The sequence below is a fragment of the Nocardioides dilutus genome (genome assembly GCF_054779555.1).
In genome coordinates this window covers 55280-167792 of the sequence record NZ_BAAGYA010000001.1, presented here as the reverse complement: position 1 = coordinate 167792, position 112513 = coordinate 55280, and the positions used below count along the sequence as shown (strand labels likewise).

General features: G+C 71.3%; 108 protein-coding genes, 3 tRNA genes and 1 riboswitch (2 of these 112 cut by a window edge). Of the genes, 74 read left to right on the top strand and 37 right to left on the bottom strand.

Annotation, left to right across the window (positions count from 1 at the left end):
• Positions 1 to 74, top strand: partial view of a hypothetical protein gene (locus ACYVC6_RS00840; RefSeq protein WP_460709977.1) — the 3' end only. 346 nt of this gene lie to the left of the window's left edge; only the last 74 of its 420 coding nucleotides appear in the window; its start codon lies beyond the left edge, outside the window; its stop codon occupies positions 72 to 74.
• Here the strand turns inward: ACYVC6_RS00840 and ACYVC6_RS00835 are convergent.
• A complete protein-coding gene (locus ACYVC6_RS00835) occupies positions 45 to 824 on the bottom strand; it encodes a hypothetical protein (RefSeq protein ID WP_460709975.1) in 780 nt (259 codons plus the stop codon). The genes ACYVC6_RS00840 and ACYVC6_RS00835 overlap by 30 nt on opposite strands.
• 76 nt (positions 825 to 900) lie before the next feature.
• On the opposite strand from ACYVC6_RS00835, the gene ACYVC6_RS00830 reads away from it, so the two are divergent.
• The 4 genes from ACYVC6_RS00830 to ACYVC6_RS00815 are packed head-to-tail and all read left to right on the top strand — an operon-like array spanning position 901 to position 5159.
• Complete coding sequence (locus ACYVC6_RS00830) at positions 901 to 2109, top strand: oxidoreductase (RefSeq protein WP_460709973.1); 1209 nt, start codon at positions 901 to 903, stop codon at positions 2107 to 2109.
• Between the two features lie 21 nt (positions 2110 to 2130).
• Positions 2131 to 3246 carry an NAD(P)H-dependent amine dehydrogenase family protein gene (locus ACYVC6_RS00825; RefSeq protein ID WP_460709971.1) on the top strand — a complete coding sequence of 372 codons (1116 nt, stop codon included), beginning with the start codon at positions 2131 to 2133 and terminating at the stop codon, positions 3244 to 3246.
• On the top strand, positions 3243 to 4058 hold the full coding sequence (locus tag ACYVC6_RS00820) for an SDR family oxidoreductase (protein WP_460709969.1): 816 nt from the start codon (positions 3243 to 3245) through the stop codon (positions 4056 to 4058). Before ACYVC6_RS00825 ends, ACYVC6_RS00820 begins: the two co-directional genes overlap by 4 nt.
• A 21-nt stretch (positions 4059 to 4079) precedes the next feature.
• Positions 4080 to 5159: an MBL fold metallo-hydrolase gene (locus ACYVC6_RS00815; protein ID WP_460709967.1), complete on the top strand. Its 1080-nt coding sequence runs from the start codon at positions 4080 to 4082 to the stop codon at positions 5157 to 5159.
• Here the strand turns inward: ACYVC6_RS00815 and ACYVC6_RS00810 are convergent.
• From ACYVC6_RS00810 to ACYVC6_RS00800, 3 genes are read right to left on the bottom strand one after another with little or no spacing between them, the layout of a single operon-like run.
• Positions 5145 to 5771: an NIPSNAP family protein gene (locus tag ACYVC6_RS00810; protein WP_460709965.1), complete on the bottom strand. Its 627-nt coding sequence runs from the start codon at positions 5769 to 5771 to the stop codon at positions 5145 to 5147. The two genes, ACYVC6_RS00815 and ACYVC6_RS00810, sit on opposite strands and share 15 nt — an antisense overlap.
• The gene (locus tag ACYVC6_RS00805) at positions 5728 to 6177 is read right to left on the bottom strand and encodes a GNAT family N-acetyltransferase (protein WP_460709963.1); all 450 of its coding nucleotides are present in this window, start codon (positions 6175 to 6177) and stop codon (positions 5728 to 5730) included. Before ACYVC6_RS00805 ends, ACYVC6_RS00810 begins: the two co-directional genes overlap by 44 nt.
• Positions 6174 to 7079, bottom strand: a complete 906-nt coding sequence (locus ACYVC6_RS00800; protein WP_460709961.1) for an alpha/beta hydrolase — start codon at positions 7077 to 7079, stop codon at positions 6174 to 6176. Before ACYVC6_RS00800 ends, ACYVC6_RS00805 begins: the two co-directional genes overlap by 4 nt.
• Positions 7080 to 7189: 110 nt before the next feature.
• Here ACYVC6_RS00800 and ACYVC6_RS00795 point away from each other — a divergent pair, with 110 nt between their 5' ends.
• From ACYVC6_RS00795 to ACYVC6_RS00760, 8 genes are all read left to right on the top strand, one after another.
• Entirely contained in the window at positions 7190 to 7774 is a 585-nt protein-coding gene (locus tag ACYVC6_RS00795) for a carboxymuconolactone decarboxylase family protein (RefSeq protein WP_460709959.1), read from the top strand.
• Positions 7771 to 8646 (top strand): RNA polymerase sigma-70 factor, encoded by an 876-nt coding sequence (locus tag ACYVC6_RS00790; RefSeq protein WP_460709957.1) that lies wholly within the window; start codon positions 7771 to 7773, stop codon positions 8644 to 8646. The genes ACYVC6_RS00795 and ACYVC6_RS00790 overlap by 4 nt, the downstream gene beginning before the upstream one ends.
• Positions 8647 to 8652: 6 nt before the next feature.
• Positions 8653 to 8771, top strand: a riboswitch (TPP riboswitch).
• A complete protein-coding gene (locus tag ACYVC6_RS00785) occupies positions 8761 to 9825 on the top strand; it encodes a thiamine ABC transporter substrate-binding protein (protein WP_460709955.1) in 1065 nt (354 codons plus the stop codon). (Overlaps the previous riboswitch by 11 nt.)
• Positions 9826 to 9829: 4 nt before the next feature.
• Positions 9830 to 11467 carry an ABC transporter permease gene (locus ACYVC6_RS00780; RefSeq protein ID WP_460709953.1) on the top strand — a complete coding sequence of 546 codons (1638 nt, stop codon included), beginning with the start codon at positions 9830 to 9832 and terminating at the stop codon, positions 11465 to 11467.
• Positions 11467 to 12468, top strand: coding sequence for an ABC transporter ATP-binding protein (locus tag ACYVC6_RS00775; protein WP_460709951.1), 1002 nt, complete (start codon positions 11467 to 11469; stop codon positions 12466 to 12468). Before ACYVC6_RS00780 ends, ACYVC6_RS00775 begins: the two co-directional genes overlap by 1 nt.
• A gap of 10 nt (positions 12469 to 12478) precedes the next feature.
• Positions 12479 to 13525 (top strand): phosphatase PAP2 family protein, encoded by a 1047-nt coding sequence (locus tag ACYVC6_RS00770; RefSeq protein ID WP_460709949.1) that lies wholly within the window; start codon positions 12479 to 12481, stop codon positions 13523 to 13525.
• A gap of 113 nt (positions 13526 to 13638) precedes the next feature.
• A complete protein-coding gene (locus tag ACYVC6_RS00765; protein WP_460709947.1) occupies positions 13639 to 14991 on the top strand; it encodes a C40 family peptidase in 1353 nt (450 codons plus the stop codon).
• Positions 14992 to 15017: 26 nt separating this feature from the next.
• Positions 15018 to 17006 (top strand): acyl-CoA dehydrogenase family protein, encoded by a 1989-nt coding sequence (locus tag ACYVC6_RS00760; RefSeq protein WP_460709945.1) that lies wholly within the window; start codon positions 15018 to 15020, stop codon positions 17004 to 17006.
• 6 nt (positions 17007 to 17012) lie between these two features.
• Here the strand turns inward: ACYVC6_RS00760 and ACYVC6_RS00755 are convergent, their stop codons facing one another.
• Positions 17013 to 17555: an inorganic diphosphatase gene (locus ACYVC6_RS00755; RefSeq protein WP_460709943.1), complete on the bottom strand. Its 543-nt coding sequence runs from the start codon at positions 17553 to 17555 to the stop codon at positions 17013 to 17015.
• Between the two features lie 54 nt (positions 17556 to 17609).
• On the opposite strand from ACYVC6_RS00755, the gene dacB reads away from it, so the two are divergent.
• From dacB to ACYVC6_RS00725, 6 genes are read left to right on the top strand one after another with little or no spacing between them, the layout of a single operon-like run.
• The gene (gene dacB / locus ACYVC6_RS00750; RefSeq protein WP_460709941.1) at positions 17610 to 19079 is read left to right on the top strand and encodes a D-alanyl-D-alanine carboxypeptidase/D-alanyl-D-alanine endopeptidase; all 1470 of its coding nucleotides are present in this window, start codon (positions 17610 to 17612) and stop codon (positions 19077 to 19079) included.
• The gene (locus tag ACYVC6_RS00745) at positions 19076 to 19711 is read left to right on the top strand and encodes a DUF2510 domain-containing protein (RefSeq protein ID WP_460709939.1); all 636 of its coding nucleotides are present in this window, start codon (positions 19076 to 19078) and stop codon (positions 19709 to 19711) included. Before dacB ends, ACYVC6_RS00745 begins: the two co-directional genes overlap by 4 nt.
• A 10-nt stretch (positions 19712 to 19721) precedes the next feature.
• Positions 19722 to 20618 carry a phosphoribosylaminoimidazolesuccinocarboxamide synthase gene (locus tag ACYVC6_RS00740; protein WP_460709937.1) on the top strand — a complete coding sequence of 299 codons (897 nt, stop codon included), beginning with the start codon at positions 19722 to 19724 and terminating at the stop codon, positions 20616 to 20618.
• Positions 20618 to 21037, top strand: coding sequence for an SRPBCC family protein (locus ACYVC6_RS00735; protein ID WP_460709935.1), 420 nt, complete (start codon positions 20618 to 20620; stop codon positions 21035 to 21037). The genes ACYVC6_RS00740 and ACYVC6_RS00735 overlap by 1 nt, the downstream gene beginning before the upstream one ends.
• A gap of 9 nt (positions 21038 to 21046) precedes the next feature.
• Positions 21047 to 22615 (top strand): long-chain-fatty-acid--CoA ligase, encoded by a 1569-nt coding sequence (locus ACYVC6_RS00730; RefSeq protein WP_460709933.1) that lies wholly within the window; start codon positions 21047 to 21049, stop codon positions 22613 to 22615.
• A 13-nt stretch (positions 22616 to 22628) separates the two neighbouring features.
• Positions 22629 to 22835 carry a hypothetical protein gene (locus tag ACYVC6_RS00725; RefSeq protein ID WP_460709931.1) on the top strand — a complete coding sequence of 69 codons (207 nt, stop codon included), beginning with the start codon at positions 22629 to 22631 and terminating at the stop codon, positions 22833 to 22835.
• Here the strand turns inward: ACYVC6_RS00725 and ACYVC6_RS00720 are convergent.
• Both ACYVC6_RS00720 and ACYVC6_RS00715 read right to left on the bottom strand, forming a co-directional pair.
• Positions 22832 to 23488, bottom strand: coding sequence for a response regulator (locus ACYVC6_RS00720; RefSeq protein WP_460709929.1), 657 nt, complete (start codon positions 23486 to 23488; stop codon positions 22832 to 22834). The two genes, ACYVC6_RS00725 and ACYVC6_RS00720, sit on opposite strands and share 4 nt — an antisense overlap.
• Complete coding sequence (locus ACYVC6_RS00715) at positions 23488 to 25473, bottom strand: sensor histidine kinase (RefSeq protein ID WP_460709927.1); 1986 nt, start codon at positions 25471 to 25473, stop codon at positions 23488 to 23490. The genes ACYVC6_RS00720 and ACYVC6_RS00715 overlap by 1 nt, the downstream gene beginning before the upstream one ends.
• A 128-nt stretch (positions 25474 to 25601) precedes the next feature.
• Between ACYVC6_RS00715 and ACYVC6_RS00710 the strand changes: the two genes are divergently transcribed.
• Positions 25602 to 26297 (top strand): hypothetical protein, encoded by a 696-nt coding sequence (locus tag ACYVC6_RS00710; protein ID WP_460709925.1) that lies wholly within the window; start codon positions 25602 to 25604, stop codon positions 26295 to 26297.
• A 55-nt stretch (positions 26298 to 26352) separates the two neighbouring features.
• Here ACYVC6_RS00710 and ACYVC6_RS00705 read toward each other — a convergent pair whose 3' ends face one another.
• Together ACYVC6_RS00705 and ACYVC6_RS00700 are read right to left on the bottom strand one after the other, a co-directional pair.
• Complete coding sequence (locus ACYVC6_RS00705; protein WP_460709923.1) at positions 26353 to 27009, bottom strand: response regulator; 657 nt, start codon at positions 27007 to 27009, stop codon at positions 26353 to 26355.
• Entirely contained in the window at positions 27006 to 28100 is a 1095-nt protein-coding gene (locus ACYVC6_RS00700) for a sensor histidine kinase (protein ID WP_460713276.1), read from the bottom strand. Before ACYVC6_RS00700 ends, ACYVC6_RS00705 begins: the two co-directional genes overlap by 4 nt.
• Positions 28101 to 28265: 165 nt before the next feature.
• Between ACYVC6_RS00700 and ACYVC6_RS00695 the strand changes: the two genes are divergently transcribed.
• A complete protein-coding gene (locus tag ACYVC6_RS00695) occupies positions 28266 to 28868 on the top strand; it encodes a hypothetical protein (RefSeq protein ID WP_460709921.1) in 603 nt (200 codons plus the stop codon).
• Here ACYVC6_RS00695 and ACYVC6_RS00690 read toward each other — a convergent pair.
• The 4 genes from ACYVC6_RS00690 to ppdK are packed head-to-tail and all read right to left on the bottom strand — an operon-like array spanning position 28865 to position 33852.
• Positions 28865 to 30157, bottom strand: coding sequence for a hypothetical protein (locus tag ACYVC6_RS00690; protein ID WP_460709919.1), 1293 nt, complete (start codon positions 30155 to 30157; stop codon positions 28865 to 28867). The two genes, ACYVC6_RS00695 and ACYVC6_RS00690, sit on opposite strands and share 4 nt — an antisense overlap.
• On the bottom strand, positions 30157 to 30693 hold the full coding sequence (locus tag ACYVC6_RS00685) for a YflT domain-containing protein (protein WP_460709917.1): 537 nt from the start codon (positions 30691 to 30693) through the stop codon (positions 30157 to 30159). Before ACYVC6_RS00685 ends, ACYVC6_RS00690 begins: the two co-directional genes overlap by 1 nt.
• A 55-nt stretch (positions 30694 to 30748) precedes the next feature.
• Positions 30749 to 31168, bottom strand: a complete 420-nt coding sequence (locus ACYVC6_RS00680; RefSeq protein ID WP_460709915.1) for a pyridoxamine 5'-phosphate oxidase family protein — start codon at positions 31166 to 31168, stop codon at positions 30749 to 30751.
• A 5-nt stretch (positions 31169 to 31173) separates the two neighbouring features.
• Positions 31174 to 33852, bottom strand: a complete 2679-nt coding sequence (gene ppdK / locus ACYVC6_RS00675) for a pyruvate, phosphate dikinase (protein WP_460709912.1) — start codon at positions 33850 to 33852, stop codon at positions 31174 to 31176.
• Between the two features lie 108 nt (positions 33853 to 33960).
• Here ppdK and purS point away from each other — a divergent pair, with 108 nt between their 5' ends.
• A complete protein-coding gene (gene purS, locus ACYVC6_RS00670) occupies positions 33961 to 34221 on the top strand; it encodes a phosphoribosylformylglycinamidine synthase subunit PurS (protein ID WP_460709910.1) in 261 nt (86 codons plus the stop codon).
• On the top strand, positions 34218 to 34886 hold the full coding sequence (gene purQ, locus ACYVC6_RS00665) for a phosphoribosylformylglycinamidine synthase subunit PurQ (RefSeq protein WP_460709908.1): 669 nt from the start codon (positions 34218 to 34220) through the stop codon (positions 34884 to 34886). The genes purS and purQ overlap by 4 nt, the downstream gene beginning before the upstream one ends.
• Before the next feature lie 6 nt (positions 34887 to 34892).
• On the opposite strand, the gene ACYVC6_RS00660 is transcribed toward purQ, so the two are convergent.
• A complete protein-coding gene (locus tag ACYVC6_RS00660; RefSeq protein WP_460709906.1) occupies positions 34893 to 36242 on the bottom strand; it encodes a glycoside hydrolase domain-containing protein in 1350 nt (449 codons plus the stop codon).
• 167 nt (positions 36243 to 36409) lie between these two features.
• Here ACYVC6_RS00660 and purL point away from each other — a divergent pair, with 167 nt between their 5' ends.
• The 3 genes from purL to arfB all read left to right on the top strand — a co-directional run bounded on the left by purL (position 36410) and on the right by arfB (position 40387).
• Positions 36410 to 38692 (top strand): phosphoribosylformylglycinamidine synthase subunit PurL, encoded by a 2283-nt coding sequence (purL, locus tag ACYVC6_RS00655; protein WP_460709904.1) that lies wholly within the window; start codon positions 36410 to 36412, stop codon positions 38690 to 38692.
• 198 nt (positions 38693 to 38890) lie between these two features.
• Positions 38891 to 39880 (top strand): thrombospondin type 3 repeat-containing protein, encoded by a 990-nt coding sequence (locus ACYVC6_RS00650; RefSeq protein WP_460709902.1) that lies wholly within the window; start codon positions 38891 to 38893, stop codon positions 39878 to 39880.
• Between the two features lie 81 nt (positions 39881 to 39961).
• Positions 39962 to 40387 carry an alternative ribosome rescue aminoacyl-tRNA hydrolase ArfB gene (gene arfB, locus ACYVC6_RS00645; RefSeq protein ID WP_460709900.1) on the top strand — a complete coding sequence of 142 codons (426 nt, stop codon included), beginning with the start codon at positions 39962 to 39964 and terminating at the stop codon, positions 40385 to 40387.
• A gap of 3 nt (positions 40388 to 40390) precedes the next feature.
• Here the strand turns inward: arfB and ACYVC6_RS00640 are convergent, their stop codons facing one another.
• Positions 40391 to 41740 carry an HNH endonuclease signature motif containing protein gene (locus ACYVC6_RS00640; RefSeq protein ID WP_460709898.1) on the bottom strand — a complete coding sequence of 450 codons (1350 nt, stop codon included), beginning with the start codon at positions 41738 to 41740 and terminating at the stop codon, positions 40391 to 40393.
• Between the two features lie 85 nt (positions 41741 to 41825).
• Between ACYVC6_RS00640 and ACYVC6_RS00635 the strand changes: the two genes are divergently transcribed.
• The 4 genes from ACYVC6_RS00635 to ACYVC6_RS00620 are packed head-to-tail and all read left to right on the top strand — an operon-like array spanning position 41826 to position 44580.
• Positions 41826 to 42425 carry a hypothetical protein gene (locus ACYVC6_RS00635; protein WP_460709896.1) on the top strand — a complete coding sequence of 200 codons (600 nt, stop codon included), beginning with the start codon at positions 41826 to 41828 and terminating at the stop codon, positions 42423 to 42425.
• 38 nt (positions 42426 to 42463) lie between these two features.
• A complete protein-coding gene (locus ACYVC6_RS00630; RefSeq protein WP_460709894.1) occupies positions 42464 to 43216 on the top strand; it encodes a hypothetical protein in 753 nt (250 codons plus the stop codon).
• Positions 43217 to 43240: 24 nt separating this feature from the next.
• Positions 43241 to 43846 (top strand): hypothetical protein, encoded by a 606-nt coding sequence (locus tag ACYVC6_RS00625; protein WP_460709892.1) that lies wholly within the window; start codon positions 43241 to 43243, stop codon positions 43844 to 43846.
• Positions 43843 to 44580 (top strand): alpha/beta hydrolase family protein, encoded by a 738-nt coding sequence (locus ACYVC6_RS00620; RefSeq protein ID WP_460709890.1) that lies wholly within the window; start codon positions 43843 to 43845, stop codon positions 44578 to 44580. The genes ACYVC6_RS00625 and ACYVC6_RS00620 overlap by 4 nt, the downstream gene beginning before the upstream one ends.
• Here ACYVC6_RS00620 and ACYVC6_RS00615 read toward each other — a convergent pair.
• Positions 44533 to 45321 (bottom strand): hypothetical protein, encoded by a 789-nt coding sequence (locus tag ACYVC6_RS00615; protein WP_460709888.1) that lies wholly within the window; start codon positions 45319 to 45321, stop codon positions 44533 to 44535. The two genes, ACYVC6_RS00620 and ACYVC6_RS00615, sit on opposite strands and share 48 nt — an antisense overlap.
• A gap of 89 nt (positions 45322 to 45410) precedes the next feature.
• Between ACYVC6_RS00615 and ACYVC6_RS00610 the strand changes: the two genes are divergently transcribed.
• Positions 45411 to 46322 (top strand): alpha/beta fold hydrolase, encoded by a 912-nt coding sequence (locus tag ACYVC6_RS00610; protein WP_460709886.1) that lies wholly within the window; start codon positions 45411 to 45413, stop codon positions 46320 to 46322.
• 46 nt (positions 46323 to 46368) lie between these two features.
• The gene (locus tag ACYVC6_RS00605; protein WP_460709884.1) at positions 46369 to 47232 is read left to right on the top strand and encodes a hypothetical protein; all 864 of its coding nucleotides are present in this window, start codon (positions 46369 to 46371) and stop codon (positions 47230 to 47232) included.
• 4 nt (positions 47233 to 47236) lie between these two features.
• On the opposite strand, the gene ACYVC6_RS00600 is transcribed toward ACYVC6_RS00605, so the two are convergent.
• Together ACYVC6_RS00600 and ACYVC6_RS00595 are read right to left on the bottom strand one after the other, a co-directional pair.
• Positions 47237 to 48052 (bottom strand): ABC transporter permease, encoded by an 816-nt coding sequence (locus tag ACYVC6_RS00600; RefSeq protein WP_460709882.1) that lies wholly within the window; start codon positions 48050 to 48052, stop codon positions 47237 to 47239.
• On the bottom strand, positions 48049 to 49071 hold the full coding sequence (locus tag ACYVC6_RS00595; protein WP_460709880.1) for an ATP-binding cassette domain-containing protein: 1023 nt from the start codon (positions 49069 to 49071) through the stop codon (positions 48049 to 48051). The genes ACYVC6_RS00600 and ACYVC6_RS00595 overlap by 4 nt, the downstream gene beginning before the upstream one ends.
• Before the next feature lie 62 nt (positions 49072 to 49133).
• Between ACYVC6_RS00595 and ACYVC6_RS00590 the strand changes: the two genes are divergently transcribed.
• Positions 49134 to 50093, top strand: coding sequence for a helix-turn-helix transcriptional regulator (locus ACYVC6_RS00590; RefSeq protein WP_460709878.1), 960 nt, complete (start codon positions 49134 to 49136; stop codon positions 50091 to 50093).
• Here ACYVC6_RS00590 and ACYVC6_RS00585 read toward each other — a convergent pair.
• Positions 50076 to 51362 carry a cation:proton antiporter gene (locus ACYVC6_RS00585; RefSeq protein ID WP_460709876.1) on the bottom strand — a complete coding sequence of 429 codons (1287 nt, stop codon included), beginning with the start codon at positions 51360 to 51362 and terminating at the stop codon, positions 50076 to 50078. The genes ACYVC6_RS00590 and ACYVC6_RS00585 overlap by 18 nt on opposite strands.
• A 34-nt stretch (positions 51363 to 51396) precedes the next feature.
• On the opposite strand from ACYVC6_RS00585, the gene ACYVC6_RS00580 reads away from it, so the two are divergent.
• The 6 genes from ACYVC6_RS00580 to ACYVC6_RS00555 all read left to right on the top strand — a co-directional run bounded on the left by ACYVC6_RS00580 (position 51397) and on the right by ACYVC6_RS00555 (position 60773).
• On the top strand, positions 51397 to 51756 hold the full coding sequence (locus tag ACYVC6_RS00580; protein ID WP_460709874.1) for a sterol carrier family protein: 360 nt from the start codon (positions 51397 to 51399) through the stop codon (positions 51754 to 51756).
• Positions 51757 to 51820: 64 nt separating this feature from the next.
• Entirely contained in the window at positions 51821 to 58690 is a 6870-nt protein-coding gene (locus ACYVC6_RS00575; protein WP_460709872.1) for an Ig-like domain-containing protein, read from the top strand.
• A gap of 27 nt (positions 58691 to 58717) precedes the next feature.
• Complete coding sequence (locus ACYVC6_RS00570; protein WP_460709870.1) at positions 58718 to 59224, top strand: phage tail protein; 507 nt, start codon at positions 58718 to 58720, stop codon at positions 59222 to 59224.
• 10 nt (positions 59225 to 59234) lie between these two features.
• Positions 59235 to 59744: a phage tail protein gene (locus tag ACYVC6_RS00565; RefSeq protein ID WP_460709868.1), complete on the top strand. Its 510-nt coding sequence runs from the start codon at positions 59235 to 59237 to the stop codon at positions 59742 to 59744.
• Between the two features lie 8 nt (positions 59745 to 59752).
• On the top strand, positions 59753 to 60271 hold the full coding sequence (locus ACYVC6_RS00560; RefSeq protein WP_460709866.1) for a phage tail protein: 519 nt from the start codon (positions 59753 to 59755) through the stop codon (positions 60269 to 60271).
• 1 nt (position 60272) lies between these two features.
• Complete coding sequence (locus ACYVC6_RS00555; protein ID WP_460709864.1) at positions 60273 to 60773, top strand: GNAT family N-acetyltransferase; 501 nt, start codon at positions 60273 to 60275, stop codon at positions 60771 to 60773.
• A 29-nt stretch (positions 60774 to 60802) separates the two neighbouring features.
• On the opposite strand, the gene ACYVC6_RS00550 is transcribed toward ACYVC6_RS00555, so the two are convergent.
• The gene (locus ACYVC6_RS00550; RefSeq protein ID WP_460709862.1) at positions 60803 to 61117 is read right to left on the bottom strand and encodes a DUF6916 family protein; all 315 of its coding nucleotides are present in this window, start codon (positions 61115 to 61117) and stop codon (positions 60803 to 60805) included.
• Between the two features lie 35 nt (positions 61118 to 61152).
• Here ACYVC6_RS00550 and ACYVC6_RS00545 point away from each other — a divergent pair, with 35 nt between their 5' ends.
• The 12 genes from ACYVC6_RS00545 to ACYVC6_RS00490 all read left to right on the top strand — a co-directional run bounded on the left by ACYVC6_RS00545 (position 61153) and on the right by ACYVC6_RS00490 (position 75308).
• A complete protein-coding gene (locus tag ACYVC6_RS00545) occupies positions 61153 to 61536 on the top strand; it encodes a DUF6916 family protein (protein ID WP_460709860.1) in 384 nt (127 codons plus the stop codon).
• 28 nt (positions 61537 to 61564) lie between these two features.
• Positions 61565 to 62923: a M20/M25/M40 family metallo-hydrolase gene (locus ACYVC6_RS00540; RefSeq protein ID WP_460709858.1), complete on the top strand. Its 1359-nt coding sequence runs from the start codon at positions 61565 to 61567 to the stop codon at positions 62921 to 62923.
• Complete coding sequence (locus ACYVC6_RS00535) at positions 62920 to 64284, top strand: glutamate ligase domain-containing protein (protein ID WP_460709856.1); 1365 nt, start codon at positions 62920 to 62922, stop codon at positions 64282 to 64284. Before ACYVC6_RS00540 ends, ACYVC6_RS00535 begins: the two co-directional genes overlap by 4 nt.
• Positions 64285 to 64409: 125 nt before the next feature.
• A complete protein-coding gene (locus ACYVC6_RS00530; protein ID WP_460709854.1) occupies positions 64410 to 65489 on the top strand; it encodes a hypothetical protein in 1080 nt (359 codons plus the stop codon).
• 98 nt (positions 65490 to 65587) lie between these two features.
• Complete coding sequence (locus ACYVC6_RS00525; RefSeq protein ID WP_460709852.1) at positions 65588 to 67924, top strand: molybdopterin cofactor-binding domain-containing protein; 2337 nt, start codon at positions 65588 to 65590, stop codon at positions 67922 to 67924.
• 12 nt (positions 67925 to 67936) lie between these two features.
• Entirely contained in the window at positions 67937 to 68416 is a 480-nt protein-coding gene (locus tag ACYVC6_RS00520) for a (2Fe-2S)-binding protein (RefSeq protein WP_460709850.1), read from the top strand.
• A gap of 107 nt (positions 68417 to 68523) precedes the next feature.
• Positions 68524 to 69324, top strand: coding sequence for an ABC transporter ATP-binding protein (locus ACYVC6_RS00515; RefSeq protein WP_460709848.1), 801 nt, complete (start codon positions 68524 to 68526; stop codon positions 69322 to 69324).
• The gene (locus ACYVC6_RS00510; protein WP_460709846.1) at positions 69321 to 70112 is read left to right on the top strand and encodes an ABC transporter ATP-binding protein; all 792 of its coding nucleotides are present in this window, start codon (positions 69321 to 69323) and stop codon (positions 70110 to 70112) included. Before ACYVC6_RS00515 ends, ACYVC6_RS00510 begins: the two co-directional genes overlap by 4 nt.
• Positions 70109 to 71947 carry an AMP-dependent synthetase/ligase gene (locus tag ACYVC6_RS00505; protein WP_460709844.1) on the top strand — a complete coding sequence of 613 codons (1839 nt, stop codon included), beginning with the start codon at positions 70109 to 70111 and terminating at the stop codon, positions 71945 to 71947. Before ACYVC6_RS00510 ends, ACYVC6_RS00505 begins: the two co-directional genes overlap by 4 nt.
• 7 nt (positions 71948 to 71954) lie before the next feature.
• A complete protein-coding gene (locus ACYVC6_RS00500) occupies positions 71955 to 72866 on the top strand; it encodes a branched-chain amino acid ABC transporter permease (RefSeq protein ID WP_460709842.1) in 912 nt (303 codons plus the stop codon).
• On the top strand, positions 72863 to 73990 hold the full coding sequence (locus tag ACYVC6_RS00495) for a branched-chain amino acid ABC transporter permease (RefSeq protein WP_460709840.1): 1128 nt from the start codon (positions 72863 to 72865) through the stop codon (positions 73988 to 73990). The genes ACYVC6_RS00500 and ACYVC6_RS00495 overlap by 4 nt, the downstream gene beginning before the upstream one ends.
• A gap of 34 nt (positions 73991 to 74024) precedes the next feature.
• A complete protein-coding gene (locus tag ACYVC6_RS00490; RefSeq protein WP_460709838.1) occupies positions 74025 to 75308 on the top strand; it encodes an ABC transporter substrate-binding protein in 1284 nt (427 codons plus the stop codon).
• A 4-nt stretch (positions 75309 to 75312) separates the two neighbouring features.
• Here the strand turns inward: ACYVC6_RS00490 and ACYVC6_RS00485 are convergent, their stop codons facing one another.
• Positions 75313 to 77094: an ATP-binding protein gene (locus ACYVC6_RS00485; protein ID WP_460709836.1), complete on the bottom strand. Its 1782-nt coding sequence runs from the start codon at positions 77092 to 77094 to the stop codon at positions 75313 to 75315.
• Positions 77095 to 77167: 73 nt separating this feature from the next.
• On the opposite strand from ACYVC6_RS00485, the gene purF reads away from it, so the two are divergent.
• The 3 genes from purF (at position 77168) to ACYVC6_RS00470 (ending at position 80074) form a co-directional block, all read left to right on the top strand.
• On the top strand, positions 77168 to 78667 hold the full coding sequence (purF, locus tag ACYVC6_RS00480; protein ID WP_460709834.1) for an amidophosphoribosyltransferase: 1500 nt from the start codon (positions 77168 to 77170) through the stop codon (positions 78665 to 78667).
• On the top strand, positions 78664 to 79752 hold the full coding sequence (purM, locus tag ACYVC6_RS00475; protein ID WP_460709832.1) for a phosphoribosylformylglycinamidine cyclo-ligase: 1089 nt from the start codon (positions 78664 to 78666) through the stop codon (positions 79750 to 79752). The genes purF and purM overlap by 4 nt, the downstream gene beginning before the upstream one ends.
• 130 nt (positions 79753 to 79882) lie before the next feature.
• Complete coding sequence (locus ACYVC6_RS00470; RefSeq protein WP_460709830.1) at positions 79883 to 80074, top strand: DUF3073 domain-containing protein; 192 nt, start codon at positions 79883 to 79885, stop codon at positions 80072 to 80074.
• A gap of 190 nt (positions 80075 to 80264) precedes the next feature.
• Here ACYVC6_RS00470 and ACYVC6_RS00465 read toward each other — a convergent pair whose 3' ends face one another.
• The 3 genes from ACYVC6_RS00465 to ACYVC6_RS00455 form a co-directional block, all read right to left on the bottom strand.
• Positions 80265 to 81401 (bottom strand): Glu/Leu/Phe/Val family dehydrogenase, encoded by a 1137-nt coding sequence (locus tag ACYVC6_RS00465; RefSeq protein ID WP_460709828.1) that lies wholly within the window; start codon positions 81399 to 81401, stop codon positions 80265 to 80267.
• Between the two features lie 104 nt (positions 81402 to 81505).
• Positions 81506 to 82495, bottom strand: a complete 990-nt coding sequence (locus ACYVC6_RS00460) for a serine/threonine-protein kinase (RefSeq protein WP_460709826.1) — start codon at positions 82493 to 82495, stop codon at positions 81506 to 81508.
• Positions 82496 to 82561: 66 nt separating this feature from the next.
• Positions 82562 to 83176: a hypothetical protein gene (locus ACYVC6_RS00455; RefSeq protein ID WP_460709824.1), complete on the bottom strand. Its 615-nt coding sequence runs from the start codon at positions 83174 to 83176 to the stop codon at positions 82562 to 82564.
• Between the two features lie 101 nt (positions 83177 to 83277).
• On the opposite strand from ACYVC6_RS00455, the gene ACYVC6_RS00450 reads away from it, so the two are divergent.
• Complete coding sequence (locus ACYVC6_RS00450) at positions 83278 to 83826, top strand: RNA polymerase sigma factor (protein ID WP_460709822.1); 549 nt, start codon at positions 83278 to 83280, stop codon at positions 83824 to 83826.
• Here ACYVC6_RS00450 and ACYVC6_RS00445 read toward each other — a convergent pair.
• A complete protein-coding gene (locus tag ACYVC6_RS00445) occupies positions 83823 to 86261 on the bottom strand; it encodes an SCO7613 C-terminal domain-containing membrane protein (protein WP_460709820.1) in 2439 nt (812 codons plus the stop codon). The two genes, ACYVC6_RS00450 and ACYVC6_RS00445, sit on opposite strands and share 4 nt — an antisense overlap.
• Before the next feature lie 98 nt (positions 86262 to 86359).
• Between ACYVC6_RS00445 and ACYVC6_RS00440 the strand changes: the two genes are divergently transcribed.
• From ACYVC6_RS00440 to ACYVC6_RS00430, 3 genes are all read left to right on the top strand, one after another.
• Positions 86360 to 86962, top strand: coding sequence for a 3'-5' exonuclease (locus tag ACYVC6_RS00440; protein WP_460709818.1), 603 nt, complete (start codon positions 86360 to 86362; stop codon positions 86960 to 86962).
• Between the two features lie 70 nt (positions 86963 to 87032).
• Positions 87033 to 88385: an LYR motif-containing protein gene (locus ACYVC6_RS00435; protein WP_460709816.1), complete on the top strand. Its 1353-nt coding sequence runs from the start codon at positions 87033 to 87035 to the stop codon at positions 88383 to 88385.
• Positions 88386 to 88482: 97 nt separating this feature from the next.
• Positions 88483 to 89526 carry a hypothetical protein gene (locus tag ACYVC6_RS00430; RefSeq protein ID WP_460709815.1) on the top strand — a complete coding sequence of 348 codons (1044 nt, stop codon included), beginning with the start codon at positions 88483 to 88485 and terminating at the stop codon, positions 89524 to 89526.
• A gap of 24 nt (positions 89527 to 89550) precedes the next feature.
• Here ACYVC6_RS00430 and ACYVC6_RS00425 read toward each other — a convergent pair whose 3' ends face one another.
• Positions 89551 to 89754: a hypothetical protein gene (locus ACYVC6_RS00425; protein ID WP_460709813.1), complete on the bottom strand. Its 204-nt coding sequence runs from the start codon at positions 89752 to 89754 to the stop codon at positions 89551 to 89553.
• On the opposite strand from ACYVC6_RS00425, the gene ACYVC6_RS00420 reads away from it, so the two are divergent.
• The 4 genes from ACYVC6_RS00420 (at position 89753) to ACYVC6_RS00405 (ending at position 93172) form a co-directional block, all read left to right on the top strand.
• A complete protein-coding gene (locus tag ACYVC6_RS00420; protein WP_460709811.1) occupies positions 89753 to 90208 on the top strand; it encodes a hypothetical protein in 456 nt (151 codons plus the stop codon). The two genes, ACYVC6_RS00425 and ACYVC6_RS00420, sit on opposite strands and share 2 nt — an antisense overlap.
• A gap of 89 nt (positions 90209 to 90297) precedes the next feature.
• A complete protein-coding gene (locus ACYVC6_RS00415; protein WP_460709809.1) occupies positions 90298 to 90537 on the top strand; it encodes a DUF6458 family protein in 240 nt (79 codons plus the stop codon).
• 128 nt (positions 90538 to 90665) lie between these two features.
• Complete coding sequence (locus ACYVC6_RS00410) at positions 90666 to 91385, top strand: LppX_LprAFG lipoprotein (RefSeq protein WP_460709807.1); 720 nt, start codon at positions 90666 to 90668, stop codon at positions 91383 to 91385.
• Entirely contained in the window at positions 91382 to 93172 is a 1791-nt protein-coding gene (locus tag ACYVC6_RS00405; RefSeq protein WP_460709805.1) for an MFS transporter, read from the top strand. Before ACYVC6_RS00410 ends, ACYVC6_RS00405 begins: the two co-directional genes overlap by 4 nt.
• Positions 93173 to 93219: 47 nt before the next feature.
• Here the strand turns inward: ACYVC6_RS00405 and ACYVC6_RS00400 are convergent, their stop codons facing one another.
• From ACYVC6_RS00400 to ACYVC6_RS00390, 3 genes are all read right to left on the bottom strand, one after another.
• On the bottom strand, positions 93220 to 94458 hold the full coding sequence (locus ACYVC6_RS00400) for a hypothetical protein (RefSeq protein ID WP_460709803.1): 1239 nt from the start codon (positions 94456 to 94458) through the stop codon (positions 93220 to 93222).
• A gap of 1654 nt (positions 94459 to 96112) precedes the next feature.
• Positions 96113 to 96253, bottom strand: coding sequence for a hypothetical protein (locus tag ACYVC6_RS00395; RefSeq protein ID WP_460709801.1), 141 nt, complete (start codon positions 96251 to 96253; stop codon positions 96113 to 96115).
• 85 nt (positions 96254 to 96338) lie between these two features.
• Positions 96339 to 96412: transfer RNA gene (locus ACYVC6_RS00390), tRNA-Phe, on the bottom strand.
• Positions 96413 to 96528: 116 nt separating this feature from the next.
• Between ACYVC6_RS00390 and ACYVC6_RS00385 the strand changes: the two genes are divergently transcribed.
• From ACYVC6_RS00385 to ACYVC6_RS00375, 3 genes are all read left to right on the top strand, one after another.
• Positions 96529 to 96601: transfer RNA gene (locus ACYVC6_RS00385), tRNA-Glu, on the top strand.
• Between the two features lie 83 nt (positions 96602 to 96684).
• Positions 96685 to 96761, top strand: a tRNA-Asp gene (locus ACYVC6_RS00380).
• 34 nt (positions 96762 to 96795) lie between these two features.
• Positions 96796 to 97152, top strand: coding sequence for a metallopeptidase family protein (locus tag ACYVC6_RS00375; RefSeq protein WP_460709799.1), 357 nt, complete (start codon positions 96796 to 96798; stop codon positions 97150 to 97152).
• A 7-nt stretch (positions 97153 to 97159) separates the two neighbouring features.
• Here the strand turns inward: ACYVC6_RS00375 and ACYVC6_RS00370 are convergent, their stop codons facing one another.
• Positions 97160 to 98047, bottom strand: coding sequence for an ATP-binding protein (locus ACYVC6_RS00370; RefSeq protein ID WP_460709797.1), 888 nt, complete (start codon positions 98045 to 98047; stop codon positions 97160 to 97162).
• Positions 98048 to 98380: 333 nt separating this feature from the next.
• Between ACYVC6_RS00370 and ACYVC6_RS00365 the strand changes: the two genes are divergently transcribed.
• Complete coding sequence (locus tag ACYVC6_RS00365) at positions 98381 to 99862, top strand: NAD(P)/FAD-dependent oxidoreductase (protein WP_460709795.1); 1482 nt, start codon at positions 98381 to 98383, stop codon at positions 99860 to 99862.
• A gap of 15 nt (positions 99863 to 99877) precedes the next feature.
• Here ACYVC6_RS00365 and ACYVC6_RS00360 read toward each other — a convergent pair whose 3' ends face one another.
• Positions 99878 to 100549 carry a PaaI family thioesterase gene (locus tag ACYVC6_RS00360; RefSeq protein ID WP_460709793.1) on the bottom strand — a complete coding sequence of 224 codons (672 nt, stop codon included), beginning with the start codon at positions 100547 to 100549 and terminating at the stop codon, positions 99878 to 99880.
• Between the two features lie 79 nt (positions 100550 to 100628).
• Here ACYVC6_RS00360 and ACYVC6_RS00355 point away from each other — a divergent pair, with 79 nt between their 5' ends.
• Complete coding sequence (locus ACYVC6_RS00355) at positions 100629 to 101168, top strand: GNAT family N-acetyltransferase (RefSeq protein WP_460709791.1); 540 nt, start codon at positions 100629 to 100631, stop codon at positions 101166 to 101168.
• Here ACYVC6_RS00355 and ACYVC6_RS00350 read toward each other — a convergent pair.
• On the bottom strand, positions 101165 to 102895 hold the full coding sequence (locus ACYVC6_RS00350; RefSeq protein WP_460709789.1) for a hypothetical protein: 1731 nt from the start codon (positions 102893 to 102895) through the stop codon (positions 101165 to 101167). The genes ACYVC6_RS00355 and ACYVC6_RS00350 overlap by 4 nt on opposite strands.
• 45 nt (positions 102896 to 102940) lie before the next feature.
• Positions 102941 to 103159 carry a hypothetical protein gene (locus ACYVC6_RS00345; protein WP_460709787.1) on the bottom strand — a complete coding sequence of 73 codons (219 nt, stop codon included), beginning with the start codon at positions 103157 to 103159 and terminating at the stop codon, positions 102941 to 102943.
• A 65-nt stretch (positions 103160 to 103224) separates the two neighbouring features.
• On the opposite strand from ACYVC6_RS00345, the gene ACYVC6_RS00340 reads away from it, so the two are divergent.
• Positions 103225 to 103485 carry a DUF4229 domain-containing protein gene (locus tag ACYVC6_RS00340; RefSeq protein ID WP_460709785.1) on the top strand — a complete coding sequence of 87 codons (261 nt, stop codon included), beginning with the start codon at positions 103225 to 103227 and terminating at the stop codon, positions 103483 to 103485.
• A 116-nt stretch (positions 103486 to 103601) separates the two neighbouring features.
• Here the strand turns inward: ACYVC6_RS00340 and ACYVC6_RS00335 are convergent, their stop codons facing one another.
• Positions 103602 to 103739, bottom strand: a complete 138-nt coding sequence (locus tag ACYVC6_RS00335; RefSeq protein WP_460709783.1) for a hypothetical protein — start codon at positions 103737 to 103739, stop codon at positions 103602 to 103604.
• Positions 103740 to 103755: 16 nt separating this feature from the next.
• Positions 103756 to 104631: a 1,4-dihydroxy-2-naphthoate polyprenyltransferase gene (locus tag ACYVC6_RS00330; protein ID WP_460709781.1), complete on the bottom strand. Its 876-nt coding sequence runs from the start codon at positions 104629 to 104631 to the stop codon at positions 103756 to 103758.
• Positions 104632 to 104674: 43 nt separating this feature from the next.
• On the opposite strand from ACYVC6_RS00330, the gene ACYVC6_RS00325 reads away from it, so the two are divergent.
• From ACYVC6_RS00325 to nhaA, 4 genes are read left to right on the top strand one after another with little or no spacing between them, the layout of a single operon-like run.
• Complete coding sequence (locus tag ACYVC6_RS00325) at positions 104675 to 105679, top strand: AMP-binding protein (protein WP_460709779.1); 1005 nt, start codon at positions 104675 to 104677, stop codon at positions 105677 to 105679.
• The gene (locus ACYVC6_RS00320; protein ID WP_460709777.1) at positions 105676 to 106617 is read left to right on the top strand and encodes an o-succinylbenzoate synthase; all 942 of its coding nucleotides are present in this window, start codon (positions 105676 to 105678) and stop codon (positions 106615 to 106617) included. Before ACYVC6_RS00325 ends, ACYVC6_RS00320 begins: the two co-directional genes overlap by 4 nt.
• Entirely contained in the window at positions 106614 to 108170 is a 1557-nt protein-coding gene (gene menD / locus ACYVC6_RS00315) for a 2-succinyl-5-enolpyruvyl-6-hydroxy-3-cyclohexene-1-carboxylic-acid synthase (RefSeq protein WP_460709775.1), read from the top strand. The genes ACYVC6_RS00320 and menD overlap by 4 nt, the downstream gene beginning before the upstream one ends.
• Positions 108171 to 108188: 18 nt before the next feature.
• Positions 108189 to 110060: a Na+/H+ antiporter NhaA gene (nhaA, locus tag ACYVC6_RS00310; RefSeq protein WP_460709773.1), complete on the top strand. Its 1872-nt coding sequence runs from the start codon at positions 108189 to 108191 to the stop codon at positions 110058 to 110060.
• On the opposite strand, the gene ACYVC6_RS00305 is transcribed toward nhaA, so the two are convergent.
• Complete coding sequence (locus ACYVC6_RS00305; protein WP_460709771.1) at positions 109999 to 110955, bottom strand: LysR family transcriptional regulator; 957 nt, start codon at positions 110953 to 110955, stop codon at positions 109999 to 110001. The two genes, nhaA and ACYVC6_RS00305, sit on opposite strands and share 62 nt — an antisense overlap.
• Before the next feature lie 73 nt (positions 110956 to 111028).
• Between ACYVC6_RS00305 and ACYVC6_RS00300 the strand changes: the two genes are divergently transcribed.
• A complete protein-coding gene (locus ACYVC6_RS00300; protein WP_460709769.1) occupies positions 111029 to 111838 on the top strand; it encodes an NAD(P)-dependent oxidoreductase in 810 nt (269 codons plus the stop codon).
• The gene (locus ACYVC6_RS00295) at positions 111835 to 112191 is read left to right on the top strand and encodes a nuclear transport factor 2 family protein (RefSeq protein ID WP_460709767.1); all 357 of its coding nucleotides are present in this window, start codon (positions 111835 to 111837) and stop codon (positions 112189 to 112191) included. Before ACYVC6_RS00300 ends, ACYVC6_RS00295 begins: the two co-directional genes overlap by 4 nt.
• 21 nt (positions 112192 to 112212) lie before the next feature.
• Here the strand turns inward: ACYVC6_RS00295 and ACYVC6_RS00290 are convergent, their stop codons facing one another.
• Positions 112213 to 112513 carry the 3' end of a cytochrome P450 gene (locus ACYVC6_RS00290; RefSeq protein WP_460709764.1) on the bottom strand. It continues 887 nt past the right edge of the window, so only the last 301 of its 1188 coding nucleotides appear in the window; its start codon lies off the right edge, out of view; it ends in the stop codon at positions 112213 to 112215.

Genomic DNA, 112513 nt, shown 5'->3' with positions numbered 1-112513 from the left:
TGCTGCCGGTGGCCGGCCTGCTGTGGCTCCGGGCCCAGCGTCCGTCACGGCCCGCTGCCGTCGAGGAACGCTGAGCCGCGTACGTGGCACCCGGCCGCGAGGGTGTTGGTGACCGCGGAGACCTCGAGGTCGAGGAGCTGTCCGTTGAGCACGACCAGCCGCAGGTAGCGGGCGTTGTCGCCCTGGGCGTCCGGGGCGAACACGTAGTCGGTGTCGGTTCCCGGAAGAAGGATGTCGCTGGCGAAGGTGTTCGAGGCCGGGGCCACCGACTGTGACCGCACCGTGTAGGCGAGGGTGCCGGGGCTGTCGTTGCTCACGTTGATCTCCAGGCCCCGGTCCCCGCCGGCGACGCTGCACCTGGCGGTGACCGACAGGACGCCGGGGATGGCGACCAGGGCAGTGGGGACGCCGCCACCAGCCAGGGTCACCGACGCGTCATCGCGGGTGCCCGCCACGACGTCGGCCAGTGCGGCGTCGAGCTGCGCGGTGAGCTGCGCATCCAGGGCGTCGATCGCCGCAGCCAGGTCGGCGTCCCGCACGAGGCCGTCGAACACGTCGGCGGCGAGCGTCGGGTTCGGGAAGGTGCCGGTCAGGTCACCGCCGAGCTGGGCGCCGGTGAGGCCGAGGGCGAGCTGCCCGGGCTTGAAGTCCGCTGCCTTGAGCGTGGCGTTCTTGACCTTCTTGGAGTTCACCGCACTGGGCTTGAGCTGCTTGTTGCCGACGCTGTGCTTGGGGAGCTGGGTCGCGGCGACGGCCCCACCGCTGACCACCAGCAGCAGGGCGAGGGTGGAGACGACGTTGGCGTAGGTGGGTCGTAGGCGCATGGTCGTTTGTGGCAGACCAGGTCGGTGGTCGTCAACGCACTTCCCGTCAGACTAGAACCTGTTCTAGTCTGACGCCGTGGCAGCCGACGCACCCCCCGACGTCTTCGCACCAGCGACGCTGGGCCCGGTCACGCTCCGCAACCGCACCGTCAAGGCGGCGACGTTCGAGGGCCGGACGCCGCACGGGCAGGTCACCGACGACCTCATCGACTACCACCTCGCGGTGACCCGTGGCGGGGTCGGACTGACCACCGTCGCCTACCTCGCGGTGGCTCCCGAGGGCCGCACCCACCGGGAGCAGATCGTGGTGGGCCAGGACACCGGACCGGGCCTGGCGCGGCTGGCCGACGCGATCCACGAGACCGGGGCCGGGATCGCGGGGCAGGTCGGCCACGCGGGCCCGGTCGCCAACGGCCGGTCCAACGGCGTACACGCCCTCAGCGCGAGCCGGATGCCGAGCCCGCTGTCGATGCAGATGGTCAGGTCGGCCACCGAGGAGGACCTGACCCGGATCACCCGGGCGTACGTCGAGACGGCGCGGGTGCTGGTGGGCGCGGGGTTCGACGTCCTCGAGCTGCACATGGCACACAGCTATCTGATCTCCGCGTTCCTCGCTCCGGGGCTCAACCGCCGCAAGGACCAGTGGGGCGGACCGCTGGAGAACCGGGCGCGGTTGGCCCGACAGGTCGCCCGGGCGGTCCGCGAGGAGGTCGGTGACCGCGCCGCGGTCACGGCCAAGGTCAGCGTGAGCGACGGCTTCAAGGGCGGTGTCCGGACCGAGGACAGCATCGAGCTCGCCCAGCTGCTGGAGGCCGACGGCCACCTGGACGCGCTGCAGCTCTCGGGTGGCAGCTCGCTGATGAACCCGATGTACCTCTTCCGCGGCGACGTCCCCACCAAGGAGTTCGCGGCGACCATGCCGCCGCTGGTGCGTTTCGGGATGAAGACCCCCATGGGCAAGGGGTTCCTCAAGCACTACGACTTCGAGGAGGCCTACTTCTTCGAGAAGGCCTCCCGGTTCCGGGCCGCCCTGTCGATGCCGCTGATGCTGCTCGGCGGGGTCAACCAGCTGGCCACGATGGAGCGCGCGATGGCGAGCGGCTTCGACTTCGTGGCGATGGGTCGCGCGCTGCTCCGCGAGCCCGACCTGGTCAACCAGCTCCAGAGCGGCCGCCAGCAGGCGGGCAGGTGCATCCACTGCAACCAGTGCATGCCGACGATCTATTCGGGCACGCGGTGCCCGGAGGTCCCGGTCGCCGCGGGGAAGGCTCTTCCGGAAAACTAGAACGTGTTCTAATCTCAGGGCATGTCTCAAGTGATCCCGGACAAGCCCCTCCGCGTCGTCGTCTGGTCCACCGGCACCATCGGCCGGCACGCGATCGCCGGAATCGACGCCCATCCCGACCTCGAGCTGGTGGGCGTCTGGGTGTCCAGCCCGGAGAAGGAGGGGAAGGACGCTGGGATCCTGGCCGACCTCGGCCGCGAGCTGGGGATCAAGGCCACCAACGACCGGGACGCCCTCATCGCCCTGGCGCCGGATGCCATCGTGCACACCGCGATGGCCGACGACCGGGTCTTCGAGTGCATCGAGGACCTGATCTCGTTCGTCGAGGCCGGCATCAACGTCACGAGCAGCGGCCCGGTGCTGCTGCAGTGGCCCGAGCAGATCCTGCCGCCGGAGTTCATCGCCCGCATCGAGGACGCGTGCGCCAAGGGCAACGCGTCGATGCACATCAACGGCATCGACCCGGGCTTCGCCAACGACGTCCTGCCGCTGGTGATGACCTCGCTGTCCCAGCGCATCGACGAGGTCCGGGTCATGGAGATCTGCGACTACTCGACCTACTACCAGCCGGTCGTCATGGGCGACATGTTCGGCTTCGGCCGGTCGATGGAGGAGAAGCCGTTCCTCTGGGAGCCCGGCATCCTCACCATGGCGTGGGGCAGCGTGGTCCGTCAGATCGCTGCTGCCCTCGACATCACCCTCGACGAGCCGCTGACCGAGGACGTCGAACGCCGCGCCGCCACCCGGGACACCGACTCGGTGTCCGGCGACGTCAAGGAAGGGACGATGGGCTCGGTCCGCTTCCAGCTGATCGGCAAGGTCGACGGCACACCCCGCGTGGTGCTCGAGCACATCACCCGGACCGACGCCGAGTCCGACCCGGACTGGGAGAAGCCACCAGCGGGCCATGACGGGTGCTACCGGATCAAGATCACCGGTGAGCCGATGATGAACGTCGACTTCACCCACCACGGTGAGCACGGCGACCACAACGTCTCCGGCATGATCACCACCGCCCAGCGGATCATCAACGCGCTGCCGGCGGTCGTCGCCGCGGAGCCCGGCCTGGTGCGGGCGATCGACCTGCCGCTCGTCACCGGACGAGGCCTGGTCGCCGGGTCGAGGAGCCGGGCATGACGATCCTCGACAGCTTCACCCTCACTGACCACGTCGCGATCGTCACGGGGGCCGGGCGCGGCCTCGGTGCGGCCACCGCGGTCGCGCTGGCCGAGGCCGGGTCCGACGTCCTCATCTCGGCGCGCACGGCCGAGCAGCTCGCCGAGGTCGCCGCCCGAATCGACGCCACCGGCCGCCGCGCCGTCGTGGTGCCCGCCGACCTCAGCGACCTCGACGCGGTCGCCGGGCTGGCGCAGACGGCGTACGACGAGCTCGGCCGGGTCGACACGGTCGTCAACAACGTCGGCGGCACGTTCCCGCGCGGCTTCATGGACACCAGCCCGCGGTTCCTCACCGAGGCGTTCAGCTTCAACGTCGCCACCGCGCACGCCCTGACCCGGGCCGCCGTGCCGTTCATGCTCAAGAGCGCTGAGCAGCACGGCGGCCAGCAGTCGGTCGTGACGATCAGCTCGATGATGGGCCGCACCGCGGACCGCGGCTACGTCGCCTACGGCACCGCCAAGGCCGCGCTGGCGCACTGGACCCGGCTGGCCGCCCATGACCTGGCGCCGCGGATCCGGGTCAACGGCATCTACGTCGGCTCGATCATGACCAGCGCCCTGGAGTTCGTCGCCGGCCAGCCCGAGATGATGAACCAGATGGAGACCAAGACGCCGCTCGGCAGGGTCGGCGACCCGGAGGACATCGCGGCGGCGGTGCTCTACCTCAGCTCGGCGGCCGGGAAGTACGTCACCGGCAAGCTGCTCGAGGTCGACGGCGGTATCCAGCAGCCCAACCTCGACCTCGGCATGCCGGACGTCACGGCCGGTTAGCCCCCTCATAGGGTCGGCCCCGTGACCTCGTCAACGACGCCGACGGCGTACGCCGTCTCCCCCGACTCAGGGGAGCACTGGACCGCCGAGGGAGCCTGGGAGGTCGCCCCCGGGATCCACCGGATCCCACTGCCGCTGCCGATGGACGGGCTCAAGGCGATCAACGTCTATGTCATCACCACGGACGACGGGCTCGTGCTGATCGACGGGGGCTGGTCGATCGAGGTCGCACGCGATCTGCTCGACCGGTGCCTGAAGGACCTCGGCGCGGGCTTCGGCGACATCCAACGGTTCCTGGTGACCCACATCCATCGCGACCACTACACCCTCGCGCGGGTTCTGGGCAAGGAGCTCGGCGTCGACGTGGCGCTCGGTCGCGGAGAGGAGCGCGCGCTCGACGCCCTCAACAACCTGGAGGCGCTCACCGAGAACCCGTTCGCGGCGCTGCTGCGAACCGCCGGCGCCCACGACCTCGCCGAGCTCTGGAACAAGGGCCACCGCGACGACGACGGCCTGCCGGACCCCGCCTGGTGGCACTATCCCGACAGCTGGCTCGACGGCGACCACGAGATCCCGCTCGGGTCGCGGGTCCTCGACGCCGTCGAGACTCCGGGCCACACCCCGGGGCACTTCGTGTTCGCAGACCAGGCGGCCGGACTCCTCTTCTCCGGCGACCACGTGCTGCCGACGATCACCCCCTCGATCGGGTTCACGTTCCCCGCCGAGGAGCAGCCGCTGGGGGACTTCATGGCGTCGCTGACCAAGGTCCGTGGGCTGCCCGACCTGCGCATCCTCCCCGCACACGGACCGGTCGCGCCCTCCTCGCACCAGCGGGTCGACGAGCTGCTCGCCTTCCACGACCGACGGCTGGCCCTCTGTCTCGACGCCCTCGCCGGAGGCACCCGCTGCTCCGTGGACGTGGCCCGCACCCTCGGCTGGACCCGCCATGAGACGCCGTACGAGCAGCTCGACGAGTTCAGCCGCGGCATGGCCGCGATGGAGACCAAGGCCCACCTCGACCTGCTCGTCGCCCGCGGGAACGCCACGCGCGTGACGGACGAGGACGGTGTGGTGTGGTTCGTGGCGTCAGGGCAGCAGTGAGCGTCCGGTGCAGACGCCTTCGATCACCTGCAACGCGTCCGGCCGCACGTGAGGCTTCCGGTCGTCGAGCCTGACCACGACGTCGACGTCCTCGTGGACCGGCAGGGCCGGGTAGGTGTTGTCGGCCTTGAGCGTGCGCAGCATTGCGAGCGCACTGGCGTGGTCCTCGGTCTCCGCGGACCCGGGCAGCACCGAGATCCAGACCCGGTCCGGCTCTCGCTGACCGGGGTGCCGGTCGCCCAGCTCGGGTAGCCGGACCGGCTGGAGCAGGTGCACGTCGTCGGAGTCGATCATGGTCGCCACCGCGGCCCGGGCGTGCTTCCTCCACACCGGGCCGGAGTAGAACGCGGTGAGCGCCTCGCGCCGGGTGTCCATGTCGGCGAAGCCGCGCAGCCACACGAAGTGGTCGGGCCGGTCCGGATCACGGAACTGCCCGATCACCCTCATGCCGCAGGCTTCCTGAGTCTCGACGAGCTCGCGGTCGAAGAGCTCGATCAGCTCGTCGCGGCGCTCGGGGTGCAGCGTGTATTGGCGCAGCTCGACGACACCCAGGTCCGTGTTTGGGACGCTACTGGGCGCCGCCGACAACCCGGGTGAGCCGCATCGGGACATGGGGGATGCCGTCCTCGAGGAACTCCGGGCCGGTCACCTCGAACCCGAGGGTGGTGTACCAGCCGGCCAGCGGTGACTGGGCGTCGAGGACGACGTCCCGGTCGGGGCAGACCTCGAGGGCGGTGGCCATGAGCGGCTCCGCGAGACCGCGGCCCCGCACCGGAGGGTCGAGCACGACGCGACCGATGCGCCACAGCTCGCCGTCGTCCAGGACCCGGGCATAGCCCACCAGCCGGTCGTCGTCGTCCGTCATCAGCACGTGACGAGTCCCCGCCTCGGTGTCCCGGCCGTCGAGGTCGGGGTACGGACACTCCTGCTCGACGACGAAGACCTGCTGGCGCAACCGGCAGACCGCGTAGACGCGCCAGGCGCCGAGGTGGTTGAACGGGACGGCTTCGATCCTCACCGCAGGAACTCCAGGGTCGTGCGCCACGCCTGCCTGGCCTCGGGGATGAACGGGAGGAGCGGGTAGACGTGCAGCAGGCCCGGCTGCTCGACGTAGGTCAGGTCCCAGTCCGCCTCGACGGCCCGGCGGGCGAGCAGCCGGCAGCCGGGCATCAGCGTGTCGCGCGTGCCGGAGAACATCAGCGTCCGTGGCAGTCCGGCCAGGTCGGCCAGGGCCGGGGACACCTCGGGGCGACCGAGGTCGGCGTCCGAGCCGGCCCACCAGGACGCGTAGGCATACATCTTGCCGATGAACAGCCAGGGGTCCTCCAGGGTGGCGACCTCGGTCTCGGGGGTGCTCGTGGTCAGGTCGACCCAGGGGGAGTGCAGCACCAGGTGGCTGGGCTGCGGCCCCCCACGGTCACGGACGGTCAGCGCGGCCGCGAGGGCGACGCCGCCACCCGCGGAGTCGCCGACGACGACCACCCGGTCGGAGGTCTCGGCGGCCCGCTGGATCACCCGGACGATGTCTTCGTGCGAGTCACGCCAGGTGTGCTCGGGGGCGAGCGGATAGTCAGGCATGAGGACGCTCGCGTCGAGCGCCGTGGCCAGCCGTGCGGCGTACTTCACGTGGTAGGGGTCGATCGGCGCGACGAAACCGCCGCCGTGCACGTAGACGACGACCCGCCCGGGGGAGGCTCCCCGGGCGTGGAAGGTGTAGGAGGGGAATCCGCCCGGCAGCTGCTCCTCGACAACGCGGTAGCGCTTGTCGAAACGGCGTACGGCGCTGGTCGGGAAGCCACGGTCCAGGCTCGCGTGCCAGCGCTCGAGGCGGGCCCGCTCGGCGTCCACGTCGTCGAGGTCGCGTGACTTGCGCACCCGGGGCACGGCGTAGGCGAGCAGCTCGTGACGTCGGCTCGGCATGGGCAGAGATTGTCACAGGGGGTGTCACAGGGGGGTGTCACAGATCGGTGGGCGCCGGTGTCTTGAGGGCACACACATCTTCAGGACACCGACGACACCAGGAGGCACCCATGCCCAGCACCAGCACGTTCCGCATCCCCAAGGCCCCGGTGACCGGCGCCTACGGCTGGTTCATGACCCAGTACGCCAAGCGCCGGCTCGGTGGGGAGTTCCCCGACAACGGCTACGTCTACTTCCACCACAAGCAGGTCCTCAAGGACGTGCTCGGGTTCGAGAACAAGGTGGCCAGGTGGGGTGCGCTCGACCCCAACCTCAAGTCCTACGCCCAGCTCGCCAGCGCCGGCGTGATCGGCTGCTCGTGGTGCCTCGACTTCGGCTACTTCATGGCCCACAACGACGGGCTCGACCTGGCGAAGGTGCGCGAGGTGCCGCGCTGGCGCGAGTCCGACGCGTTCACGCCGGTGGAGCGTGACGTCCTCGAGTACGCCGAGGCGATGTCGGTCACGCCGCTCACCGTCACCGACGAGCTCGTCGCCCGGCTGATCGACCAGCTCGGCACCCCGGCCGTCGTGGAGCTCACCCAGATGATCGCGCTCGAGAACATGCGCTCGCGCTTCAACTCCGCGGCCGGGCTCCAGAGCCAGGGCTACTCCGACGTCTGCGAGCTCCCGCTCGCCGTACCCTCGGCCACGTGACTGACGGGACCGACGCGTTCGTCGCGCACCGCAACCTGCTGTTCACGGTCGCCTACGAGATGCTCGGCTCGGCCGCCGATGCCGAGGACGTGCTGCAGGAGACCTGGCTGCGGTGGGCAGACGTCGACCACCAGGAGGTGCGCGAGCCGCGGGCCTACCTGGTGCGGATCACCACGCGGCTCTCGCTGAACCGGATCCGGACCCTGGCCCGGCGGCGGGAGGCGTACGTCGGTCCGTGGCTGCCCGAGCCGCTGCTCACCTCGCCCGACGTCGCCGAGGACGTCGAGCTCGCCGACAGCGTCTCGACCGCCATGCTGCTGGTGCTCGAGACGCTCACGCCGACCGAGCGTGCGGTGTTCGTGCTGCGCGAGGTCTTCGACCTGGCCTACGACGAGATCGCCGCGGCCGTCGACAAGAGCCCCGCCGCGGTGCGCCAGATCGCGCACCGGGCCCGGTCGCACGTGGAGGCGCGGCGGCCGCGCGAGGTGGTCAGCGACCGGGACCGGACCGCGGTGGTCGAACGGTTCATGGCCGCCGTCGCGACCGGCGACCTCCAGGGCCTGATGGACGTGCTCTCCCCGGACGTCGTTCTCATCACCGACGGCGGCGGCAAGAAGCAGGCCGCGCTCCGCCCGATCCACGGCGTCGAGAAGGTGCTGCGGTTCCTCTCCGCGGTGATGCCCGACGACGGCAGCGCCAGCGCCGCCCCGACCGTCGTCAACGGCGCGCCCGGGCTGCGCCTGCTCCTCGGCGACGAGCTCGACACCATCGCCACCATGCGCGTCGACGGTGGTCGCGTGACCGCCCTCTACCTGGTGCGCAACCCGGACAAGCTCGGACGGGTGGAGGAGGCGGTCGAGCTGGCGAGATAGGCTGGCGCCACAAGACAGGGGAGCGTCCACGCCGAGAGGCCATGGCGCTGAGAGTGCGGAGAAGCCGCAGACCCTCCGAACCTGATCCGGTTAGCACCGGCGAAGGGAGTCACCGTGCGACGCCTACTCGCGCTGCCCGTCCTGCTCGTGGTCATGCTGGTCCTCACCGCCTGCTCTCTCGGCTGGGACGACGAGCCCGAGGTCGAGGAGGGCGGTGGCCCGGCTTCGACGGAGGTCGTGCTCGTCACCCACGAGTCGTTCGTGATGTCCGACGAGCTGATCGCCCAGTTCGAGGACGAGACGGGCTACGACCTGGAGATCAAAGCCTCGGGTGATGCCGGGGCGCTCACCAACAAGCTGGTGCTCACCAAGGACAGCCCGACCGGCGACGCGGTCTTCGGGATCGACAACACCTTCGGCAGCCGGGCCATCGACGAGGGCGTGCTGGACCCCTACGCCGCCGAGCTGCCCGACGGAGCCGACGACTACGCCCTGGACGGCGATGACGACCAGCGGCTGACCCCGGTCGACGTCGCCAACGTCTGCGTCAACGTGGACGACACCTGGTTCGCCGCCGAGGGCCTCGAGCCGCCGGTCACCCTGGAGGACCTGACGGAGCCTGCCTACGAGGACCTGTTCGTGACCCCCGGTGCGACGACCAGCTCGCCCGGGCTGGCGTTCCTGCTCGCGACGATCGCGGAGTACGGCGACGACTGGCCGGACTACTGGACCCGGTTGCTCGACAACGGCGCCAAGCTCACCGAGGGCTGGACCGACGCCTACCAGGTCGACTTCACCCAGGGCGGCGGCGGAGGCGACCGGCCGATCGTGCTGTCCTACGACTCGAGCCCGGCGTTCACCGTCGACGGCGAGGGCGGCACGACCACGAGCGCGCTCCTCGACACCTGCTTCCGGCAGGTGGAGTACGCCGGCGTGCTGGCCGGAGCCGACAACCCCGAGGGCGCCCAGGCGCTGGTGGACTTCATGGTCGGGCCGGACTTCCAGGCCGCGCTGCCCGAGGCGATGTACGTGTTCCCGGTCGACCAGTCGGTGGCGCTCCCGCCGGACTGGGCGGAGTTCGCCGTGCAGCCCGAGTCGCCCTACGTCGTCGACCCGGCGGAGATCGCCGCCAACCGGGACGCCTGGCTGACCGAGTGGAGCGACGTCATCTCAGGATGACCACGTGACACGGCGGCTCCTCGCCCTCGCCGGGCTGGCCCTCGGGCCGGTCCTGGTGCTGACCGTGTTCTTCGTGCTGCCGGTCAGCGGGATGCTGGCGCAGGGCGTGTGGCCGGACGGCCGGTTCGACCCGGGAGCCCTGCTCGACGTGCTGGCCCGGCCGCGCACCCGCCGGGTCGTCTGGTTCACGGTCTGGTCGGCCGGCCTGGCGACGCTCGCCTCGGTGGTGCTCGGACTGCCGGCGGCGTACGCCCTGCACCGGCTCGACTTCCGCGGGCGGGGGGTGATCCGGGCGGCGCTGCTGGTGCCGTTCGTGCTCCCCACCGTCGTCGTCGGCGTCGCGTTCCGCGAGCTGCTCGGGGAGGCCGGCCCGCTGGGGTTCCTCGGCCTCGACGGGTCGCCCGTGGCGATCATCGCCGGCCTCACCTTCTTCAACGTGGCCGTGGTCATCCGGGCGGTCGGCGCGAGCTGGGAGTCGCTCGACGTCCGCCCGGGCGAGGCGGCGGCGGTCCTGGGTGCCTCGCCGCGTCAGGTGTTCCTCACGGTGACCCTGCCGGCGCTCCGTCCCGCCCTGGTCTCCGCCGCCAGCGTGGTCTTCCTGTTCTGTGCGACGTCGTTCGGCGTGGTGCTCATGCTCGGCGGCCTGCGCTACGCCTCGGTCGAGACCGAGATCTACCGGCTCACCACTCAGCTGCTCGACCTCCAGGCCGCGGCCGCGCTCTCGATCGTGCAGCTGGTCGCGGTGACCGCGCTGCTCGCGCTCGCCGCCCGGCTGCGGGCGACGCCCGACCCGAGCCTGGCGCGGCAGGTCGCCCGGCCGCGCCGGCCCCGCCGTGAGGACGTGCCGCAGCTCGCCGCAACCGCCGGTCTGCTGGTGCTCGTGGCGGCGCCGGTGATCGCGCTGGTGGTCGGCAGCCTCCGGGTCGACGACCGCTGGGGGCTCGCCCACTACCGAGGCCTCTCCGAGGCTGAGTCCGGCACCGCGCTGCTGGTGCCGGTCACCGACGCCCTGGTCACCTCGCTTCGCACGGCGGTGGACGCGACGTGGATGGCGCTGCTGCTCGGGGGGCTCGTCGCGCTCGTCGTCACCCGGCGGTCGCGCTCGCGGACGGAGCGACGGGTCAGGGGTGTCCTCGACGGCTTCTTCATGCTGCCGCTGGGGGTGTCGGCCGTGACGCTCGGCTTCGGGTTCCTCATCACCCTCGACGAGCCGCCGCTGGCGCTGCGGGACTCGCCCCTCCTGGTCCCGGTCGCCCAGGCGCTGGTCGCGCTGCCGCTGGTCGTGCGCACCCTCGCGCCGGTGCTCTCGTCGGTCGACGACCGACAGCGCCAGGCCGCGGCCTCGCTGGGCGCCGGACCGCTCCGGGTGGTGACGACCGTCGACCTGCCGGTGGTGTGGCGGCCGCTGCTCGCCGCCGCGGGATTCGCGTTCGCCGTGTCGCTCGGCGAGTTCGGCGCGACCGCGTTCCTCGCCCGCGACGAGCACCCGACCTTGCCGGTGGTGATCTTCCAGCTGATCGGCCGGCCGGGCGCAGACAACTACGGCATGGCGCTGGCCGCGTCGGTGGTGCTCGCGGCGACCACGGCGCTGGTCATGCTGATGGTCGAGCGGCTGCGGGTGCCGTCGGTGGGAGCGTTCTGATGCTGGAGGTCCGTGACGTCACGGTGGAGTACGACGGCGTGCCCGCCGTCGTCGACGCGACCGTCGAGGTCCCCGACGGCTCGGTGCTCGCCGTGCTGGGACCCTCGGGCTGCGGCAAGTCGACGCTGCTGCGCGCGGTCGCCGGCCTCGAACGGCCCACCGCCGGCACGATCTCCTGGGACGGGCGCGACCTCGCAGGCACCCCGACCCACAAGCGCGGGTTCGCGCTGATGTTCCAGGACGGCCAGCTCTTCGGTCACCTCACTGTCGCCCGCAACGTCGGCTACGCGCTGCGCATCCGGCGCAACCGTCCCGAGCGCCAGGACCTCGACGTCCGCGTCGACGACCTGCTCCGGCTGGTCGGGCTCGAGGGCTACGCCGACCGGCTGCCTGCCACCCTCTCCGGGGGCGAGCGTCAGCGGGTGGCGCTGGCCCGGTCGCTGGCCGTCGAGCCGCGGCTCCTGCTCCTCGACGAGCCGCTCTCGGCCCTCGATGCCGGCCTGCGCGAACGGCTGGCCGGCGACCTGCACGCGATCCTCCGCGCGGCGGGCACCACGGCGCTCCTGGTCACCCACGACCACGAGGAGGCGTTCGCGGTCGCCGACCGGATCGCGGTGATGCGGGCCGGACGGATCGTCCAGGAGGGCGAGATCGCCGAGGTGTGGCGGGCCCCGGCCGATCCCGAGACGGCCCTGTTCCTCGGCTACGCGCGGGTGCTCGAGGGAGCGGCGGCAGCCCGGGTGGTCCCGAGGGCGCGGACGGTCGCCGTACGCCGGTCGGCGTTCCGCCTGGACGACGCCGGCGAGCTGACCGGAAGGGTCGTCTCCGCGCGCGCGACGCCGCAGCTGGTGCGGCTGGTCGTCGACGTGGACGGCCTGGGCGAGCTCGACGCGGTGGCGCCCCTCGACCGACACCCGGGGCCGGGGGAGTCCGTGCGGCTTGCCGTGGATCACACCCGCACGGCCGTGATCTCGGGCGACGGCCGCACCGCCGGTCCATAGACTCACCTGGGTGTACCGCCGTGCCTACGCCCTGATGGTGGGCACCGCCCTGCTGATGGGCGGCCTGGCGGTCGTCTCGTCGGTGATCCTGGACAAGGAGCTGGCCGACCCCGAGGGGAGCTTCCTCGGCCCGTCCTACATCCGGCTGCCGCTGCTCCTGCTCGGTGCCCTGCTGCTCGACATGCTGCCGCGGACGCTGTGGCACTCCAGGCTCAACCCCAAGCTGATGCCGGGCATCGTCCGCGACCGGTGGCGAGCGCACTGGAACCGCGAGCGCTTCACGCTGGTCGCCCTCGGCATCATCAGCTTCTACATCGTCTACGTGAGCTACCGGAACCTGAAGTCGTTCCTGCCCTTCATCAACGAGACGATGTACGACCGGGAGATGCACCTGCTCGACCGAGCGCTGTTCTTCGGTCACGAGCCGGCGACCGTCCTGCACACCGTGCTCGGGACGGACGTCACCGCGCACCTGCTGTCCTACATCTACCTGGCGTTCCTACCGATGGTTCCGCTGGGTGTGACCGCGTGGCTGGTCTGGTCGCGCAACCTGTCCTTCGGCTACTGGTTCGTCACCTCGCAGTGCCTGGCCTGGACGCTGGGGACGGCGTCGTACTACATGCTGCCCACGCTCGGCCCCGGCCTGGAGTACGGCTGGCTCTACCAGGACCTCGCGAACACGCCCACCTCCGTCCTCATGGAGTCGTTGCTGGAGGCGCGACAGGGCGTCCGGCTCGGCGGGCTCGAGGGGCAGGTCCAGTCGGTGGCCGGCTTCGCCTCGCTGCACTGCGCCATCACACTCCTGCTGGCCCTGATGGTGCAGTACACGATCCGTTCCAAGCTCGCGAAGTGGGTCGTGTGGGTCAACTTCGGCCTCACCGTCGTCGCCACCCTCTACTTCGGCTGGCACTACGTCGCCGACGACCTCGGCGGCATCGTGATCGCGATGGTGAGCTTCTACGTCGGCGGCGTGGCGAGCGGACAGAAGTTCGACCGCAAGCTGACCACCTCGCACCCGACGACCACCACCGCCGCGGTGCCGGTCGGCCGTGACTGAGGCTCGCCCCTAGAACTACATCGGTGTAGTTCGCAAGCCGACACGCCGGTGACTGGTGGGAAAATTGGGGATTTTGTTTCCAATGTGACGAAATCGCATTAGCGTTCCCTTTCGTGCGCAGCCGGACCATGGGGACCGTCGCCGTCGCCACCCTTGCCCTCGTCCTTGCCGTCGTGGGGCCTGCGGTCGCCGGCCCCGACGACGACCCCGGCGTGGAGTCAGTGCCGTCGCAGGCGGACGTCGCCGCGGCCGAGGCCGCCGTGCAGACCAAGGCCGTCGACGTCGAGTCGGTCCAGGCTCGGTTGGCGGTGGCCGAGCACCGGCTCGAGCAGACCGAGATCGCCGCCATCCAGGCGACCGAGGCCTTCAACGCCGCGCGGTTCCACGCCCAGCAGGCGGCGAAGGCCGCTCGGGCTGCCCAACGTGCCTCCGACGAGGCCCACCGTGACCTCGCCCTGCAGCGCGAGGGCTACGCGGACGCGGTCAACACCTCCTACCGGCTCGGCCCGAGCCTGAGCCCGCTCGCCGCGCTCTCGAACGCCGACGGGGTCAGCGACGTCCTGGAGGGCTCGATCCTGATCGAGCAGGCCGCCACGGCGATCGACGACACCTACGACAGCTATGAGGCGACCTCGATCCTCGCCGAGTCCGCCGACCTGCGCGCCGACGAGGCGCTGGCCGAGGCTGCTGCCGCCGAGGGCGAGGCCAAGGCGGCCCGCGACGACGCCGCGGCCGCCGCCGAGGCCGCTGCCGACCAGGCCGCGGCGTACGCCGTCGAGCGGGACGTGCTGATCGCCCAGCTCGCAGAGCTCCAGGACGTCAGCGTCGAGCTGGCGCGCGAGCGTCAGGAGGCGCTGGAGCAGGCCGCCGCCGAGGCCGCGGCGCTGGCCGCCCAGGCAGCTGCCGAGCAGGCCGCCCAGGAGGCTGCCGAGGCCGCGGCCCAGGAGGCTGCCCAGGAGGCTGCCCAGGAAGCTGCCCAGCCGGCCGAGACCGAGGAGCCGCCGGCCCCTGCCCCGACCCCCACCCCCGCCCCCGCGCCGGCACCCACACCGACCCCCACCCCCACGCCGGCCCCGACGCCGTCGCCGCCGACTCCCCCCACACCGGGTGGCGGCGTCGGGGCGGCCATCTCCTTCGCCCGCGCCCAGATCGGCGAGCCCTACAAGTACGGCGCGGCCGGTCCCAACAGCTGGGACTGCTCGGGCCTGACGATGATGGCCTGGAAGCAGGGTGGGAAGTCGCTGCCCCACTACTCGGCCGGTCAGTACTCAGCCGCGACGCCGATCAGCATCGGCGACCTGCAGCCGGGCGACCTGCTCTTCTGGGGCAGCAAGCCCTCCTCGATCTACCACGTCGCGCTCTACGTCGGCGACGGGATGATGGTCCACGCGCCGCGCACCGGCCGGGACGTCGAGGAGGTCTCGATGTACTACTGGATCACGCCGAGCTTCTTCGCCCGGCCCTAGAACATGCGCGTGAGTAGCGTGCGGTCATGGCCACCGACACCGCGCCGCTGAGCACCGACGCCGAACCCCCCACTCACGTCCCGCCGGACATCGACGTCCCCGCACTCCGGGCGTTCCTCGACGGGGACTACGCCGAGGTCCGCGACCTGGTCCGGGCCAACCTGGCCGAGTACGCCTCGATCCTGACCGACGCCGAGACCCTCAGCCACCACGACTTCCGGGAGCGGGTCAAGGACGTCGTCGTCGAGATGGCGGCGACCGGCCAGACCGGCATGGGCTTCCCCAAGGAGTACGGCGGCGGCGGTGACATCGGTGCCTCGCTGGCGGCGTTCGAGACGCTGGCCTACGGCGACCTGTCGGTGCTGGTCAAGGTCGGCGTCCAGTTCGGCCTCTTCGGCGGCGCGATCCTGCAGCTAGGCACCAAGCCCCACCACGACGCCTACCTCGCCAAGCTGATCACCGGCGAGACCATGGGCTGCTTCGCGATGACGGAGACCGGCCACGGCTCCAACGTCCAGGCGCTCGGCACGGTTGCGACCTATGACCCCGACGCCCAGGAGTTCGTCGTCCAGACGACCCGCGACGACGCGTGGAAGGACTACATCGGCAACGCCGCCGTGCACGCCGACCTCGCCGTGGTCTTCGCGCAGCTCGAGGTGGCCGGCGAGGGGCCTGACATCAACAAGGGCGTGCACGCGTTCGTCGTACCGATCAGGGACGGGGGCAAGGTCTGCGACGGCGTCACCATCGAGGACGACGGCCTCAAGATGGGGCTCAACGGCGTCGACAACGGCCGGATCCGGTTCGACGGCGTCCGCATCCCGCGGACCGCGCTGCTCAACCGGTTCGCCGACGTGCGCGAGGACGGGACCTACGTCAGCGACATCGACAACGCCAACCGCCGCTTCTTCACGATGCTCGGCACCCTGGTCCAGGGCCGGGTCTGTGTCGGTGGCGGCGGGCTGAACGCCGCGAAGGTCGCGCTGACCATCGCCATCCGCTACGGCCTCATCAGGCGACAGTTCGAGGCCACCACCGAAGGCGAGGAGGACCTCCTCCTCGACTACGGCCAGCACCAGCGACGCCTCTTCCCGCTGCTCGCCCGCACGTACGCCCTCGACTTCGCCCAGGAGATCGTGGCCGGCCAGTGCCACGACGTGTTCAGCGGGGCGGTGAGCGACGAGAAGGTCCGCCGCGAGCTCGAGTCGCGGGCGGCCGGCACCAAGGCGCTGGCGACCTGGCACGCGACCCGGACCATCCAGGAGTGCCGGGAGGCCTGCGGCGGTGCGGGCTACCTGTCGGTCAACCGGTTCGCGGCGCTCAAGGCCGACACCGACGTGTTCACGACCTTCGAGGGCGACAACACGGTGCTCCTCCAGCTGGTCGCCAAGGGCCTGCTCACCGACTACTCCAGCGACTTCGAGGACCTCGACCAGCTCGGCATGGTCAGGTTCGTCACCAGCCTGGCCGTCGACACGGTGATCGAGAAGACCAACGCCCACAAGCTCCTCGAGCGGGTGCGTGACCTGCTGCCCGGCGGCGACCAGTGGGACCAGGAGGCCGGGATCCTCGACTCCGACTACCAGCTGGCGATGCTGCGCTTCCGCGAGGAGCACACCCTCGCCGGCGTCGCCCGGCGCCTCAAGCGCGGCATCGACAACAAGATGAACCCCGGCGAGGTCTTCTCGCGGGTGCAGGACCACGTGATCCACGCAGCCCGCGCACACGTCGAGCGGCTCGTGCTCGAGGCGTTCGTGGAGAAGGTCCGGGCGATGGACGAGAGCGACAACAAGGTGGCGCTCGGCCTGCTCTGCGACCTGCACGCGCTGTCGGTCATCGAGGAGGACCGGGCCTGGTTCATGGAGCACGGCCGCCTGACCACCGTGCGGTCCAAGGAGATCAGCCGGCGGATCAACTCGCTGTGCCGCCGGGTCCGGCCGCTGGCCCGTGACCTCGTCGAGGCCTTCGGCATCCCTGAGGAGATGCTCCGCGCGCCCGAGCTCATCGGCTCCTGACGAGGGTCAGTGCCCCGGCGCCGGCGCGCCCTGCGGCGCCGGGTGCGGGGTCACGGCGTCGTCGCCGTGCTCGTCCTTGAACCGCTGGAAGGAGTTGTTGACCTCCTCCTCGGCGGAGGCCCGGCCGACCCACTCGGCGCCCTCGACGGACTTGCCGGGCTCGAGGTCCTTGTAGACCTCGAAGAAGTGCTGGATCTCGATCCGGTCGTAGTAGGAGACGTGGCTGATATCGCGCAAGTGCTCCAGGCGCGGGTCGGTCGCCGGCACGCACAGCACCTTGTCGTCGCCGCCGGCCTCGTCGGTCATCCGGAACATCCCGATCGCCCGGCAGCGGATCAGGCAGCCCGGGAACGTCGGCTCCTGCAGGATCACCATGGCGTCCAGCGGGTCGCCATCGAGGCCCAGCGTGTTCTCGATGTAGCCGTAGTCGGCGGGGTACTGCGTCGAGGTGAACAGCGTCCGGTCCAGCCGGATCCGGCCGCTCTCGTGGTCGACCTCGTACTTGTTCCGCTGCCCCTTGGGGATCTCCACGAGAACGTCGAACTCCACTGCTTCTCCTCCGCTGGATGAACGTGCCGCACCAGTCTCCCGCACAATGGCGCCGTGAGCAGGTCAGGGCGTCCAACCGGCCGCCGGATCGTGCGCTGGGTCACCGGCCTGCTGGTCCTCGCACTGGTCGCGGCCGGTGCCGCGGCCTACCGGCTCGACCTCGTCGTTCCGTGGTACGAGCACTTCTTCGAGGACGAGCCGGCGGCCCCGCTTGCCGAGGGGCCGGCCGAGGTCCCACCGCCGCCGGGGCTCGAGCTGCCGCCCGTCCCGGCGATGGGACAGGTGGCTGCCGTGCTCGGCGACGCGGGCCGGGTGGCGCCGGCGAAGGTCGAGGCCGCGCTGGCGCCCTACCTCGCCGACACCGACCTGGGCCCGCACGTCCTGGCCGCCGTCGACGACCTCGCGACCGGGCGGTCGCTGGCCCGGGTCGGCAGAGGTGACGCGATCCCGGCGTCGACGACCAAGCTCCTGACCGGTCTCGCCGCGATCCAGGCGCTGGGCCCGGAACGCACCTTCAGCACCCGGGTGGTCGCCGGTGGCCGCGGCCGGATCGTGCTGGTCGGCGGCGGCGACCCGTTCCTCATGGCCGAGCCGGTCGGCCAGGACGGACCGTCCTACCCCGCCCGCGCCGACATCGTGACCCTGGCCCAGCAGACCGCCGCCGCGCTGCAGCAGCAGGGCCGCCAACGGGTGCGGCTGGGCTTCGACGACTCGCTCTTCGCGACGCCCGGGTTCAACCCGGCCTGGCCGCCGTCGTACGCCGAGGAGGGAGACATCGTCTCGCCGATCACGGCCCTGTGGGTCGACCAGGGCCGCGAGCCGGACAGCTCCCGCCGGGTCGAGGACCCCTCGCTCTACGCCGCGCAGGTGTTCGCCGCCGCGCTGCTCGAGGCGGGCATCAAGGTGGTCGGCGACCCGACGTACGGCGTGGCCGGCGGCAACGGCCCCGAGATCGCCGCGGTCACGAGCGCGCCGGTGCGCCAGATCGTCGAGCGGCTCCTGGAGGTCAGCGACAACGAGGCCTCCGAGGTCCTCGCCCACCACATCGGCCTCGTCGTGCGAGGTGAGGGCAGCTTCATCGCCGGCGTCGCCGGGACGCTGCGCACCCTCCGCGACCTCGGTATACCGACGGACGGCATCGAGATCTACGACGGCAGCGGGCTGTCCCGCGACAACCGGATCACCCCCGACGCCCTGCTCGCCGTGCTGCGGGCCGCCGCGACCGGCGGGCCCGCGCTGCGCACGGTCCTCGCCGGCCTGCCGGTGGCCGGCTTCACCGGGTCGCTGACCGACCGGTTCGACGACGCCTTCCCGGAGGCCCGTGGACTGGTGCGCGCCAAGACCGGCACGCTGACCGCGGTCAGCACCCTGGCCGGTGTCGTCGTCGACCAGCAGGGCCACCAGATGGTGTTCGTGCTGATGGCCGACCGGATCCGCAAGCCGCGCGAGACCGCTGCCGAGACGGCCCTCGACAACGCGGCCGCCGCGCTCGCCGCGTGCTTCTGCGGCAGGCTGTCCCCGTGACCGAGACTCCTCCGGCGGCCTGGTTCCCGGACCCTGACGACCCGACGCAGTACCGCTACTGGGACGGCACCGCCTGGACCGACCACCGCGCCCCGCGGTCGACCACCTCCGACCAGCTCTCGAGCGCGGGTCAGGACCTGGCCGACGGCCTGGCCAAGGGCTTCTCGGCCGTGGGCGGCTGGCTCAACCAGAACCTCCCCACGCCGGGCCAGCACACCTTCGCCTCGGTGGCCGCGTCCTGCCAGGACGAGCCGCCCCGCGAACCGCTGTCGCACTCGGTCGAGCTCGTGCACGCCCCCGCCGACCTGCCCGGGCTGCTCCCCCTGTTCGCGAGCAGCAGCGTCGCGCTCACCCCCGAGGGCGGCACGCTCGAGCAGCCGTGCCGGTTCGTCCCCAACCCGTGGGACCCCCGGGACCTGACCGGCGTCGCCGTCTTTGTCGCGTCCACGATGATCGGCCGGTTCCCGCCCGCCGACGCGGCGATCTACTGCCCGCCGCTCGCGGCCCTCGCCTCGCGCAGCCTCCTCGCGACGGGGACGGTGTCGATCTGGGCCTCGGGCTCCGGCCAGGTCCACAGCGCACGGGCCACGGCACGGATCGGCGAGGTCGGTGCGTACGCCGGAGGGTCCTAGGCTGACTGCCGTGAGCACGATCGAGCTGCCGCCGGCGCCGGCGATCGACGGGGCGCGGCACATCCACTCCGGCAAGGTTCGCGACCTCTACGAGCTCGAGGAGGGGCCGTACGCCGGGCAGCTGCTGATCGTGGCGAGCGACCGGATCTCGGCCTTCGACCACGTGCTGAGCCCGGAGATCCCGGACAAGGGCGAGATCCTCACCCGGATGTCGCTGTGGTGGTTCGAGCAGCTCGCCGACCTGGTGCCGCACCACGTCCTGTCGACCGACGTCCCGATCGCCGTGCACGGCCGTGCGGTGATCTGCGAGCGCCTGTCGATGTACCCCGTGGAGTGCGTCGCCCGCGGCTACCTCACCGGCACGGGTCTCCTCGACTACCGGGCCACCGGGGAGGTCTGCGGGATCGCGCTCCCCGGGGGGCTCGAGGACGGCAGCAAGCTTCCCGAGCCGATCTTCACGCCGGCCGCCAAGGCAGACGTCGGGGCGCACGACGAGAACATCACCTTCGACACGGTCGTCGGCACGGTCGGCGCCGACCTCGCCGAGCGCCTCCGCGAGGTGACGCTCGCCGTCTACGCGCAGGCCGAGGGCATCGCGCGCGAACGGGGGATCATCCTGGCCGACACCAAGCTCGAGTTCGGGGCACGCGCGGACGGGACCCTGGTGCTCGCTGACGAGGTGCTGACCCCGGACTCGTCGCGGTTCTGGCCGGCCGACCAGTGGCAGCCCGGCCGCTCGCAGCCGTCCTACGACAAGCAGTACCTCCGCGACTGGCTGCTCTCCGCCGAGTCCGGTTGGGACAAGGCCGCCGACGCCCCGCCGCCGCCCCTTCCGCCGGACGTCGTCGACCGCACGCGCCAGCGGTACGTCGAGGCCTACGAGCGGCTCACCGGCCTGACGTTCTGATGGCCCGCGGCCTCGGCGGGACGGTGCGCTTCGACGTACCCGTGGAGGTCGCCTTCGACTACCTGGTCGACCCGCGCAACCGCCCGGAGTGGCAGTCGTCGTTGCGTGGGGTCGAGGACGTCGACGGGCAGCCGCGGACGGGCCAGACCTGGACCGACGTCACGAGGCCCGGGCTGCGAGCGGCGATGGAGACGACCGTCCTCGAGCGGCCGCGGCTGTGGGCCGAGTCCGGCTCGTGGCGCTTCGTCCGGGCCGACCTGACGCTGCGCTTCACGCCGGTCGGCGAGGAGGCGTGCGACGTGCACTTCCGGTTCCGGATCCATGCGCTCGGCCCGATCGGCCTCGCGGCGTCGGCCGTCTCGGTGCCGGCGGTCCGGTCGGACCTGAGGCGGGCTGCGGGGTTGGCGGCCGGTCGCTAGGTTGGCCGCGTGACCACCTACAACCTCGCCACCCTGCTCGAGACGAGCGCGAAGAACCACCCCGAGCGGGAGGCGATCGTGTTCCCCGCCACTGGCCGCCGGATGACGTACGCCGAGGTCGACATGGTCGCCAACATGGTGGCCAACTTCCTGGTCAGCAAGGGGATCCAGCCGGGCGACAAGGTCGCGCTCAGCTGCCCGAACCTTCCCTACTTCTCGCTGGTCTACTGGGCGATCCTCAAGGCCGGGGCGACGGTGGTGCCGCTCAACGTGCTGCTCAAGGGCCGTGAGGTCGCCTACCACCTCGACGACTCGGACGCGAAGGCCTACTTCTGCTTCGAGGGCACCGCGGAGCTGCCGATCGGGCAGGAGGGCTTCACCGGGTTCCAGGGCGCGGACAACTGCGAGCTCTTCGTCGCCATCACCGCCGACCTGATGGCGGACTCGCCGTTCGAGGGCACCCAGACCTTCGGTCAGATCCTGGCCGGCATGGACGGGACGTTCGACTCGGTGCAGACCGACGAGGACGACACGGCGGTCATCCTCTACACCTCCGGCACGACCGGGCAGCCCAAGGGCGCCGAGCTCCGGCACCGCAACATGCGCGACAACGCCACGCTCGGCGAGACCCTGTTCGGAGCCAGTGCCGACGACCCGGACACGTTCCTGTGCGTCCTCCCGCTCTTCCACTCTTTCGGCCAGACCGTCATCCAGAACGGCGCCGCGGCCTACGGCGGCACCGTGGTGATGCTGCCCCGCTTCGAGGCCGGCGCAGCGCTCGAGCTGATGCAAAGCGAGGGCATCACGTTCTTCGCGGGCGTCCCGACGATGTACTGGGGCCTGCTCGGCGCGCTGGACGACAACGTCGATGTCGGCAAGATCAAGGACACGCTGCGCATCGCCGTGGCCGGCGGGGCGGCACTCCCGATCGAGGTGCACAAGGAGTTCGAGAAGAAGTTCGGCGTCACGATCCTCGAGGGTTACGGACTGTCGGAGACGTCCCCGGTCGCGAGCTTCTCGCCCCTGGGCGAGGAGGTGCGGGTCGGCTCGATCGGCAAGCCTGTGCCCGGGGTCGAGATGAAGCTGATCGACCCCGAGTCGTGGGACGAGATCGAGTGGTCCGAGGACGCGATCGGCGAGATCGCGATCAAGGGCCACAACATCATGAAGGGCTACTACGGGCGACCGGACGCCACGGACGAGGCGATCAAGGACGGCTGGTTCCGCTCCGGCGACCTGGGCCGGCGGGACGCCGACGGCTGGTACTACATCGTCGACCGGTCGAAGGACATGATCATCCGCGGTGGCTACAACGTCTACCCGCGCGAGATCGAGGAAGTCCTGATGACCCACCCGGACGTCTCGCTCGCCGCGGTCATCGGCGTCCCGCACGACAGCCACGGCGAGGAGGTCAAGGCGTTCGTCATCCGCAACGAGGGCGCCACGGTCACCGAGGACGAGCTAGTCGAGTGGGGCAAGCAGGAGATGGCTGCCTACAAGTATCCGCGGGTCATCGAGTTCGTGCCGTCGCTGCCCATGACGGCGACCGGCAAGATCCTCAAGCGGGAGCTGTCTTGACCTGGGTCCGCTCATGACGCTGGGTCGCGCCGTCGGGCTCTCCATCGCCGGCCTGATGATCCTGGCCGGTGGCGTGTTCGCCGCTCAGGGCATGGGCTACCTCGACGGGAGCCCGATGACCGACCAGGACGAGTGGGCCTTCATCGGCTCCGCCCTGGCCGGGCTAGGGGTCGCCTTGGTGATCGTGGTCGTGCAGCGGGCCCGGGACGGTCGGCCCTAGACCTGGCCGGTGCCGCCACCGAGCCCGGCGTCCCTTGCCAAGGCGACCATCTCTGCCCGAGAGCCGGCGTGCAGCTTGCCGATGGTGTCGCTCACCCGGTTGCGGACCGTCTTGTCCGAGAGGAACAGACGGCGCGCGATCGAGGAGTTGTCCAGACCCTGGGCGATCAGCTCCAGCACCTCGAGCTCGCGCGGGGTCAGCTGGGGGAATGGGCTCGCGGCTGTGTGCCGGGGGGCGGAGAAGAACGCCAGGACCCGTTCGGCGATGCCGGCCCCGAACACCGCCTCGCCCCGCGCGGCACCGATGATCGCCCGCTCGATGTCGGGGACCTCCGCCTCCTTCAGCAGATAGCCACGGGCGCCGGCCCGCAGGGCCGCGAAGACCGAGTCGTCATCGGAGTCCATCGTGAGGACCACGACCGCGGTGTCCGGGTGCTCCACCCGGATCCGTGCCGTGGCCTCCAGGCCCCCGACGCCCGGCATGCGCAGGTCCATGAGCGCCACGTCCGGGTGATGCACGCCGACAGCCTGGATGGCCTCCTCGCCGTCCGCGGCCTGGGCGACCACCTCGATGCCGGGGAGGTCGTCGAGCACGGTCACCATGCCCGCGCGGAAGACGGGGTGGTCGTCTGCGATCACGACCCGGACGGGCATCAGGCTCCCACCCGCGACGTGCCCGGGACGTGCAGAGGCAGCAACGCCCGGACCGTGGCGCCGCCGCCTGGTGTGGCCAGGCGATCGAGCCGACCACCGACCTCGGCGGCGCGCTCGCTCATGCTGACCGTCCCTACGCCTGGACGTGGCCGGTGAGGGAGTCCAACCCCGTTGTCGACGATCTCCAGCAACAGCTCGGACTCCTCACCGTCTCCCACCAGGCGCGCGCGCAGCACGACGCGGCTCGCAGCGCTGTGGCGCAACGCGTTGTTCAGAGCCTCCCCCGCGATGGCGTAGGCCGCCACCTCGACGGCGGCGTTGACCTCGCTCAGGTCGGTGATCTCCGCCGAGCACAGCGGGGTCTCGTGCCCGGCGACCAGCTGGCGCAAGGCGCCGGCGAGGCCCAGCTGGTCGAGCACAGGCGGCCGCAGCCCGTGCACCAGCGCCCGCAGCTCGGTCACCGTCGCGCGGAGGCCGTCCCTCATGTCGAGGGCACGGAGGGCGAGCCCGGGCTGGTCGATCTCGTCGAGCCGACGGGCAAGCGACTCCAGCTGAAGGGCTGTCCCCGCCAGGCTGGGTGCGACGCCGTCGTGCAGGTCCGCGCGCAGCCGCCTCCGCTCCTCCTCCCGCGCGGCGACGATCCGGCCACGGCTGCCGGCCACGTCGGCGACCAAGCCTGCGGCGTACGCGAGGGTGCCGGCCCGAGCGGCGACCTCCTCGACGGCTGCAGTCTGCTCCGGCGACCACTTCTCGTCGTGGGTGCGCAACCCGACGTGCAGCTGTCCCACGGTCGCGCCCAGGGCAGCACAGTCCACGACCCGGCTCCCGTGCGACGGCGTCCCCACCGCCACGCTGATGTCGGAGCCGATGAACGCGGCGTAGGGGAGTCTGAGGGCCTGCCGCAGTCCGTCCACCAGAGCCTGCAACGCCTCCACCGGCTGCGAGGCGAGCGCGACGTGCCGTCCCACCCGGGAGACGACTGCGTAGGGGTTGTGTCGATGACCGAACAGCCACCGGTCGACCACCGCTTGGACCTGGTCCCGCCCGGCGGCCGCGACCAGAGCGGCGATCGCGACGAAGAGCACGCCCCACCGGGAGCCGGGCGCGAAGGCCTGCACGCCGTAGACCACGGCGGCGTAGGCGACGACGACGGCGGCGGTCAGCGCACCGAAGACGAGTGTCCGGTTCAGCGTGAGCTCGACATCGAACAGCCCGTGGCGCAGCATCGCGACACCGATGGCGAGCGGGAACCCGATGAGACCGATGACCGTGGACCACGCGTTCAGGCCGCCCAGCGGAGCCAGCACGCCGGCGGCCAGGACGAGGCCGCCCAGGAACAACCACTGCAGCTGGGTGCGCTCGACGTCCCGGGCCCGGCGCATCCGGGTCGCCAGCGACGCGATCGCGATGGGGATGCCCAGAACGAAAAGGGAGACGGCACCGGCCTGGGTCACGTAGCGCAGCCAGCCGGCCTCCGAGATGCCCAAGGGGTTGAGCAGCTGGGGTGCGACGTCGGGCTCCACGGGCGAGAACATCCGAGCCAGGGTGGTGACGACCGCGACGGTGGCGACCACGGCGACGACCGCGCGCCAGCGGGGACCAGGCACCCGTCCGTCAGGAAAGACATGCGGCAGCAGGGGCAGCACGAAGAAGTACGGCGCGAACCCCCACACCGCCACCCACGTTGCCAAGCCGCCGAGGAGGCCCGCGCCGTCGACGTGCGCGGCGTACACGCCTAGCACCAGGTAGGGGCCGATCAGGGCGGTGATCAGCATCAGCCAGCCGACCGGGTTGCGTGGTCGCGACCCCACCACGAGCGCTCCCACCAGCGGCCACACGGAGCCGAGAGTCAGGTCGCCGGGGTTCATCCCGACCGTGTCCGCGTCCAGCCACCGCTGCAGCGGCACGACCACCGCGCAGCAGCAGATCGACACCGCGGCCAGGCCTGCGGCAAGAGCGCGGAGCTGGCGGTCGGAGGGGCGCACGGCGCCCATGGTGCCCCACGCCTGGTCCCGGACGGACGAGGTCGTTGTCCCTCGTGGCCGGGACACCGGGACCGACACGGTTGACGTCGCCGGCATCGCCCTGATGCCGCCAGGAGGAAGGAAGCACCGTGACCACCACCCACACCCACGCCAGCACCCCCGAGACCGAGGGCGTGCCCAGCGAGCGCCGCTCCCGCTGGCCCCTCGTGGCCTCCGCCGCCGGCCTTCTCGGCCTGGTCGCGACGATGATCCTCGACGGTCGCGGCAACACGCCCGAGAAGGTCGTGCTCGACGCCGCGCTCTTCGAGAGCCTCAATCCGGTCGTCTACCGCGCCAGCATGGTGCTGGGCTACCTCGCGGTCGCGATGCTCCTGCTCACCGCCGCCCAGTGGCGACGGCGGGTCGAGCCGCGGCTTCCAGGCTCAACCGCGGCCCACCTCGTGCCCATGGGTCTGGTCGCCTCGGCGGCCGGGCTGACATACGGGTACGGCTGGAAGGGCGCGCTCGGCAACTACATGCCGGGCGGGTTCGAGGACGGCCTCTACGACGTCGACGGGCTCTCCGTCTACTACATGCTCGCGGACTTCGGCGCCTGGATCGGCTGGCTTGGCGTGATCGTGGTTGCTGCGGCCGTCGCCTGGATGGGGCTGCGCGAGCGCACCGTCTCGCGCTGGATCGCCGTCGTCAGCCTGGTGCCGGTCGTGCAGACGACCGCGATGGTCGCCGGCCTCGGTGTCGCCGGTGTGCCGGCGTTGCTGGGCCCGCTCTACCTGGTCGTGCTCGGCGTCGGACTCGCCTTCGGGAAGAGTGCGATCAGCCGCTGAACCCCGGCAGCCGCTGATGTCGTGGACGCGCCAACCCGTTGCCCCGCCCACGACGTCAGGGGCTGTCGCCCGGTCGAACCAGCCCGGACTCGTAGGCGAGGACCACGAGCTGGGTGCGGTCCCGCAGTCCGTGCCGGGCGAGCATCTCGCTGACGTATCCCTTCACCGTCGACTCGGCGAGGAACAGGTCTGCGGCGATCTCGGCGTTGGAGAGGCCACGGGCCACCAGTCGCAGCACGTCGGCCTGCCGGTCGGTCACGTGCAGGAGCTCGGGTCTCGGCTTGGCACCGACAGCAAGGTGGGCGTCGACCAGCCGACGGGCGACGCTCGGCGCGAGTGGGAGGTCGCCGTCGGCAACGCCGCGGATGCCCGCCCACAGTCGCTCGCGCGGAACGCTCTTGAGCAGGAAGCCGCTCGCCCCTGCGCTCAGCGCCGCGTAGACCACGTCGTCGTCCTCGACCGTGGTGAGCACGAGCACCCGCACGGCGGCGTCGCTCGCCAGGATCCTCTGCGTCCCTTCGATCCCGTCGGTCCCCGGCATCCGTACGTCCATGAGGACCACATCGGGGTGGTGCTCGATGACCGCGGCCAGCGCCTCGGCCCCATCGGTCGCCGTGGCGACGACCTCGAGGTCCGGCTGACTTCCGACGATGGCGACGAGTCCTTCGCGGACGAGCTCCTCGTCGTCGGCGATGACGACCCGGATGGTCATGCGCGCCCCGGGATGACGGCACGCACCACGAACGCTCCGTCTCGCGGACCGGTCTCGAAGGTGCCGCCCAGGGCCGCCACCCGTTCACGAAGGCCTGCCAGGCCGCGGCCAGTCCCTCCGTAGGACGAGGTGTGCTGGCGACCCTCGCTGCGGATCTCGATCGCGACGGTGCCCGCGGCGTGGGTCACCTGCACTCGGACGTGTCCGCCGGCCGTGTGACGCAAGGCGTTGGTCAACGCCTCCTGGACCACCCGGTAGGCGCATCGGTCGACAACCGGGTCCAGCGGGGCACTCGGGGAGCCGCCGTCCAGCTCCACGTGCAGACCGGTGGCCTGGACGCCGGCAACCAGCGCGGGCAGGTCCGCGAGCCCCGCCTCGGGGGCCGGTTTCCCCTCGTCGAGCACAGCGAGCAGCCGGGCGAGCTCGTCAAGTGCCTCCCGGCTGACCTGGCCGATCGCGGCGAGCGACCGCCGAGTCGACTCAGGGTCCCGGTCGAGGACGGCTTGACCCGCCTCGGCCTGGACCGCGATCAGCGTCACGGCGTGGGAGACCACGTCGTGCAGCTCGCGGGCGATGCGGCGTCGTTCGGCATCGACAGCGCGGTCCGCCTCGAGCCGGAGCGCCTCGGCGCGGAGCGTCAGCTCGGCGACGTCACGCCGCCGGCGACGGAGAGCAGTGCCGACCGCGAACGGCAGGAGCACGAACAGCAACACGCTGAACGGGATGTTGGACACGGAGTCGGATGGGTCGACCGCGATGGTCACGACCAGCGACATGGAGACGAGGGCGGCGCTCAACAGCGCCTCCTGGCGGCGAAGGTGCGCGCCCACGGAGTAGGCGATGACCAGGATCGCGAGCAGGATGCCGCCCTCGTCGGGGGACTCGGTAGCCAGAGACTCCGTGGTCATCGCCAGGCTGAACACCGTGGCCGCCGCGACCGGGTGAGTGCGGCGGAGGGCCACCGATGACACGGTCACGACGGCCAGGACGACCCGCAGGACGTGGTGTGGGGCCTCGTCGTTGGAGAGCGTCTCCCACGCAACGAGGCCGGCCAGCGTCGCGGCGAGGAGGAGGTCCCACCGCGAAGGCATGCGCACCCCATCAGGCTAGGCGCGCGAGGACCGATCCCACCCCCGCCGCGAGGAGGGGAAGCCACCCGACCCCGGATGGGGGTGCACCCGCGCCGCGGTGCTGACGGCCGGAGGCGGTCGTCCCGGAGGGTCGAGGACCAGTCACCCGTCGACCCGGAGGTCACCATGTCCGCCCAGACCATCAGTCCCGCCCCGGCCCGTGCAGGTCACCGCACGTCCGTCCTCACCCTGCTCGCCGGTGCGCTCTTCCTCGTGGTGCCGCCCGTCGTCGAGCTGGTCACCTACGACGCGTTCCTCCTGATGGGCGTGGCCCTGCTGATGCTCGTCGTCGCGCTGCCCGGGCTGCACCGGTTGCAGGCCGGGCGGGACGGCCGGCTCGGGCTCTGGGGGCTGCGTCTCACCGTCGCGGGGCTGGTGGCGATGGTCGTCCTGGTCCTCAGTGGCGACGTGCTCGACGCTGCGTTGTCCGGAACGGCGCAGTCCGTCGCGGAAGGGCTGTGGACCGTCGTGGCAGGGCTGGCTGCGCTCAGCGCGCTGGGCGGGGTGGTCGCCTTCGCGGTCGGCTTGACCCGCGGGCGAGTGCTGGCACCGGCCGGCATCTGGCTGTTCCTGGGCGGGATGGTCGTCGGTCTGGTCAGTGAGTCGTTCGAGCAGTCCCTGGACGGGACCGTGCCCTGGCTTGCGGACGTGCTGCCACCGGCCGGCTTCATGGCGGCCGGCGTCGGCCTTGTCGTCCTCGGCATGTCAGCCCGCCGGGTAGAGGGCTAACCCAGCTCGCAGTCGAAGCGGCGCTCGGCGACGCAGCGGTCGCGGCCGTCCCGGCCCCGGGCCACGTCGAACCCGCCGCCGCCGAGGAGGACGTCGTTGATGTTCGACCCGTCCATGACGTCGTTGCCGGCCTCGCCGTACGCCGTGAGCGCCCGCCCGCCTGAGTCGTGGCAGCCCTTGGACTGCAGGCCGGACAGGAAGTCGTCGCCGGCACCCCCGTGGATGACCAGGCCGCAGCCGGTCGCGCGCAGGCGGTTGTCGGCGGAGTCACCCACGATCAGAGCGGCGTCGAAGTAGAAGCCGGAGAAGTTCTCGATGCTCTTGATGGCCACCTTCGCGGTGCCCTGGAGCTGGTAGTAGTCCCGGACGAGGTTGGCGGTGAACCTGCCGCCCAGGTCCTTGTTGTTCTCGTTGGCGAGGAGGACCGAGTCGTTGCCGGGTCCGCCGTTGAAGGGCCCGGTGTGGCCGGTCCGGACCTCGATCTGGTCGTTGCCGCCACCCATCCGGGCCCGGAACGGGCCGTCCTTGACCGCGAACCTCCGCTTCTGCGCGAGCACGCGCTCCGACCCGTCCCCACCGCGGACGTCCAGGCTGGCCCAGCGCAGCTGGGTGAAGTCGTAGATCGAGAACGACACGGCCGGAGGCATGGGCGCGCCGTCGACGGTGAACACGCCTGTGCGACCGTCGAACCGCCAGTCCGAAGGTGTCCGACTGCGCATCCTGATCACGTCCCGACCCGAGCCGCCGTCGAGCGTCGTTGGCACCTGGCCGCGGATCTCGACGGCGTCTCCTCCGTCGGCGAGCCGGACCTGGTCGCCGCTGGCCTGGCCGTCGGCCCCCAGCACGACGAAGTCGCCACCGTCGCCGGTGTCGATGACGTCCGTGCCAGGCACGAGACCCCGGCGGACGTCGTCGCCGTCCCCGGCGTTGACCTGGTCGTAGCCGACACTGCCCAGGTAGGTGTCCGAGCCGCCGCCGAGGTCGGCGCTGGCTCCCGTCGCCTTCGAGGCGGCCGACCCGTCGACCACGTCGTCGCCGAAACCCGCGAAGGTGTCGAAGGTGCGGCCGGTGACGCAGATCAGGTCGTTGCCGTCGAGGGCGTAGACCCGGCTGGCGCTGTTGGTCACGATCACGTCGGCGCCGTCCGTGGCGACCAGCTCCTGGCCCGACGTCCCGACGTGGGTAGCGGCCTGGCCCCGGCAGGTCTCGGCGGCGCTCGCGGCGGCGTACGACGGCATGAGCGACCCAGCCGCCAGAGCGGCGACGGCAGCGGCGACCGGCGCGCGCATCAGCTCGCCGGTCCCGCGCCCGGCGCGAACGGGTCCGGCCGCCCGCCGGGCAGCTGGGCGAGCAGTTCGCGGGCCTGGGCAGCGGACTTGTGCTCGACCAGGACCTCGTACTTGGTGGCGACCACGGCGGCGACCGAGGAGAAGTCGCGCTGGCCGCGGGTGAGGGCGTAGCCCACGAGCGCGAAGATCATCCCGAAGAGGGCCCCGAACAGCACCGTGGACAGGATGATCGCGACGGTGCTCTCACCGCCGTCGCTGAACAGGGAGAGCAGCAGCCCGACGAACAACCCGAGCCAGACGCCGGACAGGATCCCGCCCAGGGCGACCCGCGGGGTGCTCAGCCGGCCGGTGATCCGCTCGATCCGCTTGAGGTCCGTGCCGACGATCATCAGCTGCTCGACCGGGAACTTCTGGTCGGCGAGGAAGTCGACGGCCTTCTGAGCCGCGGCGTAGTCGTCGTAGACGACGAGCGACTGCGGGTAGTCCAGGCGAAGGGGGCTTGCGGCAGGGGAGAATCCCGGCGTTCTCATGCTCATGGGGGCCAGTCTGACGTAGGGGTGGGGACCCGCCCCAGAATCTCGGCGCAGGCCCTCAGCCGCGAGGCTGCAGACGTCGCCCGGTGATCTCGTCGGGGTGAACCCGCACGAACGTCGTGTGCGGTCCCCGTGGCCAGACCTCCAGCTCGCCGAGGAAGTTGGGCACGTCGTCGGCCTCGACGTTCTGGGCGATGCCGGTGATGATCACGCTCCAGCCGGACCTGGTGGTGGTGTCGACCGAGTCGATCTCGACCAGGACCTGGCGGCCGTTGCACTCACGGGCGAGTCGCGACCCGGGAGTGGACTGGAACCACAGGGCACCGTCGGCGACGGCGTAGTTGACCGGGACGATCGAGGCGGCCTGGCCATCGGTCCAGACGACCCGGGCGACCGGGATCGGCTCCTCGACGAGCTGCCAGCACTCGTAAGGCGACAGCTCGACGAGCGCGGGCTGCGCTGCGGGGGCGTTGTCCATGGCTGTCACCCTGCCAGCAGCACGGCCCGGGCCGCCTCGAGCCGGGCGATCGGGACCCGGAACGGCGAGCAGGACACGTAGTCGAGACCCGCGGCCTCGAAGAAGTGGATGGACTCCGGGTCCCCGCCGTGCTCACCGCAGACCCCGAGATGCAGGTCGGGCTGGGTCTCCCGGCCGAGCCGCACCGCCGTGCTGACAAGCGCGCCGACGCCGGCGACGTCGATGGACTCGAAGGGCGAGACGGCGAAGACGCCATGGTCGAGGTAGGCCGGGAAGAACGCCGCCTCGACGTCGTCGCGGGAGAAGCCCCAGGTCATCTGGGTCAGGTCGTTGGTGCCGAAGGAGAAGAAGTCGGCGTCCTCGGCGATCCGGTCGGCGGTGAGCGCGGCTCGCGGGACCTCGATCATGGTGCCGATCCGCACCGGGATGCTCACTCCGCGCTCGGCCTGCACGCTCGCCACGACCGCCTCGATCTCGGGGCGGACGAGAGTGAGCTCCTCGGCGGTCGCGACCAGCGGGATCATGATCTCCGGCCGCGGGTCGCCGCCGGCCTCGATCCGGTCCGCCGCGGCCTCGAGCACGGCCCTCGCCTGCATCTTGAACAGGCCGGGCACGGCGATGCCGAGCCGCACGCCGCGCAGCCCGAGCATCGGGTTCTGCTCGTGGAGCCGGCCGACCGCCTCCAGCAGCCGGTGGTGCTGGCGGTCGCGCTGACCGTGGTCGTCCTCGAGCGCGACCCGGACGGCCAGGTCGGTCTGGTCGGGCAGGAACTCGTGCAGCGGCGGGTCGATCAGCCGGATGGTCACCGGCAGGCCGTCCATCTGTTCCAGGATCTCGGTGAAGTCCGCGCGCTGCAGCGGCAGCAGGTCGGCCAGAGCCGCCTCCCGGCCGGCGTCGTCCTCGGCCAGGATCAGCCGCTCGACGAGCTCGCGGCGCGGGCCGAGGAACATGTGCTCGGTGCGGCACAGGCCGATCCCCTGCGCGCCGAAGCGCCGGGCCCGCGCGGCGTCGTCGGGGGTGTCGGCGTTGGCCCGGACCCCGAGACGGCGTACGGCGTCGGCGCGGTCGAGCACGAAGGCCACCGCGTCCACGAGGGAGTCCTCCTCGTCGCTGGTGCCCTCGAGGTGGCGGACGATCAGCGACTCGGTGACGGGGACCTCGCCGGCGAAGACCTCGCCGCTGGTGCCGTCGATGGAGATCCGGTCGCCCTCGGCCAGGGTCGCGCCGCCGCGGACGTGCACCACGCGCTTCTCGACGTCGACCTCGAGCTCCTCCGCGCCGCACACGCAGGTGCGGCCCATGCCGCGCGCGACGACGGCCGCGTGGGATGTCTTGCCGCCTCGGCTGGTCAGGATCCCGCGTGCGGCCACCATGCCGGGCAGGTCGTCGGGGTTGGTCTCCTTGCGGACCAGGATCACGCTCTCGCCCTGGCTGGCCCACTCGGTCGCGGTGGCCGAGTCGAGGGCGATCTTGCCGGAGGCGGCACCCGGGGAGGCGCCGATGCCGGTGCTGAGCAGCTCGCGCTCGGCGCTCTGGTCGAACCGCGGGAACAGCAGCCGGGCGAGCTGGGCGCCGGTGACCCGGCGCACCGCGTCGTCGGCGTCGATGACACCCTCCTCGACCATCGCCTTGGCAATGCGGAACGCCGCCTCGGGGGTGCGCTTGCCCACGCGGGTCTGCAGGATCCACAGCCTGGTGCCCTCGATGGTGAACTCGATGTCGCACAGGTCGCGGTAGTGCCCCTCGAGCCGGGCCATCACGGCGATCAGCTCGTCGTAGGAGGTCTTGTCGATCGCCTCGAGGTCGGAGAGCGGCATCGTGTTGCGGATGCCGGCGACGACGTCCTCACCCTGGGCGTTCTCGAGGTAGTCGCCGTAGACGCCCGGGTGGCCGGTGGAGGGGTCACGGGTGAAGCAGACGCCCGAGCCCGAGCCTTCGCCGCGGTTGCCGAACACCATCACCTGCACGTTGACCGCGGTGCCGAGGTCCTCGGGGATCCGCTCCTGGCGGCGGTAGAAGGTGGCGCGCGGGGTGTTCCACGACTCGAAGACGGCGTTGACCGCGGCGAGCAGCTGGGCCCGAGGCTGCTGCGGGAACTCCTCGCCGATGTGCTCGCGGATGAGGGACTTGTACGTCGCGGTGAGCCCGACCAGCGCCTCGGCGTCCAGGTCCACGTCGGCGGTGACGCCGCGGTCGGCCTTGACCTTGTCGAGCTCGCTGGCGAACGCCTCGTCCTCGATGCCGAGCACCGTGTTGCCGAACATCTGCAGGAGCCGGCGGTAGGAGTCGTAGGCGAATCGCCGGTTGCCGCTGCTGCGGGCCAGCCCCTCGACCGACCGGTCATTGAGACCGATGTCGAGGACCGTGTCCATCATGCCGGGCATCGAGAACTTCGCCCCCGACCGCACGGAGAGCAGCAGCGGGTCCTCGTCGGCGCCGAGGCGGCGGCCCATCGCCTCCTCCAGGCGGGCGACGTGCGCGTCGATCTCGTCCAGGAGCCCGTCCGGCGCCGCACCGGTCGCGAGGTAGGCGCGGCAGGCATCGGTCGTGATCGTGAAACCCGGCGGGACCGGGAGTCCCAGCCGGGTCATCTCGGCGAGGTTGGCGCCCTTGCCGCCGAGGAGGTCCTTCTGGTTCATGTTGCCTTCGCTGAAGGCGGAGATGTAGTCACCCACGGCGCTCATTCTTCGGGCTGCGAGTTGGCCCACCAAGGGACCAAGGACCCGGACACGGCGGGACATCGCCCTGACCGCAACCACAGTGGCCAGCACCGTGGCCACTAGGCTGGCCGCGTGGTCCGAGTGTTCGTCGACGTGATGCCCAAGCCCGAGATCCTCGACCCGCAAGGCAAGGCGGTGCTCGGCGCCCTCCCCCGACTCGGCTTCTCCGGGGTCACCGACGTGCGGCAGGGCAAGCGGTTCGAGCTCGAGGTGGCCGGCGAGGCGACCGAGGACGTGCTCGACCAGGTGCGCCAGATGGCCGAGACGCTGCTGTCCAACCCGGTGATCGAAACCTTCGCCATCTCGGTGGCGCCGTCCGAGGCCACCGCGTGAAGGTCGGCGTCGTCACCTTCCCAGGCTCCCTGGACGACGTCGACGCCCAGCGCGCCGTCCGGGTCGGGGGTCACGAGGCGGTCGCGCTCTGGCACGGCGACCACGACCTGCGCGGCGTCGACGCGGTGATCCTGCCCGGCGGCTTCTCCTACGGCGACTACCTGCGCTGCGGCGCGATCTCGCGCTTCTCGCCGGTGATGACTGAGGTCATTGCCGCGGCCAAAGGCGGGTTGCCGGTCCTCGGCATCTGCAACGGCTTCCAGATCCTCTGCGAGTCACACCTGCTGCCCGGAGCCCTGATCCGCAACGACCACCGCAAGTTCGTGTGCAAGGACCAGCGGCTGCGGATCGAGAACACCCGGACGCCGTGGACCTCGGCGTACGCCGAGAACGCCGAAGTCACGATCGTGCTCAAGAACGGCGAGGGCGGCTTCGTCGCCGATGTCGAGACCCTGGACCGGCTCGAGGGGGAGGGGCAGGTGGTCGCCCGCTACCTGGACGACAACCCCAACGGCTCGATGCGTGACATCGCCGGCATCACCAACGAGCGCGGCAACGTGGTCGGCCTGATGCCCCACCCCGAGCACGCGGTCGAGGACCTCACCGGAGCCGGCACCGACGGCCTCGGCTTCTTCACCTCGCTGGCCGAGTCCGTCCTGTCCTAGTTGGGATCAGCGCTCGCCGCTCACCAGCGCGGCCCAGGTCTGGGACCCGGCCACGCCGGACCCCTCGAGCTTGTTGCGGGCCTGGTAGGCGCGGACGGCCCGGTCGGTGAACCCGTCGAACACGCCGCTGATCGGCAACCGGGTCGCCTCGCTGGCGGCGTTGAGCGCACGCTGGAGGCGGCGTACGTCGCTCCCGGTCGACCCGACCTTGAGCACCGGGTTGGCACCGCCGGTCCCCATGGACGCGAACAGCATCACCCAGTTGCGCTGGCTCCAGGCGTTGGTGACCTTGAGACCCCGCTGCTGCTTCCAGGCCCGGATGGCCTCGACCAGCTTGGGTGAGTAGGTGCCCTTGAGGTTGCCGCTGTAGACGGCCTGCTCGCGGAGCAGGCACTTCAGGGCGGTCACCATCCGCTTGCCCGGTCGCCGGTCGGCCCTGGGCGGGGCCAGCCGCGGGTAGTCCTTGAAGTCCACCCGCTTCCCGTCGCAGTGCACCTCCGGCGCGGCGACCTGTCCGTTGCCGAGCTCGAGGTAGTTGCTGTCGATGTTGATCTTCACCCCGCCCCAGCGCTCGTCGTGGCCGCCCTTGTACTGCTTGACCCGGCCACCGGGGCGCCAGCCGTCCTCGGCGATGTAGTCGGAGCTGGTGTTGGCCACCCCGTCCCACCGAGCCAGCCAGATGCGGTCGGGCAGGGTGAACACGCCGGGCCGCTGCACGCGCGCGTCGTCGAGCATCTTGATGCCGGAGCCGACGCTGGAGTAGACGCCGGACACGTAGCCCAGCCTCCGGACCTGCTTGGTCCAGCCGTGGAGGAACCACAGCGCGGACTCGCGGCAGGTCGTGTTGTTGACGTTGAAACCCTCGAGGTCGTACCAGAGCGTGCTGCCCGGCACGATGCCCAGCCGGGTCGCCTCCGCGACCGCCGTGCTCGCCTCGGCGGTCCCCTGCTTGCGCGCCTGGCTGTAGCGGCCGTTCTTGCCCGGCTTGGGGATGATCGTCGGGTCGTCGCCGTAGCGGGGGTAGCGGTCGAGGCAGTCGGCCTGCGGGCCGAGGGTGATCGGCAGCAGCCGCCATCCCTTCGCCAGCTGCGTGCTCACCCACTCGGGCGTGAGGTTGGGCTGGTCCCGGCAGGCCCGGCTCTTGCCGGAGATGTAGATGCCGACCGCCAGGAACGGCGACGACTCGAGCCAGGCGTTCATCTTGTACTGCTCGGGGGTCAGGCACTGGTCGAAACCGAACCCGGTGAAGTCACCGGGCGTGACCGGGTTGGTGCCGTCGGCGGTCGCGGGGGGCGCGGCGCCGAGGGAGATGCCGACCGTGAGGGCGACCGTGCAGACAAGCGTGCGGACGTGCATGGAAGTGGTGCTCCAGCCTGGCTCGGGGAAGAGAGTCGCCTGGTGGCTCTGAGCACGGTAGCCCCAACAGTCACATGAGTAACAGTGGTTGTGGATAACTACAGACTTGTAATTCTCCTGGTGGTCCCGGCGCCGGGCCTGACGCGCACCGCGGATAGATTGGGCCCGTGCCGAGCAGCCCGGGGACCGCCCACGCGACGGGCCTCGACACCGTCGCGATCGCCACCGAGGACCCGCAGCGAGACCAGCCGTGGGCCGACCTCGGGCTCAAGGCCGACGAGTACCAGCGGATCCGCGAGATCCTCGGCCGCCGCCCGACCAGCTCGGAGCTGGCGATGTACTCGGTGATGTGGAGCGAGCACTGCTCCTACAAGTCCTCCAAGGTCCACCTCAAGCAGTTCTCCGACATCCCCCAGGAGACGCCGGTCGGCAAGATGCTGGCCGGCATCGGCGAGAACGCCGGCGTCATCGACATCGGCCAGGGATACGCGGTGACCTTCAAGGTCGAGTCGCACAACCACCCGTCGTACGTCGAGCCCTACCAGGGTGCCGCGACCGGTGTCGGCGGCATCGTCCGCGACATCCTCGCCATGGGCGCCCGGCCGGTGGCGGTGATGGACCCGCTCCGGTTCGGGCCGTTGGACGCCGACGACACCCACCGGGTGCTGCCCGGGATCGTGGCCGGCGTCGGCGGCTACGGCAACTGCCTGGGCCTGCCCAACATCGGCGGCGAGACCGTCTTCGACCCGAGCTATCTCGGCAACCCCCTGGTCAACGCGCTGTGCGTGGGGGTGCTTCGCCACGAGGACCTGCACCTCGCCAAGGCCAGCGGCGTCGGCAACCAGGTGATCCTCTACGGCGCCAAGACCGGCGGCGACGGGATCGGTGGTGTCTCGATCCTGGCCAGCGAGACCTTCGAGTCCACGGGCCCGGCCAAACGGCCGAGCGTGCAGGTGGGCGACCCGTTCATGGAGAAGCTGCTCATCGAGTGCACGCTCGAGATCTTCGCCGCAGGGCTCGTCGCCGGCATCCAGGACCTCGGCGGTGCGGGGCTGTCCTGCGCCACCTCCGAGCTGGCCAGCGCCGGTGACGGCGGCATGCACGTCGAGCTCGACCGGGTGCCGCTGCGCGACTCCACGCTCGCGCCCGAGGAGATCCTGATGAGCGAGTCGCAGGAACGGATGATGGCCGTCGTCGAACCCCACGACGTCGCCGCGTTCCTGGCGATCTGCGCGAAGTGGGACGTCGACGCCACCGTCATCGGCGAGGTCACCGACACCGGGCGTCTGCAGATCGACTGGCACGGCGAGCGGGTCGTCGACGTGCCGCCGCGCAGCGTCGCGCACGACGGTCCGACCTACCAGCGTCCGTTCGCGCGACCTGACTGGCAGGACGCGCTCCAGGCCGACGGCGCCGAGTCGCTGGCCCGACCTTCCGGTGGCGACGAGCTGCGCGAGACGGTGCTGCGGATGGCGGGTAGTCCCAACCTGTGTGACAAGTCGTGGGTCACCGACCAGTACGACCGGTATGTCCGTGGCAACACGGTGCTCGCCCAGCCCAGCGACAGCGGGATGGTCCGCGTCGACGAGGAGACCGGTCTCGGCGTCGCGCTGTCGACCGACTGCAACGGCCGCTTCGCCAAGCTCGACCCGTACGCCGGCGCCCAGCTCGCCCTCGCCGAGTCCTACCGCAACGTCGCGACCGGCGGGGCGCAGCCGCTGGCGATCAGCGACTGCCTCAACTTCGGCTCGCCCGAGGACCCCGACGTGATGTGGCAGTTCGCCGAGGCCTGCCGGGGCCTCGCCGACGGCTGCCGCGAGCTCGGCATCCCGGTGACCGGTGGCAACGTCAGCCTCTACAACCAGACTGGCGAGACCGCCATCCTGCCCACTCCGGTGGTCGCCGTGCTGGGCGTGATCGACGACGTCTCGCGGCGTACGCCGTCGGCGTTCGTCGGCCCGGGCGAGCGGGTGCTGCTGCTGGGTGAGACCCGCGAAGAGCTGTCCGGCTCGGAGTGGGCGCATGTCGTGCACGGCCACCTGGGCGGTCTGCCGCCGCGGGTCGACCTGGCCGCCGAGCGCTCGCTCGCGGAGCTGCTGCGCGAAGCGGTGGGGCTCGTCACCAGCGCCCACGACCTCGCCGAGGGCGGTCTCGCCCAGGCCCTGGTCGAGGCCGCCCTGGGCAACGACATCGGCGTCACGGTCGACCTCGGCCAGGTCCACGGCGACCCGTTCGTCGCGCTGTTCTCCGAGTCCGCAGCGCGGGCGCTCGTCACCGTCGGCGCCGCGGACGAGCAGCGGCTCGTGGCGCTGGCCGAGCGGCACGGGGTGCCGGTCACCTCGATCGGCGAGACCGGCGGACACTCCGTCGACGTGGCCGGCCAGTTCTCGCTGCCGCTGGCGACCGTCCGGGCCGCCTGGTCGACGACGCTGCCAGCCGTCTTCGCCTGAACGGGTTAACCCGTCCGGGCCACTCGAACGTCCCGACAAATGGTCAGCCCGGGTCATAGCCCGCTGAGCGATGGGATGACAGTCTCGCTCGCGGACCGCGACGCGGTCCCAGGGCAACGGGGGGGCCGGCGACGTGAGTCGCCGGGTGGCCATGCGTCTGTAGATCCGACGCCCTGCACTCGCAGAGAACGGATTCACATGCGCACCAAGCTTTTCGCGGCAACCGCCGCCATCGCCCTCGCGGGCCTGACCGGGATGCCCGCTGCCGACGCGGCACCCAGCTCGACCACGGTCCAGGTCACGCCCGCCGACCTCGGCAACGGCTGGTACGCGGCCGACACCCGCGCTCCCGGCACGGCGACCTTCGAGAACGGACCTGCGACTCCGCCGCTGGGTGCCGGCAGCTTCGAGCTCCAGACGATCACGAACGCCGAGAAGGTCCAGCTCTTCACCGACGCCTACGACGGGGTGCTCCTTGCCGACATCGACGGGATCGGCTACTCGACCTACCGCGACCCGGCATCCACCGGCTTCATCGCCGGAGTCAACGCCCTCAACCTGCGCGTCGACACCACCGGTGACGGAAACCCCGACGTCTACATGGTCTACGAGCCCTACCAGGACCAGGGCAACGGTGCCGTCCAGACTGGTGTCTGGCAGGACTGGGACGCCTACCGCGGCGGCGCGGCCGAGTGGTGGATCAACACCGGGGCGGGTGGCTGCGGCCAGAACTCGCCCTGCACCTGGTCGACCATCGTGGGCCTCTTCCCGAACGCGGCAGTCGAGGAGGGAACCTCCTGCGGACCCGCCAACGCGGTCGCACCATGCCCGGGCTCGCTCGGCCTCAACCAGGGCTCGTTCAACTCGGGGATCATCTCCAACGCCGATGCGCTCTACGTGTCGGTTGACGGCGCCAAGACGACCTACGACTTCGAGCTGGTCGCCGACGCCGACGGCGATGGCGTTCCGGACGGCAGCGACAACTGCCCGACCGTGGCCAACCCCGGCCAGGAGGACGAGGACCAGGACGGCACCGGCACCGCCTGCGACACCCCGGAGAAGCCGACCACCAAGGACCAGTGCAAGAACGGTGGCTGGGCGAGCTTCAACGGCATCTACACCTTCAAGAACCAGGGTGACTGCGTGAGCTTCGTGGCCACCGGGGGGAAGAACGCGCCCAAGGGCTGACGCACGACCCTCCGCGCAAACGCTGCAGTGCCCGCCTCTCTCCAGGGGCGGGCACTGTCGCGTCCGGGCGACAATGACCGGATGGCCGATGACCTCGAGGTGACCCGCTCGTGGACGGTCCCGGGGGCCGAGCTGTCCGAGCGCTTCTCCCGGTCGTCGGGTCCGGGGGGCCAGAGCGTCAACACCACCGACAGCCGAGTCGAGCTCTCGGTCGACCTGGCCGGATCCGCCTCGATGCCCGCCTACCTGCAGGAGCGGGTCCTCGAGCGTCTCGCCCCGCGGTTGGTCGCCGGCGTCCTGACCGTGACCGCCAGCGAGCACCGCACCCAGCACGCCAACCGGCGAGCCGCGCGGGAGCGCCTGGCTCAGCTCCTACGCGAGGCGGCCGCGCCCCCGCCGCCGCCACGACGGCCGACCAAGCCGAGCCGGCGGGCGCGCGAACGCAGGATCGAGGACAAGAAGCGACGCGGCCAGGTCAAGCGCGGCCGTCAGGGACGTTTCGACTGAGGATCACTCGAGCTCTCGGGTGCCGTCTCGGGTGCGGAGGTAGAGCAGGCCGTGAGGGTCGGCCCACAGGTAGGTGCCGGGTGGGCCGAGCTTCCAGTAGCGCCAGCCAGCCAGGGTCTTGAGTCGGTGGTGATGTCGGCACAGCGGCGCGAGGTTGCAGCTGGGGCAGGTGACGCCGCCGGCGTCGAACGGGGTGATGTGGTCGCAGTCGCAGTGGCGGGCCGGCCGGTTGCAGTAGGGGTGGACGCAGGTCGGTTCGCGGCGCTCGAGGATCTGCCGGTCCCGCGCGGACGGGGCGTAAGTGACCTTCGCCCGGATCTCGTGGTCATTGCACGCTGTCGGAGCGGCGTGGTCACGAATGGGTTTGACGACCAGGTTGATGTCGGGTCGTCCGGCCCAGGTGCGGATGACCTGGTCGAGGTGGGCGCGCTGGTCGGCGTCGGTCATGACCGGGTCGAGGCCGAGCAGGTGGCCCTCGCGCAGGTCGAGAGTGGCGACCAGGTCGCGGGTCCGGGTGGGCTTGGCGTCGAGCTCGCCGGTGAGGAGGGCGTGGGCGCGGGCGGGGTCGGCGAGCACCCCGAGGGCGGCCGAGCGGCGTACGTCGAGGGAGTCGTGCTGGTGCTCGGGCAAGTGCCCGAGGATCTCGGCGACGGCGGTGAGGGTCTCGTCGAAGGGCGCGAGGTCGGCCCAGTCGGCCTTGGCGTCCATCTCCGCGATGCCATGGTGGTTGAGCGACGCCGCGTCGATCCTCACGTACCTGGCGTCGAGGGCCTCGAGCTGTTCGAGCTCACGCTGCTCGGCGTGCAGCCGCAGCATCGCCTCGTCGACCAGCCGGTCGAGCACGACCGGGCCGATCACCTCGGACTCCTCGACCCGGGCGGTGACCTGCTGGTCGACGTAGCGGCACACGTCGGCGGGCTGGCCGAGCAGTGCCTGGGCGACCTTTCGGGCTCGCCAGGCCGGGACCCGGCGCGCACGGGTCTGGGTCCAGACCCGCGGGGCGCGGTGGGCCAGGACCAGCACGTCGCGGATCAGCGCCCGCCCGGCCGGGGTGGACATGTCGTTGGCGGCCGCGAAGGCCGCCGGCGCATCCCATCGGATCGGCGGGATACCGATCCACTCCCGGTCGTCCTCGCAGAGCAGGTCGGTGGTGTCCTCCAGCCACGACGGAGCCTGCGCCGGCTCCCAGGACTCCTGACCAGGCTGAGCCAGGTGGGCGTTGGCGAACTCCAACGCGAGCTCGAGGACCTCGACCTCGGCGTCGTCCGCGGTCCGGCGGGCCTCCCGCACTCGCACCAGCACGTCCCGCGGCAGGGGCGCGGAGTCGGGGAGGGCGTCGGCCGTGAGGGTCATCGTGGCCTCACTATAACCGAACATATGATCGAAAACAAGCCACCTCAACACCCTTGACCGAAAGGTCGTGTGGCAGATTCTGGCCATGATCCTCCGACACCTGCGCAACAACGCCGTCGCCTACCTCGCCCTCGCCGTCGCCCTGACGACGGGCACCGCCTCCGCCGCGACCGAGATCGCCAACGGTTCCGTGACGGCCAAGAAGCTCGCCAAGAACTCCGTCACCGCACCCAAGATCAAGACGAACGCGGTCCGGTCCGCCGACGTGAAGGACGGGTCCCTCTCCGCGGCCGACATCGCGCCCGGTGTGGTGCCGCTCGCGTCGTGGGTCGGTGGGAAGACGTTCCTGCCGGGTGACGACCCGGCGAGCTCACCGGACGCACCCGGAATCAACGCCCAGGTGTTCACCCTCCCCCGGGCCGGGAGGCTTCAAGTCACGTTGTTGTCAGCCGGCATGACGGCGACCTGCAATGCCGGAGACCCCTACGTCGGCGTCTACGTCGACGGGACCCCGGTGCCCGGCACCAGGGTGCAGCTGGGCAGCCTGGCGCCCGTGTTCGCGATCGGGGTCATCGCGGCATCGGCCGGGACGCACTCGGTCTCCTACGGCCTGGACTGTCCGAGTGGCGCCTTCAGCGGCTTCGACACGGTGCCCAGCGCCTACGGTCTCGTCCTCGCCGACTGACCCCCTCGGGTGCTCGCACCGTGTGGCAGATTCGAGGCATGACACTTCTCGGACACCTCCGCCAGAACGCCGTCGCCTACCTCGCCCTGGCCGTCGCGCTGTCCACCGGATCCGCGTACGCCGCCGACAGGATCGCCAACGGCTCCGTCACGACCAAGAAGCTCGCCAACAACGCGGTCACCTCGACCAAGATCAAGAACAACGCGATCAAGTCGATCGACATCAGGACCGGCACCGTCAACTCCGACGACATCGGGACCAACGCGGTCGGCTCGCTGGAGATCGGCGACAGCTCGGTCACGACTACCGACATCCAGGACGACACCGTGCTCTCCGCGGACATCAAGGACGACACGCTCAGGCGGCAGGACATCAACGACGGGGTCGTGCCCCAGGATGCCGACATCTTCGCCACCAACCTCGGCGCGGGGAACCCACCGCTGGCCTCCGCGCTGCCGCCGACCGGGAGCGGGCTCAACTCGTTCCAGTTCACGCTGCCGCGCAACGCCAAGCTGGCCATCGAGTTCTTCGCCGGTGAGCTGGGCGTCGACTGCACTGCGCCCTCGGGCCAGGGCCAGGTCGGGCTCTACATCGACGGTGCGCCGCAGGCCGGCACGCTGACCAACGTCCCCACATCGGCCGACGCCGGCACGGTGCAGATCGTCACCAACCAGTTCCTCACCGCAGGCGTCCACACGCTGACCACGGGTGAGCAGTGCGCGACCGGCACCTACGGCCCGAACGTCCCAGCCAAGCGGGTCACCTGGGCGGTGCACGTCCTGGCGCGGTAGCCCGATGCGGCGTCACACTGGCGCATGCTCCATCACCTCCGCCAGAACGTCGTCGCCTACCTGGCCCTCGCCGTGGCGCTGGGGACCGGGACGGCCTACGCCGCCGACCAGATCGCCAATGGGTCGGTCACGAGCAAGAAGCTCGCCAAGAACTCGGTCACCTCGCCGAAGATCAAGAAGAACGCCGTGAAGTCGGCCGACGTGAAGGACGGCAGCCTCGGCGCTGCGGACCTCGCTCCCGGCACCCTTGTGCAGGCCAACTTCGCTTCGACCGTCGTGGTCGGTGCGCTCGACCCGGTCGCGGCCCCCGACGTGCCGGCCGCGGACGCGCACGCGTTCACGGTGCCCCGGGCAGGCACTGTCGTCATCGAGTATGCCGCCGAGGTCTTCAACGGCTCATGCAGCGGCGCCTCGGCGCGCGCGGGGCTGTATCTCGACGGCGCGCCCCTGTCGGGCACAGGCGTCCCGGTGCCGCCACCCAGCGACCCGCCAGAGTCCGTCATTCTCAAGGCGACGGCCGCCGTGGCAGGCGGCGCCCACACGGTGGCAGTCGGCCTCGACTGCCCCACCGGGCCAGTGGGCGCGTTCAGGAGTGGCCGCTCCTTCATGGTCCTGCTGCTCGCGGAGTGACCAGCGGTCGCGCCGCGCGCCGGGTCGCCTACGGCGCCGACCCGAGCCAGTTCGGCGAGCTCTCGCTACCGAGCGGTACGCCGCGCGGCGTCGTCGTCGTGATCCACGGCGGGTTCTGGAAGTCGGCCTACGACCTCTCGCTCGGGCGGCCGCTGGCGGCCTCGCTCGTCGAGCAGGGCTGGGCGGCGTGGAACCTCGAGTACCGGCGGGTGGGCAATGGGGGCGGGTTCCCCGTCACCTTCGACGACGTCGCCGCGGGAGTCGACAAGCTGGCCGACCTCGACGTGGACCTCACGACCGTCGTCACGCTCGGCCACTCCGCCGGCGGTCACCTGGCGGTGTGGGCCGCGGGCCGCGGGGAGTACGACGCCTGGCGGCCGCGGGTCGTGGTGACCGCAGCCATCTCGCAGGCCGGTGTGCTCGACCTCGTCAGTGCCGGCGAGCAGGGGTTGGGCGACGGCGCGGTGCAGGCGCTGCTCGGCCACACCGCGGGGCCGGAGGACTCGGCGGTCGACCCGCTCCAGCAGGTGCCGCTCGGCGTACCCGTGTTCTGCGTGCACGGGACCGGTGACGACATCGTCCCGATCGTCCAGTCGGAGACCTACGTCGGGGCCGCGGTCGGCGAAGGTGCGGAGGCGGAGCTGGTGGAGGTGGACGGCGACCACTTCGTGGTGATCGACCCGGCCTCAGAGGCGTGGCGGGCGCAGCTCGGGATACTCGACCGGCTTGGCTGAGCGATCTGTCGGTGTGACTGCCTCCTCCGAGGCAGGCAGGTTGCTGATCTTCTGCCAGATCTTGCGGGAGAGCCCGACCGTGAGGGTCTCGATCCGCGACACCGTCTCGAGGACCACCGAGTCCCGGGACTCCTCGGCGCACAGCGCAGCCGCCTTGCCGACCAGGCTCAGGAGCTCCGTGCAGTAGTCGAGGTAGCGCGCCATCTCGTCGCGGGTCATGTCGAGCGGCCTGCTGACGCTGGTGGCGACGTAGGAGGACCGGAGCTGCTCAGGGTCCTTGCTGAGCTGGTGCATGTCGATGATGTGCGCGGTCGACCGCAGCTGGAACAAGAGGTTGAGCAGCTGCCCGCGGCGCAGACGCTCGGGGAAGGAGTAGAGGAAGAACACCGCGATCCCCGCGAACACGACGTCGTTGATGACCGTCTCGATGAGTGGAAGGACATCCAGGGAGTTGGTGATCCTGCCGTCCTCGATGAACGCGTCGCGTAGCGCGAGGACCAGCGCGAGCACAGTCGCGGCGACGATCGCGAACATCGCGATCCGGGACGCGACGCGCAGCGCCCGGACCTTGCGCTGGGTGTCCGTGGCACTCGACTGGACCTGGTCGATGAGGAGCATCAGGTCACCGGCCACCCCCCGGAGCCCTCGCTCCGGGAACCTCGCCCCGATCCGCTCGTGCAGCTCCACGACGACCTCGCGGACCGCGTCAGCCTCGAGCGGCTCCTTCACGTCCACGTCCACGGTCGGCAGCCTAGGGCGGCGGACCCCTGCTCGGCGGACCTTCGCCTCTGCACCCTGGCAGGCGGTGCTCGGTCTCATGGGGTGTGGGCGTGGACGGAACGGCGCGTGCCGCCGACCTGGCGGCCGTGCGGGAGGAGCGGCTCCTCGGCCCGGGCGGCGTCGACCTCGCCGTTCAGGAGCTGGGAGAAGGTCGTCTGGTGGTCATCGCCAACGGCCTGGGTGGTTCGATGCGTGCGTGGACACCGTTCCTGGCCCGCTTCGCGCCGGGACACCGGGTGGTGGCCTACGACTACCGGGGCCTCTACCGGTCCGGTCCGCCGCCGGCGCCCGAGGCCGTCACCATCCACGACCACGCCGCCGACCTGCTCGCCGTGCTCCGCTGGGCAGGCGGCGAGCCGGCCCTGGTGATGGGCTGGAGCATGGGCGTCCAGGTGGCCGTCGAGGCCGCCTTGGCCGAGCCGGACCTGGTGGCCGGCCTGGTGCTGGTGGCGGGCGCGCCGGGCGACCCGCTGGCCGGCGTGCTGCACACCTCCCTGAGCCGCATCGTCATCCCGCCCGTCAGCCGGGTGGTGGAGGCGGGTGCTCGGCCGTTCGGGGCCGCACTCCGGCTCCTCGCCGCCTCGGGCAGCGGGCCCCAGGTCCTGCGCCGGTGCGGCCTGGTGGCCCCCACGTGCGACCTCGAGACCTTCCACGCCCTGTCCGGGGACTTCGCCGGCCTCGACTGGCGCCTCTACATGCGCACCCTGCGGGCCATGGCCGGACATGACGCCTGGCCGCGGCTCGGCGAGCTGACTGCTCCCACCCTCGTCGTCGGCGGCACCCGCGACCTGTTCCTCCCGACGGACACTGTCCGGGCGACGTCCGCGGCCATCCCCGACGCCGAGCTCCTCCTCATCGAGGGTGCCACTCACTACCTGCCCCTCGAGTTCCCGGAGGTGCTGGACGAGCGCGTGCGCCGCTTCGAGGCCGAACGGCTGGGCGGGCCCGGGGCCTCCACGTGACGTTCGGCCCTATCCCCCGGGAAGCAGCGGCTCGCATGCTCGAACCATGGGACCCCTGCCATCGCCACTCAGCCTGGCCGGCGTGGGGACCAGGCACCGCCCCGACGGCCACCTCGCGACCGAGGTGCCGGCCTACCGCCGCTTCATGCCGGCGCTGATGCCCACGCGCACCGGGTCGACCGTCTTCTTCGACCAGGTGGTGGAGGTGGAGGCCGCGCAGCGTTTCGTCGCGGCCACCAGGTCGGCTCATCCGGATCTGCACCCGACGCTGTTCCATCTGGTGCTGTGGGCACTCGGCCGGATGTTCGACCGTCACCCGCACCTCAACCGGTTCGTGTCCGGTGGCCGTGTCTACGACCGGGACGGCATCTGGATCTCGTTCACGGTCAAGACCGAGCTGACCGACGAGGGCACCCTCGTCGAGGTCAAGCACCTCTGTGACCCGACCCAGTCGTTCGCCGACTTCGTGCGTGACATCGAGTCGTCGGTGGTGGCCGCCCGCGCCGGCGCCGAGGGCGTGGCCGACAAGGAGATGTCGCTGTTCCTGCACCTGCCTCCGCTCCTGCGCCGCGGCGTCGTCCGCCTGGCCGAAGCGGCCAACGCCCTCAATGTGCTGCCCCGGGCCCTCATCGACGGGGACCCGTTCTTCGCCAGCGCGTTCGTCACCAACCTCGGCAGCGTCGGCATCGACGCGGGTTTCCACCACCTCTACGACTACGGCACCATCCCGCTGTTCTGCACGTTCGGGCTCGTCCACGACGGGATCGTGGCCCGTGGCGGCAAGCCCGCGGTGGCCCGCGTGGCGTCGCTGAAGTTCAGCTACGACGAGCGCATCGAGGACGGCCTCTACGCGGCGAGGGCCGTGCAGGACCTCTGTGCGATCCTGCACGACCCTGCCTCAGTGGCGTAGGGCTCTAGCTCGAGGCGCGCATCGCCTTGAGTCCGACCCACAGCCCGAACGCCGCCACGATCGCGGAGGCGCCGAAGCCGGCGAGCACGGTGTCGGCCGGGATGGTGCCCGCGAACAAGGCCCGCTCGGCCTCGATGACGTACTTCAGCGGGTTGAGGTCGGAGGCGGTCCGCAGCCAGCCCGGGGCGCCGTCGAGCGGCAGCAGCACGCCGGCCAGCAGCAGCACCGGGAAGATGAGCGTCTGCTGGACCGTCCAGAACAGCCAGTCCTGGTCCTTCGCGGCGAGCGCGAGGGCGAAGCTCAGCGCACCGACGCCGATGCTGAAGAGGGACAGGAGGACGACTCCGACCAGCACGTGCGCGAGGTGCAGGTCGAAGCTGAACGGCGTCACGACCACGACGATGATCGCCGCCTGCATCAGCATCGGGACGACCTCCTTGAGGGCGCGGCCGACGAGCAGAGAGCTGCGCGACAGCGGGGACACGAGCAGCCGCTCGTGGGAGCCCGTGACGATCTCCTGGGTCAGGTTGGCTCCCGTGAACGACGCGCCCATCAGCGCCGTCATCGCCACGATCCCCGGCACGAACCACTGGAGCGCGGAGCCACCACCCTCAACCTCGGGCAGCAGCGGCGCGAACAGCCCGAGGAACACCAGGGGCTGCACCATCGCGAAGAGGACCGAAGCGGGCTCGCGGAAGACCGGCTTGAGCTCGCGGACCATGACGTTCCAGGTGTCGGCGAGCACGCCGGGCGCCCTGAGCTCCGGCGTACGCCGCACGGCGACCTCGCTCACGGACGGGCTCTCAACGATCGCGGTCATGCTGCTGCTCCTTCGGTGTCGTCGTTCTGCTGGGTCTCGTTGCTCTCGCGCAGGCTGCGGCCGGTGAGGTCGAGGAAGACGTCGTCGAGCGTCGGGCCGACCACCTCGATCCGCTCGACCGGGGTGCCCTGCCAGGCCAGGTCCGTGACCAGGCCGGCGGCCAGGTCGCGGCCGTGGGCGACGCGGACGCTGACCTCCAGGTCGTCGACGTCCACCACCGCGCCGGGGATGTTCGCGGCACGCTCGGCGCCGATCGTCGCGTCCGCGACCGACCCGAAGCCGAGCCGGACCAGGTCGCCGAGCGACGACTTGAGCCGGGCGGCGGAGTCGTCGGCGATGACGACGCCGTGGTCGATGACGACCACCCGGTCGGCGATCGTGTCGGCCTCCTCGAGGTAGTGCGTGGTCAGCACGATCGTGGTGCCCTGCTCGGCGTGCAGCCGGGTGATCTGCTCCTGCAGGTTGACCCGGTTCTGGGGGTCGAGGCCCGTCGACGGCTCGTCGAGGAACAGGATCCGCGGCGTGTGGACCAGGCCGATCGCGACGTCGAGCCGGCGCCGCTGGCCCCCCGACAGGGTCGAGACCGGCCGACCGGCCTGCTCGGTCAGGTCGAACGCCGCGAGGAGCTCGTCGGCGCGCTCGTGGGCCTGTCGCCGGGTCATCCCGAACGCTTTGGCCTGGCTGACCAGCTCGTCGCGACCACGCTGGGCGTGGCCGGCGGCGTTGCCCTGCCCGACGTAGCCGATGGAGCGGCGGACGTCGCGGTTGTCGCGCACCACGTCGTAGCCGGCGACCTCGGCGGTGCCGGAGGTGGGCGGCAGGAGGGTCGTGAGCATCCGCAGGGTCGTCGACTTGCCGGCGCCGTTGGGTCCGAGGAAGGCGACGAGCTCGCCCTGGGCGACCTCGAGGTCGAGGCCGCGGACGGCCTCGACCGTCTTCTTGTGGCGGGTGAAGTGGCGGGTCAGCCCGCTGGTCCGAATCACTGGACTGCTCGATGTGGTGGTCGATGAAGTGGTCATGGGAAGAGCCTCGTAGCCATATAGGTCACTTCCTGACCGCAATATGAAATACTTTCGACGACATGAACACCAGTGCCCGGATGCTGCGCCTGCTCTCGTTGCTGCAGACCCACCGCTACTGGCCCGGCTCGGAGCTGTCCGACCGGCTCGAGGTCAGCCCCCGCACCCTGCGTCGCGACATCGACCGGCTGCGCGAGCTCGGCTACACCGTCGACGCCGTCCGGGGCGTGGCCGGCGGCTACCAGCTCCGCGCCGGCGGCTCCCTTCCTCCCCTCCTGCTCGAGGACGAGGAGGCGGTGGCGATCGCGGTCGGCCTGCAGTCCGCCGCCTCCGGCTCGATCGCCGGTATGGAGGAGCCGTCGGTGCAGGCGCTGACCAAGGTGATCGGCCTGATGCCTCCGCGGCTGCGCCGGCAGATGGACGCGATCCGGTCCGAGACCGACAACCTGCCCTGGCGTGGTGGGCCGGAGCTCGACCCGTCCCTGCTGGCCGTGCTGGCCCAGGCCTGCCGGGACGACGAACCACTGAAGTTCACCTACACCGCGAGAGAGGTGGAGCCGACCGACCGCTGGGTCGAGCCGCACCGGCTGGTCACCCTCGGCCGCCGCTGGTACCTCGTCGCCTACGACCGCGACCGCCAGGACTGGCGCTCGTTCCGGGTGGACCGGATCAGCGAGCCGCGGACAACCGGGCAGAGGTTCCGGCCCCGCGACCTGCCCGCCGAGGACGCGCTCACCTTCGTGCAGTCGGGAATCCGGCGGATGCCGCAGCGCTACGCCGTGCGGGTCCGCGTCGACGCGACGGTCGCCGAGGTGGCGGCGGCCGTCGGCCACTGGGGCACGGTCTCGGGGGAGGACGGCGACTGCCTCCTGGAGATGAACGTCGACGCCCTCGAGTGGCCGGTGATGGTGCTGACCCAGCTCGACCGGGACTTCGTCGTGGAAGGACCGCCGGAGCTGGTCGAGGTTCTCGACCGAGCCTCGCGCCGCTTCGCCGCAGCAGGGTCAGTCGGCAAGGCGTAGCCGCTCGAGGCGAGCCATCACCGGCGTGGAGAGCACGCCGTGCAGGCCGACCGACAGGACGACGGCGAAGGACACCGTCGCCCAGAGCCAGTCGCTCCCCAGGGACGGAGCCTCGCCGGCGGCGTAGGCCAGGTAGTAGAGCGAGCCGATGCCTCGGACCCCGAAGAAGGCGACCGCCCAGCGCTCCTGCGGCAGCAGGCCACCGCGATCCTCGGCCGAGCCCGCCCACGGGGCCAGCGCCAGGATCCCGGCGAGCGGCCGGACCACGAGGACCAGAGCCAGGCCGACCAGGACCCCGCGCCAGTCCAGCGCGTCGAGGATCCCCCTGGTCAGGGCGATGCCCAGCACCAGCAATACGAACAGGGTCAGCATCCGTTCCAGCCGCTCGGCGACCTCGTGCATCGCCGCGTGGTAGTCGTGGGAGCGCTCCGCGGAGCGGAAGGTCATCGCGCAGACGAAGACGGAGAGGAAGCCGTAGCCGCCGGCGATCTCGCCGACGCCGTAGGAGAAGACGAGGGCGGCCAGGGCCAGGAGGGACTCGCCCCGCTCGGCGACCCTGAGCGACCGGCTTTCAGAGCGGAACGCGATGTAGGACAGGACCCGCCCCACCGCGAGCCCCGCGACGACCCCGATGGCCACCTTCGCGAACAGGTAGAACCCCACCCAGCTCACCGCCCACTGCGACACCCCGCCCTCGGTGGCCAGCAGGATCGCGGCGTAGACGAAGGGGAAGGCCAGACCGTCGTTCAGTCCCGCCTCCGAGGTCAGCGTGAACCGCACCTCGTCGGTCTCGTCCACTTCGTGCTCGCCCGTCTGCGGACCGGCGACCTGCACGTCCGAGGCCAGCACGGGGTCGGTGGGCGCCAGCGCGGCGCCCAGCACGAGGGCCGCCGCCGGCGCCAGGCCGACCGACCAGCCGAGCACGGCGACCGCCGCGATCGTGAGCGGCATGCCCACGGCCAGCAACCGCCAGGTGGCACCCCAGCGTCTCCAGGTGCTCCGGTCCCGCGGGCTGAGGGGGCGGTCCAGCGCCAGCCCGACCCCCATCAGCGCGACCAGGATCGCCAGCTCGGTGACGTGCTCGATGACCACCCGGTTGTCCTGCGGGTCGAGCGGCATCCCCTCCGGCAAGGGCGTCGCGCCGATCAGCATGCCCAGTCCGAGCAGGACCATGGGCGTCGACACGGCCCAGCGGCTGAGCAGCTCGGGCAGCACGATCGCCAGGAGCAGCGAGCCCCCGGCGACGACGTACACCCAGTCGGCGGTCATGACCGGGGAGGTACCCCGTCCCTAGGCTTGACCCGTGCCCGCCCGACTGCGTCCCGCGCCCGCTGCCGAGGTCGCGGCGGCGCTGGCACGGTGCGAGGGCGGTGAACCCGAGGCTCATGACCTGCGGCTGCTGACCAAGCACTTCCTCGCTGTGCTCGAGCAGCGCGCACCGGGGCGCTCGGTCGAGGTCCGGGTGCCGCCGTACGCCGCCGTGCAGGTCATCCCCGGGGTGCGGCACACCCGGGGCACCCCGCCTGCGGTGGTGGAGACCGACCCGGAGACCTGGGTGGCCCTGGCGACCGGCCGGCTGTCCTGGGAGGCCGCGGACGCGGCCGGGTCGATCACCGCCAGTGGCGAGCGCGCCGACCTTTCTTCCTACCTGCCGCTGTCCTGATGGGCCACCCCCATGGCCCGAAGGTGTCATGGTGGTGGGGCTCCGCCGGTGGAAGGCTGCGTGGGTGCACCTGCGCAGAGGGACCAGGGCAGCGCTCGTCGCTGCCGTCGTGCTCGTCGCTACCCCGGCCCTGACGCCTCCTGCCTCCGCGCAGCCAACGGTGGCGGCGCAAGCCGCAAGGGCCGGCGCCTGCACCATCGTCGGCACGCCCGGCGACGACGTGCTGATCGGCACCGACCGGCGCGACGTCATCTGCGGCCTCGGCGGGGACGACAAGATCCTCGGCCGCGGCGGTGACGACCTCCTGCGCGGCGGCGGGGGCAGCGATGTTGTGCGCGGTGGCCGGGGGGACGACCGGGTCGCCGGGGGTCGGGGCGATGACCGGGTCTTCGGCCAGGGCGGCGACGACGTCGTGCGTGGCGACAGCGGAGACGACAAGGTCGTGGGTGGTCCGGGCAATGACCGGATGGGCGGGTTCCGCGGCGCGGACGAGCTGATCGGGACCGACGGTCCCAGCACGATCGACACCATGAATTGCGGCCCGGGCCCGGATGTCGCGGAGGCCGACCCGGACGACGTGGTGATGCAGAACTGCGAGACCGTCACCCAGAACGACCCGCCCACCGACATCACCCTCGCTCCCTCGGCGATCTCCGAGAACGAGGCGATCGGGGCCGACATCGGCGACCTGACCGCCGCCGACCCCGACGCCGGCGACACGCATACCTTCACGCTGGTGCCGGGCGCCGGGTCGGCCGACAACCACCTGGTGCGGATCGACGGCGACAGCCTCGAGTCCGCGGTGAGCTACGACTTCGAGGCCGACCCCTCGCTCTCGGTCCGGGTCCGGGCGACCGACGAGGCCGGCGAGTTCACCGAGAAGGTGTTCACGGTCACGGTGACCGACGCCAACGACGCCCCGGTGGCCGTCGACGACGACGCCACCGCCACCGAGGACACGCAGCTCGACCTGCCGGTCTCGGGGGCAGGGAGCCCGGCGAGCAACGACACCGACCAGGACGGCGACCCGCTGACGGTCTCCGCGGTGTCCAGCCCGACGGGGGGCACGGTCTCCCTCTCCGGCGGCCAGGTCCACTTCGTGCCCGGCGCCAACCTGTGCGGCCCCGACGCCGGCACGTTCGTCTACACCGTGTCCGACGGGGTCGCACCCAGCCCGGGCACCGACACCGGCACCGTCACGGTCGACATCACCTGTATCGACGACGCGCCCACCGCCGTGGACGACGACCGGACCGTGGGCGAGGACTCCGGCGCCACCGCCCTCAACGTCCTGACCAACGACTCCGACCCCGAGAGCGACCCGATCGCCGTGACCGGGGCCACCGACCCGGCCAACGGAGGCACGACCTTCACCGCGGGAGACGTCAGCTACACGCCCGACGCCGACTACTGCAACGACCCTCCGCCGTTCGACACCTTCACCTACACCGTCAACGGCGGCGACACGGCGACGGTGCGGGTCACGGTGACGTGCGTCAACGACGCGCCCGTGGCCGTCGACGACGACCGCACCACTCCTGAGGACACGCCGCTGCAGGACCCGGTCACCGGCGCCGGCAGCCCGGCCGCCAACGACACCGACGTGGACGCCGGCGACACCCTGACCGTGACCTCGGTGACCAACGCCGTGGGCGGCACGGTCGACATCGCGGCGGGCCAGATCACCTTCACCCCGGCGGCCAACTCCTGTGCACCGACGCCCGCGTCCTACGACTATGTCGTCTCAGACGGCAACGGCGGCACGGACACCGGCAAGGTCACGGTTGACGTCACCTGTGTCAACGACGCCCCGGTGGCCAACGACGACAGCCGGACGGTGGCCGAGGACTCCGGTCCGACGACGTTCGTCACCCTGCTGACCAACGACACCGACGTCGAGTCCGACCCGATCACGATCACCGGTGCGTCCGACCCGGCCAACGGGTCGACCTCCTTCACCGCGAACGACGTGACCTACACCCCCGACGCGGACTTCTGCGGGGCAGACTCCTTCACCTACACGGTCAACGGTGGGGACACCGCGACGGTCTCCGTGACCGTGACCTGTGTCAATGACGCACCGGTCGCGGTCGACGACTCGGCGAGCGTTGTCGAGGACGCCGCGGCCGGCGCGGTTGACGTGTTGGGCAACGACGACGACGTTGAGGGCGACCCGGTCACGATCAGCTCGGCGTCCGACCCGGCCAACGGCGCGGTGGTGCTGACCGGTGGTACGTCGGGGGCGCACACGGGGCTGACGTATGCGCCGGACGCGGACTACTGCAACGACCCGCCGGGCACCATTCCGGACACGTTCACCTACACGGTCAACGGTGGTGACACCGCGACGGTGTCGGTGACGGTGACGTGTGTCGACGACGACCCGACCGCGGACGACGACACCGCGACGGTGACGTTGAACGATCCGGCGACCGCGGTCGACGTGCTGGCAAACGACGACGACATCGACGGTGGGCCGATGGCGATCGCGTCGGCGTCCGACCCGGCCAACGGGACGGTGGTGCTGACCGGTGGGACGCCTGGCGCGCACACCGGGCTGACCTACGAGCCCGACACCGGCTACTGCAACACCGACCCGGTCGGGCCTGCGGACACGTTCACCTACGCGTTGACCCCGGGTGGGGACACCGCCACCGTGTCGGTGACGGTGACCTGCGACGTGCCGCCAGTGGGGGCCGACGACACCGCGACGGTCGCCGAGGACGCCAACCCGACCGCGATCGACGTGCTGGCCAACGACAGCGACGGCGGCGACGGCGGGGTGAAGGCGATCGCCTCGACGACCCAGCCTGCCGACGGCACCGTGGTGCTGACCGGTGGCACGCCGGGCGCGCACACCGGGCTGACCTACGAGCCGGACCCGGACTACTGCAACGACCCCGGTGCGGCCCCCGATGACACGTTCACCTACACCCTGACCCCGGGCGGCGACACCGCCCAGGTGGCCGTGACGGTGACCTGTGTCAACGACGACCCCAATGCCGACGACGACGCGGTCACTGTGGCCGAGGACTCCGGGGCCACCACGGTCGACGTGCTGGCCAACGACGACGACGTGGAGGGCGACCCGATCACCGTCACGGGCGCCACCGATCCGGCCAACGGGTCCACGACGTTCACCGCGGCCGACGTCAGCTACACCCCCGACCCCGACTTCTGCGGCGCTGACTCCTTCGACTACACCGTCAACGGCGGTGACACCGCGACGGTGTCGGTGACGGTGACCTGTGTCCCGGACGCCCCGAGCCTGGTCAACTCGGCCGGGACGACCACCTACACCGAGGACACCGCGCCGGTGGCCGTGGACGGCACCGTGACGATCTCCAACCCCGACGGCCTGGACATCACCGCCGGCAGCGTGACCCTGTCCGACGACCTGCCCGGGGACGTCCTGGACTGGACCGACAACAACCCCGCCGACTCGATCGTCGAGGGCACCTCGACCGCGTTGCAGGTCAACCTGACCGGCACCGGGACCGCGAACCAGTGGGAGGCCGCCCTGGAGGCGGTCACCTTCGCCACCCCGAGCCAGAACCCGTCCGGCGCGGACCGGACCGCGACGTTCCAGGTCACCACCAGCGCCGGCTCGCCGACCGACACCAAGCTGGTCGACGCCGCCAACGTCGACGATCCCCCGACCGCCGACGACGACGCGGAGACGGTCCTGGAGGACGCGGCCGCGACCGCGGTCCCGGTGCTGGCCAACGACGACGACGTCGACGGCGGCCCGATGACCATCGCCTCGGCCACCCAGCCGGGCAACGGGACCGTGGTGCTCACCGGCCCGGTCGGTGCCCACACCGGGCTGACCTACCAGCCGGACCCGGACTACTGCAACGACCCGCCCGGGACCACTCCGGACACCTTCACCTACACCCTTGACGGCGCCTCGGCGGATCCGACGGCCACGGTCTCGATGACGGTGACCTGTGTCAACGACGCCCCGGTCGCGGACGACGAGAGCTTCAGCGGGACCAGCAGCGCGATCGGCAACACCTCGCTGGTCGTCGACGACCCGACCGACGGCGCACCGGACCCGGCCGGTCCGCAGCGGACCGTCACCGGCGACATCCTCGACGGCGACACCGACATCGACGGCCCCAACCCACTCGTCATCACCAGCACCGGGACCTTCGCCACGAACGACGGAGGTTCGGTGACCCTCGAGGCGGACGGGGACTTCACCTACGTCTCCGACCCCGCGGACAGCTGCAACGACGCCAGCGACTTCTTCGACTACACGATCAGCGACGGCAACACCCCGACCGCCGGCACCGACGTGGGCCGGGTGACCATCGCGGTCACCGAGTGCGTCTGGTACGCCGATGCGGGTGCAGGAGCGGGCAACGGGACCTCCGCGTCGCCGTTCAACAACCTGACCGCGGTCAACGGCGCCGGCGGCGCCGGCGACCTCGACGGTGCCGACGACTACCTGTTCCTCTACGGGGGCGGCGCCTTCTCGACCGGCATCATCCTCGAGACCGGCCAGCGCCTCTTCGGCCAGCCGCAGGGACTGACGGTGGACGGGACCGCTCTCGAGGCGGCGACCGGGACCCGCCCCAACCTGTACAACGCGACCGTGGGCGCGGCCGGCATCACCCTCGCCAACGGATCCGAGGTCAGGGGTGTCAACGCCGGCCAGGCGGGCACCGCGAGCAGCTTCGGGATCCGGGGTGTCGGCGTCACCACGTCCACGGTCGGTGCGAACGTCGGCATCGTCGACAACAGCATCGGCTTCGGTCTGCAGGGCTCGGCCGGCGGGAACGTCTCGGTGGCGGCGACCATCTCCGGCAACACCGGCGCCGCGGTGTCGGTCCAGCAACGGACCTCCGGGACGGTCACGGTCAGCGGCGACGTCACGGCCTCCGGGTTGAACTCGACCGTCGAGGCAGTCAACAACGCCGGCGCCACGATCGACATCACCGGCAAGCTCGACCTGTCCGGTGCTGCCCAGACGGCGCTCGACCTGCGCCAGGGCGGGACACTCAGCGTGACCAACGCGGCCAACACCATCACCGGGGTGACCGGTGGGCTCGCCACCGCCGTGAACCTCGACGGCGTGACCATCGGCGCCGGCGGCGTGACGCTCAACACCGTCAGCACCGCGGGCGGTGGTGCCGCCAACGGCATCCTCGTCAACAACGTGACCGGGACCGGGGCGGTCACCGTGGGCGGAGGCACGCTGACCACGAGCACCCGTGGGCTCGATGTCAACGGCGGCACCGGCAACGTCACCATGGGCAACGCATTCGAGCCGACGGCCGGGCGCTCGGTCGAGGTCACCGGCCACACCAGCGGCACCGTCGACGTCAACGGTCCGGTCAACGACGACGCCAACGGCATCAACCTGACCGGCAACACCGGCGCCACCATCCGCTTCGACGGGGGCCTGGTTGCCTCCACCGGCACCAACGCCGCCTTCAACGCGACGGGTGGCGGCACCGTGGTCGTCACCGGTGCAGCCAACACGCTGACCACCACGACGGGAACGGCACTCAACGTCGCCAACACCACCATCGGAGCCGACGGCCTCACCTTCCGCAGCATCTCGTCCAACGGAGCCGCCAACGGCATCGTCCTCAACACCACGGGCGCGACCGGAGGCCTGACAGTGTCCGGCAACGGCGGCTCCTGCATGTCCGCCGTCGCCTGCACCGGCGGCGCGATCCAGAACGCCACCGTCGCCGTGTCGTTGACCAGCACCCGGGACGTGGCGATCGACCGGATGTTCATCCAGAACACCAGCGACAGTGGGGTCAAGGGGACGACCACGACGAACTTCGCGTTCACCAACGGCAGGATCGACAACTCCGGCACCGGGTTGGGGGCCGAGACCTCGAACATCGGGTTCAACACCACCGCCGCAGGGACCGAGAACAACCTGTCCGGGGTCGTCACGATCACCGGGAACACGCTGACCAACGCCTACTACCACGGCATCGACATCTTCAACTTCAGCGGCACGATCTCGAACGCGACCATCTCGAACAACACCATCACCAGCACCACGTCGACCGCGACGTCCAAGGGTGGCGGGATCCGCCTGGTCGGGTTCGGCTCCGCCAGCACCATCGCGAACATCACCACGGCCACGCTCAACGCCAACACCGTGTCCAACTTCCCGAGCGGCTCGGGGATCCAGGTGCAGGCCGGCAACGGCAACCTGGGCGGCGGCAGTCCGGCCGGGACCTACGGATCGGCCGGCAGTCCCATCGCCTTGACCAACAACGTGGTCTCGGGGCAGAGCGCGGCCAACCGGATGGGCGCGTTCGGCCTGGCCGCAGCGGTGAACGGCAAGGGAACCGGCTTCTACAACATCACCGGAAACTCGCTGAGCAACACGTTCGGCACCGCGTTGTCTGTCTCGTCATTCGGCTTCGCGACTACGACGGCGACGGTTGCCAACAACACGATCGTGGCCAACAACGCAGTCGGGTCCCAGGGCATCGGCGCCGGAACCGGAGCGGTGGTGGCCTTCAACGAGACCCCAACGCTGAACATCACCGTGACCGGGAACGCCATCAGCCAGACCGACGGCAACGGCATCCTCCTGGTGGCCCGCGACAGCGCGGGCACCCTCAACGCGGGCGTTCGCAACAACAACGTCGCCGCGCCACTCGGCGGACTGCGCCCGGGAATCAGGGTGGACGCCGGCAACGCGAACAGCACCGACGACGCCGTGTGTCTCGACATCTCCGACAACACCAGTGATGGAACCGGTGGTGGCACCGAGGGCATCGGCTTGCGCAAGCAGGGCACGGTGGCGGGCACGAACGACTTCGGCATCGAGGGCATGGGGGCCACCGCCACACCAGGGGTGGAGGCTTACGTCAATGGCCTGAACCCCGCCGCCAACGGGACTCTTCTCATCTCCGCCACCAGCGGATTCAGCAACTGCAGCAGCGCGCCATGAGGCCGGACATGAGAAGGAGCGTCCACGATGGCTGAGCCATTCCTGTCGGAGATCCGGCTGATGAGCTTCGTATTCGCCCCGAAAGGGTGGGCGCTCTGCAACGGACAGCTCCTGCCGATCAACCAGAACCAGGGGCTGTTCTCCCTGCTGGGCACGACCTTCGGAGGCGATGGCCGGGTCAACTTCGCCCTGCCCGACCTGCGCGGCAGGGCGCCGATCCATGTCGGGAGCGGCCACACTCTGGGCGAGAGGGGCGGTGAGCAGGCGCACACCCTCTCGATCGCCGAGCTTCCCTCGCATGTGCACGCGTGGAACGCCAGGTCGTCATCGGGGACCGCCAACACGCCGGACGCCTCCTCGCTGCTCGCCTCGTCGACGGGGGACAACGCCTGGGGGCCCGCCTCGAACCTGGTGGCCATGAGTCCCGGCACCGTCCAGAACACCGGAGGCAGTCAGGCCCACCTGAACATGCAGCCGTTCCTGGTCCTCAGCTTCTGCATCGCTTTGCAGGGCATCTTCCCGTCCCCGAACTAGGTAGAGGCTGATGGCACAACCGTATGTTGGAGAGATCCGGATGTTCGCGGGCAACTTCGCGCCCGCGGGCTGGATGTTCTGCGAAGGGCAGCTGTTGCCCATCTCTGAGAACGAGACCCTGTTCCAGCTCATCGGGACGACGTACGGCGGCGATGGTGAGTCGACGTTCGCGTTGCCGGACCTGCGTGGCCGGCTGCCGCTGCACCAGGGGAACGGGTTCATCCTGGCCGAGACGGGGGGCGCGGAGGAGGTCACCCTGACCGTCAACCAGATACCGGCGCACAGCCACCCCGCGCTGGGCTCGACCAACACCGGAACCGGGACCCAGGCGTTGAACAACGTCCTGTCGAACCTGTCCGGGGCGACGAGCTCCGCCTACGGCACGGACAGCCCGCAGACCAACATGTCCGCGCAGAGCGTCGGACCTGTAGGTGGCAGCCAGCCGCACACGAACTTCCAGCCGTATCTCTGTGTCGACTTCATCATCTCGCTGTTCGGGATCTTCCCGAGCCCCACCTAGGAGCGGGCATGGCAGACCCATTCGTCGCCGAAATCAGGATCTTCCCCTTCAACTTCGCCCCCAAGGGCTGGGCGTGGTGCGACGGGCAGCTCCTGCCCTTGTCGCAGAACACCGCCCTGTTCTCCCTGCTCGGGACGACCTACGGGGGCGACGGCAAGAGCAACTTCGCGCTGCCGGATCTGCAGGGGCGGGCGCCCATGCACCCCGGTCAAGGTCCCGGGCTGTCGTTGCACGACCTCGGCGAGACCGGAGGCTCGGAGACGGTCACGCTGCTGGAGAGCGAGATCCCCTCCCACAGCCACGCGGTGCGCGCGTCCGCCGCGGACGCCACCACTCGCGTCGTGTCGGGGCAGCAGCCGGCCACGGGCATCGGTGTCGGGCTGTACGGACAGCAGCCGGGGGATGTGACGCTCTCCCCGAACGCACTGGCGCCGGCCGGGGGCGACCAGCCGCACAACAACATGCAGCCCTACCTGACCTTCTACTTCAACATCGCGCTCCAGGGCGTCTTCCCGCCGCGCACCTGACATGTCGACCTCCTCCGACGCCGCCACCGCCCCGACCGGCCATCTGGACCTCCGGCCTGTGCGAGCCGACGACCGGGCGTTCCTGGTCGCGCTGTACGGCTCCACGCGCGATGCCGAGCTCTCCCAGGTCGCCTGGGAGCCCGGTCAGCGCGAGGCGTTCATCGAGATGCAGTTCGCCGCGCAGGACGTCCAGTACCGGGCGCACAACCCGAACGGCGCGTTCGACGTGATCGAGGTGGACGGTGAGCCGGTCGGAAGGCTCTACGTCGATCGGCGGCCCGGCGACATCCGGATCGTCGACATCTCGGTGGTCCCGCAGCGGCGCGGCGCCGGTATCGGCAGTCGGCTGATCGGCGGGCTCCAGGAAGAAGCGGCGGCGACGTTCTCCTGCCTCAGCATCCATGTCGAGGTCCACAACCCCGCGGCGACGCTCTACGAGCGCCTCGGGTTCGTCGAGGTCTCGGAGCGGGGGGTCTACCGGCTCATGGAGTGGCGGCCATGATGCGCTGCCGACGACGACGGGGCCACGACCTAGGCGAACGCCGCCTCGTACCGCACCCCTGCCGCGTCGCTCCCGATCGGCACCAGGAACAGGTCGAGCTCGCCGAGGGTGTGGTGCGTCAGCTGCCGGATCCCTTGCTGCATGGGTGCTCCGGGAGGTCCGCGGAACACCAGCGAGAACTGCCGCCGCTCCTGGCCGTCGGGTCCTGGGCCGCCGGCCTCCAGGCCCTCAGTCGCCTCGACCAGCTCGATCTCCGTACGGTCGGCGCCGTCGGCCGCGACCACGAAGGTGTCGCCCACCCGGCCGGCGAAGTCGGCACAGGTCAGCCACTCGAGTCCAGCCACACCGCGATGCTATGCCTACTCCAGGGGGATCACCGATGACCGACCTGTCCCGTCGATCGCTGCTCGCCGCGGGGGCGTGGGGTGCGGCACTGTCGCCGTTCCTCGGCACCGGTGTCGCGAACGCCGCCCGGCCGCGTGCGTACTCGCGCAAGCGCTTCCTGCCCCTTCGCCGCAAGCGGTTCCGGTTGAGCGGCCCCGGCGGCGCCTGGAGCGCCCGCCTGGTGGAGATCTCCGACCTCTCGAGCGTCCAGGCGGGCGCCGACCAGGCGTTCGGACTGACCTTCCGGGCCAAGCGACGTGGGCCCGAGCAGGGAACGTTCACCATCCAGCGCCACAGGTTCGCGGCGATGTCCTTGTTCATGGTCCCGACGGACGCCCGCAGGCGGACGTACTACGCCGTGGTCAACCGGACGCGCTGAGCTCCCCCGCACGCCCTAGGGTCGACCCATGAACGACCCCACGACCGAGTCCGTCCGGACAAAGGTGCGCGGACTGATGCCCGCCCTGCGCCGCGACCTCGAGGACCTGGTGCGCATCGAGTCGGTGAGCGCCGACCCGGCTCGCACGGCCGAGGTCTGGCGGTGCGCCGACGCGGTGGCTGACCTGTTCCGCGCGGAAGGCTTCGCCGACGTCGACATCGTGAGCGCCAACGGCGGCGGTCCCGCGGTGCTCGGATACAAGCCCGGGCCGGAGGGGGCGCCGACGGTGCTCCTCTATGCCCACCACGACGTCCAGCCGGAGAACGACCACGCCGACTGGGACAGCCCGCCCTTCGAGCCCACCGAGCGCGGTGACCGGCTCTACGGCCGCGGTGCCGCCGACGACAAGGCGGGGATCGCCGCACACCTCGGGGCCCTGCGGGTCTTCGGCGACGACCTGCCGGTCACCGTGAAGATCATCGTCGAGGGCGAGGAGGAGGTCGGCTCGGACACTTTGCCGACCCTCCTCGCCGAGCACCGCGACAAGCTCGAGGCCGACGTCATCGTGATCGCCGACTCCGGCAACTGGGACATCGGCGAGCCGGCGCTCACCACCAGCCTCCGCGGCCTGGTCCGGATGTACGTCGAGGTGCGCACGCTCGACCACGGCGTTCACTCGGGCATGTGGGGCGGGGTCGTCCCCGACGCGCTGATCACCCTCTCCCGGCTGCTGGCCACCCTCCACGACGACGCCGGCAACGTCGCGGTCGAGGGCCTGGTCGGCGGCCCGGCCGCGGACGTCACCTACCCCGAGGAGCGGGCCCGCTCCGAGAGCGGCATCGCCCAGGGCGTGGGGTGGATCGGCGACGGCACGATGGTCGAGCGGCTCTGGACCAAGCCCTCGCTCAGCGTCATCGGCATCGACGCCCCGGTCGCCCAGGGGGCGAGCAACACGCTGGTGCCCAGCGCCCGGGCGTTCGTGTCGCTGCGGATCGCCCCCGGCGACTCCACCGCCAACGCCACCGAACGGCTCCGCGAGCACCTCGAGCAGCACGTCCCGTGGGGTGCCCAGGTCATCTGCACCCCGGCCGACAAGGGGGAGCCGATCGTGATCGACGCGACGGGTCCGGCCTTCGACGCCGCGCGGGCGGCGTTCACCGAGGCCTGGGACGGCACCGAACCGGTGGACATGGGGGTGGGTGGCTCGATCCCGTTCATCGCCGAGTTCCTCGACACGTTCCCCGAGGCCAGCGTGCTGGTCACCGGCGTCGAGGACCCGGACACCCGTGCCCACGGGGCCAACGAGGGCCTGCACCTCGCCGAGTTCGAACGGGTCGTGGTGGCCGAGGCCCTGCTGCTGCGCAACCTCGGAGGCCTCACGCATTGACGACTGCACGGCCGCTCATCGGGGAGCGCTACCACCTCTTCGGGATCGCCGGCCGTGGCATGGCACCGCTGGCGCTCGCGACGCGCCACCTGGGGGCGAGCGTCACCGGCTGTGACCGTCGCGGCCAGGAGGAGACCGATGCGGCACTGGCCGCGGCCGGCCTCGACTACGAACGGGAACACTCCGAGACCCACGTGGAGCCCGGCGTCACCTTCGTCGCGACCTCGGTGGCGCCGCCGGACGAGCCCGAGATCCTGGCCGCCGAGCGGGCGGGCGGGGTGCTGCACCGCACGGACCTTCTCGCCCGGGTGCTGGCCGCGCGCCCCGGCGCCGGGGTGACCGGCAGCCACGGCAAGGGCACCGTGACCGCGCTCGCGGCGGCGGCGATGGACGCCGCCGGGCTTGATCCGCTGGCCATCGTGGGGGTGACCGTGCCCGATCTCGGCGGCATGGTGAGGCTGGGTGCGGGCCCGACCGTCGCCGAGGTGGACGACTCCGACCTGAGCCTCGCCCGGGTGGGCACCGAGGTGGCGGTCGTGACCAACCTCGACGACGACCACCCCCACCTGCCGAGCTCGCTCAGCCAGGCGGTGGCGGGCGTGGGCGGGTTCGTGGCACAGGCGCGGCGTCGGGTCGTCCTGGGACCCTCCCCGCGCAGTGAGCGGTTGGCGGCGTACGCCGAGGCGGAGGTGTGGCGCCACGGACGGGACTTCTCGGCGCGCACGATCTCCACCGATGCCCAGGGGACCCGGCTCGCCCTCACCGGCCCGGACGGGACCCGGGTGGCCGCCCTGGTGCGGCTCCTCGGCCCGCAGACCGCGGCCAACGCCTCGCTCGCGTTCGCGACGGCGATCGCGCTCGGCGCCGACCCCGAGGCGGCTGCTGCGGGCCTGGAGAGGATCGGCACCCTCAGGCGGCGCCTCGAGCCCATGGGTGTCCGGGACGGCGTCCGGGTCTTCGACGACTTCGGCGCCAAGCACCCGGCCTGCGTCCGGGGCGGCATCGAGACGCTGCGGCGGCACTTCCCGGACGTACGGATCATCGCGGTGTTCGAGGCCTACGGGCCCTACCTCGCCAGGTGGGGACGGCGGTTCGCCAGGGCGCTCAGCCAGGCCGACCACGTCGTGGTCGCCCCGGCCGTGTTCTCCGCTGACTACGCGGCGGGAGCCCGCTTCGACGAGCGGTGGACCGACGCGTGCACGGGTGCTCCGGTGCTCGTCACCGGTCGGGCGGAGGCAGCGAGAACGGCGATGGGCCTGGCCCGCCCCGGCGACGTCGTCGTCTCCTTCGCCCAGATCGGGACCGGGCGCGAGACGGCTCGGCTGGCGCTGGGCCAGGCCGCGCCGCAGGCGGGCACATGAAGATTCTGATGACCAACAACTCCCTCGCGGCGCGCGGCGGGAGCGAGAGCTACCTCGAGACCGTTTCGTCGGAGCTCCGGAGGCTCGGCCATGAAGTCCTGTTCTACTCTCCGCACTGTGGGCTTGTGGCGGAGCGTCTGCGACGAGGGGGCTTCGAGGTCCACGATGAGGTCTCCGGCCTGCTGTCCGACATCGATGTCATCCACGGTCAGCACACCAATGTCGTTGCCCGCGTGCGCGAGCGGCTCCCGACGCATCCGCTGGTGTTCGCGACCCACTCGTGGGCGATCTCCATCGAGGACCCGATAGCCGAGCTCGGTGCCGGCGCCTACGTCGCGTTCAACGAGCTCACCCGCCGACGTCTCGCCGCCCACGTCGCGACGACCCGCGCGGAGATCGTGCGGCTGACCCAGCCGGTCGAGGTGTCCTTCGCCGACGGCGCCCGTGAACCCGTCGCCGCGACGCCGCGGCGGGCGGTCGCCGTCTCCCGACGGATGGCCACCGTGACCACCCGGCTCGCGAAGGCCTGCGCCGACCTGGGCATCGACTTCCACAGGATCGGCGGCGAGGACGCAGAGTCGCCGGACCCCCGCCAGGACATGCTGGAGGCCGACATCGTCTTCGCGATCGGACGCACCGCCCTGGAGGCCATGGCTGCGGCCCGCGCCGTCGTCGTCATCGACGAGACCGCGCTCGGTGGCTGGGTGAGCACCTCGTCGTACGCCGCCCTCGAGGCCGACGGGTTCACGGGAGCCGGGCTCGGCGACACCGCCGACGTCGACCTGGCGGAACTGCTTGGGCGCTACGACCCGGACCTCGGCACACAGGCCCGCCGTCTGGTGGTCCGGCACCACGCCGCCCAGCGCCACGCGGCGGCCCTCGTCGAGCTCTACGCCGCCGTCGCCGACTCTGCGGCGACCGCGATCAGCCCGAGCACGGTCGCCCTCCTCGCCCAGGACCGGTTCGCCCTGGAGAACCGCGCGGTCACCGCGGAGTGGGAGGTGGCCCGTCTACGGGGCGAGGTCCGTGGGCTCCGCGACGAGCTCGCCGGGCGACTTCAGGAGCGCGAGCACCTGCTCGCCCGGGTGGAGGGCCTCGGCGGCCGGCTGCGCCGGGCCAGGTCCCGGGCACGGAGGTTCCGCCGACAGCGCGACCGGGCGCGGGAGGCACTCGCGGCCGCGGTGAGGCGAAAGCGGAGGACTTGACATCTCACCTCGCTGAGTAAAGTGACCCTCGTCACTGCGGTGGCGTTTCACGGGGAGTCATTCGGGGACCCTCCGGCGAGACCCCTCGGGAGGGTCACATGTCGGTGCAGGAGATCGGCCGGGCAGGCGCACCCGACGACCCGGTCAGCGGCGGCATCGGTCGCCGCAGCTTCGTGGGCTACGTCCTCGCCGGGACGACGCTGGTGGCGGCGGCCGACCTGACGCTGGGAGCGCCGGCTCGCGCGGCGGGACCGTCGGGCCCGCAGGTCGCCGAGCTCTACGACCTCAACGACTTCATCACCGACTCGTGCCGACCGACGGCCAACCTGATCACGATCACGGTGCGCGCCGACGGCACGGCGCACTTCGCACTGCCGCGCTCGGAGAACGGGCAGGGCATCATCACCTCGACCGCGATGATCATCGCCGAGGAGCTGGACCTCCCGGTCGGCAAGGTCGTGGTCACCCTGGCCGACGCGCGGCCCGAGCTGCTCTTCAACCAGCTCACCGGCGGTTCGACGACGACCACCTCGACCTACACCCCGATCCGGGTGGCCGCCGCGGTCGCCCGCAGCGCGCTACTCGACGCCGCGGCGGTCGTGCTCGGCGACGAGACGGCCAACCTCGTCGCCAAGGGCGGGGTCATCCAGAACCGGTCCGGGCAGAGCGTCACGTACGGCGAGCTCGCCGAGGCCGCCGCGGCCAGCGAGACCCGACGGTCCGAGGTGACGCTCAAGGAGGCGTCCCAGTTCAGGGTCATCGGCACCGGCCAGCCCCGCACCGACGCCCGCGACGCCGTGACCGGTAGGAAGACCTTCACCACCGACCTCAAGGTCAAGGGCGCGCTGCCGACCATGGTCTGTCGCGCCCCCACCCTCAACGGGACTCCCAAGCGGCTGTCCAACAAGGCCGAGATCCTCGAGATGCCGGGGGTCAAGGACGTCGCGGTCGTCGACACGGGCGTCGCGGTGCGGGCCAGGACCTTCGGGCAGTGCATCGACGCGATCCGGGCGATGAAGGTGGAGTGGCGCCCGGGACCGGTGGCGGGCCAGTCCGACCCGGACATCCTGCGCGAGCTCCGGGCGGCCGAGCTGCCGATGGCGCCCGTCCCCAGCAACCCACTCGCACAGACGATCGAGGGCGACTTCGTCTTCTACTTCCGCAGCAACTCGGCCCTGGACCCCAACGCCGCCGTCGCCGACGTCCGTGCGGACCGGGCCGAGGTGTGGTCGGCGCTCAAGACCCCCATCGCCGCGCAGGCCGCGATCGCCGCGGCGGTCGGCCTCCCTCAGGACGCGGTCAAGGTCCACGTCGTCCAGGGCGGCGGGTCGTTCGGGCGCCGGCTCTTCTTCGACGCCGCCCTCGAGGCGGCCAAGATCAGCAAGGCGATGGGCAAGCCGGTCAAGCTCATGTGGCACCGCGCCGACGACGCCCGGGTCGGCCGTGTGCACCCGATGGCCACCAGCAAGGTCCGGGCGACCTACGCCGGTGACCAGCTGCTCGCCTTCCAGCAGAGCCACACCAGCGTCGAGACCGACTACCGGCACGGACTGGGAGAGGCGCTCACGGCCATGGGGGCCGACGCCCCCGCGGGGATCGGCAATCTCAGCTTCGCGCAGGGCATCTTCGCGATGACCACGCTGCTGCCCTACGACTTCGCGGTGAAGTCGCAGCAGATCAACGAGGTCGACGACAGGTTCAACACCGGCAGCATGCGCAACATCTACTCGCCGGACGTCCGCACCGCGGGAGAGCTCATCATCGACCGGATCGCGGCCTCGATGAACCTCGATCCCTACGAGTTCCGACGGCGACACCTCAGCGACGAGCGTGCCCTCGGGGTGCTCGAAGCGGTCGCGAGCGCCGGCCGCTGGGGGCGCCGGATGCGCCCCGGCACCGCCCAGGGCATCGCCATCCACGTCGAATACAAGGGCGCCACCGCTTGCCTCGTCGAGATCGACTGCCGTGCCAAGACCGTCCGTCGGGAGATCCGGGACGGTGTCGGGGGCCCCCGGGTGACCCGGGTGACGTTCGCCGTCGACGCCGGCCTGCCCATCAACCCGCGCGGGCTGGAGGCGCAGATGCACGGCGGGATCAACGACGGGATCGCGCAGGCGCTGACCTCGAGCATGCACCTGCGCGACGGCCACTTCCTCGAGGCCAGCTGGGACAACTACTTCTACACACGGCAGTGGAACACCCCACCCGAGGTGCGGGTGATCGTCATGCCGCCCACTACGGGGGTGCCGGGTGGAGCGGGCGAGGCCGGGGTGGCCGCCAGCATGGCGGCGGTCGCCTGTGCCTATGCGCGGGCCACCGGTCGGATGCCGACCTACTTCCCGATCAATCACCACGACCCGCTGCAGTTCAAGGTCAAGCCCTTCGTCCCACCCGTCCCGCCCTCGCCGGTCAACGGCCTCAAGAAGACCTACTGAGGAGCAGCGGACATGCCCAAGCAGACCTTCATCCTCAACGGCAAGACCGTCACCGTGAACGTCAACGACGACGTCCGGCTCCTCTGGGTGCTGCGCGACGTGCTCGGGGTCACCGGGCCCAAGTACGGCTGTGGCATCAACGTGTGCAAGGCGTGCACCTCCCACATCAACGGCAAGGCGTTCAACCCCTGCGCGGTCCGGGTGGGTGACCTCGACAGGACCGACGAGGTAACGACGATCGAGGGCTTGCCGAAGACCAGCCCCGGCAAGGGCCTGCACCCCATGCAGAAGGCGTGGCTCGAGCTCGACGTGGCGCAGTGCGGCTACTGCCAGCCCGGCCAGATCATGGCCGCCGTCGCGCTTGTCAGGAAGACCCGCCGCGAGGGTCGCAGGATCTCGGACAAGGACCTCGACGGCATCCGCAACATCTGCCGCTGCGGGACCTACCCGCGGATCCGCGAGGCCATCGAACGGGGCGCTCGACGCATGTAACGATCCCGACCAGGTGCACCGTCGGTCAGTGACGACCGTCACATCTGGCCCTAGGGTGCCGGTACAGCACGGCTCTGTTTCTCGAAGGGTTCTCGGAAGGACCGCGCATGCTGCGTGCCAGCAACCTCGAGGTCGTCTACGACGATGTCGTGCTGGCCTTGCGCGGTGTGAGCCTCTCGGTGCCCGACGGCGGGATCGTCGCCCTGCTCGGCTCCAACGGCGCGGGCAAGACGACCCTGCTGCGGGCGCTGACCGGCCTGCTCGACATCCACGACGGCGAGATCACGAAGGGCTCGGTCAGTCTCGACGACCGGGCCATCCACCGCTGGCGTCCGGAGCGGGTGGTGGGCGCCGGCGTCCGTCAAGTGCTCGAGGGGCGCCGGGTCTTCGTCGAGCTCAGCGTCGAGGACAACCTCAAGGTCGGCGCCCACACCGCTCGCGCGGGAATGCGGGACAACCTGGACCGGATCTACGAGATGTTCCCGCTGCTGGCCGACCGGCGGGCCAAGACGGCCGGCTACCTGTCCGGCGGTGAGCAGCAGATGCTCGCCATGGGGCGCGCCCTGATGTCCGACCCGCGCTTCCTGCTCCTGGACGAGCCGAGTCTGGGCCTGTCCCCCAAGCTCGTCGAGCAGGTCCGCGACGTCATCGTCGATATCAACCGCTCCGGCACCGGGATCCTGCTGGTGGAGCAGAACGCGACGATGGCGCTCAGCATCGCCGGTCACGGCTACGTCATGGAGACCGGCCGCATCGTCCTCGACAAGCCGGCCGAGGCACTGCTGCGTGACGACGACGTCCGGGAGTTCTACCTCGGTCTCCACCCCGACGAGGGCGGCCACGACGGAGCTCGCCGCTCGTTCCGCGACGTCAAGCACTACCGGCGCAAGAAGCGGTGGTCGGCGTGACGTCACCCCACGACACCCCTGTCGTGTCCGTCCAGGACGTCCATCTCTCGTTCGCCGGGGTCAAGGCGATCGCCGGCGCCACCTTCGAGGTCCAGCCCGGAGAGCTGTTCGCGATCATCGGCCCCAACGGCGCGGGCAAGACCTCGATCTTCAATGTCCTCTCCGGTGTCTACCGGCCGCAGCGCGGCAGCGTCGAGTTCCTCGGGGAGGACATCCTCGGCGAGCGTCCGCACCGGATCGCCGCCCGCGGCATGGCCCGGACGTTCCAGAACATCGCGCTGTTCCAGCACCTCACCGTCCTTGACAACCTCATGCTCGGACGGCACCAGCACCTCGGCTACGGATTCCTCTCGGCGTTCGTCTGGCGCGGCCGGGCCCGCGCCGAGGAGCTCGCCAACCGCCGGGTCGTCGAGGAGATCGTCGACTTCCTCGAGCTGGAGCAGTGGCGGGCCCTGCCCGTCGGCCTGCTGCCCTACGGCGTGCAGAAGCGCGTGGAGCTGGGGCGGGCCCTCGCGATGGAGCCCAAGCTGCTGCTGCTCGACGAGCCGGTGGCCGGCATGAACCTGGAGGAGACCGAGGACACCGCCCGCTACATCCTCGACATCCGCGACGAGCTCGACGTGCCGATCCTCATGGTCGAGCACGACATGGGCCTGGTCATGGACCTGGCCGACCGAGTGATGGTCGTCGACTTCGGGGTGCCGATCACCACCGGCCCACCCGAGGAGGTCCAGCGGCACCCGGACGTCATCCGGGCCTACCTCGGCCAGGAGGTGGCGGGCCAGTGACCGTGTCGAGTCCGGTGACCCGGATCCGCGCGCACGCCGAGTCGATGCCGGGTGCGGTCGCGCTGCGGGACAAGGACCTCGGCATCTGGCGGGAGTGGACCTGGGCCGACTACTGGGACCAGGTCCAGCTGGCCGGGCACGCGTTCCTCGAGCTCGGTGTCGTCCCCGGTGACCGGGTCGCGATCCACTCCGAGAACCGCCCCGAGTGGCTGGTCGCGGACATGGGTGCCCTGGCGGTCCGGGCCGCGTCGGTGGGCATCTACCCCACCAACCCGGCCGCGGAGGTCGGCTACCTCCTCGGCGACTCGGGCGCCAAGGTGCTCGTCGCCGAGGACCAGGAACAGGTCGACAAGGCGTTCGCCGTGCTGGGGGAGTGCCCGGACCTCCAGCGCGTCGTCTACCTCGAGCCGCGCGGCATCCGGCACCGGTACGACGACCCCCGCCTGCTCAGCTGGCCCGACTTCCTCGACCTCGGCCGCAGCCACCGCGAGCGGCACCCGGACGCGCTGTCGGAAGTGCTCGCCGGTCAGCAGCCCGACGACCTGGCGACGCTGATCTACACCTCGGGGACGACCGGCCCGCCCAAGGGGGCGATGCTCACCGTCGCCAACGTCGAGTTCGCGATCAAGATCCTGATCGAGGAGGGGGCCTTCACCGACCCGCCCCCCGGACCCAGCGACCTGACGCTGTCCTACCTCCCCCTCTCCCACGTCGCCGAGCGCATCTTCACCACCTGGTTCAACGCGGCCGCCGGCACGCAGGTCAACTTCGCGGAGTCGATCGAGACCGTGCCGCACAACCTGCGCGAGGTGCAGCCGACCATCCTCTTCGGGGTCCCGCGGATCTGGGAGAAGCTGCTGGCGGGCGTCGAGATCAGGCTGTCCGGGGCCACCTGGTTCAAGCGCAAGGTGGCGGCGTTCTGGCTGGGCGTCGCCGACGGCATCGGTGAGCGGCTGGTCGAGACCGGCGGCCGGCACACCGCCGGGACGAGGCTGCGCTACGCCATCGGTCATGTGTTCTTCTTCAGGGCCCTCAAGGACCGGCTGGGGATGCGCAAGGTCCGCTACGCCGCCTCGGGTGCGGCCCCGATCGCCCCCGAGGTGCTGCGCTTCTTCATGGGGATCGGCGTCCCCATGCACGAGGTCTACGGGATGACCGAGAACACCGCGGTCGCCACCGGCAACCGCCCGGGGCGGGTCAAGCTCGGCACCGTCGGTGAGGTCCATCCCGGCACGGAGCTGCGGATCGACGAGGAGACCGGCGAGATCCTCACCCGGCACGCCGGTGTGTTCGCCGGCTACTGGCGAAACGACGAGGCGACCCGGCAGGCCGTGACGGAGGATGGCTGGCTGCACACCGGCGACGTCGGCGAGTGGGTCGGCGGCACGCACCTGCGGATCACCGACCGGATGAAGGACATCATCATCACCGCGGGCGGCAAGAACGTCTCTCCGTCGATGATCGAGAACGCGCTCAAGGCCTCCCCGTTCATCAGGGAGGCCATCGTGATCGGCGACGGCCGCAGGTTCCTGTCCGCCCTGATCGGGATCGAGCTGGACACGGTCGGCGAGTGGGCGCAGCGCCGCCAGCTCGGCTACAGCACCTACCGCGACCTCAGCGAGAAGCCAGAGGTCGTCGAGCTCGTCGCCGGCATCGTCAAGGAGGTCAACTCCCGCTTCGCGACCGTCGAGCAGGTCCGCGAGTTCCGGCTGCTGCCCAAGGAGCTCGACCACGAGGACGGCGAGCTCACCGCCACCCAGAAGGTCAAGAGGTCCGCGATCTCGCGGATGTTCGAGGACACGGTCGCCGACATGTACGCCGGCGCCGGGCGGTGACGGGCAGATGACCGAGCTCCTGGAGGCGCTGCTGCGGGGCCTGGGCACCGGGTCCATCTACGCGATGCTCGCGCTCGCGTTCGTCATCGTGTTCAAGGCCACCGGGGTCATCAACTTCGCGCAGCCGGCGATGATGCTGGCCGGCGCCACCATCGCCACCTACATCGGCCCGGCGATCGGCATCGTGCTGTTCGCCGGCCTCTCCTTCTTCCTCTCGGTCGGGATCGCCGCGCTGCTCACCGCCCTCATCGCGCTGCTGATCGAGCGGGCCGCGATCCGGCCGATGGTCGGCCGCCCGGCGTTCGTGGTCGCGATCATCACGATCGGCATCGACATCGCGGTGCGGGTCGTGGCCGGTGGCTTCATCGGACTCGGCGCCCGGCCTGTCCCCAACCCCTGGGGCCTCGACGGGGTCGACCTCGCCGGCGTCAGGGTCCAGCAGCGGCACCTCGTCTCGCTGGCGGTGCTCACCGTCGTCGTGCTGGCGCTGCTCTACTTCTACCGCCGCACCCGCTACGGCCTGGCCATGCGGGCGGCGGCGTTCGACCAGGAGGCGGCGCTGACCCAGGGCGTCAACGTCGGCAACGTGTTCGCCCTCTCGTGGGCGCTGGCGGGAGCCCTGGCCGCGGTGGCGGGCAGCCTGCTCGCGATCAGTGCCGGTGTCGACCGCCGGATCTGGGTCGTGGCGCTCATCGCCCTGCCCGCGATCATCCTGGGCGGACTGGACTCCCTCGAGGGCGCGGTCATCGGCGGGCTCGCGGTCGGTGTGGTCCAGGCGCTGGTGGGAAGCTACCAACGCGACATCGCTCCGTGGCTGGGGGACAACTTCTCCGTGGTCGCGCCCTACGTCCTGATGCTCCTCGTGCTGATGGCCAAGCCCTACGGCATCTTCGGCACTCCCGAGGTGAGACGCGTGTGACGACCGTGACCTCGACAGGACGGCTGCGCGGGCGGCCCCAGCTCTACCGCTCCTACGCCCAGGAGCTGGCGCTGTTCAACACCCGGCCCAAGCAGGTCTGGGTCGGCGTCATCGTGCTGGTCTCCTTCCTACTGCCGTTCCTGCTCTCCGACTCCCTGCTGCAGACCCTGGCGCTCGGGTTCGCCTTCGCGATCGGCGCCCTGGGACTCAACATCGTCACGGGCCTGGCCGGCCAGGTCTCCCTGGGTCATGCGTTCTTCCTCGGAGTCGGCGCCTACACGGCCGCGGCGATCTCGGGCGACCCGGACGGCCGGACGATCGGCTTCGGCGTCACCAACATCCTGGTGTGGCTCCCGGCGGCCGGTCTGGTCGCGGCGGTCGCGGGCGTGCTGGTCGCACCGCTGGCGACCCGGCTGCGCGGTCTCTACCTGGCGATCGTGACCCTCGGGCTGGTGTTCATCGGCGAGTTCGTCTTCGGCGAGTGGAGCAACCTCACCGGCGGCAACGGCGTCGGCCGTGAGGCGGCGGTCCCCGAGCTGTTCGGCTACGACTTCTCCCGCGACTCCGACGCGTTCACGGCCGACCAGAACCTCTACCTGTTGATGCTCGTGCTGATGCTGGTGTTCGCGCTGGGCGCCCGCAACCTTGCGCGGTCCCGGGTGGGCCGGGCCTTCTCGGCGGTGCGGGACCGCGACATGGCCGCGGAGATGATGGGTATCAACCTGCCCCGCACCAAGACCGTCGCGTTCGGCATCAGCTCGTTCTACGCCGGCTGCGCGGGCGCCCTGATCTACTCGATCATCGGGTTCTTCGAGCCCAACAGCTTCTCGCTGCTGCTCTCGGTGCAGTTCATCGCCATGGTGCTCATCGGGGGGGCCGGCACGGTCAGCGGGACCATCATGGGCGCGCTGTTCATCTCGTTGCTGCCCACGCTGACCCGCGAGCTGCCGTCGTACCTGCCGGTCATCTCCGCCCAGGTGACCGAGACCCCCAACATCTACCAGCTCGAGTCGATCCTCTACGGGCTGCTCATCGTGGGCTTCCTGCTCTTCGAGCCCCGCGGGCTCTTCGGCATCTGGGTCCGGATCCGCAACTACTGGAAGGGCTGGCCGTTCAGCTACTGAGCGGCGGCCACACTATGGAGGAGATGGTGTTGTGATGCTACGCAGGACAGGAGTGCTGCTCGCGGCACTCGCCCTTGTCGCGACCGGTTGTCGCGACGACGGGGGCGACGACGGCGGCGACGGGGCCTCGGCCCCCGGGGTCACGGACGAGGCATGTCCCGACGCGGTCAACGAGGACAACGGGTGCATCTACCTCGGCACCATCTCCGACCTCACCCAGGGGCCGTTCGCGCCGCTGGGCGTGCCGATCACCGACGCCCAGGCGGCGTTCTGGCAGCGCGTCAACGAGGACGGCGGCATCGGCGGCTACGACATCAACGTCAGCGAGTACGTCCGCGACAACCTCTACAACCCGCAGACGCACAAGCAGGTCTACGGCGAGATCGAGGGCGACGTGCTGGCTCTGGCCCAGACCCTGGGGTCACCGACGACGCTGGCGATCCTCCCGGACATGAAGCGCGACGAGATGGTCGGCGCGCCTGCCTCCTGGACGTCGCTGTGGGCCTTCGAGGACTCGATCCTCGAGTCCGGCACCAACTACTGCGTCGAGGGCATGAACGCCGTCGACTACATGGTCGCCGAGAAGGGCATCAAGAGCGTGATGGCTGTGCACTACCCCGGTGACTACGGCGGTGACGGTGCGGCGGGGGCGGAGATCGCGGCGGAGGCCAACGGCCTGGACTACACCGGCGTCGAGACTGCGCCGGGCCAGGAGGAGCAGGCGGGCGCCATCGCGGCCATCCTGGACGCCAAGCCGGATCTGGTGATCCTCGGGACGGCGCCGACCGAGACCGCGGTCATCGTCGGCCAGACCGCGGCACAGGGCTTCACGGGCCAGTTCATCGGCCTCGGGCCCACCTGGAACCCCGCCCTGCTCGCGACGCCGTCGGCTCCCGCCCTGGAGGCGTTGTACCTGCAGTCGGGCTACTGGGGACCCTTCGGCTCGGACACCCCGGGCCACGAGGCGATGCGGGAGGCGCTCGGCGAGGTCGAGCAGCCCAACGACGGCTACACGGCCGGCTGGGCCTGGTCCTACCCGCTCAAGGCCGCGCTCGAGGAGTGGCTGGAAGGCGACTACGACAAGGACCGGGCCGGCCTGCTCGAGGCCGTCCAGTCGCTGGAGACCATCGACTACGAGGGCATGCTGCCGGAGGAGGCCGGCAACCGCAGCGGCGAACCCAACGACAACATCTTCAGGGAGTCCGTGCTCAGCAAGGTCGACAAGGCCGCACCGTCCGGGGTGTCGCTGATCCAGGACTTCACGGCCGGCCCGACGGCCGAGGGCTACACCTTCGAGGGTGCCTGCTTCGAGGGCTGACCCGTCAGGCCGGCTCGGCGGCCGGCAGCACGACACTGAACGTGCTGCCGGCCCCGAGCTCGGACTCCAGGTGCAGACGGCCGCCGTGGCGAGCCACGATCCGGGCCACGATGGTGAGCCCCAGGCCGGTCCCGGGCTGGGCGACCGCCTGGGGGTTGTTGGACCGGAAGAACTCGGTGAAGAGCTGCTCCTGGTCGTCGGCGGAGATCCCGATGCCGGTGTCGACGACCTCCAAGGTCACCTCGTCCCCGGCGCGGCTCAGCGACACCGTGACGGTGCCACCGCCTGGCGTGTACTTCACGGCGTTGCCCACGAGGTTGGCGACGACGTGGTCGAGCTCGGTGGCCGCGCCGAGCACGTGCACGGGACGCTCGCTGCACCTCGTGAGCAGCTCGACACCGTGGGTCTGGGCGGTCACGGACAGCATGTCGACGACCTCGTCGACGATGGACCCGAGGTCCACCGGTGCGGCGATCAACGGGGTGTCCGGGTCGCCGACCTTCGCGAGCATCATCAGGTCGTCGACGATCCGTAGCAGGCGCCTTGCGCCCCGGTCGATGGCCTGGAGCGAGATCCTGGCTTCGGGCTGCACGTCGGAGTCGTCCAGCAGCTCCAGGTGGGCGCTGATCGCCGTCAGCGGGTTCTTCAGCTCATGGGAGAGGGTTGAGATGAGCTGGCCCTTGTAGGCGTCGAGCGCCTGCAGCTCCGCCACCAGCTCGCGCTCGCGCTCGTAGGTGCGCGCGTTGAGCACGGCCCGGCCGACGTCGAGCCCGATGTCGTGGGCGGCGCTGATCTCCACGGGCGACCACTCCGGGTCGTCCGCGCCACGGGTCAGCACCAGCGCCCCGACGCACTCCTGACCAGCGCCCAGCGGGACGAACAGCATCGACACGACCTCGATACTGGTGAGGAAGTCGTAGACCAGCTGCCGCGGGCGCGGCGGCAGCAGGGACTCCTCCGACCCGACCGTGACCATGTCGACGGCCTGCCGGCTCCACGCGTCGTGCGCGGAGGCCTCGGCGATCGCCTTGACCTCGTCGGGGATCTCGATGTGGACGCCTTCAGGCGCCCAGACCCGCCCGCTCCCCGGCCGCCCCACCGTGTCGAACGTCTGGACCCAGAGCCCGGCGGCGGCCCCGAAACCCTCCACCATCGCTTCGTTGCAGGCCGCGAGCAGCGCCTCCATCGTCAGCTCGGTCGACATGTTGCGCACGATCTGCCGGGCCGCCTCGGCGAGCCTCACCTGCTCGGCCAGGACCTCGCGGTCGAGCGCGGCTAGCACCGCGCGGGCCGCCTGCCCGGCGTAGGCATCGAGGATCCGGCGCTGCTCGGGGCCGGGCCGGCGTCCGTTGAGGGGGAGGTCCAGGGACAGCATCCCGATCAGCCGGGCCTCGTCGTCGTACAACGGCGCCACCAGCAGGTCCAGCGGATGCCAGGCGTCCTCGATGTCGAGGGGCTCCACGTCCGGCACCCAGCCGAGGTTGTCGTTGGTGGGGCTGATCCGCTCGTGCGGGAGGAACCTGAAGGCACCCCAGTCGTCAGCGTGCGAGATCTCCTCGAGCATGTGGTCGATCGGGGTCCGGGTCCCGGTCAGCTGCTTGCGTGCGTCCTCGCTGCCGCTGATCGCCTCCACGACCAGGTCCGAGCCGCGCACGACACTGATCGCGGCCACGCCGAAGCCACCGACGTCGGTGACGACGTCCGCGATGAGCTGGAACGCGTCCAACGACGCCAGGGGACGTCGTTCCCAGGCGGCGAATGCGGCCGGCGCGGCAGTCAGGCTCATGACCTTTCCAGAGTAGGCAAGGACCTGGCTCCCCGTGGCGGTTCGCCGAAGACACCGAACCACCTCGGCGGGGATGCGGGCGCGGGCCCGAGGTTTCCCTAGACTGACCAGCGTGTGTGGGGTCTTCGGCGTCTGGGCGCCGGGCGAGGACGTGGCCAAGCTGGCCTACTTCGGGCTTTACGCACTCCAGCACCGCGGCCAGGAGTCGGCGGGCATCGCGGTCAGCAACGGCCGGCAGATCCTGGTCTACAAGGACATGGGCCTGGTCTCGCAGGTCTTCGACGAGACGACTCTCGACTCGTTCCAGGGTCATCTGGCGATCGGCCACGCGCGCTACTCCACGACCGGTGCGAGCACCTGGAAGAACGCGCAGCCGACGTTCCGCCCTACCGCGGACGGGTCCATCGCCCTGGGCCACAACGGCAACCTGATCAACGCCCACGACCTCGCCCGGATGGTCGACGAGCTGCCCGACCCGGACGGTGAGCTGCCGCTGCACACCCGCGACATCGAGACCTCCACCAACGACACGGGTCTGGTCACCGCGCTCCTGGCGCACCACCCCGACACCTCCCTGGAGCAGCGTGCGCTCGAGGTGCTCCCGCTGCTCGAGGGCGCGTTCTCCTTCGTGTGGATGAACGAGAACACCCTCTACGCCGCTCGCGACCCCGAGGGCATCCGGCCGCTGGTGCTCGGACGCCTCGACCGTGGCTGGGTGGTCGCCTCGGAGGACGCGGCGCTGGCCACGGTCGGCGCCAGCGTGGTCCGCGAGGTCGAGCCGGGCGAGCTGATCGCCATCGACGAGAACGGCCTCCGGTCACACCGGTTCGCCGAGCCCCGGCGCAAGGGCTGCGTCTTCGAGTACGTCTACCTGGCTCGACCCGACGCCACGATCAGCGGTCAGTCCGTGCACGCGGCCCGGGTCGAGATGGGCCGCGAGCTGGCCCGCCAGTTCCCCGTCGAGGCCGACCTGGTGATGCCCGTCCCCGAGTCCGGGACGCCGGCCGCGGCGGGCTACGCCGAGGAGAGCGGCATCCCGTTCGGCCAGGGGTTCGTCAAGAACGCCTACGTCGGCCGCACGTTCATCCAGCCGAGCCAGACGCTGCGCCAGCTCGGCATCCGGCTCAAGCTCAACGCGCTCGAGCACATGGTGCGCGGCAAGCGGTTGGTCGTCGTCGACGACTCGATCGTCCGCGGCAACACCCAACGGGCCCAGGTCCGGATGCTCCGCGAGGCCGGCGCGCTCGAGGTCCACGTCCGGATCTCGTCGCCGCCGGTGAAGTGGCCGTGCTTCTACGGCATCGACTTCGCCACCCGGGCCGAGCTGATCGCCAACGGGCTCGAGGTCGAGGAGATCTGCGCCAGCATCGGCGCCGACAGCCTCGGCTACATCTCGCTCGAGGGCATGATCGAGGCGACCGGCCAGCCGAGCGACTCGTTGTGCAAGGCCTGCTTCACCGGCGACTACCCGATCGCGCTCCCCGACGAGAGCCTCCTGGGCAAGCACCTGCTCGAGGCGACGCTGTCGTCGCCCACTCTGGGCCGCGCCCTCCCGGTGCTGAACAACCCATGACCGACGCCCACCCCGGCTCCTACCCCGGCTCCTACGCCGAGGCCGGCGTCTCGATCGAGGCCGCCGACCGGGCCGTCGACCTGATGAAGGCCTGGGTCGAGAAGGCCCGCCGTCCCGAGATGATCGGCGGCATCGGCGGCTTCGCCGGCCTCTTCGACGCGTCCGCGCTCACGACGTACAAGCGCCCCTTGCTCGCCACCTCGACCGACGGCGTGGGCACCAAGGTGGCCATCGCGCAGGCGATGGACATCCACGACACGATCGGGTTCGACCTGGTCGGCATGGTCGTCGACGACCTGGTCGTCTGCGGCGCGGAGCCGCTCTTCATGACCGACTACATCGCCTGCGGGCGGGTCGTCCCGGAGCGGATCGCGGCGATCGTCAAGGGCATCGCCGAGGCCTGCGTCGAGGCGGGCTGCGCTCTGGTCGGCGGGGAGACCGCCGAGCACCCCGGGCTGCTCGGCCCAGACGACTACGACGTCGCAGGTGCGACCACCGGTGTGGTCGAGGCCGACGACCTGCTCGGCCCGGCCCTGGTCCGGCCCGGCGACGCGGTGCTGGCGATGGCCTCCAGCGGCCTGCACTCCAACGGCTACTCGCTGGTGCGGCACGTCGTCGCGAAAGCGGGCTGGCAGCTCGACCGTGACGTGCCCGAGCTGGGCCGGACGCTGGGGGAGGAGCTCCTCGTCCCGACCCGCATCTACGCCAAGGCCTGCCTGGCACTGGCCCGCTCAGGCGGCACGCACGCGATGGCGCACGTCACGGGCGGCGGCCTCGCCGCCAACCTGGCCCGGGTCGTGCCCGAGGAACTGACCGCCACCCTGGAGCGCGGCACCTGGACCCCGCCCCCGATCTTCGACGTGGTCCGCCAGGCCGGCGGCATACCCCAGCCGGACCTCGAGGCAACGCTCAACTGCGGCGTGGGGATGGTCGCCCTGCTCGAGCCCGGGCGCATCGATGCGGCCGTGGCCCTGCTCGCGGAGTTCGGCATCCACGCCTGGGTGGCGGGCGAGGTCTCGGCCGCCACCGGCTCCGACGGCGGCATTGTCAGCCTGGTCGGTCAGCACCCCGGCTGGACTTCCTGACTCGAGGCTCAGGGGAACTCACCGTAGTACTGGTGTGCGGGAACACCCACCGAGCAGGTAGCGTTGTCCTCACGAAGAAACTGATGTAGTCCGGGAGCCACGGTGCCCCGGCGAGCGTGCGAGGGACCCTATGGGCCGCGGCCGAGCAAAAGCCAAGCAGACGAAGGTCGCCCGCGACCTGAAGTACCGCACTCACGACACGGACTTCAGTGCGTTGGCCAGTGAGCTCCACAAGGAGAGCGACTCCTCGGAGGAGCAGGTCGATGTCGACCCCGAGGTTCTCGAGAAGTGGTCGGACTACGCCGGCCCCTCCCGAGACTAGCTCGCTCAGCGAGCGTCAGCGAGCAAGCGAGCGGCGCTGGTCGAGGAAGGCGCGCTAGCGCCTGTCGCGAGACCAGGTGACCTGGTACTGGAACCCGACTGCGACGGCTGAGTCGTGGTCCGGTCCCAGCGGCGGCTCACCACGTCTCGCGACGGTCGCTGCGCGACCTCCTCGACGACCGTCCGCGTCACTAGCTCGCTGCGCTCGCATCGCTCGCTGTCCAGATCCCGCGTAGCCGCCCGACGTCGCGCATGCGACGCTCGGCGAGCCGGTCTGCCGCGATCGCGGGCGGCACCCCTTCGGAGGCGGCGAGCTCGAACACCGAGTAGGTCGTGTCGTAGATCCCGCTCGCCCGCAGCTGGGCGCGCTCGAAGCTGAAGCCGGACGGGTCGAGCTCGTCGGCGACCTGGATCAGCCCACCGGAGTTGACGCAGTAGTCGGGTGCGTAGTGGATCCCGCGCTCGGCCAGGGCCTTCTCCACCCCGGGGTGGGCGAGCTGGTTGTTGGCGGCGCCGCACACGATGGTCGCCGAGCCTGAGGACAAGGTGTCGACGACCTCGTCGGTCAGGGCACCGCCCAGGGCGCAGGGGGCGTAGACATCGAGTTGCTCGGCGACCAGCGCCGGCGTCGAGGCGACAGCCCGGACATCTGGGTGCTCGTCACGGACCCGGTCCAGCGCGGCGGGCGAGACGTCGGTGACGATGACGGTGGCGCCCTCCCCGACCAGGTGGGTGACGAGGTGGTGGCCCACCTTGCCGACGCCCGCGACCCCGACGGTGCGGCCCTCGAGGGACGGCGAGCCCCAGGCGAACGCCGCGGCCGCGCGCATCCCCTGCCAGACGCCGTACGCCGTGAGCACCGAGCTGTCGCCCGCTCCGCCGTGGGCGACCGAGCGGCCGGTGACGTAGGAGCACTCGCGGGCGATGTCGTCCATGTCGGGGGAGAACGTGCCGACGTCGCAGGCGGTGTAGTAGCGCCCGCCGAGGGACTGCACGAACCGGCCGTAGGCGCGCAGCAGCGCCTCGGACTTCAACGTGGCCGGGTCACCGATGATGACGGCCTTGCCACCGCCCAGGTCTAGGCCGGCGAGCGCGGCCTTGTAGGACATTCCGCGGGACAGGTCGAGGACGTCGGCCAGCGCATCGGCCGTCGAGGCGTAGGGATAGAAGCGGGTGCCGCCGAGGGCAGGGCCGAGGGCCGTGGAGTGGATCGCGACGATCGCGCGGAGCCCGGTGGCGGCGTCGTTGCAGAAGACGACCTGCTCGTGGTGGGCGCCGGCCTCGAAGACGTCGAGGCTGCCAGGAATGCGCAGAGCTGCTGAGGTCATGGGTGGACCCGCTTCCGTGTGTGGCCACGAGGGTGGTGTGGCGCGGTTGTGTGGCCCGCAGGGGTGGCGCGGACTACTCCCAGGTTACGCGCCGACCGGCGGCTTCACCGAAGGACCGCGGTCACGGCGTACGACGCCCCGAAGGCGACCACCACGAGCAGCAGGCAGACGAGCGTGAGCAGCACCGGCCGACCGGCTCGGGCCTCGTTCTCGTCCGCGGCCGGCCCGGTGATCACGGTCGACGGGTCCTCCAGACGTGTCGACCTCCGGCGGTTCGTGACGACGGTCCGGGGCAGTGCCTCGGCGAGGTCCTCGGCGAGCGCACCCACGTCGGGATGCCGGCGGCCCGGGTCCGGGTCGAGGGAGCGCAGCAGCACGTCGTCGACGGCGGCCGGCAGGTCCGCGAGTCGCGACGGGGTGACCGGCAGGGACGCATGCAGGAGGTCGCTGACGGTGCCGGTGCGCGCCAGCGCTCCGGTGAGGAGCTGGTAGGCCACGGCCGCCAGTGCGTGGACGTCCGCGCGGGTGTCGATGCCCTCCCCGGTGACCTGCTCCGGTGCCATGTAGGCGGGGGTGCCGACCACCTGCGTGAGGCCGCTGGCGTGCAGCATCGCCTTGGCCACGCCCAGGTCCGCCACGAGCAGCCGCTCACCGGCGCTGCCGCCGCTGCGGAGCAAGAGGTTCTGCGGCTTCACGTCGCGGTGGACGACCCCCAGCTCGTGCAGGACGGCCAGCCCGGCCGCCGCCTGCTCGACGAGGTCGACCACGCGCTGCGCAGGGACCGGCTCACCATCCTCCACGAGATGAGCGAGCGAGCCGAGGTCGGCGTAGGTCATGACGAAGTAGGGCGTGGTGTCGACCTCGCCGATGTCGTAGACCCGGACCACGTGGTCGGAGTCCGCGCGCCGAAGGATCCGCGCCTCCTCCAGAAAACGCTCGCGCACGTCGAGACGCTGGGCCCAGTTGTCTGCCAGCGCCTTCACCGCGACGTCCGAGCGCAGCTCCTCGTCGCGGTAGAGCCAGACCGTCGCGAACCCGCCGACGCCCAGCCGGTCGACGCGCTCGAGGCGGCCGAGACGCGCGGGCAGGGTCACCCGGGCATGGTGCCACGTGTGTGGCAGGCGCCCGGGTGACCCTCACCCCCATGAGTGCAGGGCGAATCAGATGGGCTGGCCGTTCTTGAACTGCTTGACGTAGACGTACTGGGTCGCGCGCACCGACACGCCGGCCTCTCCGGTGTTGTCGTTGGTGAACGAGCCGGTGATGACGACCGGGGTGTTGTTGGCCGTGATCTGGATCGTGCCCCCGAACGCGGTCTGGGCCGCGTTGCCGCCGCCGTCGGGGACGTCGGCGGTGTAGGCCTTGCCGAAGCCGTCGAGCAGCCCGGGGATCGTCACGACCCCGAAGTCGGCGCCCGAGGGAGCCGGGCCGTCGATGTGCCAGAACTGGGCGACGCCGTCGATCTGCCAGGTGCCCTTGTCGAGCACCAGGGTCACCAGCGGGGTCTCGCCGGACGCGGCGACCTCGACCACCCGGGCTCCGCCCAGGCCCGGAGCGGGGTTGACCGGAGTCGTGGCGCTCACGACGTTCTCGGTGGCGGTGAAGCGGGCGAAGTTGTTGGCGGTCAGGTCGCGGGTCTGGATCGTGCCGTCCTTGATCTGCGCGGAGGTGATCTGGGTGGCGGCGTACGCCGAGCCGGCGGCCACCATGGCCACCACGGCGCTGCCTGCGACGACTGCTCCGACCTTGCTGTGCAGGATGTTGCGGATCCTCATGACTCTCCTTCGTCGTCCCGGGCGCGACGGGAAACCCCGTCTAGGGGTAAAGCGCTGATGGCGCTGGGAGCGTTACGAGCAGCGTTACGTAGTGTTCGGGTGTGGCCGACCCGGCGGAGCTTGACGACCTCGCGCGGCGGGCCGCCGCCGGCGACGCCGGCGCCCTCGACCAGCTCCTGGCCGAGATCCAGCCGCGCGTGCGCCGGATCTGCGGCCGGATGCTCCTGTTCCCCGAGGATGCCGACGAGGCAGCCCAGGACGCCCTGCTGCTGGTGGCGACCAAGATCGGCGGGTTCGAGGGCCGCAGTCGCTTCACGACCTGGCTGCACGCCGTCGCCTCCAACAGCGCCCGCGGGACCTACCGCACTCTCAAGCGCAGGGCCGCCGAGCGGCTGACCGACGAGCTGCCGTTGCACGTGGATCCGCGCACCACGAGCGTGATCGCCGGCAGCCGACTCGACCTGCTGGACGCCCTGGAGATCCTCGGGTCCGAGCGCCCGGAGCTGGTCGAACCGCTCGTGCTCCGTGACGTGCAGGAGCTCGACTACAACGAGATCGCGTCGCTGCTCGGCGTGCCGCTCGGCACCGTCAAGTCCCGCATCCACGCGGCCCGCACCGCGGTGCGCCCGCTGCTGAGGGTCAGCGACTAACGCAGCCGGCCGAGGTAGGCCGCGGCGTGCTGGAGGTTGCGCATCCGTGACTCCCAGGTGATCCCGCAGGCGATCAGCAGCGTCCCGGCAGTGCCGATGAGCACCCACTGCGGCGTCTGCAGGGCGTATGGCGCCAGCTCGCGGAGCACGACGAGCCCACCGACCAGGGCGCCGACGACCACCGGGGCGTGCCAGCGCAGCTGGGCCCCGACCAGCAGCAGAGCGAGGCAGGCGACGCCGAGCACGGCGGCCCGGACCGTCACCGGGTCGGCCAGGACCCAGAGCAGCGACGGCACGGTGGCCAGCGCCAGCCCGGGGCCGAGGGTGGGCACCGTCGCCGCGTCGTCAGCGGTGCGGAGGCGGTAGAGGCCCACGAGCACCAGGACCAGCGCGGAGGGGAGGGTGTAGGGCTCCGGTGCCTCGACGCCCAGGTCGGCGAGACGCACCCAGGTGGCGGCGGCCAGCAGCAGCCCGCCGGGCCAGGCGAGCAGCCGGCGCGACGGGTGGACGATCGAGCTGGTCGTGACGAGTGCGCCGGCGAGGGTCAGGTGCACTGCCAGGGAGACAGAGACGTCCGCGGCGTACGGGACGGCGACCGCGGCTGCCACGAGACCGGTGCCGGCCGCGGAGACCTCGATCTCGGCCCGGGCCAGCAGCAGGGCCAACAGGCCCAGCACCACGAGGGCGGGCCCCGCGCGCAGGGCCGGGTCGACCTCGGCGAGCTCGGCAACCGACCAGAGCAGCGCACCGACTGCGGCGGGCAGTGCCAGGCCCGAGACCTCCTCAGCGAACGGGAACCGACCAAGCGCCAGCGTCAGGACCAACCCCACGACGACGAGGGCCAGCGCCGTGGTCGTCAGCACGATGCTCGGCAACGCGGCAACGACCAGGACGAGTCCGGCAACACCCGCCCCGGCGGCGAGGAACGGCGCCGGCTTGTCGCGGCCGCGCAGGGCGAGCGCCAGCAGTCCGCCGGCGACGGCGGCGAGGACGGCGAGGACGACCCATAGAGGGACGGGGTAGAGACCGAGGGTGCCGAAGCCTGCGACAGCGAGCGCACCTGCGGCGGCCAGGATCATCCGCCGCGCCCGAGGGAGGGCGAGGAAGCAGGAGACGGTCAGAGCGGCGGTGCAGGCGAGGAGCAGGAGCGGGTGGAGGGGCTGGTCGGTCGGGACGAGGCGAACCGACGCGGACTCGGTGAGCGGTGCGCCCACCGACCCGACGGCGGCGACTGCGTGAACCAGCAGCGCGAGCGCTGCCATGAGAACCCCCACGGCGCCAGCGGCGAGCGGCACCCGCGGCACGGCGTACCAGTCCGGCGGCGTGACGGCCGCGACCAGAGCCCACGTCAGGCTCACCGCGATGGCCATGCCGGTGACCTCGGTCGCCGTGCCGTCGAGGCCCGGAAGCACGATCGCGAACGTGACGGCGCCGGCCACCAGCGCCGCACATCCCTGACGTACCAGGGGCTCGGACCAGGCGACGGCCCAGAGGAGCAGCGAGAGCGCGCTGATCAGGAGCAGCTCCCAACCGTGACCCTCCACCCAGAGCTGGCGCACCGTCGGATGCCCGGCCGCCTCGCCGAGTGACCACAGACCGGCGCCGGCCCAGCTCGCTGCGGCGAGCAGGCCGGCGACCCAGGCGAGCACCTCGGCACCGCACCGCCGGCCCAGCGCGCAGAGCCCAGCGAGGGCGAGCACGGACACGGGTCCCGCGAGGTCGACGGCCGAGACGGCGTACGACGTCCAGTCGACGGTGGCCAGCCCGAGGGCCAGGCCGGCGGGCGCTGCGAGCTGCGGGACCACCAGACGGCCCGGTCGCAGGGACAGGGCGACCCCCGGGACCAGGAGCCCGAGGCCGACGACACGGAGAAGCTCCTGGAAGGAGAGCTCCCCGAGCCAGCCGGCGTTGTCGGCGCCGACGAGGTCGAGCACGACCAATCCGAAGGCGACCGTGGTGAGCGCCTCCGCGGCGACCCTGAGACCCCTGCCTCCGAGGACGCTGCCGGCCGCGCCGGCGGCGGCGGTCAGAAGCAGCAGGACGGCGGTGCGGCCACCGATGCCCAGCCACGTCCAGGCGACCGCCAGGAAGATCACTGCCGCCACCAGCAGACAGGTGGCGCCGAGACCGAGCAGGATCCTCGGGATCGACGCCCCACGCAGCCCGTGGCGCGCAGGGGGACGGGGAGCTGGGGGCGGGAGGGCGGAGGCCGGGGGAGGGGTGGTGGGTGGAGCAGCGGTGACGGGAGCGATAGCCGAGGCGCGGAGCCGGTCGAGGATGTCGTCGGCCTCGCGCAGCGTGCCGAGCAGCTGGGTGGCCAGGAACCCCTGGAGAGGGAGGCCGCAGGCCGGGCACCGGAAGGGGGATGGGGGCAGCGTGGTGCGACAGTCGGGGCAGCGGGTGGCGTCGGCGTAGCGCGGTCGGGTCGCGGTCATACCCTCATTGCGTCACCTGCTCGACCTGGGGTGAAGCGGCCCCTGACTCAGCCTGTCGTGAGTGCCGACGCTCAGGCAGCCCGTAGTCTCGGAACGCCATGACTGCCAGGAACCACAGGGACGCGCCGGAGTGCTTCATCTCGGTGGACATCGAGACCGCCGGCCCGGTCCCGTCGAAGTACGCGATGCTCTCCATCGGGGCCTGCCTGGTCGACGATCCCGAGCAGGCGTTCTACGTCGAGCTGAAGCCCGAGCACACCGCGGCCACCGCGGAGGCGCTGGCCGTGACCGGGCTGTCGATGGAGCACCTGATGTCACGCGGCGAGCGGCCCGAGCGGGCGATGAGCATGTTCGAGGACTGGGTCCTCACCCAGACGCCGGCCGCGCATCGCCCGGTCTTCACGGCGTTCAACGCGGCGTTCGACTGGATGTTCATCGCCGACTACTTCGAGCGCTTCCTGGGCCGGAACCCGTTCGGTTACTCGGCCCTGGACATCAAGGCCTTCGCGATGGGCAGCGGCAACACCTCATGGGCCGAGACAAGCATGGACGTCCTCGCGGCCCGTCATCTCGGTGGCCGAGCACTGACGCACAACGCGATGAGGGATGCCCAGGACCAGGCGGAGCTGTTCCGGCACCTGCTCGACGAGCGGAGCGCCCTCACCGACGGCCCGACCACGACAGTGACCGTCGGCGGCTGACCCGCGAGCAGGTCGCCAACCGCCCGAAGGTGCCATTCCGGGCAAGGGCGATGGAGGGTCAGACTCAGGCATGACCACGACCCCGGAGGATGCCCTCGCTCGGCTGCAGGAGTCGGCGAAGCGGTTCAACATCGAGCTGGACGAGGCGGAGACGCGTCGCTGGCTGGATGCGTTGGCGGCCGAGACGACGCCTGACGACGACCCGGACACCCCGGACATCACCGTCACCGAGGACGGCGTGTTCGGTCACCGGGTGACCATGCTCGACTTCAGCCCGGCGGTGCTCGCCCGGTTCCGGCGGATCGGTGAGCTGGTCGACGTCAAGGGCCCCGAGGGGATCGTCGAGGGCGCGCTGGCGATGTCCGGGTCGTCGACCCAGTCCAAGATCCAGGCGTTCCCCGGGGACGGCGACTTCTTCCAGCGGCTGAACATCAAGGCGGCGACGCGCTCCGAGGCCTGCCAGATCCTGGCCAAGGTGCTCCGCGACAACGCGATCGAGCGAGCCAGTGGGCCGACGTACCAGTTCATCGAGGCCAAGTGGAGCCTCTGGCCCTTCGACTGCATGAAGGACGGGGAACCGCAGAAGAAGGGGGGACCGATCAGCTGGCGTCCCGACGAGGTGTTTGCCGGCGAGATGTTCGTGGAGCGGGACGGGGAGCGCGTCCGGCTGGGCTGGGACGAGCTGTGTGAGGAACCGGGCTGGTGCAAGCTCGACTGGGTCGCCGTGGACGCCGACAGCGGGGGTCTGGCCAACGCCAGCAACGTCATCGACCCGACCTGGGAGTCGCCGGACGGCGAGATCGTGGCCCTCGACGGCTACATCGACGCCTACTTCCAGGAGGTCTACCTGGACCAGGAGGAGCTGCCCACGTTCGCCAAGGTGGTGGCCAACGTCTCCGGCGACGCCCTCGACGACTACGTCGAACAGCTCGAGGGGGAGGTCAGGAAGTACCTCGCCCACCCCAACTACGGCAAGGTCGCCAAGCGGATGTACAACGTCTTCCGCTACAGCGGGCGGCACCTGGAGGCGGCGTACGTCCGCGAGCTCTTCGACGAGCCGACCGTCATCCTCTACCAGGTCTGGTCGCTGCTCTGGACGCTCGAGAACGCCGCGGTCGAAGGCTCGACGCTCCCCGAGGAGAACGTCCGCGCCCAGGCCGACGACCTGATCATGACGGTGGTCCAGGCGCTCGAGGGCGTGCAGGAGGAGGAGGTCGTCGCGGCGTTGCTGCGTCTCCGCTCCGCACTCGAGGCCAACCGTGATGAGAACGACCCCGAGGCCGTCGAACGCGAGCTCGACGCGGCCAAGGCTCAGCTGGAGAACGTCATCAACACCTTCTTCCGGGACCGGCTCGTCGCGTTGCCGTCGATCAAGGACTACCTCGACTCCCTGGGCGTGGTCCCGGGAAGCGGTGGCCACTGACCCTGGAGCTGGCAATAGTCCGATCGGGTCATGTCGTTGGGTCCGCGCTGACCCCTAGCGTGTCGGCGTCAATGCCTCCTCCGAGAACGGTTCATTCATGAAGACCTCCCCCCTTCGCCGCACGCGCAGCGCCGGCCTCGTCGTGGCGCTGGCCGCCGCCGGCCTGCTCGCGGTGCCGACCACGGCCCACGCAGGAGTGCTCGACTCCGCCCAGACCCAGTCGGGGGTGGGGTTCAACGGATCGGGCAGCTGCACCGAGACCGGCCCCGGCAGCGTCACCTCCCCGCCCACGCCGTTCGCCGCCGACGGCGTGCCGGTGACCACCACGGCCAGCTCGAACGCGACCTACACGCACAACGTCGACAACACCGACGTGACCACGATGTCCGGCTCGATCACCAACACGGTCCGCGCCACCCAGGCCGGTGGCGTGCTGAAGACCGTGGACGTCGACGTGACCTCGCAGCTCTCGCTCCAGGCATCGAAGGGAACCGCCCAGGCGTGCGACGCCAGCGTGACCTCCTCGGGCGTTGCCGTCGGCTCGTTCGACCTGCCGACCGCCAAGTACGTCACGCTCCAGGTCCACTCCAAGGGCTCGATCGGCGCGATCATCTTCCAGAACTCGGCAGGTCCGATGGGCGGGGCGCACCAGACCGTCAGCTACTTCCTGCACAGCAGGATGACCCAACGGATCTACCTGCCCGCCGGGACCTGGGTCATGATCGTCCAGAACCAGAACATCATCCAGGCGCCGACCCCGTCGCTCACCATGCCCAACCCGCTCTCCTCGAAGCTCGAGATCGACATGACCCTCGACGACCCTGGGGTGGCGACCGGCGCTGCCAAGGGCGACGCCGGGAAGTACCTCGCGCTGGCGAACGGGCGCACCTGTGCGACCGGCTCGCTGACCGGCAAGTGGAAGAAGGCGGCCGGCAAGGGCGACAACCGCAAGGTGAAGAAGGCCATCTTCCGGGTCAACGGCCTCAAGGTCCTGACGGTCAAGAAGCCCAAGAAGAAGCAGGTGACCACCCTGACCGGTCTCGACCCCGACGCCATGGCCGACGTGTCGGTGACCCTGAAGATGGTCGAGAAGGGCGTGCCCAAGCTGACGACGGAGCGGACCTACCTGGCCTGCACCTGACCCGTAAGGCGCCCGGGCCCTCACTCAGCGTGAGGGCTCGGGAACCTTGCACTTCACCTTCGGGTTGACCCCCATGTAGTTCAGGGGTCCGGCCACGATGGTGAGGGCGGTGTCGCTGAACGTCTTGCAACTGACGTCCCGGTCGTCGCCGTAGTAGCCGCGCTGGCCCGCGGCGACGGCGCCGATCACGAGCCAGGCGATCACCAGGAGTCCTAAGAGGCTGCGCATGTCCGCCCGGTACCCGCCCGACACGGTCTTGACGCCACCCGCCGCAGGGGCGATCTTTTCCGGCATGCAGCGCGAGCCGCACCAGAACGTCGCGACCGTCCTGGTCGACCCGGCGGCCCAGCGCGAGCTCGAGCTGGACCTGATGGCCCGCGACCTGTGGCTGTGGCCGGTCGCCACCGCCCCGGTGTGCGTGGACGGACCCCGCCAGGCCTTCCAGATCCGGCGGCGGATGATCGAGAGCCGCCGAGGCGCGTGGGACGACGCCGCCGAGTGGGAGCCGGTCTGGATCGCCTTCGGCGACAGCTGGTACGACGGGGCGGAGCCATTGCCGTGGGCGGCCCACCAGGCGCTGTGGAGCGTGCTGGCGGCCTACGCCGCGCACGTCCACCACGTCCGTCGGCTCGGCGGCGTACCCCGCCTCGACCTACCCCGAGACCGCGTCCGGTCCGCTTAGCGGTAGAGAACCAGCGGTTCGGGTACCTCATCCTCGTGCGACTCCACGGGGCGCCTCGCCGCGTCGCACCCCGAGAGAAGGAGAACGTCATGGGCTATGGCCTCGGAGCATTCCTGCTGGCGGTTGGCCTCGTGCTGGCCCTCGCCGTCACCGACTCTGTGAGCGGGGTGGATCTCACGATGGTGGGCTGGATCCTCGCCCTCGTCGGCCTGCTGGCTCTCATCCTCACCGCAGTCACGGCCAACCGCGCCCGCGGGGTGCGCAGCGTCGAGACGACGCAGCACGGCGACGGCACTCACACGGTCAGCGAGCGCCGCACCGAGATCTGAGGGGTCGAGAGGACGACCGGCCCGGATGGGCCTGGGCGTAGATTGCGGCGGCATGCCATCCCAGGTCTTCGGTGAACCGTGACTTCTGCCCCTGGCCCGGACCGGGTCCGGTGGACCACCCTGCCGGTATGACCACGCCCCCGGGTGACGGACGTCGTGCCGGTCGTGCCCTCGCTCTGCTCGTCCTGCTTGCCTCAGGGCTGCTCGCTGTGGCGGGATGCAGCGAGGACGCCGGCCTGGGGGACGGCCCTCCGGACAAGGTCCTGGCCGCGGCCAAGACCGCGCTCGACGAGACCAGCGGGGTGTCCCTCTCGCTGACCACCGACAAGCTGCCCAGCGGCGTCGACGGGGTGCGGGAGGCCACTGGTGTCGCCACCAACGCGCCGGCGTTCGAGGGTGAGCTGACCGTCGTCCTGAACGGTCTGGACGTGGACGTGCCCGTGATCGCGGTCGACGGGAAGGTGTGGGCGAGGCTGCCCTTCACCTCCTCCTTCGCCGAGCTCAACCCCGCCGACTACGGGGCACCCGACCCGGCGCAGCTGATGGCCGCCGAGTCCGGGCTGTCGTCCTGGCTGGCGGAGGCGACGGGGGTCGAGAAGGGCGACCAGGTGCGCCGCGGCGATTCGGTGCTGAGCACCTACAGCGGCACGTTGAGCGGCGAGGTGGTCGACGCGACGATCCCGATGGCGGACGAGACAGCGGAGTTCCCCGTCACCTTCCGGATCGACGAAAAGGGGCTGCTCCGCTCCGTGCTGGTGTCGGGCCCCTTCTACGGCTCGGACAACAACGTCGAGTACACGGTCGACATCGACGACTACGGCACCACCAAGGACATCGAGGCGCCGTGACCGGGCCCGACCCGGCCCTCCACGCCGACACCCAGGCCGTCGACCGCGGAGGACGGGTGCTCCTCGGCCTGGCCGCCGTCGCCGTGGGTTTCGCGGCGGCCGACAACTACGTGGTCGTCCTGGCGCTGCCCGACATGATGGGCTCGGCCGGACTGTCCGCCGAGGACCTCCAGCAGGCAGCCCCGATCATCTCGGGGTTCCTGCTCGGCTATATCGCGATCCTCCCGCTCATCGGGCGCATCGCGGACGTGCGGGGCCGGTTGCCGGTGCTCGTGGGCTCGCTCGTGGTGTTCGGACTCGGGTCGGTGATCACCGCCGCGGCCTACGACCTGCCGAGCGTGGTGGTGGGACGCCTCGTCCAGGGGGTCGGGGCAGGCGGCCTCCTGCCGGCGACCCTCGCCCTGGTCGCGGACATCTACCCGCCGCGCCGTCGCGGACTCCCGCTCGGCGTGGTCGGCGCAGTGCAAGAGCTCGGCAACGTCGCCGGTCCCGTGTACGGCGCGGTCGTCCTCGCCTTCGCCGGCTGGCGCACGATCTTCTGGATCAACCTCGCCGTCGCGCTGGTGCTGGCGGCCGTCATCCGACTGCGTCGCCGGGAGTACGCCGCCGCCGGGCCGACCACCAGGCGCTTCGACCTCGCGGGCGCGATGCTGGCCCTGGCCGCGCTCGCCGGGGCGGTGCTGGTGATGATCCAGCCCAGACCAGTCCTCGATCACGTCACCTGGGGGCTGGCCCTGCTCCCCGTCGTCGGTGAGGGTCGCTGGCTCTCCCCGGTCGCCCTGGCCGTGATGGTTCTCCTGGTGCTGCTGGTCGTGCGTTGCCTGGTGGCGAGCAACCCGTTGCTCGACATCCGGAGCTGGGGCCGGACCCTTGCCCGGGTCGACCTGCCCGGTTCGCTCATCCTCGCTGTGGCGCTCGCCGGCGTGATCCTGGCCTTCGCGACCGCCGAGCCCGAAGCCCAGCTGCTGGCCCCCTCCGGGGTGTGGCTGCTCGTCCTGAGCTGTGTCGCTGCCTTGCTCTTCTGGCGCCGCAACCGCCGGGCCAGCCACCCGCTGGTGCCGCGTGGCGCCGTGGCCGCCCGCCCGGCGTGGGGTGCTCTGGTGGTCAGCTTCTTCGTGGGCGCCGCGGTGATCGCGGCGCTCGTCGACGTTCCGATCTTCGCGCGGCTCACCATCTACAACGACTCGCAGCTGATGGCCGCGCTGGTGCTCGTCAGGTTCCTGGTGGGTCTCCCGGTCGGCGCGTTCGTCGGGGGTTGGCTCACGCGTCACCTCGACGCGGGGGTCGTCACCGCCCTGGGCATGGTCGTCTCCGCGGCCGGCTTCGTGTGGATGTCCCGGTGGCCGTTCGAGGCGCTGGAGAACGCGTGGTCCAACGTGCCGCTGGTCGCCGCCGGCCTCGGTGTCGGGCTGGCGATGGCTCCGGTGAACGCCGCCCTCCTGGCCTCCACCTCGTCACCGGTCCACGGCCTGGCCAGCGCACTGCTCATCGTGGCGCGCACCGTGGGCAAGCTGGTCGGGATCAGCGTGCTCACCACGATCGGCCTGCATCGCTACTACGCTGCGCAGGAGGGTCTGCCCGAGCCGATGGAGGTGTGCGGTGCGGGAGACAGCCGATGCGCGGAGTTCAGCCGCCTCCTGCAGGACGCCGCCCTCACCCAGCTGCACACCACGTTCCTCGGTGCCGCGGTCAGCTGCCTCCTCGCCGGCGGGCTCGCGCTCGTCGTGCTCCGTGGAGCGGACACCCGCGAGGTCCGCACCTCTGCGTTCCAGGCGGGCGTCGGCTGACCGGCCGCTGACTGGGGGCTCGCGCCACGGCTCTCGGGTGCGTTTCGTCAATGCAGCCCGACCGCCACCATGGCCGACCCCAGGGAGACGACGAGCACTCCGATCACCGGGAGGCGCTCGTCGCCGACGAGCGCGCGGAGGCTGGTCGCCGCGAACCCGAGGTGAGGCAGGGCGACGACGCAGAGCTGGACGGCGATGAGGCCGCCGGCACCCAGCGGGGCCGGATCGAGGCGCGCGGTCGGCTCCCCGAGAAGGTCCCACCCACGGCCGAGGGGGTCTCCGACGAGACCCGGCAGCAGCTGGATGCTGGTGAAGAGACGGTTGCGCGCGAGGGCGACGGCGAGGACGACCCCGGCGACGGCGGGGACGAGGGCATGGACAGCGGCCGCCCGTTGTGAGGACGTGGATCCGGCCCGGACGGCGACCATCCCCAGCCCGGCACCGATCGCGCAGGCGACGAGGACCCCCGCCGCGGAGACCCGCCAGGAGTCCGCTGGCAGGCCGTCGCTGAACCACGCGGTCCGCCGGAGCGCTCCGAACAGCAGACCCGCGATGAGCAGGCCGAGCAGTGCTCCCGCGCCGCGCGGTGGCTGCCAGTGCCCCAGCCTCCGCCGCGGCACGAGGCCGATCCAGCCCAGAAGCAGACCGAGCGGCTCTGCGGAGCCCAACCACCGTGCCCGGCCGAGCGCCAGGCTGCCGGAGATCGTCACGACGCTGTAGATCGCCACGGCGGCACCCACCGAGCGGGGGTCGAGGGGGCGACTGTAGGCGCTGAGGTACCACATCCACGGCACGGCGACGGCGACGGCCGGCCACACGTGCGGAGAGGGTGTCGACACCTCGTCCCGGTCGACGAGCCGCGCGATGGTGTCCCAGGGGTCCAGCCACCGCCAGAGGGTGCCGCACAGGAGGCTGCCGAGCACCAGCAGAGGCCAGCCTGCTCCCACCGCGAGGGCCGGAGCCAGGTTCTCCAGCTCATCGTCCGCTCCGAGGCGCCCGGCCGTCACGACGAGTGCCAGAACGGCGACCGCGATCACGCGGGTCACCCACTGCGCCGTGCTCAGCTGCCCGGGCCACGACGCCGTGTCGAGTCCGGCCCGCTCGTCGGCGTACGGCGCCGAACCTTCTCGCGCGGGCACCACCGAGGCGACCAGCACCACCACCATCACGGCCGCGAGGGCGACCAGGAGGACCGGGAACGCGACGTGCGGGTGCGAGCTCTCGGGATGCGCCACCACGGCTTCGGCCGGAGCCGAGACCGTCCCCGTGATGATCGACAGCGGCATCGCCGGAACCCTATGCTCGACGAATCGTGACCTGCCACCACGCGGTGGTCTTCGGGGAAAGGAACACGATGCCTCGCTGTGTCGCTGCTTGCGGAGCCGCCCTGCTGCTCGCGATGACGATCGCCGTCGCGGCGCCCGCGGCCGCCGACCATACGGACCCTCGCGAGGCGTTGGCCCCGACCGACGGGGTCGTGGTGAGCGGGCAGACCCGCGGCGAAGGCGTCTGGCGCCATCTCGCGAACTTCCCGGGCCTGGCGAGCCCGGCGCTGACCGGCGGCGGCACCGACCTCGAGTTCTTCCGCACCGGTCGGTCCCAGCGGCTGTTCGGGTCCTTCGGAACGCTGGGGCAGGACGAGGCAGGGAGCGTGGGCCAGCGGATCATCAGGCTGGTGACCGCCCGCGGGCGGGTGAAACCCAAGTGGGTGGCGGACCACGGGTCCGGACACTGTGGTCCGGCGAGCCCCTCCGTGACCGGCCTGCAGCACGACGTCCAGGTCGGACGGCACCGCGGGGTCACGCTGCTCACCGACACCACCGACGCGACGGGTCGCTGCCACGACCCGGGTGGCGGTGGCATCGAGATCATCGACGCCACCAACGTGCATCGGAAGAAGTTCGAGCCGCGCGAGGTCCACCTGGTCCGTTTCCCGGGGTTCTCCCACACCAACACCATCGACAAGCGTCGGCCCTGGATCGTCTACAGCAGCTCCTCGGACTTCGCGGGTCGTCCCTGGATCGACGTGCTGAACATGCGCTCGTGCTACGGCCAGAGAACCCTCGGCCTGGACCAGCGACGGGCGAAGTGCGCGCCGAAGGTCTATCGCATCAACCTGCAGCCGGAGTGGACCCAGCAGCGCGACCAGACCACGGGTGCGCTCGAGCCGGGCTCGGCCACCTGCCACGACATCACCTACCGCAGCAAGCGCCTCTACTGCGCCGCCATCAACTCCACGGTGATCCTCGACGTCAAGAAGCTGGTCAACAAGCGGGGTCGGGTGAAGGGCAAGCCCTTGCCGTGCCGGGTCGTCGGGGGGACGGGCACCGGCGCCAAGGTCACCGACTGCTCCGGGATGGGCAAGGACCGGCAGGAGAAGGCGTTCGGCTGGAGGCTCGTCGGTTTCACCCAGCACCCGGGCCGCGACTGCGTCCCGGGACAGGACAACAGGAGCTGCAACTCCAACAACCTGGTTCGGTCAGACGAGGGGGTCGCCGTCTCCCACGAGGCCGACCCGACCCACGACCGCCGGTTCATGTTCGTGACCGACGAGCGGGGTGGCGGCATCGTGCCGCCCGGGTCCTCGTGTGCACCCGGCATCGAGAACCCGTTCGGCAACGGTGGCGCCCACGCCTACGACATCAGCGACCCGTCGAACATCAAGTACGCCATGACGCCGACCGGGGAGAAGGCGGTCTACATCAGCGACGCCGTCGTGGCTGCGGAGACGTTCTGCGACATCCACGTCATCGAGCACATCCCCGGGGAGCAGCGCCTGATCGCGGCCTACTACACCCAGGGGATCAAGATCGTCGATTACTACGTCGACGGCCAGGGCCGGCTGCAGTTCCAGGAGCGGTCGTCGTTCCTCCTGCCCAACACCAACACCTGGGCGGCTGAGCACTTCAAGATCCGTGACAACCCGGACGGCACCAGGACCTACTTCATCGCCACCAACGACATCCATCGAGGCGTCGACGTCGTCAGCTGGACCGGACGACCCAACCCGGTCGGTGCCGCGAGCCCGCCCACGAAGGCGTCGATGACCAACGCCGGTCTCGCGGGCGGGTCCGCGGTCATGCTCGCGCTCGCCGGTCTCTACCGTCGGCGGCGCCGGAGCGGGGCGAGGCCGCAGGGGGAGCTCCCGCTGCGGCCTCGTCGCTCGTGGGCAGGGGCGGGGTCGAACCGCCGACCTTCCACTTTTCAGGCGGACGCTCGTACCAACTGAGCTACCTGCCCGAGCGAGTCGAAACCCTACAGGAGCACCCGACCCGGGTCCGAACCGCGGACTCGTTCATTCGGCCGGTTGCTTTGGCTGGGCCCGCATTCCGCCCCTATCCTGTGTCGGCAGTCCGGCCCCCATCGTCTAGCGGCCCAGGACCCCGCCCTTTCACGGCGGTAGCACGGGTTCGAATCCCGTTGGGGGTGCTGGTCCGCCGCAGGTCCCACGATTGGGAGGGGCCGCGGACGGTACGTTAGAGTCACGACGCTTCACGCCAGTGAAGCAGCCTGGCCCCGTAGCGCAGTTGGTTAGCGCGCCGCCCTGTCACGGCGGAGGCCGCGGGTTCGAGTCCCGTCGGGGTCGCCATCGTTCGTCTTGGTCCACCGGCCACAATGGCCGGGTGCCGATCGAGATGGACGACGCGCGGTTCGATGCGCTGGTCGACCAGGCCCTGGACGGCATCCCCGAAGAACTGGCCTCGCTCGTGCGCAACGTCGTGGTGCTCGTCGAGGACGAGCCGCCCGAGGGCGAGCCCGACGACCTGCTCGGTCTCTACGACGGCATCGCGCTGACCGAGCGGGACAGCACCATCAGCGGCCAGCTGCCGGACCGGATCTTCATCTTCCGGGGTCCGCTCCTGGACTTCGTGGAGTCCGAGGAGGAGCTGGTCGAGGAGGTGCGGATCACCGTCGTCCACGAGGTCGCGCATCACTTCGGGATCGACGACGCGCGGCTGCACGACCTCGGCTACGCCTGACCGAGGGTCAACACACGGCTGAGGACGGAGCGCGGGCGGTCTCGGCCCAGGGCTTCGGGACCTCACCCTGGGCCTGACGCACGAACTCGAGGAGGAACCAGGCCTGGAAGCGACGCTGTTCGGCGGAACGGGCCAGGGCCAGCAGCCGCTGCTGGCGGCAGAAGTCGTCGGCCAGGTCGAGGAGCTCGACGAACCGGCTCAGGGTGCGCGCGGTCGCACGGGGCATGTGCACGACCAGGTCGGTGTCGGTCTGCTTGGCAGCGACCGCCGCCTCGATCTGTTCCACCCCGATGCCTTCGCGCAGGTGCCGGTCGAGGGTCGTGAAGAGGTCGCTCAGGCTCTTGGCGAGCGGATAGTCCTGCTCGTGGGCCAGGGAAAGCAGCCGCACCTCACGTCGTAGCTCGCGGAAGTGCTGCTGGAACCCGATGTAGAGCCGCAGCGGCACCCCGAGGATCTCGACGCGGACCCGGTCCTGCGTCGGTTCCCGCCGCGCCCGCGCCGGGTCGAGTCCGGTGATCAGTCCTGGCTCGCCGTCGCCCTCAGCGAAGCTCGCGGCCGGCGCGAACCAGACGATCTTGCCGTCGTCCTCGATCTCCGCCCCCCAGGCGTCCGCGCTGCGCGCCACCAGCGAGAGCCCGCGCCCGTAGGTGAGGAGCAGCTCGTCGTGCTCGTCCATCTCGGGGGCAGTGGGCAGGACGGGGGCCTCGAGGGAGGAGTCGAGGACCTCGATGCGCGGGTGCTGGACCGTGCCCCGGACCCTGACCTGTATCGGCGGCTCACCATGGAGGAGGGCGTTGGTGACCAGCTCGGAGACGCCGAGCTCGGCACACTCGCTGAGCTCGTCACGGCCGATGTCCGCGCAGGTGCGCACCACCCATCGGCGTGCGTCATGCACGCCACGGGGGCCGGAGCCCAAGGTGAGGGCTGGCCGATTCAGCGGCACAGGGGTTGCTCCAGGCTGGTCGAGAGAGGGAGACGGCACAGGTGGTGCTGCTGTGGCGTTCTACCCCTCGCGTGGCTTACCAAACATGCAGGTCCCGAGAGGTGTGCTCGTATTCGGTTGTGAGAATCGACGCGAACCACGAATTCCGTTGCGCGCATCGTGCCCGGGAATCCAGGTGGACACTCCGGATCCCGGAAGCAGCCTAGGGCACGACGAGGTGTGAGGCGCACAACCTCGCCGAACACCTGCTCGTGCCGCACCTGGGCACTGAAGGAGACTGGACTCATGGACGACAGGCGCATCGACGGCAGCCGACATCGCGTCGTGGTGATCGGGTCGGGCTTCGGCGGTCTGTTCGGCACCAAGGCGCTGCGCCGCGCCGACGTGGACGTCACGATGATCGCCAAGACGACCCACCACCTGTTCCAGCCGCTGCTCTACCAGGTCGCGACCGGCATCCTCTCCGAGGGCGAGATCGCCCCACCGACCCGCGAGGTCCTGGCCCGGCAGCGCAACGCGACCGTGCTGCTGGGCGAGGTCACGGCCATCGACCTCGAGGCGCGCACCGTGACCTCCCACGTGCTCGGCCGAGAGAACGTCATGCCCTACGACTCGCTGATCGTGGCTGCCGGTGCGGGCCAGTCCTACTTCGGCAACGACGCCTTCGCGGAGTTTGCGCCGGGCATGAAGTCGGTCGACGACGCACTGGAGCTGCGCGGACGGATCTTCGGGGCCTTCGAGCTCGCCGAGCTGAGCGCCAGCCGCGGTGAGGACATCGACCACCTGCTGACCTTCGTGGTGGTCGGCGCGGGTCCGACCGGTGTCGAGATGGCCGGCCAGATCGCCGAGCTGGCGCACCGGACGCTGCGCCGCGACTTCCGCTGGATCAACACCCGCTCCGCGCGGGTCGTCCTCGTCGATGCTGCGGCCCAGGTGCTGCCGCCGTTCGGCGCCAAGCTCGGCGCCTCGACCAAGAAGGAGCTCGAGAAGCTCGGGGTCGAGGTGCTCCTGGGCGCGTTGGTGACCGACGTGGACGAGCGCGGCCTCGTGGTCACCCACAAGGACGGCCACACCGAGCGGCTCGAGGCGGTGACGAAGATCTGGGCCGCCGGCGTCCAGGGGAGTGAGCTCGGGCGGACGCTCGCCGAGCAGACCGGCGCACCGCTGGACCGGGCCGGCCGGATAGGGGTCAACCCGGACCTCACCCTGCCCGGCCACCCCGAGGTCTTCGTGGTCGGCGACATGATCGACCTCGACAACCTGCCCGGGGTCGCCCAGGTCGCCATCCAAGGTGCCAAGTACGCCGCCAAGACGATCGACGGGCGGCTCCAGGGCCGCGCGCCGCTCAAGCCCTTCAAGTACTTCGACAAGGGGTCGATGGCGACCATCAGCCGCTTCCGTGCGGTCGCCATGATCGGCAGGCTGCGGCTGACCGGTTTTGTGGCGTGGCTCATGTGGCTCGCGGTGCACCTCTTCTACATCACCGGCTTCAAGAACCGGGTGACCGCCGTGCTGCACTGGCTGGTCTCGTTCCTGGGCCGTGGCCGCGCCGAGCGGACCGCCACCGAGCAGCAGATCTTCGGCAGGTCCGCCCTGCAGCGGCTCGAGCACGGTGCCGCCGACCTTGTGTCGCCGCCGGACCCGGACCAGGCGCGGCGTGTGGAGGAGCGGCGGGCCGAGCTCGAGGCAGCAGCTCTCGAGGAAGTGCGGCTCACCGACGCCGGCGAGCGCGGCGCCCACCTCGGTGAGACGGTTCCTGCGCCGTAGTCCCCTCCGAGCCGACTACTCGAAGTAGGACGGCGTGTTGCCCTCCTGCTTGGCGATCGCCTCGCGCGCCCAGCGCGGCAGGATGAACACCCCCTCGGCCTCCACGGTGACGCCGTTCGGGCCGATGATCTTGCCCTTGGCCCACGTCTTGATGCCCTCGGACCTGTCGATCCAGCCCTCGGCCCGCAGGTCGCCCAACGGGGTGCCCTGGCGGTAGGTCAGCGTGAGGGTTCCCGTCATCCCGGGCTTGCCTCCGGCGCCGGCCGCCTCGCCGAGGATCTGGTCGAGGATCATCGCCGACACGCCACCGTGCACCAGCCCGGGCGGCCCTTCGTACGCCGCGCCGAGGTGAAAGTCCGACCAGACGTCGCCGTTGGCACTCGGGTCGTGCTCGATCACCAGCGGGGGAGCGCAGGCGTTGCGCACGCCGACCACGGTGTTGCCCCACGGCCGGCCCCGGCCGGTGCGGCTGAAGCGCACGCCGTACGGCCCGTCGAGCTGGCTCGCGCGGAGCCTCGTGGTGAGCGCCTCGACCTCGGCCTGGACGCGCCGGATCTCGTCGTCGTCGACAGTGGTGCGGATCGTGGCGTCGACCAGCTCGCGCACCGACTGGGTGAACGGGCCGTAGAGCGCGCGCTGGCGGTCGATCTCCTCGGGCGGGAGGTCGTCCTGGACGTAGCCGGTCACGGACGAACTCTAGAACACGTTCTAGTGAGCGCGTGGATAACGCATGGTCGTCGCCCGAGCGCGTTGGTGGAATGGGGGCATGACCGCCCTTGCCGAGCCCGATCTCCGACTGCACGCGTCGTGGGCGGAGGCGGTGACGGAGTTCGGCGACTCCACGGTCCACGGTTCAGGGGTCTGGCGACTGCCCCAGCAGCGCTACAACGACCTCACCCTCGAGGGCTGCGCGCGGTTCGTGGCCCTGCTGCTCGAGGAGTCCGACCCTCAGGTTCCGCTGCCGGACGACCGGGTCCCCTGCACCTACTTCTGGATCACCGACGGAGAGCCGGACGAGGTCGTCGGGTTCCTGGCCCTCCGGCACCGGCTCAACGACTGGCTCCACAATGAGGGCGGGCACATCGGCTACTCCATCCGGCCCTCACGTCGCCGCCAGGGCCACGCGTCCAGGGCGCTCGGACTCGCCGTACGCCGGGCCGCGGACCTCGGCATCGAGCGCGCCCTGGTGACGTGTGACGACGACAACGTGGCCTCGGCGCGCACCATCGAGCGCAACGGGGGTGTCTACGAGGACACCCGCAACGGCAAGCGGCGCTACTGGATCGACACCGGACCGGCCACCTAACGCGCCAGGTCGGGACGGAAGAAGCCGAGGACGCGCATGAAGTCCCGGCCGTCGACCATGGTCGAGTCCACGGTCACCGGCGCCATGCCGGGGCGGATGAAGAGCACCTTCCATTTCTTGCTGCCGGGCCTCCCGGTGGCCTGGATGGTCGTGTAGTTGCTGGCCAGGTCGAAGATCATCCGGCCACCTTGGCGGACGATCTCGAGCTGACCGCTCTTCACCGTGAGGCGCGTGACCGTGGCTCCGGCGCGGATCGCCCAGATCACCAGGGTGACGAGGACGACGATGCCGGCGATGCCCATGTCGATCGTGTCCCTGGACTCGTAGGAGCCGTAGCCGAGCGAGCCCGAGGCGATCAGCCCAGCCATGAGCATCAGCGAGAGGAACCGGCGCATGGCCTTCCGAGGAGCGAACTTGTAGACGGTCGGCATCTCCATCGGCGGAGCGGCCGCCTCCGCCGAGTCCGCCACGGTCTCGACCGGGAGCATCGGCACGGGCTCGAGCACCTTCGGCTCACGGATCTCCGAGGCCAGCGGAGGAGCAGGCGCAGCGGCCCGTGCGGCCGCCAGCAGGCCGCGGGCCGCGCCGCCGGTCCCAGTGATCGGTGCGCTCGCGGTTCGGGCCGCGACCGCGTGCCGCTTGCGGTCTCTGGGCTCCTTCGGCCGCTCGTGCTGGTGTCGCTTGGTCCGGGCCACCAGCCGGCGCTTGGCCGGGGCCTCGGTCACGGGTGCCGTGGGTGCGTCCGGCTCCTGGGGTTCGGGCTGGGGTTCGGGCTGGGGCTCGGGCTCGGGGTCGGGCTGGGGGACGATCGGGGCGGGCTCGGTGTCGGGGCCGGGGAGCACGGGCTCGACCTCGGGCTGGGGCTCGGGCTGGGGGACTGGCTGGGGGACGATCGGGGCGGGCTCGGTGTCGGGGCCGGGGAGCACGGGCTCGACCTCCGGCTGAGGGTCGGGCTGGGGGACGATCGGGGCGGGCTCGGTGTCGGGGCCGGGGAGCACGGGCTCGGCCGCGTGGGTCGGCGCCGGCTGGGTGGACGGGAGGGTGGTCGCCGTGGCTCGCGCGATCACGTCCTCGTAGGACACGACCTTGGTCGGCAGGGGTGCGGGAGCTGGGCGAACAGGAGTCGCGGGAGCAGGTGGCGGTGCCGCGAAGGCCGGCGGCGCGGCGACCGCGGCAGGCTGGTCGTCGAGGGTGACCGGCTGTCCGGCCTCGGGGGTGGCCGGCGGCTCGTCCGGTGCTGAGGCGCGGGACCGCAGCCGGGAGAGGCGACCGCGCTTCGCCTTGGGCTCCGGCTCGTCCTTCGCCTCCGTCTTCTTGCGCACCGACCGCAGGATCACGGGCTCGAAGCCCGCCGGAGCCGGCCGGTCCAGCTCGGCGACCTCGCTGTCGACACCTCGGACGTGCGACCCGGTGGGGCCGCTGTATGCCGAGCCCGGCAGACCGCGGCGTACGCCGGTGGTCGGCGACGTCGCGGTGCCGGCCGCGCTGGGCCCGTTCGATCCGTTGAACCGGTCGACCGCCGGCGCTTCCCGGAGCTCGGCCAGGGCGGCCGCTGCGGAGGGACGGGTGACGCGGGGAGCAGCGGCCTCGCTCGGGCGCGCGGCGATGGGGACGCGGCGCGGAGGCGCAGCCGATCCGTCCTCGTCGGCACTCTTGTGCTGGTGCGCGAACCACCGCCCGAGCAGGTCGTCCGCGTCCGCGCCCGGCTTGACCGGGTCGTTGCTCATGGACCAAAACTACGCTGAGCGAGCCCCGTTTGTTCGGGGAACGGACTAGTCCGGAGAGGCCTCGGGGTCGGGCGGTTGGCGCTTCTTGCGGTCCAGGTCACGCAGGAAGTCGGGGTCGTCGTCTGGTGCGACCGGGCGTGGGCGCGGGCGGGGGGCCTGCCCCCGACCTCCCGGCCGCCTGGTGATGCCGCGACGCTCGAGGATCCGGATGAGGCCGTAGGTCAGCGCGGCGAACAGCAGCACCACCAGCAGCACCTTCAGCACGCCCCCAACGTACGCCCTCGGTGGTGATCGAGGAGGCGATCCGGGGGAGTCGTAGGCTGCCTGTTGTGAAGGAGTTCGTCGTCTACACCGGTCTGAGGATCCTGCTGTTCCTCGCCACGCTGGGTGTCATCCTCGGCGCCTGGGTCCTGGTGGCCGACGAGGCCAACCTCTTCCTCGCGGTGGTCATCGCCTTCATCGTCAGCGGCATCGGGTCCTACTACCTGCTCGAGCGGCAACGGTCGGCCTTCGCCACGAGGGTTGAGGCACGTGCCGAACGGGCCACCGCGGCCTTCGAGGAGCGCCGCGCGAGAGAAGACGTCGACTGATGTGAGCTGCCCGAGGAACGAGGGCAGATCACATCGATGGTGGTCGAGCAGGCCGTCCGACCGAGGAACGAGGTCGGAACCGGCCGTGTCGAGACCTCCGCAGCGTTGGCTGGAACTCAATCCCGCTTGCGGTTGAGCTGTCGGTCGACCCGGGACTCGGGCTGGCCCAACAGCTTCGCCAGCAGAGGCACCCTCCGCCGCCACACGACCACGGCCGCGACCACGATGGCGAGGATGATCAGGAAGGTCAGCATGCGGCCAGCCTACGACTCACCCGGCCACGGCCAGGGCCGCTGAGACCAGGGCCGCCCAGACGAGCTGGGCGAGGCCGGTCTGCTGGAGGACCGGCACCAGCGCCGGGCCGGTCGCACCGCCGGCCACCACCCGGAGGGCGGGACCGGCCGGGGCGAGGAACCCCAGCCCGAGCAGCGCCCACCAGGTCGTGGAGACAGCGACCGCCACGACGGCAGCGGCCGCGGCCAGGACCAGCAGCGAGTAGAGCGCCCGGGTCCGGTCGGGGCCGAGCTTGACTGCCAGCGTGCGCTTGCCGGCGACCGTGTCGCCGGGGATGTCCCGCAGGTTGTTGACGACGAGGATCGCGCACGCGAGCGCGCCCACCCCGATGGCGGCGAACAGCGCCGGCCACTCCCACGTCTCGGTCTGGACGTAGGTCGTCCCGACCACCGCCACCAGCCCGAAGAAGACGAACACCATGACCTCGCCCAGGCCCAGGTAGCCGTAGGGCCTCGAGCCCCCGGTGTAGAACCACGCCGCCACGACACAGACCGCACCGACGCCCACCAACCACCAGGCGGTGCTGGCGGCGAGGACCAGCCCGGCGACGGCGGCGACACCGAAGGCCAGGAACGCCGCACGCTTCACCGCCGGAGCCTCGGCGGCGCCCGAGCCGACCAGCCGCATCGGACCGACCCGCTCGGCGTCGGTCCCACGGATGCCGTCGGAGTAGTCGTTGGCGTAGTTGACCGCCACCTGCAGGGCCAGGCTCACCACGAGGGCGAGGGCGGCCTTCCAGAGGACCTCCCCGTCGACGTACGCCGCGACGCCGGTGCCGGCGAGGACGGGCGAGACCGCCGCCGGCAAGGTGCGTGGCCGGGCACCTGCAAGCCACTGCCCGGGGGTCGCCACAGAGGGTGATTCAAGCAGGCAGGGCCGGTCTAGGGTCGGGCAGGTGAGGCCGACCGGGACGACGCGCGACGTCGTCGGCGCGGTCCGCCCCTGGCTGGCGGCCGACGACGAAGAACCGGTGGTCGTCGAGACGTCGGGGTCGTCGGGGGAGCCCAAGCGTGTGGTCCTCTCGCGTTCCGCGGTGCTGGCGTCGGTGCACGCGACGGAGCGCCGGCTGGGCGGGTCGGGCCGGTGGCTGCTGGCGCTGCCGCCGACGTACGTCGCGGGGCTGCAGGTGATCGTGCGGTCGCTGGTGGCAGGTCGACCGCCGACGTTGCTCGAGGAGCACGGGTCGGTCGCGTCGGCCGTCGCGACGCACGATCTCGACTTCGTCTCGCTCGTGCCGACCCAGCTGCACCGGATGCTCGAGGACACGGCCGAGACCGCCGCCCTGCGCACGTTCCGGACGGTGCTGCTGGGTGGTGGGCCGATCGAACCCGGCCTGCGCGAGCGGGCGGCGGTCGCGGGGATCTCGGTCGTGGCGACGTACGGCTCGGCGGAGACGGCCGGTGGCTGTGTCTACGACGGCGTCGCCCTGGACGGGGTCGGGCTGGCCGTCGACGGGGACGGGCGCCTGCGGATCGCCGGCCCGATGCTGTTCGACCGCTACGACGGCGACCCGGGCTTGACCGCGCGGACCCTGGTCGACGGCTGGTTCCTCACCTCGGACGCGGCCCGCATCGACGACGACGGCCGGCTCCAGGTGCTCGGCCGCCTCGACGACATGGTCGTGACGGGAGGCGTCAACGTGCCCGCGCCGGCAGTGGCGCGACGCCTCCGCGACCACCCGGCCGTGACCGAGGCCGAGGTGCTCGGGGTCCCCGACCCCGAGTGGGGCAGCCGGCTGGTCGCCTTCGTGGTGGGCGCGATCGACCTCGACGAAGCCCGGGGGTGGGTGGCAGAGGCACACCCGCGCTCGTGGGCGCCACGTCAGCTCGTCCTCGTCGACGCGATCCCGCTGCTCGCCAACGGCAAGCCCGACCGGATCCGGCTGAGGGGGCTCGCGTGAGGGTGTTCTCCATCCCTCTCCGCACCCGCTTCCGGGGCATCACGGTGCGCGAAGGGGTGCTCCTCCCGGGCGAGGACGGTCGCTGGGGCGAGTGGAGCCCGTTCCTGGACTACGACGCCAGGGTGGCCGCACCCTGGCTGCGCTGCGCCGAGGAGGCCGCCGCCGGGGACTGGCCGAGACCACTGCGCGACCGGGTGCCGGTCAACGTCACGGTCCCGGCGGTGGGACCCGACCACGCGCACCGGATCGCGTCGGCGGGGGGCTGCCGCACCGCGAAGGTCAAGGTGGCCGAGCCCGGCCAGACGCAAGCCGACGACGAGGCCCGGCTCGAGGCGGTGCGGGACGCACTCGGCGTCGACGCCGCGATCCGCGTCGACGCCAACGGCGCATGGTCGGTCGACGGCGCCGTCGCGGCGATCCCGGCCCTGGACCGGGCGGCGGGAGGCCTGGAGTACGTCGAGCAGCCGTGCGAGTCGGTCGAGGACCTCGCCGCCGTACGCCGCCGCGTGGACGTGCCGATAGCCGCTGACGAGTCGATCCGCCGGGCCGAGGACCCCTACCGGGTGCGCGACCTGGAGGCCGCCGACGTCGCGGTGCTGAAGGTGCAGCCGCTCGGCGGCGTCCGCGCCTGCCTGCGGATCGCCGAGGACATCGGCCTCCCGGTCGTCGTGTCCTCGGCGCTGGAGACGTCGGTCGGGATCGCGGCCGGCCTGGCCCTCGCCGCGGCCCTGCCCGACCTGCCCTACGCCTGCGGCCTCGCCACCGTCCAGCTGCTCACCGCCGACGTGGCCGCCGAGCCGCTGGTGCCGGTCGACGGTTTCCTGCCCGTGGGCAGGCCCGTCGTCGACCCGGCGGCCGTCGACGCGGTCGGCGCGCCCGCCGACCGGGTGGCGTACTGGGAGTCCCGGCTCGTCGAGGTGCGAGGCTTGCTCCCGTGACCAGCACCGACCTGGCGCGGGCCGTGGTGACCGCGCTGCTGCGCGACGGCGTCCGCGAGATCGTGCTCGCGCCGGGGTCGCGGAACGCGCCGTTGTCCTTCGCGGCCTACGACGCGGCGGAGGCGGGCCTGGTCCGGCTGCACACGCGGATCGACGAGCGGACCGCGGGCTTCCTGGCGCTCGGCCTCTGCAAGGGCGGCAGCCCGGCCGCGGTGGTGTGCACGTCGGGGACGGCGGTGACCAACCTGCACCCCGCGATGCTGGAGGCGGCGCACGCGCGCGTGCGGTTGGTGGCCGTCACGGCCGACCGGCCGGCCCGGCTGCGTGGCACCGACGCCAACCAGACGACCCACCAGGTCGGCATCTTCGGCCGCGCGACCGCCGACATCGACTCGGTGGGGTCGGTCCCCGCCTTCCGGCTGGACGACGACGAGCCAGTCCACTGGAACGTCCAGCTCGACGACCCCCTGACCCCGCCGGACCGCTGGGTGCCCGGGCCGGTCGAGCCGCTGGCCCGGACGACCGGCGAAGTCACGCACACGACGGTCCCGCTCGGTCCGCGCACGGTCGTGGTCGCCGGCGACGACGCCCGCCAAGGCGCCCGGATGCTCGCCGAGAAGGCGGGCTGGCCGCTCCTCGCCGAGCCGACCAGCGGGTCGCGGACCGGCACGCACGCGATCCGCTGCTACCGCCTGCTTCTCGACGGCGAGCTCGGTGGGCGGGTCGAGCGGGTCGTCGTGGCCGGGCACCCCACCCTGTCCCGGCCGGTCCAGCGGCTGCTCGCCCGCGACGACGTCGAGGTGCTCGACATGGAGGTCGCCACCCGGCCCTACCCGGTGGCGGGCAAGGTCATCAACCCGGTGGTCGACGGCACGGACGACCCGGCCTGGTTGGCGGAGTGGCAGGCCGCCGACGCCTCGGTGTCCCGCCAGCTCGACGCGCTGCTCGCCGCCGAGCCCGGCCTCACGCCGTACGCCGTCGCCGGCGCGGTCAGCCGAGCGCTGCCGGCCGGCGGCCATCTCGTGGTCGGCGCCTCCAGCGCCATCCGCGACCTCGACCTGATGGCGTCGGCCTATCCCGTCGGCAGCAGACGCAAGGTGATCGCCAATCGCGGGCTCTCCGGGATCGACGGCACCGTCTCGACCGCGGTCGGCGCCTCGCTTGCGCGGCGGCCCGGCAACCGCAACCTGGCCCTGATGGGCGACGTCACGTTCCTGCACGACAGCAACGGTCTGGTGCTCGGTCCGGACGAGTCACGGCCCGACCTGACGATCGTGGTCGTCAACGACGACGGCGGCTCGATCTTCTCGATGCTCGAGCAAGGGGCGCCGGAGCACGCGCACGCGTTCGAGCGGCTCTTCGGCACCCCGCACGGGGTCGATCTGGCCTCGCTGTGCGCGGCCACCCGGACACCGCACTGGAGGGTCGACAGCCTGGCCGAGCTGGAGCACGCGCTGGCCAACCCCAACGGCGGCATCGAGGTCGTCGAGGCTCTGGTCCGGCGCGACGACCGGCGATCACTCGACGAGCGGATCCGCGCGCTGCGCCCTTGAGCGCCATAGGCTTCAGCAGTGCCGGGGGAGCAGACCGAGGGCGGCTTCCGCGCCGAGGACGCCGCGGGAGCGCGGCTCAAGGCGTTCATCCGGACCGAGGGTGCAAGTGCGGGACTGCTCGTGCTGGCCGCGCTCGTCGCGCTGGTGTGGGCCAACTCGAGCTGGTCGGGCGGCTACGAGTCGTTGTGGGGCACCGAGCTGGAGATCACCGTCGGCAGCGGGTCGCTGGGGATGGACCTGCACCACTGGGTGAACGACGCGCTGATGGTCGTGTTCTTCTTCGTGATCGGGCTCGAGGTGCGCCGGGAGTTCTCGGTCGGGGAGCTGACCGACCGGCGGCGGGTGACGGTCCCGCTCGTCGCCGGGGTGGGTGGGATGGCGGTGCCGGCCGCGCTCTACCTGCTCATCAACCCCAGCGGCGAGGCCGCCCGAGGCTGGGGCGTCGTGATCGGGACGGACACCGCCTTCCTCCTCGGGGTGCTCGCGCTGGTCGGACCGGCCGTGTCCACCCAGCTGCGCATCTTCCTGCTCACGCTCACGGTGATCGACGACATCGTGGCGGTCACCGTCATCGGGGTCGTCTACACCGACCAGCTCGCGGTGACGCCCCTGCTGGTGGCCGCCGGCTGCCTGGTCGGCATCGCGGTGCTGGCCAGGGTGGGGGAGTGGCGCGCCTCGCCGTACGTCTTCCTGGTGGTGGTGCTGTGGTTCGCGACCTTGGAGTCGGGGCTGCACGCCTCCATCGCCGGCATGCTCGCCGGCCTGCTCGTCCCGGCGGTGTCCCCCACCCGCAGCCGCGTCGAGTCCGCGGCCCAGCAGTTCCGGGCCTTCCGCCAGTCCCCGATGCCCGAGGTGCAGCGGGCCGCCCGCGCGAGTCTCAACCGGGCCATCTCGGTCAACGAGCGGCTGCAGGAGGTGCTGCACGGCTGGACCAGCTATGTCGTCGTCCCGGTCTTCGCCGTCGCCAACGCCGGCGTCGACCTGCGCGGCGGCCTCCTTGGTGAGGCGCTGACCTCGCCGGTGACCTGGGGAGTGACCGCGGGACTCGTGGCGGGCAAGCTGCTGGGCATCGGGCTGGGCGCGCGCGCCGCAGTGCGGCTGGGCTGGGGACGGCTGCCGCAGGGTGTCGGCTTCGGGCATCTTCTCGCCGGTGGCGCGCTGTCGGGCATCGGCTTCACCGTCTCGCTCCTCATCATCGGGCTGGCCTTCGACGACGAGCGGCTCCAGGACGAGGCGACCGTCGGGGTGCTGCTGTCCGTGGTGCTGGCCAGCGGCGTCGGCTGGGTGCTGTTCCGTCTCGCCGCGACGTTCTTCGACCAGCGGGACGCGGCTCTCCCGGTGCTGTTGAGCGAGCCGGTCGACCCCGACGTCGACCACGTCAAGGGTCCCGAGGACGCGTCGCTCACCCTCGTCGAGTACCTCGACTACGAGTGCCCGTTCTGCGCCCGGGTCACCGGCGCCGCCGCCGAGGTCAAGGAGCACTTCGGCGACCGGCTCCGCTACGTCGTGCGCCACCTGCCGCTGGAGGTGCACCCGCATGCCGAGCTCGCGGCCGTCGCCGTCGAGGCCGCCGACAAGCAAGGCCGGTTCTGGCAGATGCACGAACTGCTCTTCAAGCACCAGGACGAGCTCGAGCTCGAGGACCTGACCGGCTACGCCGCCGACCTCGGCCTCGACGTCGAGCGCTTCCTCGGCGACCTCTCCGACGAGCGGATCGCGGCCCGGATCCGCCGGGACGTGCTCAGCGCCGCGGAGAGCGGGGTACGCGGCACCCCGACGTTCTTCGTCGGTGACCGTCGGCACGTGGGGGCCCACGACGCGCGGTCGCTCATCGAGGCCTTGGAGCGTTCCGCCCGCGAGCCGGGCTCGACCCGGACGAGCCGGCGCTGACCCGGACCGCGCGGGCGGCCGCGCGGAGCGCCGAGACGAAGGCGGTCACCTCGTCCCGGTGCCGGGCCGGGCTCGCGTGGTGCAGCGCGAACACGGAGCGGACCGGGGGGTCCACCAGCCGACGCACGACCACGTGGTCGGGGACCGTGCCCAGCATCAGCCCGGGGACCAGCGCCACCGCCTGACCGGCCGCGACCAGGGCGATCTTGCCGGCCAGGTCCCCGGCCTCCATCTCGAGGCGGGGCTCGAACCCGGCCCGGCCGGCCGCCGAGACCAGGAGGCGCTCGGAGCCCGGGTTGTCCTCCACCCAGACCTCGTCGCTCAGCCGCGACAGGTCCAGTCGTCGCGTGCCCGTCGCCGCGGGGTGGTCGCCGGGCACCACTGCGCACAGCTCGTCGTCCAGCAGATGGTGCCGGCGCAGCAGCCGCGTGGCCGGGAGTCCCGGCGGGTAGTCGGTCACCACGGCGACGTCCAGGTCGCCCGAGAGCAGCAGCTCCTGCAGGGCGGGGGACATCGCCGACCTGAGGGTGCACCGGTGGGCCGACGCCTGTGCCACGAACGAGCGGATCGCCGCGGGGACCAGCCCGACGGTCGCCGACGGCACGGCCCCCACGGCCAGGCTCGGTCCGCGGCCGGCGAGCGTGGCGGCCACGGCGTCACGAGCCCTCGAGGTCTCGTGAACCACGAGCCGCGCGTGCCGGAGCATCGCCTCGCCCGCGGCTGTCGGGCGGACGCCGCGGGGCAGCCGCTCGAGCAGCCGGGCGTCCATCTCGTGCTCCAGCGCCGCGACATGGCGGGACACCGCGGACTGGGTGTAGCCGAGCTCGGCGGCGGCGGCCGAGATCGACCCCCGGTCGCACACGGTCACGAAGCTCAGCCAGGTCGAGTACGACATATGCAGATCATGCATGACAGTGTGCGAATCCGTCGCTTGTGGCATACCTGTTCGGCACCGCATGCTGTCCGCCATGAGACCTGTGACGATCCTCGGGCTCGGCCGGATGGGACTGCCCGCCGCCGAGCGGTACGCCGCCGAGGGCTGGACCGTCACGACCTGGTCGCGCAGTGGCCGGACTGCCGCCGGCGCGGATGCCGCGTCGTCGGCCGCCGAAGCCGTGGCCGGGGGCGGGCACGTCCTGCTGTTCCTGTTCGACGGACCCGCCTGCCTCGCGGTCCTCGAGGTGGTGTCCACGGCACTCCCCGCCGGCGCGCTCGTCGTCAACACCAGCACCACTTCGCCCGACGAGGCCGACCGGGCGGCCGCGGTGGTGCGTGAGGCGGGGGGCCGGTATGTGCACGCGCCGGTCCTCGGCTCGGTTCCGGCGGTTCGCGGCGGGACCCTGGTGACCTTCGCCGGCGGCACCGACGAGGACCTGGACGAGGCAGCGACCGTGCTCGCGCCCTTGGTCCGCGAGATGGTGCGAGTGCCGGAGCCTGGCCGGGCCGCCGCCCTCAAGCTCGTGGCCAACACCAGCCTCGGTGGGGCGATGGCCGCGCTGGCCGACGCGCTCGACGTGGCCGAGGGGCTGGGTGTCGGCCGGGCCGAGGCGCTCGACGTGCTGGCTCGCGGCCGGCTGGCCGGCGTCGTCGAGATCACCAGGGATCGACTGCTCGGCCAGGACTCCTCACCCGCGCACTTCACGCTGGCCGCGCTCGCCAAGGACCTGCGGGTCACCCGCGACGCGTCCGGCGTCGCGACGGCGGGACTGACGCGGGCCGAGGCCGCCCTGGCGGCCGGTGCGGCGGTCGACGACGACATCACGGCGGTGGTCCGGTGAGCGAGCTGGACGCGGTGCTCGCGCCGGTGCTCGCCTACCTCGAGGGCCACGCGACCGGCGACCCGAGCCACTTCCGCCGGGCGTTCCTGCCCACCGCGCGCATCGAGGGCGTCGCCGACGGCGCGGTCGCCACGATGGACCTCGACGACTTCTGTTCCCGGTTCGCGGGTGCGCCCGCCCCGGACGAGGCCGACCGACGGCGCACGGTCGACCAGGTCGCCCGGAACGGCACGGTGGCCTCGGCCGTCGTCACCCTGCACCACGTCGAGGTGACCTTCACCGACATGTTCCTGTTGCTCGAGATCGCCCCCGGCGACTGGAAGATCGCGCACAAGGTCTACCACCGCCACTGACCTACCGGGCCGACCTCGCCCTCAGGACGGCGTGAACCTGATCGGGAACCGGCGAGCGCCGGTGTTGCCGGAGACCGGCAGCCACTCGCCCGGGCCGTCGGGCTCCGCGTCAGGCATCCGCCGGGCCAGCAGCGGCAGCGCGACCGCCATGTCGGTCCGGGCGACGAAGTGGCCCAGGCAGTGATGGATGCCCGCGCCGAAGCCGTGGTGCGGCACCCGGTCGGTGGCGGTGATGTCGAAGGCCGGGTCGGGCACGGTCCGGGGGTCGGTGCCGGTGGCGTGCGAGAGCACCTGCACGATCCCGCCGGCGGGGACGTGCAGG

What these genes read in the sequence shown, in the direction of transcription:
- ACYVC6_RS00835 (WP_460709975.1), bottom strand. Translation starts at nt 824, where the DNA reads ATGCGCCTACGACCCACCTACGCCAACGTCGTCTCCACCCTCGCCCTG.
- ACYVC6_RS00825 (WP_460709971.1), top strand. Translation starts at nt 2,131, where the DNA reads ATGTCTCAAGTGATCCCGGACAAGCCCCTCCGCGTCGTCGTCTGGTCC.
- ACYVC6_RS00820 (WP_460709969.1), top strand. Translation starts at nt 3,243, where the DNA reads ATGACGATCCTCGACAGCTTCACCCTCACTGACCACGTCGCGATCGTC.
- ACYVC6_RS00810 (WP_460709965.1), bottom strand. Translation starts at nt 5,771, where the DNA reads ATGTCCCGATGCGGCTCACCCGGGTTGTCGGCGGCGCCCAGTAGCGTC.
- ACYVC6_RS00800 (WP_460709961.1), bottom strand. Translation starts at nt 7,079, where the DNA reads ATGCCGAGCCGACGTCACGAGCTGCTCGCCTACGCCGTGCCCCGGGTG.
- ACYVC6_RS00795 (WP_460709959.1), top strand. Translation starts at nt 7,190, where the DNA reads ATGCCCAGCACCAGCACGTTCCGCATCCCCAAGGCCCCGGTGACCGGC.
- ACYVC6_RS00775 (WP_460709951.1), top strand. Translation starts at nt 11,467, where the DNA reads ATGCTGGAGGTCCGTGACGTCACGGTGGAGTACGACGGCGTGCCCGCC.
- ACYVC6_RS00760 (WP_460709945.1), top strand. Translation starts at nt 15,018, where the DNA reads ATGGCCACCGACACCGCGCCGCTGAGCACCGACGCCGAACCCCCCACT.
- ACYVC6_RS00735 (WP_460709935.1), top strand. Translation starts at nt 20,618, where the DNA reads ATGGCCCGCGGCCTCGGCGGGACGGTGCGCTTCGACGTACCCGTGGAG.
- ACYVC6_RS00725 (WP_460709931.1), top strand. Translation starts at nt 22,629, where the DNA reads ATGACGCTGGGTCGCGCCGTCGGGCTCTCCATCGCCGGCCTGATGATC.
- ACYVC6_RS00720 (WP_460709929.1), bottom strand. Translation starts at nt 23,488, where the DNA reads ATGCCCGTCCGGGTCGTGATCGCAGACGACCACCCCGTCTTCCGCGCG.
- ACYVC6_RS00705 (WP_460709923.1), bottom strand. Translation starts at nt 27,009, where the DNA reads ATGACCATCCGGGTCGTCATCGCCGACGACGAGGAGCTCGTCCGCGAA.
- ACYVC6_RS00700 (WP_460713276.1), bottom strand. Translation starts at nt 28,100, where the DNA reads ATGCCTTCGCGGTGGGACCTCCTCCTCGCCGCGACGCTGGCCGGCCTC.
- ACYVC6_RS00695 (WP_460709921.1), top strand. Translation starts at nt 28,266, where the DNA reads ATGTCCGCCCAGACCATCAGTCCCGCCCCGGCCCGTGCAGGTCACCGC.
- ACYVC6_RS00690 (WP_460709919.1), bottom strand. Translation starts at nt 30,157, where the DNA reads ATGCGCGCGCCGGTCGCCGCTGCCGTCGCCGCTCTGGCGGCTGGGTCG.
- ACYVC6_RS00685 (WP_460709917.1), bottom strand. Translation starts at nt 30,693, where the DNA reads ATGAGCATGAGAACGCCGGGATTCTCCCCTGCCGCAAGCCCCCTTCGC.
- ACYVC6_RS00680 (WP_460709915.1), bottom strand. Translation starts at nt 31,168, where the DNA reads ATGGACAACGCCCCCGCAGCGCAGCCCGCGCTCGTCGAGCTGTCGCCT.
- ppdK (WP_460709912.1), bottom strand. Translation starts at nt 33,852, where the DNA reads ATGAGCGCCGTGGGTGACTACATCTCCGCCTTCAGCGAAGGCAACATG.
- ACYVC6_RS00660 (WP_460709906.1), bottom strand. Translation starts at nt 36,242, where the DNA reads ATGCACGTCCGCACGCTTGTCTGCACGGTCGCCCTCACGGTCGGCATC.
- ACYVC6_RS00650 (WP_460709902.1), top strand. Translation starts at nt 38,891, where the DNA reads ATGCGCACCAAGCTTTTCGCGGCAACCGCCGCCATCGCCCTCGCGGGC.
- arfB (WP_460709900.1), top strand. Translation starts at nt 39,962, where the DNA reads ATGGCCGATGACCTCGAGGTGACCCGCTCGTGGACGGTCCCGGGGGCC.
- ACYVC6_RS00640 (WP_460709898.1), bottom strand. Translation starts at nt 41,740, where the DNA reads ATGACCCTCACGGCCGACGCCCTCCCCGACTCCGCGCCCCTGCCGCGG.
- ACYVC6_RS00635 (WP_460709896.1), top strand. Translation starts at nt 41,826, where the DNA reads ATGATCCTCCGACACCTGCGCAACAACGCCGTCGCCTACCTCGCCCTC.
- ACYVC6_RS00630 (WP_460709894.1), top strand. Translation starts at nt 42,464, where the DNA reads ATGACACTTCTCGGACACCTCCGCCAGAACGCCGTCGCCTACCTCGCC.
- ACYVC6_RS00625 (WP_460709892.1), top strand. Translation starts at nt 43,241, where the DNA reads ATGCTCCATCACCTCCGCCAGAACGTCGTCGCCTACCTGGCCCTCGCC.
- ACYVC6_RS00605 (WP_460709884.1), top strand. Translation starts at nt 46,369, where the DNA reads ATGGGACCCCTGCCATCGCCACTCAGCCTGGCCGGCGTGGGGACCAGG.
- ACYVC6_RS00600 (WP_460709882.1), bottom strand. Translation starts at nt 48,052, where the DNA reads ATGACCGCGATCGTTGAGAGCCCGTCCGTGAGCGAGGTCGCCGTGCGG.
- ACYVC6_RS00595 (WP_460709880.1), bottom strand. Translation starts at nt 49,071, where the DNA reads ATGACCACTTCATCGACCACCACATCGAGCAGTCCAGTGATTCGGACC.
- ACYVC6_RS00590 (WP_460709878.1), top strand. Translation starts at nt 49,134, where the DNA reads ATGAACACCAGTGCCCGGATGCTGCGCCTGCTCTCGTTGCTGCAGACC.
- ACYVC6_RS00585 (WP_460709876.1), bottom strand. Translation starts at nt 51,362, where the DNA reads ATGACCGCCGACTGGGTGTACGTCGTCGCCGGGGGCTCGCTGCTCCTG.
- ACYVC6_RS00570 (WP_460709870.1), top strand. Translation starts at nt 58,718, where the DNA reads ATGGCTGAGCCATTCCTGTCGGAGATCCGGCTGATGAGCTTCGTATTC.
- ACYVC6_RS00565 (WP_460709868.1), top strand. Translation starts at nt 59,235, where the DNA reads ATGGCACAACCGTATGTTGGAGAGATCCGGATGTTCGCGGGCAACTTC.
- ACYVC6_RS00560 (WP_460709866.1), top strand. Translation starts at nt 59,753, where the DNA reads ATGGCAGACCCATTCGTCGCCGAAATCAGGATCTTCCCCTTCAACTTC.
- ACYVC6_RS00555 (WP_460709864.1), top strand. Translation starts at nt 60,273, where the DNA reads ATGTCGACCTCCTCCGACGCCGCCACCGCCCCGACCGGCCATCTGGAC.
- ACYVC6_RS00545 (WP_460709860.1), top strand. Translation starts at nt 61,153, where the DNA reads ATGACCGACCTGTCCCGTCGATCGCTGCTCGCCGCGGGGGCGTGGGGT.
- ACYVC6_RS00540 (WP_460709858.1), top strand. Translation starts at nt 61,565, where the DNA reads ATGAACGACCCCACGACCGAGTCCGTCCGGACAAAGGTGCGCGGACTG.
- ACYVC6_RS00525 (WP_460709852.1), top strand. Translation starts at nt 65,588, where the DNA reads ATGTCGGTGCAGGAGATCGGCCGGGCAGGCGCACCCGACGACCCGGTC.
- ACYVC6_RS00520 (WP_460709850.1), top strand. Translation starts at nt 67,937, where the DNA reads ATGCCCAAGCAGACCTTCATCCTCAACGGCAAGACCGTCACCGTGAAC.
- ACYVC6_RS00515 (WP_460709848.1), top strand. Translation starts at nt 68,524, where the DNA reads ATGCTGCGTGCCAGCAACCTCGAGGTCGTCTACGACGATGTCGTGCTG.
- ACYVC6_RS00500 (WP_460709842.1), top strand. Translation starts at nt 71,955, where the DNA reads ATGACCGAGCTCCTGGAGGCGCTGCTGCGGGGCCTGGGCACCGGGTCC.
- ACYVC6_RS00490 (WP_460709838.1), top strand. Translation starts at nt 74,025, where the DNA reads ATGCTACGCAGGACAGGAGTGCTGCTCGCGGCACTCGCCCTTGTCGCG.
- ACYVC6_RS00485 (WP_460709836.1), bottom strand. Translation starts at nt 77,094, where the DNA reads ATGAGCCTGACTGCCGCGCCGGCCGCATTCGCCGCCTGGGAACGACGT.
- purF (WP_460709834.1), top strand. Translation starts at nt 77,168, where the DNA reads ATGCGGGCGCGGGCCCGAGGTTTCCCTAGACTGACCAGCGTGTGTGGG.
- purM (WP_460709832.1), top strand. Translation starts at nt 78,664, where the DNA reads ATGACCGACGCCCACCCCGGCTCCTACCCCGGCTCCTACGCCGAGGCC.
- ACYVC6_RS00470 (WP_460709830.1), top strand. Translation starts at nt 79,883, where the DNA reads ATGGGCCGCGGCCGAGCAAAAGCCAAGCAGACGAAGGTCGCCCGCGAC.
- ACYVC6_RS00465 (WP_460709828.1), bottom strand. Translation starts at nt 81,401, where the DNA reads ATGACCTCAGCAGCTCTGCGCATTCCTGGCAGCCTCGACGTCTTCGAG.
- ACYVC6_RS00455 (WP_460709824.1), bottom strand. Translation starts at nt 83,176, where the DNA reads ATGAGGATCCGCAACATCCTGCACAGCAAGGTCGGAGCAGTCGTCGCA.
- ACYVC6_RS00445 (WP_460709820.1), bottom strand. Translation starts at nt 86,261, where the DNA reads ATGACCGCGACCCGACCGCGCTACGCCGACGCCACCCGCTGCCCCGAC.
- ACYVC6_RS00440 (WP_460709818.1), top strand. Translation starts at nt 86,360, where the DNA reads ATGACTGCCAGGAACCACAGGGACGCGCCGGAGTGCTTCATCTCGGTG.
- ACYVC6_RS00435 (WP_460709816.1), top strand. Translation starts at nt 87,033, where the DNA reads ATGACCACGACCCCGGAGGATGCCCTCGCTCGGCTGCAGGAGTCGGCG.
- ACYVC6_RS00430 (WP_460709815.1), top strand. Translation starts at nt 88,483, where the DNA reads ATGAAGACCTCCCCCCTTCGCCGCACGCGCAGCGCCGGCCTCGTCGTG.
- ACYVC6_RS00420 (WP_460709811.1), top strand. Translation starts at nt 89,753, where the DNA reads ATGTCCGCCCGGTACCCGCCCGACACGGTCTTGACGCCACCCGCCGCA.
- ACYVC6_RS00425 (WP_460709813.1), bottom strand. Translation starts at nt 89,754, where the DNA reads ATGCGCAGCCTCTTAGGACTCCTGGTGATCGCCTGGCTCGTGATCGGC.
- ACYVC6_RS00415 (WP_460709809.1), top strand. Translation starts at nt 90,298, where the DNA reads ATGGGCTATGGCCTCGGAGCATTCCTGCTGGCGGTTGGCCTCGTGCTG.
- ACYVC6_RS00410 (WP_460709807.1), top strand. Translation starts at nt 90,666, where the DNA reads ATGACCACGCCCCCGGGTGACGGACGTCGTGCCGGTCGTGCCCTCGCT.
- ACYVC6_RS00400 (WP_460709803.1), bottom strand. Translation starts at nt 94,458, where the DNA reads ATGCCGCTGTCGATCATCACGGGGACGGTCTCGGCTCCGGCCGAAGCC.
- ACYVC6_RS00395 (WP_460709801.1), bottom strand. Translation starts at nt 96,253, where the DNA reads ATGACCGCGGACCCGCCCGCGAGACCGGCGTTGGTCATCGACGCCTTC.
- ACYVC6_RS00365 (WP_460709795.1), top strand. Translation starts at nt 98,381, where the DNA reads ATGGACGACAGGCGCATCGACGGCAGCCGACATCGCGTCGTGGTGATC.
- ACYVC6_RS00355 (WP_460709791.1), top strand. Translation starts at nt 100,629, where the DNA reads ATGACCGCCCTTGCCGAGCCCGATCTCCGACTGCACGCGTCGTGGGCG.
- ACYVC6_RS00350 (WP_460709789.1), bottom strand. Translation starts at nt 102,895, where the DNA reads ATGAGCAACGACCCGGTCAAGCCGGGCGCGGACGCGGACGACCTGCTC.
- ACYVC6_RS00335 (WP_460709783.1), bottom strand. Translation starts at nt 103,739, where the DNA reads ATGCTGACCTTCCTGATCATCCTCGCCATCGTGGTCGCGGCCGTGGTC.
- ACYVC6_RS00305 (WP_460709771.1), bottom strand. Translation starts at nt 110,955, where the DNA reads ATGTCGTACTCGACCTGGCTGAGCTTCGTGACCGTGTGCGACCGGGGG.
- ACYVC6_RS00300 (WP_460709769.1), top strand. Translation starts at nt 111,029, where the DNA reads ATGAGACCTGTGACGATCCTCGGGCTCGGCCGGATGGGACTGCCCGCC.